Raw genomic sequence first — 114,416 nt, 5'->3', positions numbered from 1 at the left:
TAGTAAGACCGATGTTACATGTACTATAAAGTGAAAAGGAGACTCATATGCAGACAGTAACTTATCCATGGTCGTTAAGAAAAATGTTTGTTTTTTTCCTTTGCTTCATCCTTCCGCCTATCGGTGCAATTTACATTGTAATGAATAGAGGGGCACTACAAAAGAGAGACTTTATTTTATATGTATTATTTGCTGCTATTAATATATCGCTGTGGTTATCGCTTATGATCTTTGATCGGAGTATGTGGATGGTAGCAGGGCATTATGTACTTGGGATGATTGCTGTTGTGTTTTCAGTTGTGTATAAAAAATAATATGGAAGGAAACTAAAATTCTTAAGGACAGATTTTGAAGAGTAATTTTCTAATATATACTATAAGTTACATAAATGAGGAAAGTAATATGAAAAGAGCTGAATATTTTTATATGGGAAAGGTAGAGAGAGAGTTACAAAAGAAAATTGAAGATTTAATAATTGATTGTAAATTAGAAGTATCAAGTATAGGGATAGAGCATATGGAAGTAAATGATTTGAAAATGATGAATGCATATATTAAATCAAAGTTAGAAGTAATGAAGCCTACTCCACATTTCAATACTGTGGTAACATTTGCTGTTGCGATTATAACAATAATGCTAACAACAGTTTTGACAATAAATGTGAAAGGTAATGCTCCTTTTGTGGTAATAATGTGTAGTGGGATATTTGCAGTTGTATTTTTTTCGTTTTGGTTTTTAGAAAAGAGGTTTAAAAAGAGTTTAGAATCAGGTCATTATCTTTTGAATTTATTAGATATATATATTGAGGAAAAAGAAGAAGAAGAAGAAAAGCGTATAGATAAAATTTAAAGTATAAAGAATTTAAAGTATAAAGAATTTAAAGATGGAAAAGGATAATTAGTAATACTTAAAAAGAAACGAATCATTTATCTATTGAGTAATTTATGCTTACATTCAAGGAAGAATACTTGTATGGTGGAGCGGAGTACATATAGAATTTTAAGAACGTCCGGTTGTTACCAAAAAATTAGCAATAAATGTATGTAAATACATGTTCCAAGATCGATACGAAGATATTAAAGTGTTCGAAAGCTATCGTCCTTGGACAGATTGGTTTTATGATGTTGCGTGGGATATTACTTGGATGGTGTTAGATAGTAAGGAGCATAAAATATGGTTCATTTGTGCTACGGATACGGATTGATAGAAGAGGGGCCTTGTAGGAATGCTACAAGGCTCTTTATCTTTTGGGAATTAATAGAAAATGAATCATATAAATGCTATACTAAAAAATGTTTGTAATGTCAGTTTCATACTATTGTATAATGCTGACTTACTAGAAAAGATAAGAGGAGAATGAGCATGCAAAAGATAAAGAAATTATTGCTGTTAATGATGGTAGTAGGATTAACAGTTGGTGTTTTAGCAGGATGTGCAAATCCGAAAGATACGACAGAAGAATTTTTAACAGCAATACAAAAAGGTGATGTAGAAAAGGCTCGTACATTTGTTGAGAGTGACAAGGAATTTAATAAACTAAATGAAAAAACAGATGATGCTGAGGCAAAAGCGATGCTAAGTGCAATTACGAAAAACTTTAAATTTGAAAAGCCTGAAGAAGTATCGAAAAAAGATGACAAAGCAGAAGTGAAAGTGAAAATTACATCTGCCGATTTATCCGTTGCTGTAACAAAAGCAGTGGGAGAAGTTATGCCAATGGCCTTCGCTAGTGCCTTTAGTGAAGACAAAGAACAATCTGAAAAAGCGATTGAAAAAACGATGACATCAGCAATCGTCAAACACTTATCAGATAAAGATGCAATCATGGCAACTCGCGAAGTTACATTGAACTTAAAGAAAAACAAAGATGGCGACTATAAAATCGTTGCAGATGATAACTTGAAAGAAGTATTGTTTGCTAATGCGAAGTCTTTGGAGAAGATGTTTGGCGGGAAGTGATTAACTTACATAAAAAAGAGAAACCATATCACGTAGAAGGTTGATATGGTTTCTCTTTTTTTATGACCCCGGAGAGGCTCGAACTCACGACCTCCACCCTGTCAAGGTGGCGCTCTCCCTGCTGAGCTACGGGATCTTCAAAAATGCGTATGTAACAGCATCTTTAATCTTTATGCTAAAGCAATTATATATAATTAACTGAAATTTTACAATATTTTTATAGTAAGTTTTAAAAGGGAAATCATATGCAATTATGTGAGTAGTGTCTGAAGGGATAATGATGAGAAGAAGACTTAGTAGAATGTAGCGGTCATATTATTTAATGTATTTATCCAAAGGGTTTTCATCGCTTAAATCAACAAGTAAAGGACATAAGAATAATAAAGGTAGAGCGGCATTAGCATGATGAAAGGTGTCATTTGATAGATATTGCCTCCCAAAACAATACGGACAATCTTTTTCAAATGTCACGAGTATCAACCATACATCTTTTATTATCCACTTCGTTTTACAATACGTACAACGCGTCATAGAGTTCCTCCTCATTTTAAGGTTTCTTGTAGTATAGTCCATTTCATTGTACGAAAGTCATTTGTATTTGGTGTGATAAAATGGAAGTTGTTTTATTTTTATGTGGATCTATTCAGTCATTTCTGATCAATTCCATATCATTTGATATTTTGGCAGGATGATAGATTTTCGGGTTTAATATGCAAATTGGCCAATATATCCTTTTTACAATTTACTTAAAATCATGTATAACAGAGAGATACAAGATTATTTTATAAATATTCAGAAGTAGAGGGAGAATTATTGTAATGGTAAGAAAAACGTTCAAGATGCGCGTATCTAGAAATAGAACGATTTCGATTAATGGCTCAATTCTTGATGTGGATGTTACACATGATGAGTTTTTACAAGAGTTTGTTGAGTGGGTCGATTCTAAAGGTTGGTCGTTTATGGGGATGACAGATGAGATTACGCCTGAAGAAGCTAGCCAAAAGTTAATAGATTCGTTGATTGATGAGAAGGATAAGAAAGAATAACTCCTTCTTATTTTTTATTGTATATTTATGTTCTTCATCGTAAAAATATGATATAGTAAAAAACAGTGAATATTCTTCCAATTTAATACAAATTACATATGGATTGGTAGATTCAGTTTTTAAACTGTGAGAGTATAGTGAAAAGGGAGAGTCATATGGTAAATTTTAAGAAAATTTTGGCTTTTATTACCGTTATTTGTTTATTTTTTTTGACACCTATGACGTTACGTGCGGAGACGAATATTGGAGTGAATCCAGAACAAGTGGCACCACCACCTGCGGAAGGACCAAATGTTTTTAGTCAGTTTGCAACTACGATTGATGCAAAAACTGGAGATGTTTTGTATAACAAAAACGCACATCATCGTGCATTTCCGGCTAGTATGACGAAAGTGTTAACAGCGATTTTACTTATGGAGCATACGAAGCCAGAGGATCAATTTACGTTTTCACAATTAGCATTAGATCAAGAGAAGAGTAATTATCAAATTGAATTTCAACCTGGTGAGACGATTAATAGAAATACTGCGCTTATGATTTTAATGGTGCTGAGTGCAAATGATGTGTCGTATGCGATTGCGGAGCGTATTGGCGGAAATGTTGAGAAGTTCGCTCATATGATGAATGAGAAAGCAAAGCAATTAGGGGCTACAGATAGTCACTTTGTAACGCCAAATGGATTGCATGATCCAAACCATTATACGACGCCGTATGATATGGCTATGATTACGAGAGGTGTACAAAAGTATCCTGAGATTTTACAAGCAATGAATACGAAAAGGACGACGGTTACGACATCTAGTCAGACGGTTTCTATTTTTAATAAGTCTACTTATTTTGAAAATCCATATAGCATTGGCGGGAAGACGGGTTTTACAAATGAAGCGCGTAATACACTCGTTCTATTAAATGAGAAGGATGGCAATCGCATTATAAATGTAGTAATGGCTTCCCAAAGACCTGAAATTTATGAAGATTTGAAGCAGATGGCGGATTATTCTTTCGGTCAATTTGTGAAGCAAACTGTATTAGATAAACATAGCTGGCATCAAAAGGCAACGTATTTAAATAAAGATATTGATAGCGAGCTTGAAAAAAGTGCAGAGCTTATGCTTAAGAAAGATGAAGGTAAAAATGTGAGGACGATTTTCCGTGCGGCTTCATTAGATAAAGATTCTTTGTATCATAAAGGAATTCATCGTGGTGAGGTAGTTGGTGCAGTTGATATCACGAAAAATAATCAAACAATTGCGACGGTAAATGTTCTTTCAAAAGAAGATGTTACTTTTGCGATGCCTAAAAAAGATACGGCTACGCCTGAAGTAAATGAATCAAATGTGAAAATAATAAGCATTGGGATAGGTGCCGCTGTACTATTTGGAGCCATTTTATTTGTAGTGCTACGCCGAAATACAACAGGAATGAAATCAGAAGAAAAATAAATTACTAGTAAAAAGACTGTGAAGTGATATTATCCCCTTTAGGTAGACAGTGTGAAAAAGACCATGTATACACATGGATGTTACACTATTACTTGGAGGGGATTTTTCATGGCCAAAAAAGGTACAACATTTAATACATACTCAAATGAGATAAAGTTATCAGCTGTTCAAAGTTATTTAAACGGTGAAGGAAGCTACGATATGATAGCGGAGAAATATCAGATTAGAAGCTCTACACAACTTAAAAATTGGGTAAAAAAATATAAAGAATGTGGTGAAATTACAGATACTCGTGGGGAAAATAATAAAATGAAAGGCATACCGAACCCTTTAAAAGGCAAACGGATTCATTTTAAAACTGTTGAAGAAGAGCGTGATTACTATAAGGCTCAGGTTGAATATTTAAAAAAGCAGTATCCAAATCTGTAAATGGGGGCGTACTAAAATATAAAGAACGATATCATATCATTGAATTACTAAAGAGAAAATATCCCGTTATATGGCTTACTAATTTTGCGGGTGTACATCGTTCAAGTTACTATAAGTGGGTTCATACAAAAAGTATGAACAACATACGACTAGAATCCGATAAACGATTAAAAAAGGTAATTCAATCTATTCACCTAAAGCACAAAGAATATGGTTATCCACGTATGAAAATTGCTTTAGAAGAAGAGGGTTATTTTATAAATCATAAAAAGGTATATCGATTAATGAGTGAGCTTAACATTCAGTCTATTATTCGGAAGAAGCGTCGCTTCTTTAAAGGGAATTATTCTAATACTTTTCCAAATGTTTTAAACCGTGAATTCAAAGATCGCCAACAAAATGAAGCGCTTGTTACAGACATTACCTACCTACGATTTCAAGAGGGCTTCCGCTATCTTTCTGTTGTACAAGATATTTATAATAACGAAGTTGTTTCTTGGAAAATATCCAAGCGTAATGATAATGAACTTGTATTAGATACAATTGAAATGTTGGCACAAAAAAGAGATGTGCGTGGAACCATTCTCCATTCAGATCAGGGGTTCCAGTACACATCTCATGCCTACAATAAACGACTTTTCGATTTAGGTATCATTGGCAGCCACTCTCGCAAAGGAAACTGCCATGATAATGCCTGTATCGAGTCATTTTTCTCCCATTTTAAATCGGAGATGTTGTATTTGAATCATTTTAAAACAGAAGCGGATTTAATACAAGCAGTTGAAGAATATATTTACTTTTATAACTATAAACGTTTCCAAAAACGACTCAACCATCGAGCTCCGATAGAATATCGAATCTCGATGGCTGCTTAGTCTTTTTAATACTGTCTACTTGACAGGGATAAGACCAGAAGAGACTTTGTCGCAGTCTTTTTTGTATATATAAGATAACTAATAATTGTAAATTTTCTTATTGCATTTACGAGTTGTTCGTTATATTATTTAGTTGTGTTCTCGTTAGAGAACTAATTGAGTATTATATACTCCAAATAATATAAAACAACGGAGAGGGAGAGAGACGATGAAATTAATTTGGAAAGTGATTAGCAACGTTATCTCGTTTGTTTTATTTGCATTAATGGTTTTTCTAGCTTTTGTAGTTATTTCGTCAAAAGCGAGTGGCGGAGATCCAACAGTGATGGGATATCAATTTAAATCAGTGTTATCAGGATCGATGGAACCGACATTTTTAACAGGATCAATCATTGCGATAGAGCCGACGAAAGATGGTTCGAAATATCAAAAAGGCGATGTTATTACCTTTAAAGAGAAAGATGAAAAAATTATCACTCACCGTATTATCGGTGTGAAAGATACAAATGGAAAAGTAACGTATGAAACAAAAGGGGATAACAACAACGGCCCTGATTTAGAACCAGTACGTGCGGAGAATGTCATTGGGAAATATGCGGATATTACAGTTCCTTATGCAGGATATGCATTAAATTATGCTAGTTCAAAGGCTGGAGCTGCATTGCTTCTTATTATTCCAGGGGTCTTTTTACTGGGCTATTCCGCGATTTCTATTTTTGGCGCGATTCGCAGCATTGAAGGGGAAAAGAAAGAGAAAAAAGTAGAACAATCCGTCTAGTTTGTTTGGTTATACTTTCCGTTTAGGAAGTTAACAAATATATAGATTAAGGGGATATGGACATGACTTTAAAGAAAAAATTAGGTATGGGTATCGCATCAGCAGTGTTAGGGGCAGCATTAGTTGGCGGAGGAACATTTGCATTTTTCAGTGATAAAGAAGTGTCAAACAATACATTTGCGACTGGTACACTGGATTTAGCATTAAATCCATCAACAGTTGTTAATGTATCGAATTTAAAACCTGGCGATACAATTAAAAGAGATTTTAAACTAGAAAATAAAGGATCTTTAAATATTAAAAAGGTTCTACTGAAAACAGATTATAAGGTAGAAGATACGAAGGGCGACAATAAGGATGATTTTGGTAAACATATTAAAGTAACATTCTTAAAAAATGTAGACAAGCATGAAACAATCGTAAAAGAAACAACGCTAGATAAATTGAAGGGTGACACACTTACAGCGGTAGATAATGATTTAGCTGCTTGGTTCTGGGATGAAAAAGGTATTTCAGCAGGTAAATCTGATAAATTCACAGTGAAATTCGAGTTTGTTGATAATAAAAAAGACCAAAATGAATTCCAAGGCGATAAACTAAATTTAACTTGGACGTTTGATGCACAACAAACAGAAGGTGAAGCAAAATAATATGTAAAAGGGCTATCAAATGGATAGTCCTTTTTCTATTTTTCTAGTATATAGCTATCATTTTGTATCGTTCTTTATTATAATAAAGTTAACGTTCTGTATAGAGAACATCTTGTTCGATGGGAGAGATTAAGATGCTGAAAACACCTCGCAAATTAAAAAAGATGCTTATATTGCCTTGTATGTGCTCCATTACGTTTTATTTAGGCTCTCAAATAATGACGTATACAGAAGCTGCATTTATTAATGAAAAGAAAGTGGAAGCCGCTCTTTCTACAGCGATTATATTTCCGAAGACAGTTGATATGTTAAAAGAGGAAGCTGAGAAACATAAACAGTTTATTGAGCATCAGTATGGAGAAATGAAGGGGAAGTTGGCAGTAACTTCTATAGAAGAAATTGAACAGGCAATTGTAGTGTGGCAACAAGGACGTGAGAAAATTGCTTCTGAGGAGGAAGCGCTGCAAAATGTATATACTGCAATAGAAACTCCTTATAATCAAATACAAGAAGAATTAAAAGTGGATAAAAGTGAATCGATTCAACAAGTGGCCGTATATGTGAATGAAGGTTTTCATAGTATAAAAGAGAACCACGATTATATTGCGAAAGAAGTTAGTTTGCAAGCGATTGATGAACAAATTCAGATTCTTCACCAACAATTAAATGATGCGATAGAGGCGGAAGTTCAAATGAAGGCAGAAGAGGAGAAGAAAGTAGAAGAGCAGAAACAAGTAGAAGAACAGAAAAAAGTGGAAGAGCAAAAGAAAGTAGAAGAGCAGAATAAAGCGGAAGAGCAAAAGAAAGTAGAAGAACAGAATAAAGCAGAAGAGCAAAAGAAAGTAGAAGAACAGAATAAAGCAGAAGAGCAAAAGAAAGTAGAAGAACAGAAACAAGTAGAGACAGCTAAAAAGCCTGAGCAAGGAACTCATGAAAAGGCTACTACCACGGATCATAATGGGAAATCATCAGAATAAACTGACGACCGATATAAAAAATGATGTATATGAGTGTGAGGGAGTATTTGCCCCCGCACTTATTGTATTTCTTAAAATATAAACATAAAAATTCCGGAAAAACAAAATAATATTGAGAAATAAAAAAATTGAAAATATTAATAAATATTTGTTGTATTTATAGAGTGATGTTCGTTATAATGAACATAAGGTTTTTAAACAAGAACAAATATTAGCTAAGCTAATATAGTTTTAGTTACATCTCTTATTTTAAATAAGAGATAGCAATAAAAATATAAAAAACAGCTAGGGGGAATTGATTGTGAGTCTGAAAAAGAAATTAGGTATGGGAGTTGCATCAGCAGCATTGGGGTTATCTTTAATTGGTGGAGGAACATTCGCTTACTTTAGCGATAAAGAAGTATCAAACAATACATTTGCAGCTGGGACGTTAGATCTTACATTAGACCCTAAAACGCTTGTAGATATTAAAGATTTAAAACCAGGGGATTCTATTAAGAAAGAGTTCTTATTAAAGAATAGCGGTTCATTAACAATTAAAGATGTTAAACTAGCGACAAAGTATACTGTAAAAGATGCAAAAGGTGATAATGCTGGTGAAGACTTTGGTAAGCACGTTAAAGTAAAATTCCTTTGGAACTGGGATAAACAAAGTGAGCCTGTATATGAAACAACTTTAGCTGATTTACAAAATGCTGATCCAGATCTTTTAGCGAAGGATATCTTTGCTCCTGAGTGGGGAGAAAAGGGTGGATTAGAAGCAGGCACAGAGGATTATCTGTGGGTACAATTTGAATTTGTAGATAATGGGAAAGAACAAAATATCTTCCAAGGTGATTCATTGAATTTAGAATGGACATTCAATGCTAACCAAGAAGCTGGAGAAGAAAAATAATAAAAAAGCGGGTATCCCCCGCTTTTTTTTATAAAGAAAAAAGAAGTGCCAATTGTAAGCACTTCTTTCTATTTATTATTTTTGATCTTGCTTCCATTTTGTAAATTCAAGAAATTCACGAAATTGTTCTTTGGAGACACCTGAGCTCATCGCATCTTTAACGAGTTGCGTCCATTCGGAGTCTAAGTGATTTTCCTTTGTTGTTTCATCATGAAGTAAAGTATCAACTGGAATTTGTAGAACTGCTGCGATCTTTTCAAGAAACTGAATGGAAGGGTTTTTTTGTAAATTTCGTTCTATAGAACTAATGTAAGATTTAGCAACGCCAGCTTTTTCGGCAAGTTCAGTTAATGAAATACCTTTTTGTAAACGAAGGCGTTTTATACGTTCTCCAATCATATTTGCGCACCTTTCTATCAATATGTAGTTGTCTTATGATGTCATTATTATAACATAAACTTCGTTAAAAAGAACAAACCTATTGAGCCTGACTTGATGGCTTCATACGTTGGAAAAATTGCTCGATGTCTTGCATGGCGATGCCAGCATCTAGAGCTTCAAGTATTAAATCAATCCATTCTTGATCCAGTGCGTCTGTCTTATCTTTGTACAAATGTAATTCCTCCCTAATTATCGGTCATAATTGCTGCTACAGAATATATGATAAGCAATCGAATTTTGTGTTTTATGCATCGAATTATCAAATATTGTGTAGATGAAACAAAGATAAAATCCCCATTAAATTCCCTCTATGGCGATTATAAAGTTTCTGACAAGTATTTTCAATATTTTCAGAAAACATTGTTGAATTGTGATATATTCGTATGCTAACTATGGAATTTTTACAAATATGTTAAAAAAATTACATAATATAACTAAATATTGAAAAAATATTGAATTTTTAATAAAATTTAATTTGTAATACATATTTTTTATTAGGGGAGGAAATAAGGGATGAACAAGAAACCGTTCAAAGTTTTGTCATCAATCGCTTTGACAGCTGTGTTAGGTCTTTCATTCGGAGCGGGTGGCCAGTCTGCATATGCTGAAACACCTGTGAATAAGACAGCTACGAGTCCAGTCGATGATCATTTAATTCCAGAAGAACGTTTAGCAAATGCGCTAAAAAACCGTGGGGTAATTGATTCGAAGGCTTCAGAGACAGAAACAAAGAAAGCCGTCGAAAAATACGTAGAGAACAAAAAGGGTGAAAATCCTGGGAAAGAAGTATCAAATGGGGACCCACTTACGAAAGAAGCATCTGACTTTTTAAAGAAAGTGAAAGATGCGAAAGCTGATACGAAAGAAAAGTTAGACAAACCAGCAACAGGAACACCTGCAGCGACAGGCCCAGTTAAGGGTGGTCTAAATGGTAAAGTACCAACTTCTCCAGCAAAGGGAAAAGAATATAACGGTGAAGTTCGTAAAGATAAAGTACTCGTTTTACTTGTAGAGTACGCTGACTTTAAACATAACAATATTGATAAAGAACCTGGTTATATGTATACTGACGATTTTAACAAAGAACATTATGAAAAAATGTTATTCGGTAATGAGCCATTCGCATTAGAGGATGGCAGCAAAATCGAAACGTTTAAACAATATTACGAAGAGCAATCTGGCGGTAGTTATACAGTAGACGGAACAGTTACAAAATGGTTAACAGTTCCTGGTAAAGCTGCTGATTACGGTGCAGATGGTGCGACAGGTCATGATAATAAAGGGCCAAAAGGACCACGTGATTTAGTAAAAGATGCATTAAAAGCAGCTGTAGATAGCGGTATTGATTTATCAGAGTTTGACCAATTCGATCAATATGATGTAAATGGCGATGGAAATCAAAAACAACCGGACGGTTTAATCGATCACTTAATGATTATCCATGCGGGTGTTGGACAAGAAGCAGGTGGCGGTAAATTAGGTGACGATGCAATTTGGTCACATCGCTGGACTGTTGGACCAAAACCATTCCCAATCGAAGGCACACAAGCGAAAGTTCCATATTGGGGCGGAAAGATCGCAGCATTCGACTACACAATTGAACCAGAAGATGGCGCAGTTGGTGTATTCGCACATGAATATGGTCATGATTTAGGTCTTCCAGATGAGTATGATACAGACTATACTGGTGACGGTGAACCAATTCAAGCTTGGTCTGTTATGAGTGGCGGAAGCTGGGCTGGTAACATTGCAGGAACAACGCCAACGAGTTTCTCACCACAAAATAAAGAGTTTTTCCAAAAAACAATCGGTGGTAACTGGGCAAATATCGTAGAAGTAGATTACGAGAAATTAAATAAAGGTATCGGTCTAGCAACATATTTAGACCAAAGTGTTACGAAATCTAACCGCCCAGGTATGATTCGTGTTAACTTGCCAGATAAAGATATAAAAACGATTGCTCCAGCATTTGGTAAGCAGTATTACTACAGCACAAAAGGTGACAATCTTCACACAAAAATGGAGACGCCACTGTTCGATTTAACAAATGCAACGACTGCGAAATTTGATTTCAAGTCATTGTATGAAATTGAAGCAGAGTATGATTTCCTTGAAGTACATGCTGTAACAGAAGATGGTCAACAAACATTAATCGAAAAACTTGGTGAGAAAGCAAATAGTGGAAATGCACATTCAACAAATGGAAAATGGATTGATAAATCATACGATTTAAGCCAATTCAAAGGTAAGAAAGTAAAATTAACATTTGAGTACATTACAGACGGTGGTTTAGCATTAAACGGTTTCCTACTTGATAATGCATCACTAAATGTAGACGGTAAAGTAGTATTCTCTGATGATGCAGAAGGTACACCGCAGTTCAAATTAGATGGATTCGCCGTATCTAATGGAACAGAGAAGAAAAAACATAACTATTATGTAGAGTGGAGAAACTATGCTGGTTCGGATAACGCATTGAAATATGCTCGTGGTCCAGAGTATAACACTGGTATGGTTGTATGGTATGCGGATTCAGCTTACACAGATAACTGGGTTGGTTTACATCCAGGACATGGTTTCCTTGGTGTAGTTGATTCTCATCCAGAAGCAATTGTTGGAACTTTAAATGGTAAACCAACAGTAGCGAGTAGCACACGATTCCAAATTGCTGACGCGGCGTTCTCATTCGATAAAACGCCAGCTTGGAAAGTTGTATCTCCAACGCGCGGAACGTATACGTATAATGGCTTAGCAGGCGTACCGAAGTTTGATGATTCGAAAACGTATATTAATAAACAGATTCCAGATGCAGGACGTATTTTACCGAATCTTGGCCTGAAGTTTGAAGTAGTAGGACAAGCTGATGATAATTCTGCAGGTGCTGTTCGTTTATATCGTTAATACAGTAAAACTACCGAAAGATTTTCTTTCGGTAGTTTTTTTGTGAGCAATGAATTTTATATGCAAGAAGAAATTATATATAATGTAACTTTACGAATAGAAATTTATTATATATGAAGTCTATATAAATAATGAAAGAATTGGATAAAAATAGTGGGAGAAGGTGAATGAATGAGTGTTTCTTCTATTGTAAATAAACAAAAGGCATATTTTTATAATGGTCATACGAGAAGTATAGAAGTGAGAAAGAATAATTTGCAGAAGCTTTATAAAGGCATTCAGCGCTTTGAAGAAGAGATATTTCAGGCATTGAAATTAGATTTAAATAAGTCAGTTCATGAGTCGTTTACAACGGAAGTTGGATATGTATTAAAAGAAATTTCCTTTCAATTGAAGCATATTTCATCGTGGAGTAAACCAAAGCGGGTTCGAACAGCACTCACTCATTTTGGATCAAAGGGGAAAGTAGTTCCTGAACCGTACGGTGTGACACTTATTATTGCACCGTGGAACTATCCGTTTCAATTAGCAATTGCACCTCTTGTAGGAGCGTTGGCGGCTGGAAATACAATTGTTTTAAAGCCGTCAGAGCTAACGCCAAACGTTTCCAAAGTGCTTACGAGGATGTTAGAGGAATTATTCCAAGAAGAGCTTGTAGCGGTAGTAGAAGGCGGTGTAGAAAAGAGTACGGAATTGTTAAAGGAACCGTTTGATTATATTTTCTTTACAGGTAGTGTAGGTGTTGGAAAAGTTGTGATGGAAGCAGCAGCGAAACGGTTGACGCCACTCACGTTAGAACTTGGGGGAAAAAGCCCATGTATTGTACATAAAGATGCAAAAATAGATGTAACAGCAAGACGAATTGTTTGGGGGAAGTTTTTAAATGCAGGGCAAACGTGTGTAGCGCCTGATTATATGTATGTGCATGCTTCGGTGAAAGAACAGTTAATCGAGGCATTACGACACGAAATTGCGGAGCAGTATGGAAAAGATCCACTAAACAATGACAATTATGTACGAATTGTGACTGAACGTCATTTTGAACGTTTATGTTCATTTTTGAAAGATGGTAAAACGGTAATCGGCGGGAACTATAAAAAAGAAACTTTACATATAGAACCAACAGTGTTAACGAATGTTACATGGCAAAGTACTGTTATGGAAGATGAAATTTTTGGTCCGATTTTACCAATTGTAGAATATGACAACATAGAAGAGGTAATTGGCACAATTCAGCAACATCCGAAGCCGTTAGCGTTATATGTATTTTCTGAAGATAAAGAAGTACAAAAGAAAGTGACAAGTAATATTTCATATGGCGGAGGCTGTATTAATGATGTTGTCTATCATCTTGCAACGCCATATTTACCTTTTGGTGGTGTTGGAAGTAGTGGATTAGGTAGTTATCATGGGGAAGAAAGTTTTCGGACTTTTTCACATTATAAAAGCATTTTAGCCCAATCTACGGCATTCGATATGAAAATTCGTTACTCTTCTACAAAAAGTGCTTTAAAATTCATACGAAAGTTGTTAAAATGATGATGGTGTTTATCAGTAGGCGTAGCCGTATGATAATAGCCCCTTCGTAATGGAAGGGGTTTTTCTGTTCGACATATGTATCATGCAAAAATGAATCAAACATACTACATAAAGAATAGAAGAGAACGCTAAACAACCATTTTTGTTTGGATCGAAACAAAAAATAGTCTATAGAACATAAATATTTATTCATGAATATAAAAATTAAAATTTAAGGTAGATAGGACGGGAAAATGAAAAAGATTATTAAAGTTGAAGCAGTAGAAAAACATTTTGGAAATCAAGTGATTATCCCACCTCTTTCTTTAGACATTAAAGAAGGGGAATTTTTAACGATTTTAGGGCCGAGTGGTTGCGGGAAAACAACGTTACTTCGCATGATCGCAGGCTTTGAAACGCCAACTAAAGGGAATCTTTTATTAGATGATGAAAAGATTAACGATTTGCCACCATATAAGCGTCATATGAACTTAGTGTTCCAACATTATGCGCTATTCCCACATATGAATGTGGAGAAAAATATTTGTTTCGGTATGAAAATGCAGAAAGTACCGGCAGCAGAGCAGAAAGAGCGTGCTGAAGAGGCAATGCGTTTAACGCAGTTACTTGAGTTCCGTAATCGTAAACCTGCAAAGCTTTCTGGTGGACAGCAGCAGCGTGTAGCAATTGCGAGAGCGATTGTAAATAACCCGCGTGTATTATTACTAGATGAGCCACTTGGGGCGTTAGACTTTAAGTTAAGAAAAGATTTGCAACGTGAATTGAAAAACTTACAACGTAATTTAGGAATTACATTCATATACGTAACGCACGATCAAGAAGAAGCGATGAGCATGAGTGATCGTATTGTCGTTATGAATAAAGGACATATTGAGCAAATTGGAACGCCGAAAGAAATTTACAATAAGCCGAAAACAATGTTCGTTGCGACATTTATCGGTGAAAATAATATTGTGAAAAACGGGGAAGGCTATGTAGCAATTCGCCCTGAAAACGTAAAAGTACGTTCGGTTGAAGAGCCGATTTTAAAAGAATACCATCTTGGACATATTGAAGACGTTGAGTTTGTTGGAAATATGGAAAAGCTGTATGTACGTGACGAGAAAACATCAGAATTACTAATGGCATATCAAACTGCTGAAGAAGCAGCGCAGTGGAGCATTGGAGATAATGTATACGTAGGCTGGGAGCAAGAGGACGAGGTGACCTTAAATTGAAAAAGGGGAAATTACTCGCACTACCGACAGTCGCGTGGCTGTTAATCTTCTTCCTAATTCCCCTTCTGTTTGTATTGGCATTTGCCTTTATGCAGCGCGGAGCATACGGAACAGTGGAAATGCAATTTACGTTAGAGAATATAGCTCGTGTGTTTGATCCACTATACATGGGAACGTTATGGGAAACTGTTAAGATTGCAGTTATTACAACAGTAATCTGTTTAGTAATTGGTTATCCATTTGCTTATACAATTACAATTGTTGATCGCAAATACCGTTCAATTCTTTTATTATTGGCAACGATCCCGTTTTGGATTAACTTCCTTGTTCGTTCATACGCATGGATTGTTATTTTACGTTCACAAGGTCTTGTAAACACATTGCTATTGAAACTAGGTATTATAAGTGAACCTTTAAATTTACTATATAACACACCTTCTGTAATACTCGGAATGGTCTATTCTTTATTACCATTTATGATTTTACCGGTGTATGCAGCGATTGAGCAGCTTGATAAGCGTAAGCTAGAGGCAGCTTATGATTTAGGAGCAACACCAGCAAAGGCATTTTGGAATGTAACAGTACCAATGACGATGTCAGGGATTGCTACTGGTTCTATTTTAGTGTTTGTTTCTTCTATCGGAATGTTTGTTGTATCAGACGTTATGGGTGGATCGAAAGTAGCGTTAATCGGAAACGTAATTCAAAATCAATTCTTAGGAGCGCGTGACTGGCCGTTTGGATCTGCGTTATCTATGATTGTTGTTCTATTCTCTGTTCTGTTAATTTACTTATATTATCGTGCAACGAAAGTATATAAATATGATGGGAACGGAGGGGAATAGGCAAAGATGAAGAAGTTTTTAGTTTCTTATTCTTGGTTAATTTTATTGTTCTTGTATTTTCCAATGATGGTTTTAATGGTATATTCCTTCAATGATTCTCGCATTAATGCGGAATGGGAAGGTTTTACATTCCATTGGTATACAGATTTATTTCAAAAGCAAGATGTTATTGATGCGTTTGTAAATAGTATGACGATTGCGATCGTAACGACGGTTGTAACGACAGTTCTTGGTGTGATTTTCGCTATTGCATTACATCGTTATAAATATCGTTATGAAGGGGCTATTAACGGTCTTGTGTATTTACCAATTTTAATTCCTGATATTTTAATGGGATTATCTTTACTTATCTTATTTAGTCAATTAGGTATGGAACTTGGCAAAACAACAATTATTATTGCGCACATTACATTTAGTATTTCATTTGTTGTCGTTATTTTAGCAGCACGTCTTTCTGGTATGGGACGTGATTTAGAAGAGGCTGCGAATGATTTAGGAGCAACGCCGTGGCAAACGTTTCGTTATGTAACGTTCCCAGCAATTGCACCAGGAGTTATTTCAGCCGCATTATTAACATTCACATTATCAATTGATGATTTTGTAATTAGTTTCTTCGTATCAGGACCAGGATCAACAACATTGCCATTATACATTTACAGTATGGTTAAGCGCGGAGTATCACCAGAAATTAATGCACTTTCTACAATTTTAATTGTAGCTATCGTAGGATTAATGGTTCTATCTGAAGTCTTCCGTAACAAAGGTGCAGATGGTGAAGAAAACTCTGGAGGACACCTTCCTTTATAATACGAACGATATAGAAAGTACGAGGAGGTAATAAACCGATGAAATTAATGAAAAGATTAGCCGGCGCAGCAATTAGCTTTAGCCTTGTTGCTGGTGTACTTGCTGGTTGTGGTGAAAAGAAAGAAGAGTTAAACATTTATAGCTGGGCTGACAATTTTGATGAGCAAGTGCTAAGAGATTTTGAAAAGAAATATAACGTGAAAATTAACTATGATAAGTATGCAAGTAATGAAGAAATGCTTGCGAAATTACAAGCAGGTGGCGCGAAGTATGATTTAATTCAGCCGTCTGATTACATGGTTAAAACAATGGCGAAAATGGATTTATTAGCGCCGTTAGACAAAAAGAATATCCCGAATATCGAAAATATGGTTTCTAACTTCAAAACACCGGCGTTTGATCCAGAGAATAAATATTCTTTAGTATATACTTGGGGCGTAACAGGTATTGCATACAATAAAAAGTATGTGAAAGAAGCTCCTACAAGCTGGGCTGACCTATGGAATGAGAAATATAAAGGGCATGTAACTTTATTAAATGATTCTCGTGAAGTATTAGGTATGGGTCTTAAGAAGCATGGATTCTCAAACAGCACGAAAGACGATACACAGTTAAAGACAGCAGCAGATGATTTAAAGAAGCTGCTTCCAAACTTATTAGCATTTGATACAGATAATATTAAACAAAAATTCATTACAGAAGATGCTTGGATCGGAACAGTTTGGTCTGGAGATGCAGCATTTATCGCAAAAGATAATAAAGATGTAGAGTACGTTGTACCAAAGGAAGGCGGCACAATTTGGGCTGATACGTTAGCAATTCCAAAAGGTGCGAAAAACAAAGAGCTTGCAGAGAAGTTTATGAACTACTTATTAGATGAAAAAGTAAGTGTGAAAAACTACGAGTCAATTGGATACAGTAATCCTAATGAAAAAGCTCATCCTCTTCATAGTAAAGAATATCGTGATAATCATATGATCTTCTTAACGAAAGAAGAATTAGATCGTACAGAATGGCTTGTTGATGTAGACGATAAGCTAAAAGACTATGATCGTTACTGGACAGAGTTAAAAACAAAAGGTAAATAAGTAAGGAAATGCGGTTTCTAAAATAGAAATCGCATTTTTTCATAGTAGGAGGAAATCGCTTGAAAAAGAAGTTGCATCAATATGAGGTAGTATGTATCGTTTTATTACTTGCTGTATTTGGCATTGTTGCTTGGCGCGTACATGCGGGTGGCGTTACAGTGATGGATACATATGTCCGAGCATTAGTAAAAGGATTACAAACAGAAGGTTCGCTTACATTTTTCTCACACTATACAAAATTAGGTTCTGCTATCGGGATCGTAACTACGCTGGCTATAAGTTTACTTGTTTTTTGGAGAAAACGTTATTATGCTGCGATGATCGTGTATCCAATGGGCATTTTAATAACACATCTTGTTAATAAAGGGATAAAAGAAATTGTGAAAAGGGAGCGCCCATCGTTAAATGAAACGTTGGATGCGCTTGGGTATAGCTTCCCTAGTGGACATGCAATGTTATCTATTATGACATTCGGGTTTCTTACTTATATTATTGCGGCAAATTTGAAGAGTGTAACTGGAAAATATGTTATAACGATTTTGATGGGAATTGTAATTGTATCGACTGGATTAAGTAGAGTTATTTTAAATGTACATTATCCAACTGATATTTTAGCTGGTTATTGCGTAGGTGGTATTTTGTTAATTATGGCGATTTACTGCCATCGTTTACTTACCAAGAGATTGGGACTTAATAAAGAGAGATAAAGTGAAACTTTAATCAGTGGGGGGGGTTCTTCATCCCCACTGATTATTAGTTGAACCAATCGGACTTTTATGGGCAGTTGATCCCCCACCTAAATTCTTTGCTTTCGCTGAATTTTGAGGTGGGGGTCTTACTGCCCATTAAAGCGGGATAAAAAACGTCTGGAAAAACTATCATTATAGCGTTTCCAGACGTTTTTTGTTTGTACGAAGATGTGATACAGTATAAATGACAATTGAATTATTTAAAGTAGGTGAAAATGTGTGAAAACAAATGTACATAAAGTAGATAAGTGGGGGAAATTAGGAGCTTTTTTGTATCAGTTTCGTTATACAGTAATTGTAGCGTTACTATTGGTTGCGATCGCACTCGGTATTTTCGCTCCAAAGCTGCCGGGAGTATTAGGCGGTGATGGTTTCCAAACGGAAGGGGACTATCAAAAAACGAAAGAAATTTTAGATAAAGATTTTAAGAGGTCTCAAGACACACTTCTACTCGTTTTTGAAAAAAATAAGGGTGCTTCACATGAGGAATTTCAAAAGCAAGTAGAGGGAATTGTAAAGAATGTACAAGAGAAAGAGACATATGAATCTTTCCATCACCCAGTGCAAAATAAAGAAATGTTACAAGATGATATCGGCTATGCGACAATTTTATTTTCCGGGAAAACAAATAAAGAACGAATGGAAAAGACATTGCAATTTGCTGATAAAATCGAAAAAGAAAGTAATGCAGCACTAAAAGTAATACCAACAGGGTTTCCAAAAATTAATCAAGAGATTAATGAAAGAACGCAAAATGATTTAAAAGTAGCAGAGATGATTGGATTACCAATTGCATTTCTCGTATTACTATTTTCATTTGGTAGCCTTTTGGCATCTATTTTACCAATTGTAAATGGGGCACTTAGTGTTATTAGTACGATGGGCATATTATACTTTATAGGTAGCGATAAGGAACTATCTATCTTTGTGTTAAATGTTGCACCGATGATTGGACTTGCGCTATCTATTGATTTTGCGCTATTATTTGTAAATCGCTTTCGAGAGGAAGTTGCAAAGCGAACGGTAAAAGAAGCGATAGCAATTACATATCAAACAGCAGGGCGCGCTATCGTATTTTCAGGATTATGTGTATTTGTTGGATTATCCGGCTTGTTTTTCTTTAAGATCGATTATATTCAGTCTGTCGCAATTAGCGGAATGATTGTTGTGATTATGAGTATTTTATTCTCACTCACACTTCTTCCAGCCCTATTATCATTAATTGGGAAACGAATATTAAAAAAGAATCAAGTAGCACATACGCCGGCAAAGGCGTGGCGTAAATTTGCGCAATTTGTAATGAAACATCCAATCGCAATGATTATTATTGTTACAACGTTTATTGTTATTTGCTTATTACCGTTACGTACAGCTAATTTGCAGTTCCCTGACGTAGAAGCTCTACCTAAACAAAGTGATACAAGAATTGCATATGAGAAGTACGAAGAGGCATTTAATAAAACTGCAAAAAAACATGCTGATGTTACGTTAGTGGTAGAGACGAAAAAAGATATGAAAGAAAAAGAAAGTTTACAAAAGATAGAAGAAGTCGTTCAAAAGTTAAAAGATGATAAGAAAGTATATGAAGTTAGAAGCTTATACGACGGGTTAACTCGTATGAAAGCAGATCAAGTTGCTGGAATGTTAGAGTCGCCAGAAGCGGCGAAACTAGCTCCTATATTTGAAGCGTATACGAAAGGAAATAAGACGACGATAGAAATCTTTTTGAAAACAAAACCACGTACTGAAACTGCTAAACAGTGGGTTCGTGATTTTAAACAAAATTATAAAGAAACAGATGTTACGTATTATTTAGGCGGGATGACGACGTTCCAACAAGAGTTAGAAGATGAAATTAAAGATAAAGTTGCAATTGGTATGTCTGTTATATTTGGATCGACCTTTGTTATATTATTATTTGCATTCCGATCTATACTCATTCCAATTAAGGCGATTATTATGAATATACTTAGTTTAAGCGCAACAATTGGAATTGTTGTTTGGTTATTTGAAGGTGGGCATTTTGGTTTAGAAGCGAGTCCTGTTCTATTTGTCTTACCAATCTTCATTTTCGGTCTCGTATTTGGGCTTAGTATGGATTATGAAGTTTTTCTTATTTCACGTATTCATGAGTTATATGAAGAAACAGGAGATAATGATCAAGCGACGTTAGAAGGACTTGTGTCAACAAGTAGGATCATTACATCAGCTGCGTTAATTATGATTGTTGTAACAGGTGCGTTCGCCTTTACTGATATTTTACCAGTACGGCAAATGGGGCTTGGTGTTGCATTAGCAATATTCCTTGATGCAACAATTATTCGTCTTATGCTTGTACCAAGTTTAATGAAACTGTTTGGAGATTGGAACTGGTGGTTACCATTTCGAAAGAAAAGAGAAAAATCATCGTAAAAAATACTCATCTTATAGATGAGTATTTTTTTATGAATAGCAAGGCCTACATTTTGCAAATAGTATGTGATAAGAACATTACATATAAGTAGGTGAAGGCAATGTTTCGTTATTTTAAGTTTAAGCTAAATGATACAGTACAGTTTGCAGAAAACGATGGGCATATGTATCGCATTGTCGGTTATCGATTAGAAAAAGGATTTTATCCAAAAGATGAATGGACTCATATCATTTATGAATTACTTAGAGATTTTGATGGGTATACGATGGATGCGGAAGAGGAGGAACTTGTAAAGGTCATTCAAGTAGAGGATGAGTATTACAAAATACAAGAGGTATCGGGCTATCGTTATCCAGTAAAAATGAAGCAAAAACAACAAGTGATGAAAGTAGAAAAAATTGATGACTTATTAGATACGTATAATGATTATAAAAGATTGGCGGATTTCTTTAAAGATTTATCGTATGAGCAAAAAGCGGAAGAAGTATTGCAGGAAATGAAACGGCGTAGAGCGTGAGGAGGACAGTCTACTATAAGACTGTCCTCTATTTTTGACGGTGCATCAAATTGTATTTTCCGTTACAATGAGAGAATCAATAGAAATAAGGTGATACAGTATGGAAACGAAGAAGAAGGGCGAATGGTGCGAAATTACTGTTCCAGCGAAATGGAATGGCATAAGTATTGATTCGTTATTAAAAATAGAATGGGAAATACCGAAAAAGTTGTTACATCAGCTTCGTATGGAAAAAGGTATTACCGTTAACGGAGAACAGAGAAGATGGAATGAGCTTTTAAAAGAAGGCGATAAGTTACAAGTACATATGTTTATGGAAGAAGAATACGATGTAGAGCCTGAATATGGTGAATTAGATGTAGTATATGAAGACGATCACGTACTCATCGTAAATAAGCCTGAGAAGATGGATACGCATCCTGCGGAAAAAGGTGGAACGGGAACACTTGCAAACCTTGTTGCCTTTCATTTTCAAATGCAAGGTTTAGAGACGAAGGTTCGTCATATTCATCGGTTAGATAAAGATACGACAGGTGGTGTCGTGTTTGCTAAGCATAGAATTGCTGGTGCAATTATGGATCGTTTATTAATGGAACGAAAAATTAAAAGAACATATGCGGCGCTTGTGGAAGGGAAAGTAAAAGGTAAGCAAGGAACAATTGACGCAGCTATTGGAAGAGATCGCCATCATGCGACGAGACGACGTGTTTCTCCAAAGGGAGATCAAGCTATCACTTTTTATAAAGTAGAGAAGTATTTTAAAAACCAAAATGTTACGTTCGTAACGTTACAATTAGAAACAGGTAGAACCCATCAAATTCGTGTTCATATGAGCTATCATGGTAATCCATTAGTTGGGGATGTATTATATGGTGGACAAACGCAATATATGTCCAGGCAAGCATTACATGCGATGAAGATAAACTTCTTACATCCAATTACGAAAGAAGAGATCGAAGTGGATGTACCATTCCCTGCAAAATTAAATGATACAATGAAAGAATTTCAAAGAATGAATGCGTAAAGTGTAAGTTTAAATTTGAGAAAAGTAGATTCTTGCAGGAATTTCTCTAAAAGAAGCGAAGCCGTTAAGAGAAAAGAGAGGTGAGAATTGCTTGGTCAAATATAAATACATACTAGGAATATTTTTCGTTTGTCTTTTAGTTACTCTATGCCTCTATCCATATTTACCAAATGAGATGGCTGTACATTGGGATGAAAATGGTGGGCCGAACGATTTTATGAGTAAACAAGTTGTTATAGCATTTATTCCTTTTTTTCTTATTTTTTTACATGGATTGATGTATGTTATTTCACATAATATATATAAGTTTAATGAAGGCGAGCATGTCATTATAAGTGGATTTCTAAAGACGATTACTTTATTTATGTTGTTTATCCATATGCTCATTCTCTTTATTAATTTTGGAAGTATGATATCCTTTCAAACAGGACTAACAATTGGGATTAGTATGTTTCTTTTTATGCTTAGTAAGTTGTTTAAACAAGTTCAGAGTACGGAAAAAGACCCAATCAAATTACAAAAGATCCGTTTAGTGAGTAGGCGGATTTTTCAAATGATGGCATGTAGTATATTATTTTCATTATTTTTGAACTTGAAGTGGGGGTTTTATGTATTACTTAGTGTAATAAGTAGTGGTTCTATTTTGTTCATGTTTTACATTTTATACTCATACATAATAGAAAGTTATGAAACATAAAAAAGAGTCTTCTCATTATGAGAAGACTCTTTTAATCTATTTACTTCGTAATAAATTGTTGTGTCCAGTAGTTGCCGCTTTCTACATAGCCAACACCGATGTGAGTGAAGCCGTTATTTAAGATGTTTGCACGGTGTCCAGCACTGTTCATCCAAGCTTGTACTACCTCTTCAGGTGTACGTTGGCCTTGAGCGATGTTTTCACCTGCAGATGTATAAGAAATACCAAATTTCTTCATCATGTCAAACGGAGACCCGTATGTAGGGCTGTTATGATCAAAGTAGTTATTCTTCTGCATATCTTCAGATTTAACACGTGCTACTTTGCTTAATTCAGTATCGATTTTTAGTGCTGGTAAGCCTTGTTTTGCACGTTCAGCGTTTGTTAATTCAACAACACGTTGTTCGAATTCGCTTAAAGATTTTGCTTCTTCAGCAGGTTTTTGCTCAGCTGGTTTTTGTTCAGCAGGTTTTTGAGTATTGTTGTTTTCAGCAGGTTTTTGAGCTTCTGGTTTTTGAACTTCTTCAGCAGGCTTTTGTTCAACTGGTTTTTGCTCAGCAGGCTTTTGAGTTTCTGGCTTAGCTGTTGGTTGCTCAGTTACAACATTTTCAGTTGGTTGTTGACCAGGAATAATGCAATTTGGTTGGAAGTTTCCTTGTTGCCATTGTGCTAATGATTCCACGCCCATAGATTGTAAGAATGCTTGTAATTCTTGTTGGCTCATTTGCTTCATCATCACTTTTGAATGCTGAATATTTTGAACCTTTACGTTAGATGGTTGTACTGTTGCAGCTTGTGCATCTAGAGAAGATACTCCTAAAGTAAGAGCCGTTGCAGCAGCTACAGATAATAAAACACGCTTTTTCATAATGTGTGTCCCCCTATATAAAGTTTTAATTTGTTTTCACACGATTTGTTTTTGACAGCCTGTCTGACTGACAAATTCATCGTAGCATAGATTTTGTGAGAAAAAAGATGGAAAAAAATTCATAGACTTAAAATTTACCTAATTTATCCTAAGAGGGGAAAAGAGGAAAAATAAGAGAAACATAGAGTATAAAAGGAATTTTCAGCATTTTTATACTTCGTTTTAAGAGGGGTATTTTGGATGAATTTACCTAAACAGAAAATGAAGAATCCTATTGTATCAATGGTTTGAGAGTTTTTTTTAGGAATATACTGGATTGATTTTTACAAAACTGTAATGTATCTGTTGTTCTTTTTTATAATAAAGTAACATATTTTTAATATTGTAGCGGACAAAAAAGCGGCTATCTCTTTACATAGACGAAGGAGATAGCCGTTTTCCTATTATTACGTATGTTACGAGTTATTACGAGTTGGTTTCAAATGCTTCTAATAATAAATCTACAATGTGAATTCCTCTCATTTTATGAGAAATTCCTTCTCGTTCAATGCCTAATTTCATTTGTAGTAGACAACCTGGATTTGCAGTAACAATAGTTGCTGCTTCTGTTTCATGTACACGGTCCATTTTATAATCTAGAAATTCCATGGATAATTCTGAATGAACAATATTGTAAATACCAGCAGAACCACAGCAGCGATCCGCATCTTTCATTTCACGATATGTTGCGCCTTGAATTGCTTCTAGTAACATACGAGGTTCTGAAGATGTTCGCATAACATTGCGTAAATGACAAGAGTCTTGATACGTAATAATTTGCGATGGAAGTCGTAAGTCATTTCGTTTATGGAAATCTAGTTCTACTAGAATAGCAGTAATATCTTTAATTTTAGAAACAAACTGCTTTGCGCGTTCAGCCCACTGTGGATCATCTTTTAAAAGATGATCGTAGTCTACGAGGTAAGCTCCGCAACCACCTGCATTCGTAATAATATAGTCGATATTTAAATCTTCGAATGCTTTTATATTTCGTTTCGCTAATTCTTTCGCTCCGCTCTTTTCACCAGCATGCCCATGTAATGCACCGCAGCAACTTTGTGTTTTCGGAATAACGATATCACAACCAGCTAACTGAAGAAGTTTCATCGTTGCGTTATTTGTTTCTAAAAACATCGTATCCATTAAACAGCCTGTGAAGAATGCAACTTGTTTCTTTTTTGTACTTTCAGCAGGTAAAAATGCAGGACGATCTTTCATTGCCTTCATTTTAGGGACTTTTGGTAAAACGAGATCCATTGTTGCAAGTGTTTCAGGGAATAACTTCATAATACCCATTTTATGTGTTAGTGTTTGTAAACCAGAACGTTGGTAAAATCCGATTAACCCTGTTAATGTTCTCATTCGATTTTGATGGGGGAAGAGCCCTTCAAAAACGACTTTACGAACGGCTCTCACTGGCACCGAGAACTTTTTGTTTTGATTTATAATATCACGAGCTTCTTCTAATAAATGTCCGTAATTTACACCTGATGGACAAACAGGTTCACAAGCACGGCAGCCGAGGCAAACATTCAATGTATTTTCAACATCTTCATCTGGTTCAATTAAACCGTCAACGACCGCTTTCATTAATGCAATACGTCCTCGTGGTGAATGTGATTCTTTATATCCAGATTGAATGTAAGTAGGACAAGTAGGTAAACAGAAACCGCATCGCATACAGTTTAGTAGTTCATCTTCACTTAATCTTTCTTTAAATTCTTTTTGAATGTTTTCTTTATTTAATGTTGTCATCGCTCAACCACCACTCTTTTGCGAGTGTCTTTCGCGAACATCTTGCCAGGGTTCATAATGTTATTTGGATCGAAGGCTTGTTTAATTCCTTGCATGGCAGCAATACCTTCTTTACCTAATTTCATTTCTAAATAAGGAGCTTTCATCGCACCAACACCATGTTCACCAGTAATTGTGCCACCAAGTTCAATTGCTTTCGCAAATATTTCAGCAAAAGCTTGTTCAGCTCGGTGCATTTCTTCTTCATTACGAGCATCTGTCATACAAGTTGGGTGTAGGTTGCCGTCGCCAGCATGCCCAAACGTACAAATAGGAATATTATATTTTTTTGCAATCGCATTAATAGCTTCAACCATCGGAGCTATTTGTGAGCGTGGTACCGTTGCATCTTCTAATATTGTAGTAGGTTTTAATCTTGCAAGTGCTGATAGTGCACTACGGCGAGCTGTCCGAAGTGCATCTGCTTCCGCTTCATCTTTTGCAATGCGAACATCGACTGCATTCATAGAGCGGCAAACGTTAGCCATTTTTTCAATATCTCGATTGACAACTTCAGGTGGACCGTCTTGTTCAATTAATAAAATTGCTTTTACATCAGTTGGTAAACCGATTTGTGCAAACTCTTCTACTACTTCAATTGTCGGCTGGTCTAAAAACTCAAGTGTCGCTGGAATGATTTTATTTGCAATAATAGAAGAAACAGCACGTGCAGCTTCATTAATATCTTCATATAGTGCAAGCATCGTTTTCTTCGTTTCAGGCATAGGAACAAGTTTTAATATTGCTTCTGTTACGACGCCAAGTGTTCCTTCAGAACCGATAAATAAACGAGTTAAATCGTAACCGGCTACATCTTTTGCTAATTTACCGCCAGTACGAATAATATCGCCATTTGGTAAGACAAGTTCAAGACCCATCACATAATCACGTGTTACGCCATATTTTAATCCGCGTAATCCACCTGAGTTTTCATTAATGTTACCGCCGATTGTAGAAATTTTCATCGAGCTTGGATCTGGTGGATAAAATAAACCTTTTTCTTCTACCGCTTTAATAATATCAAGTGTAATTACACCAGCTTGTACAGTAATTGTTAAATTCTCTTCATCAATTTCTAAAATGTTATTCATATGGCGGAAGATAAGGACGATACCGCCTTCAAGTGGACATGTCCCCGCGCAAAGGTTTGTTCCAGAACCACGAACATATACAGGAATTTTGTGAGTGTTACATATTTTTAACACTTCAGCTACTTCATTTGTATTACGAGGCGCAATGACTGCATCAGGCATTGCTTGGAAGTTTGGAGTGGCATCATAACTATACGTTAAACGCCCCATATTGGATGTATCTACATTATCTTCGCCAACAATGGATACGAATGAATGAATAATTTGCTTTTCTAACATTGGAAATCCCCCTCAAACTGTTAACGTATTTAGTCATCATAAAAAACGTTGTAACAGTGCTTTCGTTATAATGATAAAAAAGTTGGGGGATTCTTTCTATGTATAATCATCTAAAGATTAATCTTTTTTATCATTCTTTTTTGTGTGATTATCTAATAAGAGGAGCGAGAAGTATAAAATGTTTAAGTCTTTGAATTGTTTCGGGTCAAGTCCTGTATGCTCCTCAATTTTTTTAAGTCTGTAATGCAATGTGTTAATGTGTATATGTAATTGTTCAGCTGTTTGTTTATAGGATTGGTTATAATCAATAAATAAGCGTAAAGTGTGCATAAGCTCAGGAGATGATAGTAAGTTTTCGATGGTGCGCCTTAGAAACTGTTCCCGCGTTTCAGCAGAAATATCTTGTAAGCACATTTCTAAACGTAAATCTTCATTAAATACAATTTTTTTCGTTTCAAGTGATACGGAAAGAGCTTGTAATGCTTGTTCGTACGATAAGTTCATATTAATTGGAGTAACGGATTGTCCAATCCCAATATATAAAGGAATAGAAAACAAAGTTTCACAGTCTTGTTTTAATCTTTTTAAAAATTGATACGTTTGCTCTTTGGAGTTTGTGGCTGTAAATAAAATGAATCGATCATTTCCCCAACGAACAAATAGATGCTCCTTTGTTAATAGATTGCGTACGTGTTGCCAAATCTTACGCTGAAGCATCGTGTCATTTTGATCGATAGAGAACAAAATAAGTTGTTTCTTCTTATATAAATCAATACCAAGTGTTTTTGCGCGATCGAGAAAGCTTGGAGACCAGTCTGTATTTTGAAGCCAATCAAAGACAAATGCTTCATAAGAACGGTGTTCAAGTTCTAGTTGTTCTAAAAAGTAGTTTTCGTGAATGAGTAGTTCGGTCATTTTACGTAATATTTCTCCGTATTGCGAAATGTTTTCAGGTTCGCCTGTAATTCCAATGACACCAATTACTTCGTCATGAAATAGTAAGGGGAGGTTCATACCCGCCTTTACGCCTTGCAAACGTCGTTCATCTGCTTTTGTAATAATGACAGTTTTCTTTTGTTTCGCGCATCGGAGTGCACCTTCATGAAATTGGCCGATTCTTTCTACATCTGTACTTGCGATAATAACGCCTTGTATATTAATGATAATGATATTTTCTTTAATTAATCTGCGTACTTCTCGTACAATTTTATTCGCTAAATCAGGAAAAAGCATAATTTGCACACCTCAAATTCTATTTGTTGTACATTATATATGTAAATGAAGTAAGAAAGGAAAATTTCACACTTTCCACACATTTATTTGTTATTTTACAATTATAACGAAATCATCCGAAGATGGAGGGAATCTTTTGAGAAAGTATGTTTTTCTTCTCTGTTTTTTATTTCTATTAGTAGGGTGTCAAGGAAGTTCATATACACCGATTGCTAAAGATAAAAGTGTTATTATAACAACGAATATAAAAGAAGGTAGTATTAGTTTTGTTGATGAAAAAACTAAAAAGTTAATTACGACATGGGAACTTAATGAACCAATGGCAGGAGTTGCACTACTTCCAAACGGTGAGGACATACTTGTATATGGCAAGCAGTTAGAGTACATGTATGTATATTCACTAGCAGAAGGAAGGCAAGTGGACAAATATAAAACGGGAAAAGGCATTGTAAATGTGATTGTATCCGAGGATAAAAAACAATTATTTGCTGCCGATCAAACTGCCCAAAAGGTAAGGTTCTTTACGATAAAAGGGAAAGAGACACGGAGTGTATCAACAGGAAAAGGACCAATTACGATGGTAGAGCACGATAACCAGTTATCTGTATTAAACTTTTATGATACGAAGCTAACGACCATTGATACAAAGAAAAAAGAAGTGATACAATCCTTTATGATTCCCCCAGCATCAACGGGAGCGACAATTAGCCCGGATGGGAAAGAAATATGGATTGGCGGACATGGTGATGGAAATCAAGTCAATGAAAAAGTATTAGTGTATTCATTGCAGAGCGGAGAAATGGTACGTTCTTTACATGCTCCGTTTATGCCTGTGAATATAACGAAGGATAATAAGAATGTATATGCATTAAGTCACGGTTCGAATACGCTTAGAAAGTTTGATGTTAGTACGTATAAAGAGGTGGCTTCTGTAGAAGTAGGATCGAATCCATTTGCATTTTTGAAGAGCGGAGCAGAAGGATACGTAGCAAGCTATGATAGTGATGAAGTGTGTGTCATGGATATGAAGAGCTTGAAAATAAAACAAACAATTAAAGTCGGAAAAGGGCCGTTTCAACTCATAGAGAGGGAAGGGAAGGACAATGAGTAAATATAGGGTGCTAGTTGTAGATGATGAAAGTGATATGAGGCAGCTTGTTGGAATGTACTTAGATAATTTCGGATACGAGTGGGGAGAAGCTGAAAATGGAAAAGAGGCTCTAAAAAAATTAGAGACTGATCATTATGATTTCGTTGTATTAGATATTATGATGCCAGAGATGGATGGACTTTCAGTTTGTAAAGAAATTAGAAAAACGTCGGATGTACCAATTATATTTTTAACAGCAAAAGGTGAAGAGTGGAATAGGGTGAACGGCTTGCGTATGGGAGCAGATGATTATATTGTAAAGCCTTTTAGTCCTGGAGAACTAATTGCTCGTATGGAAGCTGTGTTAAGACGTTATACAAAGCAAGAGCAACAAGAGGAGATTCAGTTTGGACCGATACTTATTAATGAAAAAAGTAGGAAGATTGAGGCTGATGGTGAGCCGATTTCTCTTACAGTAAAAGAGTTTGATTTACTCTATTTTCTTTGCCAACATACGGGACAAGTATTTAGCCGGGAACAATTGCTGGAAAAGGTATGGGGATATGATTATGCCGGAAGTACAAGAACAGTGGATACGCACGTGAAAACGATGCGTTTGAAGCTTGGAGAAAGTGGAAACTACATTCAAACGGTTTGGGGTGTAGGCTATAAATTTGAGGTGTAACGTATGTTTACGATGGTACAGAAGCTTTGGCTTACAGTAGTATGTGCAGTATGTGTAACAGTTTCCTTTCTTTATTTTGTATCTTTATACTCGTATGAAAAACTATACGTTGATAATTTAAAAGATTCATTAGTAATGGAAGGGAAGCGTCTTGCTGCGCAATATGATAAGCGTGAAGGAATAGCAACTTTTGAAGAGAAAGTAAGAGCATTTGATCAAATATCGAGTTCAGATGTTCTTTTCGTATCTAATCCGCGTGATTTAAGCGCGTGTTTACCTTTTGATGTGCATCATCATTCTCTTATAAGTGAAGGGGACAGGCAAGCATTATTAGATGGAAAAACTGTGACAAAGATAGGGTATGAGGAACATTTTGACCGAAATATTATGGGGGTTGTCATCCCTGTTTTAGAAAATAAAAAGTTAGTTGGCATTGTATATTCTTATATTCCTTTAAAAAGTATAAAAGACTTAATATATGATATGGGCCTTATTTTAGCACCGTTAGCACTTGCTATGACTTTACTGACAATATGGATTGGTAGAAAGATTATTATTGCTATTACGAGACCGCTTTCGCAAATGGAACGAGTTGCCAATCATTTGGCTACGGGAGATTTCTCAGAACGGATTACAATTTCTTCCGAAGATGAAATTGGACGATTAGGAAAAGCATTTAATAAAATGGCAAATTCTTTAGAGACAGAAGACGTAAAGCGTAAGGAATTTTTAGCTAACGTTTCGCATGAACTAAGAACACCACTTAGTTATATAAAAGGATATAGTGAAGCTATTTTAGATGGTGTAGCGAAGGGACCACAGCAGGAAAAAGTAACACAGCTCATTCATAAAGAAGCGGGTCGTATGCAGCGTCTCGTTCATGATTTATTAGATTTAGCACAATTAGAAGGTGAACATTTTCCGTTAAAGAAACAACCTATCGTTTTTTCACAACTGATTGAAGATGTGTTAGATACGTATGAGATTAAGTTTATAGAAAAGAAAATTCATATTTCAACAAATTTAAATCCAGAAATCATTGTAATGATTGATGAGGATCGTATGCAACAAGTGCTTCATAACGTGTTAGATAATGCGATACGGTATACAAATCAAAATGGGGATATTGTGATAACACTCAGGCAGATAGATGATTACTGTGAATTAAACATAAAAGATACAGGAATCGGTATTGAAACAGAACATTTGGAAAATCTTGGTGAACGTTTTTACCGCGTTGATAAAGCGAGAAGTCGTCAACATGGTGGAACAGGTTTAGGCCTTGCCATTGTCAGACAAATTGTTCATATACATGATGGACAGTGGCGAATTGAAAGTGAAAAAGGGCATGGAACGACGGTTAGTATTAAATTGAAAATACAAGTTGAAGAAAGCATGTTCTAACGTGAAGGACATGTTTTTCTTTATGAGTGCAAACGAATAGAGGAATAAATATAAATTAATATCAAATAAATATTAAAAATTTGACGATTTTATGAACAAAACATTTGTACTTCTTACCAATTCGTTCTAAAATAGTTATGATGCAAAGTTCTTATAAATCGTTTCAATTGTTGTTTGGAAGATACTGAGGTGATTTAACTGGAGTACAAATCTATTAAACCGAAAAAGATTTACGAAGAAGTATCTGAAGCTATTTTAACAATGATTAAAAATGGTACGTTAAAACCTGGTGACAAACTACTTCCTGTACATCAATTAGCTGAGCAGTTTCAAGTTGGTAGATCTGCTGTTCGTGAAGCGCTAAGTGCGCTAAGAGCAATGGGCTTAATTGAGATGAAACAAGGAGAAGGTACATATGTGAAGAATTTCGATTCTTCTTCATTAACAAAATCATTAAACAATAAACTATTAATGAAGAAAGAAGATATTTTAAACTTATTAGAAGTACGAAAGGTGCTTGAAGTGGGGGCAGTTCGAGCAGCTGCGGCAAAACGTACGGAAGATAATTTGCAAAATATGAAGCATTGGTTAGATGAAATGGTAAAGAGCATTGGAGATGAAAAGGCTGGCGAAAAAGCAGATTTTCAGTTCCATATGGGAATTGCGGAGTCTTCGCATAACAACATTTTGCTTGAACTCATGAATCACGTTTCAGAGATGATTGCTGAAACGATTGGTGAATCAAGACGCATTATTTTATATGGTGAACAAACAACATCAGAACGACTTATAGAAGAGCATCAAGTTATATATGATGCAGTGTTAAAGCAAGATGTAGAATTAGCGCAGCAAGCAATGCTAGATCATTTAACAAATGTAGAACATATTGTCACAGGTAAAAACGATATAAATTCGTAATTTAATCTTTTAAAAATCAAATTTTTTGATAAAATAGAGAAAGATTAAGTAAGCGTTTTCTTTAGAAGAGGGAGAGGATAGGCCATGGTTGAGCCTACTTCTTCTTTTCTCAGTCATCTGATGACCATATGTTTGTTGGTGGAGTTGTAAAAAGGGGGAGTAATAATTATGAAAGTTACTTTATTTGTTACTTGTTTAGTCGATATGTTTGAAACAAACGTCGGCAAAGCAACAGTTGAAGTGTTGGAGCGTTTAGGTTGTGAAATTGAATTTCCAGAAGCACAAGTTTGTTGTGGTCAGCCTGCTTATAATAGCGGCCATGTAGAAGCAGCAAAAGAAGCGATGAAACATATGATTGAAACTTTCGAAGATGCAGAATATATCGTTACACCATCTGGTTCTTGTGCGACAATGTTTCATGAGTATCCGCATGTTTTTAAAGATGATCCGAAGTGGGCTAAACGTGCACAAAAGGTTGCTGATAAAACATATGAATTTACACAATTTATTGTAGATGTTTTAAAAGTGACAGATGTTGGTGCAAGCTTACCAGGGATAGCTACTATTCATAAATCTTGTCATATGACACGCCTGCTTGGAGTAAAAGAGGCACCAGGAATTTTATTATCAAACGTAAAAGGATTAACTGTGAGAGAACTGCCAAACGAACAAAATTGTTGTGGGTTTGGGGGAACGTTTTCAGTGAAGATGACTCCAATTTCTGAGCAAATGGTAGATGAGAAGGTAGATAGTGCAATGGAAACAGGTGCTGATTATTTAATCGGTGCAGATTGTGGGTGTTTGTTAAACATTGGCGGACGTATTGAGCGTTTAGGAAAAGAAATAAAAGTAATGCATATTGCTGAGGTACTAAATAGTCGCTCATGAAGGGGGAACATAAGCTATGTCTATGAAAATCAGTGAGAAAAAATTTAATGATCGCGTTGGCGATGGAATTCAAGATTCTTTTATGCGTGGAGCAGTATCTTCTGCGCAAACACGCTTATATACGAATCGCTTAAAAGCAGCGGAAGAATTAGGAAACTGGGAAGAGTGGCGTGAACTAGGTGAACAAATTCGCCAACATACGTTAGAAAATCTTGATTATTACTTAATGCAGTTAAGTGAAAATGTATCAAAAAGAGGCGGACATGTGTACTTTGCGAAAACGAAAGAGGAAGCAGCAAAGTATATTCAAGACGTTGCAAAAAAGAAACAAGCGAAGAAAGTTGTAAAATCAAAATCAATGGTAACTGAAGAAATTAGTATGAATCATGCCCTTGAAGAGATTGGTTGTGAAGTGTTAGAAAGTGACTTAGGAGAGTATATCTTGCAAGTAGATAACGATCCACCTTCACATATTATTGCGCCCGCACTTCATAAAAACAGAACGCAAATTCGTGATGTATTTAAAGAAAAGCTTGGCTATGAAAATTCTGATGATCCATATGAAATGACAAAGTTTGTTCGTAAACAACTTCGTGAGAAATTTATGGATGCAGAAATTGGTGTGACAGGTTGTAACTTTGCAGTTGCAAATACTGGCTCTCTTTGTTTAGTAACGAACGAAGGTAATGCCGATCTTGTTATGTCGATTCCGAAAACTCAAATTGCAGTAATGGGTATGGAACGTATGGTTCCGACAATGGAAGAATTAGATGTTTTAGTTGGTTTACTATGTCGTAGTGCAGTAGGGCAAAAATTAACAAGTTATGTAACTGTAGCGGGACCAATTCAAGAAGAGGAAGTAGATGGACCAGAAGAATTCCACTTAGTTGTTGTTGATAATGGCCGCTCTCAAATTCTTGGATCTGAATTCCGCTCAGTATTGCAATGTATTCGTTGTGCTGCTTGTGTTAACGTATGTCCTGTATATCGTCACGTTGGTGGACATTCGTATGGTTCTATATACTCAGGACCAATCGGTGCGGTATTAACACCACTTTTAGGTGGATACGATGATTACAAAGAGCTTCCATATGCCTCTAGTTTATGCGGAGCGTGTACAGAAGCTTGTCCAGTAAAAATACCATTGCATGATTTATTATTAAAACATCGTCAAGTAATTGTTGAGCAAGAAGGACGTGCACCACTTGCAGAAAAATTAGCAATGAAAATGTTTAGTATGGGTGCATCTTCAGCAGCTTTATATAAAATGGGATCAAAAATGGCGCCAGCAGCAATGAGTCCATTTACATCCGGCAACCGTGTATCAAAAGGTGTTGGGCCACTTAAAAACTGGACAGATATTCGTGAATTCCCGGCTCCAAGTAAAGAACGATTCCGTGATTGGTATAAAGATCATAAGAAAGGCGGGGACAAATAATGACAGGATTAATTCAAAACCGTGAGTCCTTTCTAGATAATATTGCAAAAGAACTTGGACGTGAGCGGAAAACGGAAGGCGTAAAGCGTCCAGCATGGAAAAGTAATGTGAATGTAGAAACGCTAAAAGATTATTCAAAAGAAGAATTGTTAGAAGTATTTAAAAATCAATGTACAAACATTCATACAACTGTAGTGGAAACGACAAACGACCGTTTACGTGAAGATATTCAAAAAGTAATCGTGGAAAACGGTGGGGGACCTATTATGTTATCGGCAGACGAACGTTTTGATTCTTATGGATTGACTTCTTTATTTAAAGAAGAGCTTCCAAAGCAAAATGTTGAAGTGAATGTATGGGATCCTGAGAAAAAAGAAGAGAATATGCGTATCGCAGAAAGAGCGAATATTGGAATCGCATTTAGTGATTATACTTTAGCTGAATCTGGTACGATTGTTGTACAAAGTCATAAAGGCCAAGGTCGTTCTTTACACTTTTTACCGACTGTATACTTTGCTATTATTCCACGTGAAACACTTGTGCCTCGTATTACACAAGCAGTTCAGGATATGAACACACGTGTAGAAAATGGCGAGGCAGTAGCATCTTGTATTAACTTTATTACAGGACCTAGTAACTCGGCAGATATTGAAATGAATCTTGTTGTCGGAGTACACGGACCATTAAAAGCAGTATATTTCATCGTATAAAAGAGGGGAAAGCAGGCCGGAAAATGGCCTGCTTTTTTAATAGAATAGAAATAATATGAAGTAGAAGTTCTCTCCTTTTTTTGCTATGTTCTTCTGGAAAGGAGAGGAAGGGATGTTCACTTATTTATATGCATTGTTAGTGGGGATGGTGTTTGGTTCTTTTTTTATGTTAATTGCGATGAGAGTACCGCTTGGTGAGTCTATCATTACCCCGCGTTCACATTGTCATTATTGTAAGTATGTGCTAAAGCCAAAAGAATTGATTCCAATCATTTCTTTTTGTATACAAAGAGGACGTTGTACGAATTGTAAGAGGAAAATTTCAATTTTGTACGTAGTATTTGAACTTGTAACAGGAATGATATTTCTTCTTACTGTATATATGATTGGGGTGGAACGAGAGCTTATCATCATTTTATCGCTTTTTTCGCTACTTCTTATTATTTCAGTTACAGATTACATATATATGTTAATCCCAAATCGTATTTTAGCTTGGTTTGCCTGTTTACTCATTTTAGAATGTGTTTTTGTGCCGTTAGTGACTTGGACAGATAGTATAGTTGGTAGTGGCGTTATATTCATTTTGTTATATTGCATGCAAAAGATATATCCAGAAGGGCTTGGTGGAGGAGATATAAAATTACTTTCGTTACTTGGATTTATAGTGGGACTGAAAGGGATTTTTATGATTTTATTTTTAGCATCTTGCTTTAGTCTTTGTTTCTTTGGAGTTGGTATAGTATTAAAACGTATGAAAATGAGGAGCCAAATTCCGTTCGGTCCTTTTATCAGCCTTGGGGCAATATGTTACATGTTGTTCACGTATACAAAATAGAGAGAGGATAGAACATGAATGTATATATGGATGATCAAAGAAGTTGTCCGTACGGGTATGTGCCCGCCACTACAGTAGAATGTGCCTTGCAAATGGTTCGGGATTATGATGTGAATATTCTTTCCCTTGATTTTAATATGGGATGGGGGAAAAGAAATGGATTAGATTTTGTAGAGGCTTTTTGTAAAGAGGGTTTATATGTAAATGAAATTCACCTTCATACGAATGATGTCATCGGTATGCACAAGATGAAACAGAGAATTAATAAGGGAAAGGAAGAAGGCGAAATTAATCCGCACCTTGTTGTTAAATATGTGGGAAGCTAAAAACTCCAAAGTAAAACTTTGGAGTTTTTAATGTTTCATATGTGCTTGTAACGGAATGATTTCTTCTTGTTGAGCCGCTACTAATTCAGTTTCTTCTTGTTTCACGTCAGGTACTTTCTTTGTTAAGTAATGGTATACCATGCCGACAAAGACGGACCCGCCAATAATGTTACCGATTGTAACTGGAATTAAGTTATGAATAGCACCTGCAAAAGAAATTGTCTCCGGATGCGGTGAAACTAAAGATAGAGCAAACAGTGATAAGTTTGCAATGCTATGCTCGTAACCGGATAAGAAGAATGTGAAAACGAGTAGCATCATCATCATAATTTTTGCTGTATCACCTTTCACTTGAGAAGGTAAGAAACACGCAAGACATACAAGCCAGTTACATAAAATTGCTTTAAAGAATAATTGTATTGTAGGTGTATTCATTTTTCCTTCTACTACTTTATTCATGAAATGGCCGTGATCAATTGCTTCGAAAATTCCAGTTGCATAAAATAGTAAGGCAAAGAATAAAGCTCCAGCTAAATTCCCTGCATAACAAGCGACCCAGTTACGAAGTGTATCAGAAATCGTTGTTTCTTTTCTTAAAGTTGCTACAGTGAAGTACATTGTGTTTCCAGTAAACAATTCAGCACCGCCATATATAATAAGTACGAGGGCAATTCCGAAAAACATAGAAGCAGCTAAATAAGTTGCCGGTGAATCTGCAATGTGAAAAAAGTTACCTAATTTAAAACATAGTACAATAATAAAACCGATATAAATACCCGCAAGTGCGGCACGAATGAAATATTGCATCGGGTTTGTATCTAGCATTTGTTTTTTGCTCTTAGCCAGTTTGACAACATAATCTATTCCTTGCTCTAGCATGAGTAATACGCTCCTTTAGTACATCATCTATAAATACTCCTTATATGAATAAAGTACATGGAATTGTTCTTAGTTTCAATAAGTTTGTGCAATGTTTCACAAAAAGGACATACATATATTGAGAAAACGCTTACAAATGGTAGTATAATAGAATTTTTTCTGGACATTGAGGGGGGAAGGGAAAAAGAAAAAGCGCTGTAATTACAGCGCTTTTTCGTCTAAATTCTTTTCTACTTTTACTTCTACTTCTTTCGAGAAGAACCAACCGCCAACTGCGATTCCGACTAATACAATCCAGAATGTAAGCTTCCATAGTGTAGATTCTGGGAATGAATGCGGAATTACATTTAATGCAGGGTGTGCTAATGTATAAACTGCTAGTTTCACACCAACCCAACCTACAATTAAGAATGCTGCAGTTTCAAGTCCTGGTTTACGTTTTAAGATTTGTACGAAAGCAGTTGCTGCAAATCTCATAATGATTAACCCGATAAGTCCACCTACAAAGATAACAACGAATTGCCCAGTATCAAGACTACCAATTGTACCTAATCCTGTTTTTGGTAAAGTCATTGCTAATGCAACTGCAGCTAAAATTGAATCAACTGCGAAGGCGATATCAGCAACCTCAACTTTAAATACAGTCCACCAAAAGTTCTCTTGTTTTTTCTTTGCTTCTTTTTCTTCTGTTTCTTCATCCGTATTCTTTTTAACATACGTTTTAAATAAGTGATTACCAGCGATAAACATAAGGTAAATGGCACCGATTGCTTGCACTTGCCATACGTCGACTAGGAACGAAATCATAAATAACGATCCGAAACGGAAAACAAATGCCCCCGCTAATCCGTAAAATAGTGCCTTCTTTCGTTTTTCTTCTGGTAAATGTTTTACCATAATTGCAAGAACGAGAGCGTTATCAGCCGCTAAAATCCCCTCTAGTGCAATTAGGATGAGTAATACCCAACCATACTCCAATAATAATGATACATCCATGTACATTCTCCTCTCATTTCTATAAGTACTAAATAAGTGAAGAATTTCCCCACTATTTAGTTTCCCCATACTCCTGCCTATTAACTTTGGAAGAATTTGGAAATTAATACAAAAAAGACCTCTGCCGTTAATAGGCAAAGGTCTTGCTAGACATATGTAATGAAAATGCCAACAAAGCCGGAAGAACTAAGTTCTACGTAATGACGACTTTGTTTCCAAGAAATATTCTTGGACGCTACTCCCCTTTGGAGATATGCTATTGTACTCTCATTATATGGATAATGTATACGGTTGTCAACCTGTTAAAATATCTTCATTCGGATATTTTATTTTTCGGTTCTTTTTACGTGCAAATGAAAAAGCCAATGTTAAAGGTCCCATTTTCCCAAAAAACATCATAAAGATGATAATAGCTTTTCCGATCATAGTTAAGTGTGGTGTGAAATTCATACTGAGACCGACAGTCCCAAATGCTGAAAATACTTCGAAAGCACTCATCAATAGAGGAACTCGCTCAGTAATACTTAAAATTAAAATAGCAAAAAAGATAAATGAAATGGAAATAATAGTGATGGTTAATGCTTTGACAATGAGAGTATCTTTAATAGATTTTTTAAACACGACAATATCATCTTGTTCTTGTAAAAATTTAAATACCCCAAAAAACATGATTAAAAATGTTGTTAACTTAATTCCACCACCGGTTGAAGCACTACCAGCGCCAATAAACATAAGGAGCATCATTAATAGTAGGGAAGGCTTTGATAATGCAGAAATATCAACTGTATTAAACCCGGCAGTACGAGTTGAAACCGCCTGGAAATAAGCGGCCATTCCTTCTTCAAATGGGGTAAATCCTCTCATAGAAAGGGAATTGTGGAACTCGAATATAAAAATAAAAACAGTCGCAATAATATTGACGATTAGAGTAGAAGAGAGCATAAGTTTTGAGTGTAATGTAAGGTTTTTAAAATTTTTCTTTCTTTTTATATCCACGATTACTGTAAAACCAATCCCACCTAAAATAATGAGGGAGGAGATAACGAGATTGACAAGAATGCTATGAGAATGGGACATTAAATTATCGCTCCACACAGAAAAACCAGCATTGTTAAAAGCAGAGATCGAATGAAAAAAGCTATAATAGATCCCTTTAGCAATCCCGTATTTTGGTACCCATTCAAAAGAAAGAATCAAAGTAGCGATACATTCGACTGTAAAAGAGAATAAAAATAATGCTTTGGCAAGACGAATGACGCCACCAATGTTCGTTTGGTTTAACGCTTGTTGCAGTAAAATTCGGTTTTGAAGACCAATTTTTCTGCCGAGCATAATTGCAATTAAAACGGCAAAGCTCATAATGCCAAGTCCCCCTACTTGTATAAGCGTTAAAATGACACACTGTCCAAACAAAGTAAATACTTTTCCGGTGTCTACAACACCAAGCCCAGTAACAGTACAAGCAGAAACTGTTGTAAATAAAGCGTCGATCCATGAAATAGAAGTTGTTGTAGCAATTGGTAGTTTTAATAAGCATGTACCGATAATTGATAACGTAATAAAAGACAAAGTAAGAACACGGGGAGGACTCATGCTAATATTAATCCGTTTCATGTCACATATCGTTCCTTTCAGTTTGCTCTTACTAGTATGTGAAAAAGCACGATTATGTATGTTAAAAATAGAAAGAGGCAGAGAATATCTGCCTCTAAGCCATAGGTTATTGTATTATCCACGTAATTGTTGTTGAGCTAAAGCGACTAGTCGTTTCGTTACTTCACCGCCAACTGAACCGTTTGAACGAGATGCTGTATTAGAACCTAAGCTAACACCGAATTCTTGTGCGATTTCATATTTAAATTGTTCAAGCGCTTGTTCTGCACCTGGAACTAGTAATTTGTTTGTTTTTACCATGTTGATACACATCCTTATGAGTAGTCCAGTTCAGCTAAATACTTATCTAAACTGGTAACGTTATTTTATGTGGAAACGACGTACTCATACACGGAAGTAATCGGTGTGATTAGAAGTTATTGGATAGAAAAAAGAGTAGCAAATTTGCTACTCTTTTTTCAGTATTGTCGCTGTACCTTCCACGACAATATCACCGGATTGATTATATATGTTTGTTTGCAACGTAATGATTTTTTTATCGTCTCGTTTTTTAATGACTTCTGCCACAACGCGAAGTGTATCACCGATTTTGACAGGAGCACGGAATGAAACGTTTTGAGATAAATAAATCGTGTTTTTGCCAGGGAGTTTCGTTCCAAGAATCGTCGAAATGAAACTGGAAACGAGCATGCCATGAGCAATACGTTCTTTAAACATTGTCGTTTTTGCAAAAGAATCTAAAATATGAATAGGATTCACATCTCCAGTTAATTTTGCAAAATTAATAACGTCCTCATCCGTAATAGTTTTTGTAAGGGATGCTTGATCACCGACTTGAATCTCATCATAACGAAGCTCCGGAACAGTTTGTGCTTCTTGAAATGGATTCATTTTGGCCTCCTTCTTTTCCATATCGAAAAATGCTAGCCATCTTGATGTAGTAGGAGGAAGAAAGAGTTTTGTTTGTGCTGCAGTTAGCTCCCACATTTTTCTTACTTGATGGAAGTAAATAAATTTTTTGAGTTTTCCTCGAACTGCTTTGCGAGTTCTAGTTGTTTGGACTTGAACTCTCCCAAAAAAACTTCTAACTGTTTTTGAACCTCTTCACGTTGTAATTGTTGTTGTTCAATAAATTGTTTTGTTGTTTCTTCAAATTGACCGCTAGTTTGAGTAAGAATAGACAAAGATGTTTTCGTAGGAGAAACAGTCAGTTGGTGCATTTGATTAGAAAGTTCATTCCATTTCCCTTGCCACTCGTTAATTTGATCATTTAAGGAGTTTCCAGTTAATTGCTTCACGTAATCTGTATATTGGTTATTGAACTGAGCAGTGAATTGTTGTAGTTCTTTTTCTAGTTCATCTACTCCTGATGTTAATTTATGCAAAGCGTCTTGTTGTTGTTTTAAAGTTTCTAAAGTAAGTTGCTCTAATTGTTTCCCCGCTGAAGAGAAGAGGGAAAGAGATTGAGACCAGTTTTTCCAAAATGCATCGACTAATTCGTATGGCTTAGTTTCCATTGTTTGACCTCCAAATGTTTTTTTGCATATTGTGAACGCAGATCACTCTGCTGTACCACCAGGTGAAGATGAAGAATCCTTTTCATCCTTTTCTGGAGAAGTAGAAAATGGAAAGAACGCATTGGTGTATAACGTAAAAAACGTCCGCAACATATTTTGATAATGTTCAAAAGAAGTTGCACATGTTGTTAAATATTGCTCTCCATATTCTGTTAAAGAATAAATTCGTTTCGCTGGACCGCCTTCACTTGTATCCCAAGTGGAAGAAATGAGATTTTCTTTTTCTAACTTGCGCAATGTTCTATACACATTACCTTGGTCAACAGAAGAAAAGCCGATGTCCATTAGCATTTGAATGAGTTTGTAACCATGAAGACTCCAGTCTTTTAGACAGAGAAGTAAGAAAGGAACTAAGAAGTTTTTGGGCATGGAGTTTGGTTGTTTCGCTTGGTTTTTTTCCAAACTTTCTGGGTGTTCTGGTTCATTATGTAGCATGATTGTACATCACCTCATGAATCAGTTAGATGGAATTTTTTTTGCTTATAAGTGCAATTTACACCTATCTGTTTTTAATGTCAACACATTTATCGGAAAATAAAGAAAAATAAAATATAGACTTGAAGTTTTATTCAGAATATTAGAAAATAGTGAATAGGTTGAATTGTTTCAAAAACGAAAAAGGGAGTGTAGGCGAAGTGATTGATCAAAAATTCGATCCATTGCAAGCATGGAAAAATGCTTATGAACAAACCGAAACATTTTGGGGAAAAGCGCTCAATGAAACAATTAAAACAGAAGAATATTCTGCTTGGATGGGCAGCGTTCTAGATTTGAATTTGTTTTATCAGAAAGCATTAAATGATACGACAAAAAATTATTTAGAACAGGTGAATGTGCCGACGAGAGAGGATATCGCTAGAGTAGCTACGCTTGTTATCAATTTAGAAAATAAAGTTGATAACATTGAGGAAATTCTAGAAGAGAAAGTGGATTCATTAGGACAAGCTCCTACATTAAAGCGTGATGTTACGAAAGTAAAACAAGATATTCGCACGCTAGAAACGAAAGTTGATCAAATTTTAGAGTTACTAGAAAAGCAAAATGCAGTACTAGCGAAACTACAAGTACCTGCAAAAGAAGAAGTAAAACCTGCGAATAAGCCGGAAAATAAAAAATGATAATAGCGTTTGTTTATAACGTGTAAAAGGGAAAGGGAGAATCTCTTTTTCATGTATAAACAACGAAACATAATTGATATATGGACTCTATTCATATGAGTACCAAAATGATTCATAACAATCGTTCGCAAATTCATTTAAGGGGGAAAAGAAATGGTTCAATTAAATGGCAAAGTAGCAATCGTAACAGGTGGGGCAAAAGGAATTGGAAAAGCAATTACAGTAGCATTAGCACAAGAGGGAGCAAAAGTAGTTATTAACTATAACAGCAGTAAAGAAGCAGCTGAAAACTTAGTAAATGAATTAGGAAAAGAAGGACATGACGTTTACGCAGTTCAAGCGGATGTTTCTAAAGTAGAAGAAGCAAACAGACTTGTAGAAGAAGCTGTGAATCATTTTGGTAAAGTTGATATTCTTGTTAATAATGCTGGTATTACAAGAGATCGTACATTCAAAAAATTAAATCGTGAAGATTGGGAGCGCGTAATTGACGTGAACTTGAGCAGTGTATTTAATACAACAAGCGCGGTACTTCCATACATATCAGAAGCAGAAGAAGGAAGAATCATTAGTATTTCTTCTATTATTGGCCAAGCTGGTGGATTTGGACAAACAAACTACTCTGCAGCAAAAGCAGGGATGTTAGGATTTACAAAATCATTAGCATTAGAGCTTGCAAAAACAAATGTAACTGTAAACGCAATTTGCCCAGGATTTATTGATACTGAAATGGTAGCAGAAGTACCAGAAGAAGTACGTCAAAAAATTGTTGCGAAAATCCCGAAAAAACGTTTTGGTCAAGCTGATGAAATTGCAAAAGGTGTAGTATACCTATGCCGTGACGGTGCGTATATCACAGGTCAGCAATTAAACATTAACGGCGGATTATACATGTAATGAAGTAAGAAAAAAGTGCATATCCATAGCAGGAATGCACTTCTTTTTTTAGAAATAAATCGACCGAAAAGGAGATAGAAAAATGACTACATTCGTAACGGAATGGGAAAAGCAATTGGAGTTGTACCCAGAAGAATATCGTAAAGCATATCGCCGTGTGAAAAGAGCGAGCGAAGTTTTATTACGCGAACCAGAACCACAAGTTGGTTTAACACCGAAAGAAGTTATTTGGACGAAGAATAAAACGAAGCTGTATCGTTACATTCCAAAACAAGAAAAAACACAGAGAGTTCCAATCCTATTAATATACGCGCTTATTAATAAACCGTATATTATGGATTTAACTCCAGGAAATAGTTTAGTGGAATATTTAGTAGATCGTGGTTTTGATGTGTATATGCTTGATTGGGGCACATTTGGTTTAGAAGATAGTCATTTGAAATTTGATGATTTCGTGTCTGATTATATTGCAAAAGCAGTGAAGAAAGTAATGAGAACTGCGAAATCGGACGAGATTTCTTTACTTGGTTATTGCATGGGTGGAACGCTAACTTCTATTTATGCAGCACTTCATCCGCACATGCCAATTCGCAACTTAATCTTTATGACAAGTCCTTTTGATTTCTCTGAAACAGGATTATATGGTCCTTTATTAGATGAGAAATACTTCAATTTAGATAAAGCGGTTGATACATTCGGAAATATTCCGCCAGAAATGATTGATTTCGGAAATAAGATGTTAAAACCAATTACAAACTTTGTAGGTCCATATGTCGCTTTACTCGATCGTTCAGAAAATGAGCGCTTCGTCGAAAGCTGGAAATTAGTTCAAAAGTGGGTTGGTGACGGTATTCCATTCCCAGGTGAATCGTATAGACAATGGATTCGTGATTTTTATCAAAATAATAAATTAGTGAAAGGTGAACTCGTTATTCGTGGACAAAAGGTAGACCTTGCAAATATTAAGGCGAATGTCTTAAATATTTCTGCGAAACGTGATCATATCGCCCTGCCATGCCAAGTAGAAGCTTTGCTAGACCATATTTCTAGCACAGATAAACAATATGTATGTTTACCAACGGGACATATGTCGATCGTTTACGGTGGAACAGCGGTAAAACAAACATATCCGACGGTTGGAAATTGGCTGGAGGAGCGTTCTAATTAAAAATAAAAAGTCCAACTAGCGTATGTTAGTTGGATTTTTTTATGGGAAATAACAAAAGATAGAAAGGAGAAATTTATATTTTAGGAGTATAATTATGAAACGTATGACTGGTAAGTTGTTTTGGAATACAGGAGTTTCTATACCTTGTTATCCATCATTAGAAAATGATATGATATGTGATGTGCTTGTAGTCGGAAGCGGAGAAGCAGGTGCTCATATAGCGTATTCGTTAGCGAAAATTGGAATGCGTGTTACGCTCATTGAAAAACGAGCAATCGCATGTGGTAGCACAGCTACTAATAAAGGTTTACTACAATTTCTTCATGATAAATCGCTAACCTCACTTATCCATACATTTGGTGAAAAAAAGGGGGTACGAGCATATAAGCTTTGTTACGAAGCGCTACGAACAATGGAGCAAGTTGTACCGACTCTCGATATTGATCCCCAGTTTATTCCGCGAAGTAGTTTGTATTATGCAAGTAGAAATGAGGATGTATCGTTTTTACAAGAAGAATATAATACGTTACGCCATTATGGATTCCCGGTTGAATATTTTACCCATTCACATATGAAGAAGAAGTATTCATTTATAAAACAAGCAGCGTTATATACGCATGGTGATGCCGAAGTGAATCCGTATTTATTAGCGCATAGCCTTTTGCATAAAGCAAATCAAATGGGAGCTACTATACTTGAGCATACAGAGGCCATACATATAAAAAAACGCCAAAACGATTTAATTTGTTACACGAAAACAGGAAATCAAATTGTAGCAAAGAATATTATTATGGCGACAGGTTATGAAGCACTTTTCGGAAAGAAAGAAAAAAATACAACAGTGGAAACATCATATGCAGTGGTGACAAATAAGGTAGATTCATTTGAAGGCTGGCATGAACAATCATTAATTTGGGAAACAGCACGGCCTTACTTATATTTTCGAACGTATCAAAACCGTATTATTGTAGGCGGATTAGATGAAGCGATGCAAATTCAAGCAATTGGTGATACGAAATTATTGCATAAGCGTGATATCCTTATTAACATTGTAAAAGAGATGTTCCCACAGTATAAGAATATACAGGCAGAGTACTATTGGGCGGCAGCATTTGGCGGTAGTCATGATGGTCTCCCTATTTTAAAAGAAGACAAAGAGATACATAATTTATTTTACGCATTGCCGTATGGAGGTAATGGAACTGTGTATGGAATGGTATTTGCCAAATTATTTGAGCAGTTATTTACAAATAAAGAAAGTGAAGATTTTTCTTTATTTAATCGATAGAAAAAAAGGTAGCGAAGTGATGGAATGAGAGATATAAAAAAGTTTTTACAAAAATTACGTCCTGTACAACTCATTGTTTTGTTTTATTTATTAGCAGTAGTTGTATCGGTGATATTGCTTAGTTTCCCGTTTGTTACGAAGTCTGGTGTGAAATGGACATTTATCGATGCCCTCTTTACATCTGTTAGTGCGGTAAGTGTTACGGGACTGTCTGTTGTTACGATTTCAGATACATTTACTACGGCAGGAATTATTATGTTAGCCCTTATTTTACAATTAGGCGGCTTAGGAATTATGGCACTTGGTACGTTTGTTTGGATTATAACGGGGAAAAAGATCGGTTTGCAGAGAAGAAGACTCATTATGGCAGACCATAATCAAGGGAATTTATCAGGCCTTGTAGAATTGATGCGTTCTATTTTAATTGTAATTATTTCGATAGAACTTATTGGAGCGATACTATTAGGTACAAGATTTCTACTTTATTTTCCAACTTGGCAAGAAGCTTATTTTCACGGTTTCTTTGCCGCTGTTAGTGCAACTACGAACGGGGGATTTGATTTAACTGGACAATCACTAATTCCGTACAAAAAAGATTATATTGTGCAAATGATTCATATGTTACTTATTATTTTAGGAGCGATTGGCTTCCCGGTGTTAATGGAAATAAAGCAATTCTTTAGTAAAAGGCGACAGCAACTATTCCGCTTTTCGTTATTTACAAAATTGACGACAACAACATTTTTTGCACTCGTTATCGTTGGAACAATTATGATTTTTTTACTAGAACGAAATCAATTTTTAGCAGGAAAGTCATGGCATGAAACAGTTTTCTATACATTATTCCAATCTGTGACGACGCGAAGCGGTGGACTTGCTACAATGGATATACGTGAATTGTCACAACCGACGCTTTTATTTATGAGTATATTAATGTTTATAGGGGCATCTCCAAGTTCGGTTGGGGGCGGAATACGTACAACAACATTCGCTGTTAGTATATTATCGTTATACACTTTTGCAAGAGGCGGAAGAACGGTTAGAGTCTTCAAACGTCAGTTACATGAAGAAGACGTGCTAAAAGCATCTGTCGTTATGACGATGGGTATTTTATTATGTGCCACAGCACTCTTTATTTTATCTATTACGGAAAATGTACCGCTTATGAGTTTAATTGTTGAAGTGTGTTCTGCTTTCGGAACGACAGGGCTATCGACAGGTATTACGCCAGATTTAACAACTGTTGGTAAACTTGTACTCATTGTACTTATGTTTATTGGGCGTGTCGGTATTTTAACATTTATACTGGCTAGTGGGGGAAGAGAACAGCCACCTCGCTATAAATACCCGAAAGAGCGAATTATTATTGGATAGTATGAAACCATTCTACCTATGTGAGGTAGAATGGTTTTTTAGTCGTTAATGCCAAATTGCGGATGCATAAAAGCCTCATTCTTATTATCCACTTCTTTTTTTAGCAACTCTTGATTTTCTTCTGAAATCCACCCAATATCATTTGTAGGATGAATCCATTCTTCTCCAGCCATAATGGCAGGGTCTACTTCATCAGTCCAATTGTGAAGTGGACTATTCTCGGAATCATATTTACTGTCTCCGATTACGACGTCATATTGATTTATGAAAGGTTGTTGCATCTTCTTTCCTGTTCCTTTAAAAGATGGGAAATTCATTTGATGCGGGAGCGTTTCATCTAAAATTGGTGACTGGATTTTATCTTTCTTCTTCAAAATAATCGCCCCTTTTCTAATGCTTTCTTCATAGGTAGTATTTCCATCTAGCGGCCTTATGTACTTGTTAACACTTGCCAGTAATAATTATTTAATGTTGTTTTAAACTAGAGTAGAAAGTGAATTCTTGAGAGCAGGTGAATGTATTGGTAAAAAGAAAAGTGAAACAAAATGCGGCAATCAACAATAATAAAACTCCGAAAGAAAGCTTACCAGATGCAGAATTTGCATTAGAGTATGAAGGAGAAAATAGCGCGAAGTATGCAAATCGTAATTCAAAAAAAGGTAAACAAAAATGAGGCGTTTTTTTACAAACGCCTCATTTTTTTGTGGGATTATAAAGGTTTTTTTAATTATTTGTAAATTTAGTGTTCATTATTAGCAGAAAAATGCGAAAAAACATAGAAGTAGCAACGTATTACACAAAAACAAACAACAAACAAAAGATTAATGTTGGTTTAATACTGCTTTTACACTAGTTGTTTATATTAGAGTTGTACATAAGATTTATAAAAGGAGAGAGAGACAGTGAAAAAAACAATCTTTAAAGCTGTAGCAACTGGAATGGTATTTTCGTTATTAATGGGGTGTGGTGCAAAGAAAGAAGAGAGTGCTGGGGCAAAAGTAAAGGATGATAAATTATCTGGATCATTAACTGTTTACACAGCGATTGAAGAAGAACTTGTACCAATTTACCTTGATTCTTTTAAACAGAAGTATCCAGATGTGAAACTGAACATTGTTCGTGATTCAACTGGGGTTATTACAGCGAAATTGCTAGCTGAAGGAAAAAATACACAAGCAGATGTTGTATGGGGAACAGCAGCGTCTAGTCTATTAGCTTTAGATAAAAAAGATATGTTAAAAGGATACTCTCCAAAAGGAGCGGATCGTGTTCTTCCGCAATTTAAAGATGATAAGCAACCAGAAAAATGGGTAGGTAATACGGCATTTATGACGGGGATTGCTATAAATAAAGAAGAATTAAAGAAGAAAAATTTACCGATGCCAGAATCATACGAAGACTTAACGAAACCAGAATATAAAGGAACGCTTGTTATGCCACATCCAGCTTCTTCTGGAACAGGATTTTTAACAGTTTCTGCATGGTTACAAATTATGGGTGAAGATAAAGGCTGGGATTACATGAAGAAACTTCATGATAATATAGCAACTTATACTCATTCAGGTTCAAAACCAGCGAAATTAGCAGGCGCAGGTGAATATCCAGTTGGCGTATCAATGGTTTATAGTGCTTTGAAAGAGAAACAAAAAGGTGCACCAGTTGAAGTTGTATTGCCGAAAGAAGGATTAGGTTGGGAAGTAGAAGCGAACGCACTTATTAAAAAAGATAATGCAAAAAATGAAAAATTAGCGCAAGCATTTTTAGATTGGGCAATTACTGATGATGTAATGAAGTTATACTTCGAGAAAAATGGATTTGCGACAATTAAAAATGATTATAAACTTCCAGATGGATTCCCTAAAGATGTGACAGAAAAGTTATACAAAAAGAATGACTTTAAATGGGCAGCAGAAAATCGTGACAAAATTTTAGAAAAATGGGAAAAAGAGTTTGGCCAAAAAGCAGAACCGAAAAAGTAAGTGAGTGGGAGAGAGAAAAAATGAGCGAATATTTATCAATTCAACACATTCAAAAACAGTTTGATGCATTTACAGCGTTAAAAGATATTTCTTTTACTGTGAAAAAAAATGAGTTTGTATGTTTATTAGGCCCAAGTGGTTGTGGGAAAACAACATTGCTTCGAATTTTAGCAGGGCTAGAAGAGGCAACAACAGGTAGTATAGCTGTGGATGGAAAAGATATTACAGCATTACCTCCTGGAAAGAGGAATTTCGGAATGGTGTTTCAATCATATGCATTATTTCCGAATTTAACAGCACTTGAAAACATTGAATATGGCTTAAAGACAAAAAAATATGGAAAAGCAGAAGTAAAAGAGAAAGCGCTAGAGGTGCTAGAACTTGTAGATTTGCTGAATGTAAAAGATAAATATCCTGCTCAAATGTCTGGTGGACAACAGCAGCGAGTAGCACTTGCACGTGCGCTCGCTCTGTCTCCGGATATTTTGTTACTCGATGAGCCATTATCTGCTTTAGATGCAAAAGTGCGTGAAAAGTTACGTAGAGAAATGCGTGATTTGCAAGAAAAAGTAGGAGTAACAACTATTATGGTTACGCATGATCAAGAAGAGGCATTAACGATGGCCGATAAAATTGTTGTAATGAATCATGCGGAAATTATGCAGATTGGCACACCAGAGGAGATTTATCAAAGACCAGCCAATCCATTTGTGGCAGATTTTATTGGTTCTATTAATTTCTTTTCGAAAAACAATGAAGAACATGCAATTCGTCCTGAGCATGTAACAGTTGTACAAAAGGATGGTATTAAAACGGTTGTGGAAAGTATGGAATTTCGCGGATCTGTATATCGGACAGAAGTGCGGGTCGTAGAAGAAAAAACACATCTTTATAACGAGAAAATTGTAGTGGATATATTGGCATCAGAAGTAGAAGCAACCGCAATTAGAAAAGGAAAGCCGATTCAAATCTCTTTCTCAGAAAATCATATGTTGTCATATGGAAAGAAGGTCATTGTATAGATGGAGATGTTAGAAGATTTTAAGGTAGAAAGTACGAAAAAAAAGATTAAGAGACGTATCGGTAAAGAAGAGTGGATACAAAGACTATTAATTATTGGTATGCTTCTCGCGTTTTTGATCATGCTTGTATTACCTCTATTACAATTGTTTACACAAGCTTTTTATGATAAAGATGGAGCTTTCATTGGTGTTGCGAATTTCAGTAAATATTTCACAACACCAACGCTAGTTCAATCATTACAAAATACGATATGGATTTCGGGTGCGACAACAATTATTGCAGTGACACTTGCTTTCGCTTACGCCTATGCGATCGCTCGTACGAATGTGTTTGGAAAGCGTGTATTCCAATATATTGCGTTGTTACCATTATTCGCACCAACGATGATGCATGGTATCGCACTTACATATTTATTTGGTAATCAAGGGTTAGTAACGAAAGGAATGTTTGGTTTGTTTGAAGGGATACAAATCCCTTTATATGGACCAGTAGGAATTGTAATGGCTGAAGTCATGTATACATTTCCGCAAGCATTTCTTATATTATTAATTGCTTTTCAAGGCTCTGATTATCGTTTATATGAAGCTTCTAATATGTTAGGAGCGAGTAAAACAAAGCAATTTTTCACTGTTACTTTACCTAGTGTAAAGTACGGATTAATTAGTGCGATGTTCGTTGTGTTTACACTTAGTTTCACTGATTTTGGGGCACCAAAAATTGTTGGTGGGCAATATAATGTACTTGCTACTGACGTATATAAGCAAGTAATTGGGCAGCAAAATATGCCGATGGGTGCAACTGTCGGAATGATTTTATTAATCCCAGCTATATTTGCCTTTGCAGTTGATCGCATTACGCAAAGAAAGCAGGCGAATCTCTTATCTTCCAAATCAGTACCTTACAGAATAATAAATAATAAGAAACGAGATGTTATTTCATTCGTATATTGTAGCGTAGTAACGCTTATGATCATTCTATTATTTGTGGCAGTTGGTATTGCTGCAAGTGTGAAAGTATGGCCATATAATATGAGCTTTACATTTGAGCATTTTAATTTTTCCAGTTTAACAGGAGATGGATTGGAAGCATTTAAAAATAGCGTAATTGTTTCAGCAATTACTGCAGTTATTGGAGCGGTTTTAACATTTATGTTCGCTTATGCGATTGAGAAAATAGATCAGCTACAATTTTTCCGAAAAGCAGGTTACTTTTTCTCTATCGTTCCTTTAGCGATACCAGGTTTAGTACTTGGGTTAGGCTACGTCTTCTTCTTTAGTCAACCAACAATACAAATCTTTGGACTTTCCGTAACGAACCCGTTCCATTCTCTATACGGAACAATTGCTGTGCTAGTACTAGTCAATATCATTCATTTTTATTCTGTAACATTTGTGACGGCAACGACAGCTTTAAAGAAATTAGATCGAGAGTTTGAACTTGTTTCACAGTCGATGGGGATACCGTTTTATAAAACATTCTTTCGAGTTACGGTACCGATGTGTTTACCAGCCATTTTAGAAATGGTAATGTACTACTTCGTAAATTCAATGGTAACTGTCTCAGCAGTTGTATTCCTGTATGCAGCTGATTTTAAACTAGCTGCCGTATCAATTGTAAATATGGATGATGCAGGAAATGTAGCACCAGCAGCTGCAATGAGTGTACTTATTGTTGTTACAAATATTGTAGTGAGAGTTGTATATGAATGGGGAACGAAAGCACTTCGTAACCGAACGTCACAATGGCAAAAAAGATAAATAAGAAGGGTGATGGATTGAATGAAAGTAGAAGCAGTTATTTTTGATTGGGCAGGTACAACAGTTGATTACGGATGTTTTGCACCACTGGAAGTATTTATGGAGATTTTCCATAAACGCGGTGTTGCAATTACTGCAGAAGAAGCCCGTAAGCCAATGGGATTATTGAAAATTGATCATGTTAGGGCATTAACAGAGATGACTCGTATTGCGAGTGAGTGGAATCGTATTTTCGGACAATTACCAACAGAAGCAGACATTCAGGAGATGTATGAAGAATTCGAAAAGATTCTCTTCGCTATTTTACCGCGCTATGCGTCGCCGATTAATGGAGTAAAAGAAGTGATTGCTTCTTTACGTGAAAGAGGAATTAAAATTGGTTCAACGACTGGTTATACGAGAGAAATGATGGATATTGTAGCAAAAGAAGCAGCACTACAAGGGTATAAACCTGATTTTCTTGTAACACCAGATGATGTTCCAGCAGGTCGTCCGTATCCGTGGATGTGCTATAAAAATGCGATGGAGCTTGGTGTATATCCAATGAATCATATGATAAAAGTTGGAGACACGGTATCAGATATGAAAGAGGGAAGAAATGCTGGTATGTGGACAGTAGGTGTAATTCTCGGCAGTAGCGAACTCGGCTTAACTGAAGAGGAAGTGAAGAATATGGATCCGGTAGAACTTCGTGAAAAAATAGAAGTAGTTCGCAATCGTTTCGTTGAAAATGGGGCGCACTTTACGATAGAAACGATGCAGGAACTCGAAAACGTAATGGAACATATCGAGAAACAAGAACTTATTATTTCATAAAAGGGGAATAGGATCATGACTGAAAATCACTATTTATTATTAACGCCTGGACCATTAACAACAACAAAAACAGTAAAAGAAGTTATGTTATACGATTGGTGTACGTGGGATGCTGAATATAACACAATGGTACAAGAGGTAAGAGCTAAGCTTGTATCGTTAGCAACGAAGGAAGAAGAGACATATACAACTGTTCTCATGCAAGGAAGCGGTACGTTTTCAGTTGAAGCAGTGATTGGATCTGTCGTTCCTAAAAATGGAAAGCTGCTCGTATGTACAAATGGTGCGTATGGTAAGCGAATTGTACAAATGGCAGAGATGTTACATATAGATGTGGTGGTCAGTCAAACAGAAGAGTGGGAGCCTACTAATATTGCAGCAGTAGAAAAGATATTGCAACGAGATAAAGAGATTACACATATTGCAGTTGTTCATTGTGAAACAACAACAGGTATTATCAATCCAATTGTAGATGTATGTAAATTAGGGAAGCAATACGGAAAAGTAACACTGGTTGATGCAATGAGTAGTTTTGGTGGTATTGAAATAGATATCGCTGAGTTGCAAATTGACTTTCTAATTAGTAGTGCGAATAAATGTATTCAAGGGGTTCCTGGATTCGGCTTTGTTATTGCGAAGCGCGATGAATTGGTGAAATGTAAAGGGCAGGCACGTTCATTATCATTAGACTTATTTGATCAGTGGGAAACGATGGAACATCAAAATGGAAAATGGCGTTTTACGTCACCTACACATGTTGTACACGCTTTTTATCAAGCACTACTTGAATTAGAAAAAGAGGGCGGAGTAGAAGCACGTTACAATCGATATTATAACAATCAAAAAATATTAGTGAATAGAATGAGAGAAATCGGATTTAAGCCACTAGTAGATGAAAAATATCAATCGCCTATTATTACATCCTTCATTTATCCAGAAGAGGGGTTCGATTTTGGGCAGTTATATAATGAATTAAAGTGTGATGGGTTTGTTATTTATCCAGGTAAAATTTCAAAAGTAGATACATTCCGCATTGGAAATATCGGTGATGTACATGAGGCAGATATCAATCGCTTAGTTGATAGTATCGCTAAAGGAGTTGTTATAGGTTGAAAGTATTTTGCTTAGGTGGAGCAGGTAAAATTTGTCGTGAAGCAATTTTAGATTTAGTGCAATTTTCATCTTTTGAGACGATTACAGTAGCTGATTTTAATGAAGAAGAGGGCCTGAAAGTAGTAGAATGGCTCAACGATCCTCGTGTTGATTTTGTGAAAGTAGATGTAACGAATCACGAGGATACGGTTGCAAAAATGAAAGGTTATGACATTGTAATGGACGGTACGACAATTAAGTTAAATGGATTGTCTACTCGATGTATTGCAGAAGCGGGTTGTCACGGTGTGAATTTGAATGGATTTGGTGAAGAAAATGAATCTCATTCTATATTTGCTCAAAATGAAAAAACGTGTTTACCTGGTTTTGGTATGACGCCAGGTGTAACGCAAATGATGGCAATGCATGTAGCAAATCAGCTAGATACTGTAGAGTCAGTACGTGTAAGTCATGGCTCGTACCGTCCAATTGCTTTTTCTGCATCAATTACAGAAACAACGACATATGAATATGATCCACATTTACCATCGCGTACAGTATATGAAGATGGTGAGTTTAAGCAAGTACCGCCGTTTGCGCGTCCGAGAGAAATTGAATTACCGGCGCCTTATGGTAAGGAAACGCAGTATATAATACCGCATTCTGAAACGATTACGTTAGCAAAAGCACTAGAAAATAAAGGGGTCAAACTGATAGAGACGAGAGGAACTTGGCCAAAGCAAAATATGCAGCTCGTACGTGCTTTATATGATTATAGTATATTGCGTAATGATCGGGTTGACATAAATGGGAAAGAAATTGGCATTATGGATTGTATTTCGAAGTATTTATTGCAATCGAAAGAAGGGCAAGAAACAGAAATTTACGGTTATTCGCTTCATGTAGAAGTAATAGGTATGAAAAATAATGAGAAACAAAGGCACGTATTATATCATACACACCCGTTATCTGATGGTTCTGTTGTAGGATGGGAAAAATTAAGAGCTTATACGAGAAACGTCGGTATTCCATTTGGGATTGCTACAGAGTTAATCGCAAAAGGGAGTGTAAACAAAGTTGGTGTTGTGACACCTGAGGAAGCTTTTGTAAATCCACAAATTATTTTTGATGAACTAAAAAAGCGTGGTATTCATATTCATGAAGAAGTTTTCACTGAAAAAGAAAGTCATAACTTTGTATAAGTAAGGCAGTGTATGAGGTAGAAATCAATGGGGTGAATCTATGTCTGTAGTAGGTGAAGAAAGAAAGCGAACCATTCTTGAGAAGGTAGAGTTTAAAGGGAAAGTAAAAGTTTCAGAGTTAGCGAGAGAGTTTGCTGTATCAACAGAGACGATTCGTCGTTATTTAGAAGAATTGGATCGTGAAAAGAAGTTGAAGAAAGTGTATGGCGGAGCCGTCCAACTTCCGGGAGCTGGAATAGAGGCACCAATGTTAGAACGAGAGATGCTGCATATAGAAGAGAAGAAGAGAATTGGGTATAAAGCAGCAACGTTTGTGGAAGATGGGGATGTGATTGCGATTGATGATGGAAGTACACCACTTCAAATGGTGCCCTATCTTGTTCATCGCAAAAATTTAACGATTGTAACAAGTTCATTTCCAGTAGCAACACAATTAATTTCTTCTATTAATAAAAAGATGTTTCACGGTGAAGTTTTATTTATTGGTGGAAAAGTATCTCCAAAGCATTCACGTGTGTCAGGTTCTATTTCGCAGCAAGTAATCCAGCAATTTCATTTTCATAAAGCATTCGTTTCGATTGATGGATTGTTACCTGGTTTTGGGGTTTCTAGTTTTGAATTAGAAAAGGCGAAACTGTCAGAAGCGATGCTGAAATTAGCGGAGAAAACATATATTTTATGTGATCATACAAAAGTAGGGGTAAAAGGAAATTACCGAATAGCAGCATTTTCACGTATTCAACATGTAATTTGTGATAAGAAAATGCCCTATAGTTTTGAAGAGGAAGTCAAAAATCATAATATTCAATGGACAATTTGCTAAATAAATTGAACTCCCATCTGTTTTTGAGGTGGGAGTTTTACTGTCCGCAAATAGCGGGATAAAAGATTTGTATGTATGCAAAAAGTGGACACATTTTCTCAACTCTTTCATATAATTTACCAATACAAAAAAAGTTGGTCGAAGGAAAGAAGGGAGAAGCATGTCAGAACGGATATACAATAAACTTGTATTGTATGCAAATATTTTGCAAAAAATTGGTTTTATTAATGAAAAAGAAAAAAGTGAAATTCTTCATACGCTAGGTAAAAAGGCCCTTTGATTAAAGGGTTTTTTATTTTTTATCTTTGGAAATATAAACTTAATGTAATATTACCATTGACAATGATAATGATATTCATTATCATTTACTTGTAGATAATTGATAACATTTATCAATTATGAAAATTATATATGATAGGGGATATTATTTTGAAAAAAAGTTATATTAAGGCGCTAGTAGTAGCCACAACATTAGCAATTCCATTTGCTACATACTCTACTCCAGCATTAGCAGCACTAAAGGCTGAAGCAAACCAGTCGGTGGCAGCAGCTAGTGAACGTACATACGATACTGAGATTAAAATATATAAGGATCAAAAAGATGAGCCATCTATGGTTTCTCAGTACATAAAAAATCCTAAAGTAGCAATTGAAGATGGGAAAAAAATCGTTACTGTAACAATACAAGATAGCGATTATTTTCAATATCTTAGAATAGAGGATAAAAACCAACCTGGTGTATTTCAAGATGTGAAAGTTTTATCAGAAGATAAGAGGAAAAATGGAACGAAAGTAGTCCAATTTGAAATTGGCGAATTTGAGAAGAAGCATAATATGCAAATGCATATACTTATTCCGGCCATCGGATATGATCACAAATATCAAGTTCAATTTGAAATTAAAGATCCAACTGTAGGTGACAAAGAAACAGAGAAACCAGATGATAACTCTAATTCAGGCAATACGGAAACGGATCATCCAGTTGATAGTCAAAATATGATAACAGATAACAAATTAAGAGAACTTGTTAATAAAAAAGTATTTAATAGAAAAGATTTAAATACACCAATTACGAAAGAGGAGTTATTACAAGTAAAGGACTTGTTTTTAAACACGAATGAGATTCTTGATTATAGTGCATTAAAATATATGCCAAATTTAAAATCTTTAACAGTTGCGAATGCGAAGATAACAGATCCGTCGTTCTTTGCGAATTTAAAGCAATTAAATCATTTAGCTTTGCGTGGTAATGAATTTTCAGATGTAACACCACTTGTTAATATGGATAATTTAGCATCTCTTGATTTGAGTAATAATAAAATTACAAACGTTGCACCACTCGTTGAAATGAAAAATGTAAAAAGTTTATATCTATCAGGCAACCAAATAGAAGACGTAACAGCATTAGCGAAAATGGAACAACTAGATTACTTGAATTTAGCAAATAATAAAATTACGAATGTTGCTCCATTAAGCGCGTTGAAAAATGTAACATACTTAACTTTAGCAGGTAATCAAATTGAAGATATTAAACCGTTATATTCATTACCTTTAAAAGACTTAGTATTAACGCGTAATAAAGTTAAAGATTTATCGGGTATTGATCAAATGAATCAATTAAATAAATTATTTATCGGTAAAAATCAAATTGAAGATGTGACACCACTTGCTAAAATGACTCAGCTTACAGAATTAGATTTACCTAATAATGAGTTAAAGGATATTACTCCATTATCAAATCTAGTAAACTTACAAAAACTTGATTTAGAAGCAAATTATATTTCAGACTTATCGCCAGTTAGTAAGTTGAATAAGTTAGTATATTTAAGTTTTGTTGCAAATGAAATCCGCGATGTTAGACCAGTAATAGAATTAAGTAAGAAGGCTTATATTAATGTTCAAAACCAAAAAGTCTTTCTAGAGGATACAGAGGTAAATAAAGAAGTAAAAGTACCTATATACGAAAAAGACGGCGAGGTATCTACAAAAATCCGTCTGAAGAGTGATGGTGGTACGTATAGTAATGGTGTAGTGAAATGGAGTACATCAGGTGAGAAAGTATATGAATTTGGGGTGAAAGATCCATTTAATGATACAGGTATTTTCTTCACTGGTTCTGTGATTCAAAAGGTTGTAAATGAAAAAGTAGCTGAAGAAGTAATAGAGTTTAAAGATGTACCAAAGGGCCATTGGTCAGAGAAAGCAATTAATCATTTAGCGAAAGAAAAATTATTTGTAGGTTATGGAAATGGGGAATTTGGATTTGGTGACAATATTACGCGTGGTCAAGTAGCGGTTTTAATACAAAAGTACTTGAAGTTGGAGCGTAATCTGGAACAAAAAATTAAGTTTATAGATACGAAAGGAAATGCGTATGAAGGGGCTATTGAGTCAGTTGCACAAGCCGGTATTATGACTGGATACGATAATGGTCAGTTCCGTCCAGATGGAGTATTAACTCGATATGAAATGTCAGTAGTATTACAAAAAGTATTTCAGTTAAAGGGAAATGAAAAGAGTGTAGAGAGCTTTACTGATGTGCCAAAAGGTCATTGGGCAGAAGGCTATGTGAAAGCTTTAGCGGATAATAATATATCAAAAGGTGATGGAAAAGGAAACTTTTTAGGTGATGATTTCGTAACACGTGAACAATATGCACAGTTTTTATATAACGCAATAAAGAAATAAAAGATGAGAAAATACGTTATTCTTTGATTTAAAAAGAATAACGTATTTTTTATGTACAAAATGAAATAGGTAATAGACAGGAGTATAGATATATGAATGGCCCATTTTAAAGAAGAGCTGTGAAACTATATTGACAAAAAGGCGTTCTCATGTGATAATTCAATTAAATTTTTAGAATAATCAAAAAATACTCCTTTTACATAGAAAGGATTCGAACATTATATAAATATTATGCCGGGGGTGACGAAATGTTATTTTTTCTAAAGAAATGGAATGAATTAAAAGATGTAAAATCTGAATTGGCACTTCGTGATTGGTTTTATGGTACAAAAATTAGTTTATCACTCTGTACGTCAAAAGAGCCGTTAACTTTTTTAATAAACGTTGAGGGAAGAGATAAAGGGTTATTTTCAGAAGAAGACTTTATTGTTGTTAATTGTATGTGTGAGCCAGTATTTGAAAATGAAGAAAAACCAGCTGCAGAATCGTTTATGCATGCGGATATTTATAAAAAAAGTAGTGCAGAATGTATTTTACAAGTGCAGACTGTAGATAGCCATTTAATATCAGAGTTATATGGAGAAGAAGGGGAAGTAACATTCGATAAACGTAGCGTGGAACGTGTTTTTGGCAAAGAAGGTATAACAGAAATGACAATTCCGATTGTAGAAGATGAGAAGAAATTTGCTGATTTATTAGAAAGTAATGTACCGAATTTTATTGAAGGTGGAGGAGTAGTTCTTGTTCATAATTATGGCATGATTGTGTGGGGGAAAACTCCAGAAGAAGCGAAAAAATGGCTAGAGGGTATAGAATATTTAATGAATTACCATGTAAAGTTGTTAATGATAAAAGGTGCAAAGAGCTCTGTTATATAAAATGTTTGTGATGTCGTTACAAGTCAATAAAAAATGAAAGCGTTTTAAAAAATAATTTCACTCATAAAATATAGGTCTCCTTATTATATATAGATTACATGTTGACATGTAAGGAGGAACATATTTTGCGAGTTAAATATCATTTTCTGCCAAAACAGCAAGTAACATTTTGCAAAATGAACGATTCAGGTGAAGAGGCTTTGCACATTATGAATGAAACGGGATTTCGAGCAATCCCTGTATTAGCAGAAGATGAAAAGAAATTCATAGGGATTATTTATAAAGTAGATCTTTTAGAAAAGAAGTGTAATAGCGGATTAGAGAAATTAAGTACGGAACATATGCTGGGAGATTCCTCTGCATTTATTTTTGAAAAGGATTCTTTTTTTAGAGCATTTTATGTTATTCGTCGACTTCCATTTTTAGCTGTGCTAAATGACTATAATGAATTTGTCGGTATCTTAACGCATTCCAATATATTTGATGTTATTGAAGATTCATTCGGTATGCGGACGGGTGGTTATATATTAACGATTGCAACACAAGATTGTAAGGGAACGATTAAAGAACTTGGGACATTGTTGAAAGCCTTTAATATCGGTGGATTATTTACGCTAGATAACGGTGATCAATATATTCGCCGCGTTATCGTAAATATAGCAGATGAGTTAAATGAAAAAAGATTAAAGCAATTAATCGAAAAAATAGAGAAAAAAGGATTCAGGGTGAGTCATGTAGATTATATTTAAGGTGAAAAGGAAAGGTACCAATTTGCTATATGCAGATTGGTACCTTTTTTAGTGCGAGTAATGAATCTTATTTTGAAACAGGAGGTGGAGATAATGCTAAATCAGATAAAAAAATAAAATCTGCATGTTCGCGAATTTTAGGAATAGAAGTTTCTATAACACGTGATGTAATTTCACCTGGAGGTCCAACGTGTCCAATAGCTACCATAATCGGTTTTTCTTGAAGTTTTTTAATAAGTAATTGGGCTTGTTTTGAAATATGTGCCGCTGTATACACATCATCAAAAAATAATTGATTTTCAATAATAGGTACTCCTAATTCTTTCCCGATTTTTGGGACAACACTTTTAGGATTTGTTTTGCTATCTAAATAAAATAAACCGTGTTTTTTACAAGCTGCAAGTATAAGTCGTACAATTCTTTCGTCCGCGGTCACTTTTGATCCCATATGATTGTTCATGCCAATTGCATGCGGTACTTCTTGAATCGCTTGTTCGAGTCGGTTATTTATTTCTTCGTCACTTAAATCAGTTGTAATTGCTTTTGGTCCAAGCCATTCTTTTTTACCTTTAATAGGTTCCATTGGCATATGTATAATAACTTCGTGCCCTTTCTTATGAGCCGCTATCGCATCTTCCTTTGTGGAAGGGAGAAAAGGCATAACGGCAACAGTCAGTGGAATAGGAAGTGATAACATTTTATCAGTCCCCTTCATATTATTGCCGAAGTCATCAATGACAATAGCGACTTTGTTTGTATGGGCCTTTGCTTGAACAGGAAACAAGAAGGATGGTAAGAACATAGTAAATATAAGCAATGCAATCGTATATTTGCGCATATAAATATTTCCTTTCTATTTTATCCCGCTATTTGCGAGCAGTGAGGAAGGGACAAAATCCCCAATGATTAAATTTCACTTTATCAATCATCATTATGTTTTGCGTTTTTATAAAAATTAAACAAAAAATGTCGAAGAAAAGTATATGGAAAATAGAGAATCCGCTATTTAATTGGTATTTGTAAAAAAAGAAGATGAAAAAAATGTCTATTATTGCGAATGTATTTACAAAGATAGAATAATTTGTAATAATTCTCAAAGTGAGGGTAAAGATTTGTAAATTACAGGGAGAAAATGTTAAATTTTCTGATTCTTCAAATTCAAATATGATTAAGTAGTTAAAAGGCCAATGGAGAAGTAAAGTTGAGAGCATGGAAGTATAATAAGGGGGATATGAATGTTTACTGTAAAAAGGAAGTACACATTAGAAAAGCTTTCACGTGATATTCATATGAAACGTGAAGAAATGATTCAATTAGGTTTAACAAGTGGGTTAAATAGTATGGAGACAATTCAAGTGAGTCAAGAATTGGACAAGCTTATTTTACAGTACCAGCGTTATAAAGAAAAACAAACACCAAAATGGTTATCAATTATAAAGGTACCTATTTTTCAAATTGGATATGAAGGGAAATCCAGTAATTTTTGGCGAATGCTTGTGGCTGGTTTTATGAAATAAGTATAATTACCCTTTTGGGATAAGGATAATTATACTAGGTGTAACGGAATTTCGATATGAACTGTCGTTCCTTCGTTTTCTATACTGTCAATAAAAATATGCCCATTGTACATCTCTACAATTCGTTTACATATGACAAGTCCAAGACCGGTTCCAGTATCTTTATTAGTAAAGAACGGATGAAAGAGGTGTTTTTGAATATGTTTTGGAATACCTTTTCCAGTATCTATAATTTGCAATTGTGCGTGTGTTTCATTGTTTGTTACGGAAATGATCAGTGTGTCACCAGAATTCATGGCTTCAATTGCATTTTTTGTAATGTTTAAAACCACTTGTTTCATATGGTCTTTTGAGCAACGGATATGAACAGAATGGTCTGGCAAATGTAAATGGAATACAATGTTATGTAGATTCGCCTCAGATTGAATAATTAATGCTACCTCATTTAGAATGGTTCTCACATCATATGTTTGTTCAATGATAGCAGTTGGCTTTCCAAGAATAAGAAATTCGCTTACAATTTCATTAATCCGTTCTATTTCTTGTTCGATGACGGAAAAATAAAACTGATCTTGTTCATCTTTATATTTCTCTTTTAATAGAGCGACGAGCCCTTTAATTCCGGTAAGAGGATTACGGATTTCGTGGGCTGTACTAGCTGCAAAAGTTCCAACCAATTCAATTTTTTGTATTTCATTTTGTTGTCTTTCCAGTTTTGTTTGACGTTTTAACAACATATATTGAGCAAGTAAAAATAAAATAGACATTAAAAATAAAGTAGCTATACACTCTATTGCAACCCACTGATATAAAGTTTTTTGATGGATAGGCAATGGAGAAACAGAGACCTTCCAATTTAATCTTTGGAGTGGGGTAGTAAGCATATTAGAATGCGCATCACTTGTTTCGTTATTATCATCGTTGAGAAAAACTACATCATGTTTATCAGTTACCTCAAAATGGTATTGTGGCTTAATGGCATTTAAAGATGATGAAATGTAGTCAAAGCGTAAACTTGCTAACAATAAGCCTGAGATTTCCTTCTGTTTATTGAAAATGGGAGAAGCAATCATAATAGCTTGATGTCCAAGAACACGATCTGTAATGGCTGATGATACAGTTGTTTTCTTCGTTTGCAATACGTCTTGAATATATTTGCGATCTGAGACATCAACAGGTGGTCGGTCGCCTTCGGATGCGATTGTAATGATGCCTTCTGGTGTAGCGTAATATAAACCAGAAAAACGTGTATCGTTTCCATCTGTATCATGTACAATTTGTTTAACTCCATTTATATTTCCAGTCTCGGTTCCTACGACCTTTGAGAGCATTTCTAATGCGGAAATTGCTTCACCAAGGTGATGATCTAAATAGTCTCTATATAAAAAGAGAACCGTGTGAGCAGATAGTTTGTTTTCCTGCTTCATTTTATACGAATGATATGAATAAAATGTAGCACCAATTCCTATCGTTGGTAGGATAACAAGCACCATATATAAAACTATGCTGTGGAATTTGACTTTCAAATTTGGTACTCCTTCTTTTTTATTATCATTATATATAAACTATGTTAAAATTGTCATGTTTTTATTCAAGAATCATTCATAATATATTTGGGGAGAGGAAATGAATGAGTGAATACTCATTCGGAATTTATATGAAGTACTAAGTTGTTTTTTCTTTTTATTACTGAGAATTTAAGTGAAGGGTTGAAAGTTGTATGACATCAAATAATGAACGAGAAGATATTTCTCAATCTTTAAAAGTATTTATTGCATTATCTCGTGTACATCGATCTGTTATGGATACTACAAATAAATCTATACAAAGTAACGGGTTAAATCCAACTGAATTTGCTGTATTAGAACTGTTATATCATAAAGGCGGTCAACCACTTCAGCAAATTGGTGAGCGTATTTTAATAGCTAGTGGCAGCATTACATATGTTGTAGATAAGCTAGAGAAAAAGGGACTAGTAAAGAGAATTCCGTGCCCGAATGACAGACGTGTTATTTATGCACAACTAACTGAATCTGGAGAGAGCTTTATTGCTTCTATTTTTCCAGGGCATGAGCAAGTTATACATCAGTCTTTTGAAATGTTAACGAAAGAGGAAAAGGATGAATTACTTGCTCTATTAAAAAAGATTGGAAAATATGAAAAATAATAGTATGTTCCAAAAGAGCTTTGGATAAAGAAATCCAAGGCTCTTTTGTTTACATGTAATTATGACAGCATCTGCCGTATTTTGTTGAAGAATAAGAGGAGATTTGTAAGTAAGCATTGAATTATAGTAGGGATGCACATAATGGAGAGGAGGCTCGTTCATGTCATTTAAAGACTATGAATATAAACGGCCAAATATTGAAGAATTAAAAGAAAAGTTTACTGTTGCTTTAGAGAAGTTTGATAATGCAAAAACTGTAGAAGAACAAAAACAAGTCATCAATTCAATTAACGAAATTCGCAACGACTTCGGTACAATGGGGAATCTTTGTTACATTCGTCATTCTGTTGATACGACAGATGCTTTTTATAAGGAAGAGCAAGATTTCTTTGATGAATTCTCTCCAGTTGTACAAGGATATGGTACAAAGTATTATAATGCGTTAATTCATTCTCCATTCCGTGAAGAATTAGAAGCGTATTATGGAAAGCAATTATTTGCTTTAGCGGAGTGTGATTTGAAAACATACTCTGATGAAGTTGTGAAAGATTTACAATTAGAGAATAAATTGTCTTCACAATATACGCAGTTATTAGCATCTGCAAAAATTGACTTTGCAGGAGAAGAAAGAACGTTATCGCAACTGATTCCATTTATGCAAGGGAAAGAAAGAAATGAACGTAAAGTAGCAAGTGAAGCATATTACGGATTTTTAGCTGAGAATGAGGAAGAGTTAGATCGTATTTATGATGAGCTTGTTAAAGTGAGAACGAAAATCGCCAAATCTTTAGGTTTCAAAAACTTTGTTGAACTTGGATATGCAAGAATGTACCGTACAGATTATAATGCGGAAATGGTGGCGAATTATCGTCAGCAAGTACTTGATTATATCGTTCCCGTTACAACGGAATTAAGAAAGCGACAACAAGCACGTATCGGTGTAGAGAAGTTAGCATATTACGACGAAAACTTTGAGTTTGCTACTGGTAATCCAACTCCAAAAGGAGATGCGGATTGGATTGTTAATCATGGGAAAACGATGTATAAAGAGTTATCGGCTGAAACGGATGAATTTTTCAATTTCATGCTAGATAATGATTTATTAGATTTAGTTGCGAAAAAAGGAAAAGCTGGTGGCGGATATTGTACATATATTGAGAATTATAAAGCACCATTTATTTTCTCAAACTTCAACGGAACATCTGGCGACATTGATGTATTAACACATGAAGCTGGTCATGCTTTCCAAGTATATGAAAGTCGTAAGTTTGAAATTCCAGAATACAATTGGCCAACGTATGAAGCATGTGAAATTCATTCTATGAGTATGGAATTCTTTACATGGCCATGGATGAAGTCATTCTTTGAACAAGATGCAGATAAATATTATTTCTCTCACTTAAGTTCAGCACTTCTGTTTTTACCGTATGGTGTATCTGTTGATGAATATCAACATTATGTATATGAAAATCCAGAAGCATCACCAGAAGAGCGTAAGACAGCATGGCGTAATATAGAGAAAAAGTATTTGCCGCATCGTGATTATGAAGATAATGATTATTTAGAGCGCGGTGGATTCTGGCAACGTCAAGGACATATTTATAGCTCGCCATTCTACTATGTCGACTATACATTAGCACAAATTTGCGCACTGCAATTTTGGAAACGTGCAAGAGATAATAGACAAGAGGCATGGGAAGATTATGTGAATCTGTGTCAACAAGGTGGAAGTAAATCATTCTTGGAATTAGTAGAAGTTGCAAATTTAACATCACCATTTGCTGAAGGCTGTGTGAAAAGTGTTATTACAGAAATTGAAGCGTGGCTACGTGCGATTGACGACACAAAATTGTAAAAAACATGCGCTTTTTTTCACATGTTTAACATCGACATAATGGGAAAATGATGAGATAATAAAAGAAAATTCAGAATACTAAAGAGGTGTTTCTAATAAGGAGCACCTCTTTTCACCAACAAAAGGGGGGAAAGAAGTATGCTTCAATCTAATATGGATGTGAGTTTAGAAAGTTTGGTGAACTCATTACAGTCTACTCGAAGCACGCTATTATCAGAAATTGAAATGTTAAATGATACAGAAGTGAATGTAAAGCCACGCCGTGATAAATGGAGTATTATTCAAATTTTGCATCACTTGCATTTAGTTGAACAGTCAGTTACATCTGCCCTTGTATATGCTTTACAAAAAAATGAAAGAAACACGACTCCATTTAAAGACCTCCAACTTACGCTTGATCGCACACATAAACGAGAAGCTCCTCAGCAAATGGAACCAACAGAAACGTTAATGAAAAAACAGCAAGGAATTCAATTGCTAGAACATTCACGACAAGAACTATTACACGCGCTTCATAGTGTGATAGATGAAAAAGATCTATTTGAAAATGGATTAAAGCATCCTATTTTTAATGAGCTGAATTTGTATCAGTGGGTTCAATTTCTTGAATTGCATGAACAAAGACATCTTACGCAGTTAAAAGAGGCGAAACATGCAATTTTACAGCGATAAGTAGGAAGAAGTGGGAGACCACTTCTTTTTTGATACGTGCATAGTTTTCTTTCTTATTTTGGAATACTACATGGAGAAAGAAAAGAAGGAGTTGAAAAGTATGTCCAAGAAAAAGAAAGAAGAAGAGCGCGCTTGGAAAGCACGTAAAGAAAATCAAAAACCACATGGCAAAGTGAAAGCCTTTGCTGAATTAGTTGAAGGAACAGAAAAAACGTGATGATTATTTCATCACGTTTTTTGTATGAGTGGAAAAGTTAATAAGAAGGTTGTACCTGTACCTTTTTCGCTTATAATATCGATTTTTCCGTTCATAGCTTGAACAACACTGAACACGACCATCATTCCAAGACCAGTTCCTTTTTCTTTCGTTGAGTAGAAAGGAGAGCCAAGACGTTTCACTTGTTCGGTATCCATACCGATTCCTGTATCTTTTATATACAACTGAATATGCTTATGATCAGGAACTAATGTGAAATAAAGATCACCGCCTTTTGGCATGGCCTCAATGCAGTTTTTTAAAATATTTAACAAGCATTGATTTAGTTTTTGTTTTTCTCCCGCGATAAAAAAAGAAGTGCTTTGCTTTATATAATGTGTACGCACATTTGCTAAATTAGCAAGCGGTGTAATTAACGATAATGCATGTAGTAGTTCTTCTTCTAACTGTAATCTTTGTTCTTTTTCAATACTTGGTTTTGCAAAGGTTAAATAATCTGTAAGAACGTGGTTTGCTTGTTCGATTCCGTTGATGGCTATGTCGATATATAATTTTCGCTCCTGCTCAGTACATGTATCTGATTGTAAAAGTTGCAAAAATCCTTTCGTTGAAGTTAATGGATTGCGAATTTCATGAGAGATAGACGCTGCCATTTCACCAATTAAATGAAATTTTTCAGCATTCATAAGTTCATTTTGGAGACGAACTTGAGTTTGTAATATGTGTAGTAAATATAAAATAAGGATCGTACCAAGTATCGTACATAACTCATACACAATAATATGTGGTATATAATCAGCCTTGTTTGTAACTTTTGAAAGGAAGAAAGGTATCCAACTAAATCCGTATGTGAGACTGTAGATAATAGCAAGTGCTATTTTTATACGATTAGAAGTTCGGTTGAAAAATTTGTATGTAAATAATAGGACAATAAATAGAAGGATAGAACCGATAAGCGATGGGAAAACACCTATTCCTCCTAATAAGAAGCGGTATATATTTAATACAACTAATATAGATCCACCAGCAATAGGACCTCCGGTTAATGTACCGACAATTAATACGATATGACGCATATCAAATTGAAATCCATAATTTGTTTTTGCTGCGAAAGTGATACATAGTATAGTAACGAGGCAACATAATACAATAAATATAGCTGAATTTAATTTAGGAGAACGTTTCCCTTTTTGATTCCAAAATAAATGGTATACGAGCATTGTAACAAGGATGAATAATATATTTAAAAAGAGATAAATAATAAAGGGTTTCAGTGGTGTGCCTCCTCTCTTCTCTTCTCGCATTAAATTCATCATACTATAAAATGAAAGAAATGAAATGGAAAAATAGCGGAAAAATCAGAAATTTTTTCTGGTAGTATACAATATGTTACAATAAGCTTTGTCAATGAAAGAAGGAATTCCGTGCATTGCACGGGAGAGGTTCGCGAACTCCCTCTATAAAAAACTATGGAAACAACAATATCTTTAGGTATTGTTTTGTTTTTTTATTGTGACAGTTCAAGAACGTTCTTTCTTCTTATTCGTAGTAGAGAAGGAGAATGAGTGAAATGAAAAAAGAAAAGGCAGTTGTTGTTTTTAGTGGAGGACAAGATAGTACGACATGTTTATTTTGGGCAATAAAGCAGTTTGCAGAAGTAGAAGCTGTAACGTTTAATTACAATCAACGTCATAAACTAGAAATTGATTGTGCAGCGGAAATTGCGAAAGAGCTAGGAATTAAACATACGGTGCTAGATATGAGTCTATTAAATCAACTTGCTCCAAATGCGTTAACGAGAACGGATATGGAGATTACACATGAAGAAGGTGAATTGCCATCGACGTTTGTAGATGGACGAAATTTACTATTCCTATCATTTGCTGCTGTATTAGCAAAACAAGTTGGAGCACGTCATATTGTAACGGGTGTATGTGAAACTGATTTTAGTGGTTATCCAGATTGTCGTGACGTGTTTGTGAAATCGTTAAACGTTACTTTAAATTTATCCATGGATTATCCGTTCGTAATTCATACACCACTTATGTGGATTGATAAAGCGGAAACATGGAAATTATCAGATGAACTTGGAGCATTCGAGTTTGTTCGAGAAAAAACATTAACATGTTATAACGGAATCATTGGTGATGGTTGCGGTGAATGTCCAGCATGTCAGCTTCGTAAAGCAGGATTAGATACGTACCTACAAGAACGCGAAGGAGCAAATAACTAATGGATAATTTCTTTGGATTTCGCATCGTAGAAAATTTGCAAAAAATGGACAAGGATATTCAGCGTAAACAGCTCAAATATCATAATAAAAGAGTAATGGTCAGCAAGGAATTTACATTTGATGCAGCACACCATTTACACTGTTATGAGGGGAAATGTAAAAACTTACATGGTCACACATATAAAGTTGTATTTGGGATTAGTGGATATGTAAATGAAATAGGTCTTGCGATTGACTTTGGAGATATAAAAGAAATTTGGAAGAATGAAATAGAAATTTATTTAGACCATCGTTATTTAAACGAAACGTTACCAGCAATGAATACGACTGCTGAAAACATGGTCGTTTGGATTTATGAAAAGATGGCAGAAGCATTACTAAAAGATAATCGTGCGAACGAATATAAAGGAGCTCGCGTTGAATTTGTTCGTCTATTTGAGACGCCGACTAGTTATGCGGAAGTAAGACGGGAGTGGATGCTTGATGAGTAAAATCCCTGTCTTAGAAATATTTGGTCCGACTATTCAAGGTGAAGGAATGGTTGTAGGACAAAAGACGATGTTTATTCGTACGGCTGGTTGTGATTATAGCTGTGCTTGGTGTGATTCTGCTTTTACGTGGGATGGATCGGCTAAAGATCAAATTAGACAGATGACAGCAGAGGACGTTTGGAACGAGCTTGTAGAAATTGGTGGCGAAAATTTTTCTCATGTTACGATTTCAGGTGGAAATCCAGCATTGCTGAAAAATATTGAGTTTCTTCTTTCTATATTAAAAGAGAATGGAATGCGAACAGCAATTGAAACGCAAGGGAGTAAATGGCAAGATTGGTTACTTCAAATTGATGAGATAACGATTTCTCCAAAACCACCAAGTTCGGCAATGAATACTGATTTTCAGAAGTTAGATGCTGTTATTCAGAAACTAGCAGGAAAAGATATTAGTTTAAAGGTAGTAGTATTTGACGATTATGACTTTGAGTATGCAGTTAATATGCACGAACGTTATCCAGATGTGCCATTTTTCTTACAAGTAGGAAATGATGATACAAAAACGGTGGATGATACGATGTTGATTAAAAAATTATTAGATAAGTATGAGTGGCTGATCGATAAAGCTGTAAATTGTAAAGAGATGAATAATGCAAAAGTATTGCCGCAGCTTCATGCGTTAGTATGGGGAAATAAACGCGGAGTATAATGAGAAGGGATGTTTAAAATGGCAGGAAGATTAGATGAAGATTTAAAAGATGTAACTTTATTAGGAAATCAAAATACAAAATATTTATTTGAATATAGCCCAGAAATTTTAGAGGTATTTGATAACAATCATCCAAACCGTGATTATTTTGTGAAATTTAATTGCCCTGAATTTACAAGCTTATGTCCGAAAACAGGTCAACCAGATTTTGCAACAATTTATATTAGCTACATTCCAGAACAAAGAATGGTAGAGAGTAAATCTTTAAAGCTATATTTATTTAGTTTCCGCAATCATGGTGACTTCCACGAAGATTGCATGAACGTTATTATGAATGATTTAATTAAATTAATGGATCCGCGTTACATTGAGGTATGGGGGAAATTCACACCACGTGGAGGGATTTCAATTGATCCTTACTGCAACTACGGTCGCCCAGGCACGAAGTATGAACAAATGGCAGACTACCGCATGATGAACCATGATCTATATCCAGAAACAATTGATAATCGTTAATATATAATAGAAAGAAAGGATCTGTATGATATACAGATCCTTTCTTTCTATTATATTATGCATTTTGATTAATGACAGTATAGTTTTTATGACTTACAACTGTAAGAGGTTCCATATCTAGTTCTCTAAAATTTTCCATAATTGTTATATCTACAATAACGGAGTTTTGATTTACTTTTTGAACACGGCCTTGCATTCCACCTTTAAATTCAATGATATCTCCAGTTTCTGCGATCTGCATAAGCAACTCTCCTTGTTACAGTTTTCCAAAAAAAGAATAATTTTGGTTTTTTTTTATTTCCTCTTATTTTGAACCATATTGTCTAGTTTGTAAATGTTTCCAAAGTAAAAATTCGAAAAATATTCACATTTTGTAAGAAAATATGCAAGAACTCCAAGTTAGTAGAAAAAAAGAACGGTTTAATGCGTGTATCTTTATATAGGGGTATAATGAAAAATATACAATAACCTACTAAAGTGGGGGAAATTAGAGGCGGTAAAATGATGTTTGAATTTGTGGGGAGTGTTATAGCATTAACTTTATTTGTATTTTCTTATATAAATTTAAAAAAGATTCGTCATCATGAAACGACTACATATTTTGATGGGATGGATGGTATACATGCTGGGGTCACACATGAGAGTGGCGGGGATATGTAAAGGTGTATAACTTTCTTTTTTGGCGTGGTATGATATTTAAAAATAGTACATAATAGAGTTCGTAAGTGATGAATGGAGAGTGGAAAGAATGAAGATTTCTTTTATTCGTCATGGTCGCTTAGATCGTACTATAGAACCAATGACGGTTACATCCTTTCATGAATGGATGAAAGGATATGACTTACATGCTATAACAGAAAAAGCACCTATACCAATGGAAACAATGGAAGCGATTGAAGCAGCAAAGTTGATTGTAACGAGTGATCAAAGGTGTGCTATACAGTCAGCAGCTGAATTAATGAATTCTTTATCTTTTATGCAAAATTCTCTTTTTAGGGAAGCTGAAATTCCGACGAATTTTTATGCTCCAACATGGTTGAAATGTAAACCTAACGTATGGATGTTTATCGGGCGAACATTATGGATACTTGGTTACCATAAAGGTGTTGAGTCTTATAAGGAAGTAAGAGAGAGGGCAAGGCAAGCGGCTTACTTATTACACCGTTATGCTCTCGTACATGGAAGTATTGCTCTTGTAGGTCATAATTACATTAATGCAATGGTTGGTGCGGAACTGAGAGCGATGGGGTGGTCTGGTACGCCTATTTTACATAGGAAGCCATGGGGATGTACAACCTATACATTCCACGAAGCGATGGATGGAAATGTATTAAATACAAAATTAACATAAAAGCACACGATTTATATATAAATCGTGTGCTTTTATGTTAAGATATAGAAATTTTGATGTTTAATGTTTTTACGAGATGTGCATAAGGTTCGCCTACAAGCATAACGATTTGATCTTTTTTATAACCTAGTTTTTCATATAGTGAATAGGCACGTGTGTTTTCTAAATTAACAAGTAATGCGATTTTTTCATGCTCCTTTTCAGTTGCATGGATTTCAGCAGCTTCAATTAATTGAGAACCAATTCCTTTTCCGCCATATGCACTTGAAACTGATAATGTATCAATGTAATATTCATCAAGTTCAGCTTCTTTTTCTAATGTAATTGATTCATCTTTATGTAATTCTCTTAAGTAATGTACAATTGGTGCATCAAGACTTGTTGCTTCACTACCGTGATAAGCGACAATAACCCCAACTGCAACCCCATCTTGTACATATACAAAACAGTTTTCATAGCTCAGTCGATTTCTCTCTTTTGAGAACCATGTTTCAAGTCCTAGTAATACTTCTGTCTCAACTGTGCTGCCTGTGATTTTTTCAGCAATTTCGTGCAGAGCGTTATATAATAAAGGTGCAATTGCCTTCGCATCTGTCTTTTTTGCTTTCCGAATCATAGTATCCCTCCTAATTCTATTTATATATTGTAGCATAGTGGTATGGAACTTTGCATAATTGAATGCTGAAATGATTGATATAGAGAAGTAGCTATGTTAGTATATGATATTTAGTGGACATATACTAAAGAGATCTTTTTTGAAAAATAATGAAAATGAAGGTATAGCACCTGGATAATTTTACAGTTGTTGACCTATAGAATATACGATAAAATAAAATATTGCATAGAGGTGAAATACATGGATAAAGAATTAGCAAATGCAATTTTGGATCAGCTGAAAAATGGTGAAATAAAGGAGTATGTTGTTACGAAAGATGTATTTTATACGTTCAGAGAAGTTGTAGTAAGTCGAGAAGATTTTAAACATATTATTGGGAACGCACAGCGCGGCGGACAAGTAATTTATACATATTCAGAAACGCCACGTTCGTAACTAGAAGAATATAGGGAGGGGAATTATGGGCGATTTTAAACAAGGCATATTACCGCATTGGGATTATATGTGGAAAGATAGAGCTGGCAATAGGTTTATGGGGATGGTCATGTATCCAGAGAAACGAAAGTGTTCGGCAAAAATGCTTCAGAAAATAAAAAGAGCATATGAAGAGGCTATAGAAATTAAAGTAACCGTACAAGTTCAACATACATATCAGTACGTAGAAGGAATGATTGTGTACTTTGATGAAGAAGCTCCTGTATGTACAATGATTGATAAAGATGAAAATCCACATCATATATTTGTAAAAGATATTTTGCGCATTGAGCACTCAGAATAATCTTTTCATAAATAAGTTGAATTTCCATAATAATAATCTTTTTCTATAATAGTTATCTTTTAGTATGTAACGCGAACCGAAAGTATATGTATAATATTTAATAAAGTAAAACTGATAAATGTAATCGTTTTTTAGAACAGATTATCGTTTCATGTCTGTTCTTTTTTGCGTGATGCTGGAGAAATATATTCCTCCAGCATTTGCCGTTTTATGACAAAATATATTGGTAACTTTTTTAAAAATAAGGTTAAATTCGTTGACAACTTTTTTGAAAAGCACTTTATTGACATGAGTTTTAGAATGTTGTTTCATAGTCATTGTATTGAAAAAAATCGACTGTCTTGTCGAAAAGTAAAATTTAAAAAAAGAAAGAATTTATACATATATCTTGTGTCTTATTTTGAAACGTAATACAATATATAGAGAAATCAAGAAACAACATACAGAGAGTATAGATTGGAGAGGGAGGGTCGGAAATGATAGTTGCATATGATTCTATGACAGGAAACGTGAAGCGTTTCATTCACAAATTAAATATGCCGGCCGTTCAAATTGGTGAAGATCTAGTAATAGATGAAGACTTTGTTTTAATTACGTATACAACAGGTTTTGGCAATGTACCAGAACGTGTTTTAGAATTTTTAGAGCGCAATAATGAAAAATTAAAAGGCGTATCTGCAAGCGGCAATCGTAACTGGGGAGACATGTTCGGTGCAAGTGCTGACAAAATTTCTGCTAAATATGAAGTGCCTATTGTATCAAAATTTGAGTTATCAGGAACAAATAATGATGTAGAATATTTTAAGGAAAGGGTGCGGGAGATTGCGACACATTGAACTGAATAATGAAATCACGCAAATGCAGGACGGTTTTTATCAGCTTCATAAAGATAAAGAGGCATTAGAAGTCTTTATGGAAGAAGCTAGAGAAAATACCGTTCATTTTAATAGCGTGGCAGAGCGAATAGAGTATATGAAAGAATATGATTACTATTACAACGTTCTGGACGAGTATAGCTTGGAGGAAGTAGAAGAGGTATATAACATCGCTTATGGTGAAAACTTCGAGTTCCAATCTTATATGGCAGCATCTAAGTTCTACAAAGATTATGCGTTAAAAACAAATGATCAAAAACAATACTTAGAAAGCTATGAAGATCGTGTAGCAATTGTTTCATTATACTTAGGACGCGGTGATGTTGCGAAGGCAAAACACTTCGCAAGCATGATTGTAAAACAAAACTACCAACCAGCGACACCAACCTTTTTAAATGCGGGACGAAGCAGAAGAGGAGAAATGGTGTCTTGTTTCTTGTTAGAGATGGATGATAGCTTAAATTCAATCGGCTTTAACATTAATACTGCAATGCAATTATCAAAAATCGGCGGTGGAGTAGCTTTAAACTTGTCTAAGCTACGTGCACGCGGTGAGCAAATTAAAGGTATCGATAACGCTGCAAGTGGTGTAGTACCTGTTATGAAATTACTTGAAGATTCGTTTTCATATGCGAATCAACTTGGGCAACGAAAAGGTGCTGGCGCAGTATACTTAAACATTTTCCATTGGGATATTATTGAATTCTTGGATTAATTGGTAGTCCCTCTACACAGTAATGTGTATGAGAAAACCTTGTGAACCTAACCAATAGGGTGTCGCATTAGCGGCTAACGGTATCAGTTGAATAAGGGGTAAAAGAAAAAGAACCCACGAAGAAGCTGACTAAGAGAGCCTACGGTCCATGTACGTGGATAGCAGGTAATACCGTGCCAAGCTTGAAAGAAATATTACTTGGGTGAAGTGGAATCTTATATTCACCGGAGGCGAGATTCCATGAACTGTGGAATTTATTTGATAATTAATAAGGAAAACAGGAAGTTTTATATTGGTAGTTCTAATAATTTTAAAGTACGATTTAAAACTCATAGAAATCAATTGAATGCTAATCGGCATCATAGTAAACATTTACAAGCAGCCTGGAATTTATATGGTGAGAATAAATTTGAGTTTAAAGGGATAATGAAATTACCAGATGATAAGGACATTCTTCATAAGATAGAGCAAAGTTTATTAAGTCAATATTATGGGAAACAGTATTGCTACAACGGACATCCTATCGCTAGAGGTGGGGCGTTGAGTGGGGAAAAGAACCATATGTATGGGAAAACCCACTCAAAGGAAGTAAAAAAATTTCTTTCTGAAATTAATACTGGGCCTAATAATTATTGGTATGATAAACCTCAACATATGGAGAATATGAGATCTAAGATTACTAAACGATTTCATGGTAGAAAACATACTGATGAAACAAAAGAAAAAATGTCTAGATCTCGTAAAGGTAAAAAGCATACAAAAGAAACATGTATGAAGATAAGTAAAGCTCAAAAAAATCAATATAATTCAGGTAGAGAAAAACAAAAAAAGCCAATTGTTATAAATGACATTTACTATGAGTCTTTAGCAGAAGCCGGACGAGCGTTTAATGTACCTGCTAATACGATAAAATATAGAGTACTATCCAATAACTTTCCTAATTATCAATACTTTCAAGAAGGTGTAGAGACTATCGAACGCGCGTCATTAGACGAAAGCTAGTAGAGTAGGCTGGAAATAGGTACCAGTCGAAGTGCAAGGCAACCAGTTACAGGTTGATGATATAGTCCAACCTTCATAGAAATATGAAGACGAGTTGACCAAAAAAATAAATGCTGATGAGAAGAGCCGTATTCAGTCTCTATCAATCGGAATTATCGTGCCAAGTAAGTTCTTTGAGCTAGCTGAGAAAAACGAACCTTTCCATGTTTTCGCGCCTTATACGGTGTATAAAGAATACGGAAAGCATTTAGATGATATTGATATCGATGAAATGTACGATGAATTAATGAGCAATCCGAAAGTGAAGAAGAAGCCGCTAGATATTAGTGCACGTGATATGCTTATTAAAATTGCTATGATTCAGCTTGAGTCTGGTTACCCATACTTAATGTTTAAATCAAATGCAAATAATCAACATCCATTGAAGGATATTGGAACTGTGAAGATGTCGAACTTATGTACAGAAATCTTCCAGCTTCAAGAAACTTCTGAAATAAATGATTATGGTACAGATGATATTATCCGTCGTGATATTAACTGTAATTTAGGATCGTTAAATATCGTGAATGTAATGGAAAATAAAGAAATTCGTGAAGCTGTTCATGCGGGAATGGAAGCTTTAACAGCTGTGTCTGATATGACGATCATTCCGAATGCACCAACTGTGAAAAAAGCAAATGATGAGCTTCATTCAGTTGGACTTGGCGCAATGAACTTACACGGATATTTATCAAAAAACAAAATCGCATATGAAAGTGCAGAAGCGAAAGAGTTCGCTCGTACATTCTTTATGATGTTAAATTACTACTCTATTGAGAAAAGTATGGAAATCGCTAAAGAAAAAGGCGAAACATTTAAAGACTTCGATAAGTCTGATTATGCGAACGGCACATACTTTGAAAAGTATGAAACGACAGATTACAGCCCAGTAACTGAAAAAGTTCAGCAACTATTTGAAGGAATTCATATTCCAACAAAAGAAGATTGGACAAGTTTAAAAGAGCAAGTGAAGAAGAATGGATTATATAATTCATACCGTCTTGCTATCGCTCCGACACAATCTATCAGTTACGTTCAAAATGCAACTTCAAGCGTAATGCCAATCGTAAGTCAAATCGAATCAAGAACATATGCGAATGCGACAACATATTATCCAATGCCGTATTTATCAAAAGATACGTTCTGGTACTATAAATCTTCTTACGATATGAATCAGTTTAAATTAATTGATTTAATCGCAGAAATTCAAGAACATATTGACCAAGGAATTAGTACAATTCTTTACGTTAATAGTGATATTTCAACACGTGAATTAGCACGTTACTACATCTATGCACATAAAAAAGGCTTGAAGAGTCTTTATTATACGAGAACACGTAAGTTAAGCGTGGAAGAGTGCGTAGCTTGTACCGTTTAATGGTATATTGCCATACTAAATGAATAACCCAACAGTATGAGCAGGGTTATGAACCCTGCTCATACTTGGTTTGTTCTACTAAACGGTTAGCTTTTCATTGTTAGATGGAAATTTAACCGTTCAGTAGAACAATAATTGATATAGGGGTGATTCAATGCGCGCTGTTAACTGGAATAAAAAAGAAGATGATTTCAGTTTAATGTTTTGGAAGCAAAACATCGCTCAGTTTTGGACAGAAGAAGAAATCGCAGTATCTTCTGACAAAAATACTTGGGCACAATTATCAAAAGAAGAGCAGATTGCTTATAAGCGTGTATTAGGTGGTTTAACACTTTTAGATACGAAACAAGGTGGCGAAGGGATGCCACTTGTACTTGTTCATCTTGAAAATTTACAAGCGAAAAGTGTATTAGCTTTCATGGGTGCTATGGAAGAAGTACATGCGAAGAGTTACAGTCATATTTTCACAACGTTAGCTACAGAAGAAGAAATTGATGATATTTTTGAATGGGTAGACAATCATCCATTACTTGAGAAAAAAGCTGGTATTGTTACTAGTTACTATCGTCGTTTATTAAAGCCTGAAGTAACGAAAAAAGAGTTATACATGGCAATGGTAGCTAGTGTGTTCTTAGAAAGTTACTTATTCTATAGTGGATTCTTCTATCCACTTTACTTAGCAGGTCAAGGTAAATTGACGGCAAGTGGTGAGATTATTAACCTTATTATCCGTTAACTTATAGCGGCTTTTGGTAGAGATACCAATTGAAAAACCCTTTTAATTGCTGGGAACCCCTATTGTAAATTTATCTGTTTTATTATTGATGAATACATGCATTCAGGTTATTCTCTAACTATCAATAGATGGAAAGGAGAATAGCTGATAGGGCAATCAGCAGCGAAGCCTTTATCTAGCGATAACATGTACGGAATTTACTATTTGAAAATCAATGGAAAGTACTATATTGGTAAAGATGTGCAAGTTTCGAATTTAAAACGAATTAAGGAACATATGTGGATGTTAAAGAGTGGCACACATTATAATAGCTATTTACAAGCAGCATACTGTAAATATGAATTCACTTTAGAATATGGAATTCTAGAGGAGATAGAATGTTCATTGGAAGAATCGAGTGAGATTGAGCAACAGTATATTTGGCAGTATGATTCTTATAATAATGGCTATAATTTAACTTTGGGTGGAGAAGGATTGGGTGGAATTAAGTTCACTGAAGAACAATTAGAGAAGAAAAGACAGCGTGTTATAGGTGAAAAAAATCCACAATCCAAAATTACAAATGCGCAATTTTTTGAGATTGTAGCATTATTAAAGTGCGGAAAGACAAACCCAGAAATTGCTGAAATATATAATCTTCATCCAAATTATGTGTCTTTAATTCGACATAAGAAACGTTTTAAACATCTTTGGAGAAAAGTCCAAAATTATGTGCCAGTTAAATCTGAGCACCAACTGAAAACAAGGGGGCGTGTTACCCTGGAAATGTTTTTGGATATTGTTCAGATGTTACAAGCTGGTGAATCAAATGCATCCATTGAAAGAAAACATGGGTTATCGAGCGGCACAGGAAGCCGTATCAGACATCGAAAACTGTACAAACAGTGGTGGGTGCGATACGTAGATAAAGGAACGTTCAACGACTATCCCAATGGCGGTGAAATTCCGCAATAGGAGTAGGGCCAAGCGGTGGGTGAGAATCCCTTAAATCGAAATGGAGGGCTACCTGAAAAGGTAGATGATATAGTCTCTTCTTGCAGGAAACTGTAAGCTGTTAAATAACGGTATAGGTGTAGCGAACCTATATGAAGGTAAAGGATGAGTCAATTCACGGCGTATTCGTCGGTATTTTAGCACAACAACTCTTCGTAGAACTTTCTGCAGAAGATCAACAAGAAGTGCAAAAAGAAACGCAAGAGTTATTAATGGAACTATATGAAATTGAAATGGCATACACAGAAGAAATTTACACTTCTATCGGTCTTGTAGAAGATGTAAATCGTTTCGTTCGTTACAATGCGAATAAAGGACTTATGAACTTAGGGCTTGAGCCGAAATTTGAGGAAGAAGAAATTAACCCGATCGTTTTAAATGGTTTACGTACAGATACGAAAAACCATGATTTCTTCTCTGTAAAAGGGAATGGTTACGTAAAAGCAACGAACGTTGAAAAGTTAGCTGATGATGACTTCGTGTTTGATTTTTAATATATACTCATAAAGAAAAGCTGTCTTATTCATTGATAAGACAGCTTTTCTTTATGGATTTGTTTACATAACACTATTATTTTTGTATAACGAGTTCTGTTTAAAAAGTTCTATCCAGCAAATGGATAGAACTTTTTTGTAATTAAATGGGTATTTACAAATTATTTGTATCGGTGTATTATTTAACTAGTACACCAATACAAAAGGAGGGAAGAAATGAAAATAGAGTTTTCTCCAAATACACCAATTTACATTCAGGTAATGGAATACATAAAAAAAGAAATCGTAACAGGGCATTTATTGCCTGGTGATAAAATTCCCTCTGTACGTGAATTAGCGAGTGAATTACAAGTAAATCCAAATACGATTCAGCGTACATTTCAAGAGCTAGAACGGGATGGGGTTGTTGTAACGCGTAGAGGAATGGGTCGATATGTAACGAATGAAGGGGAGAAAATTATGGAGCTGCGAAAAGAGATGGCGAAAGAATTACTTCATTCTTTTATAGATGGAATGGACAATTTAGGTTTTTCAGAAGAAGAAATTCTTACAATCCTTCGTTCTTCATTACATGAGAAGAGGGAGGAGAGCGAATGACAGAGTTATTAAAAATAGAGAACTTATGGAAGAGATACGGATTAAAAGCAGTGATCCGTGAATTAAACATAGAGATTACGGAAGGGAAAATTATAGGACTCGTCGGAGATAACGGGAGCGGGAAAACGACGTTATTGAAAATGATTGCCGGTCTGCAGCATCCTTCTGAAGGCAGTATTACAATCGCTGGTAAAAAAGTAGGATTAGAAACGAAAGAAATTGTTTCTTTTATGTCGGATAAACCAGTATTTGATGATTGGATGACGGTAAAAGATTCTTTATTCTTCTATCGAGATTTTTATAAAGACTTCGACATTCAAAAAGCGGTAGATACGATTGCAGAATTTAAAATACCGTTAGAAGAAAAAGTTATAGCTTTATCAAAAGGTATGATTGAAAAGCTACAAATTATTTTAACATTTTCGAGGAAAGCAAAGTTATACGTACTAGATGAACCGCTGGGCGGAATTGATCTTGTTTCTAGAGAACACGTATTGAATCTCATTTTACAATTTTATAGAGAAGATTGTACGATACTAATCTCGACTCACTTAATAAATGAAGTTGAAAATATTTTTGATGAAGTAATGTTTTTAAAAGATGGGGAAATTGTATTGTATGAAAATGTAGAAGAGTTACGTTTTCAGAGAGGAAAAGCTGTTACGGATTTGTTTAAGGAGGTGTTTAGTAGATGAAGGCCAGTTTAATATATATGTACAATGCGAATAAAAAACAAATTTTCATTTCGTTATTGTCATTCATATTTATTGCAGCTGTCGCTTTTGTAAGTATGGGGAATTATATTAAACAAGAATCAGGAGAAGTAAGGCAAATGATTATAGTTGCCTTAGTATTCTTAGTTTATATAATTTTTGCGGTATTAGTATTTCTGCAGGCGATGTCTGCGTTTGGGAAAATGACCGAAAGTACATTATTTCGATTAACACCGATATCTGGTAAAAAAATTGTTTTAGCAATATTGTCATATGCGGCAATTAGCTTAATGTGTTTTGAAGTAATAGGTACTATGTTTTTCTATAGCATTTCGATGAAAGTAATAAAAGGTACAGAACTCTATGGATTGTTATTTACCGAAAGTACACTTACGCTAGATATAGTAAAACAATTATTTAGCAGTGTGTTATATGTATTTAATTTATCAAGTGTATTGTTAGTTTTACTTTTTACAGTAGCTGGCGTTAAAGTATTTTCTTTGAAAAAGAAAAAAATGGAGTATGTAATTATTTTCTTCTTATTTTTACTAGTAACGAAAGTAATCAATATGATATATGAAATGCTAGGTGGACTTGCACCTACACCTGCTTTTATAACAAAGTTAGTGTATATAGATGAATCATCAGAAGCAAATGTGTTTCTTTATCCAGAAAAGCTTATGAATTTATATAGTATTGCTTTTTCAATCGGTATATTTGTTTTACTTGTTTATATAACAGGTCGCATAATCGATAAAAAACTAGAAGTCTAAAGGAGGAATCAACATTGGGAAATGTAGTAGTAAAGTTAGAGAATGTTCGAAAAAAGATTGGTGGAACGGAAATTATTCGCGGTTTATCATTTGAAGTTCGTGAAGGGGAAGTGTACGGGTTTCTTGGACCGAATGGTAGTGGTAAAACGACGACAATTCGTATGATGACAGGTCTTATATCAATGACAGAGGGCGATATTACAATTTGTGGTCATAGTATTCGCACGGAGCGTGAAAAGGCGCTAGAGCAAATTGGGGCGATCGTAGAAAATCCTGAACTATATGATTATATGACTGGAATGCAAAACTTAAAGCATTTTGCGAACATGGCAATTACACCAATTAGTAAAGAGCGCATTGCTGAGATTGTAAAGCTTGTCGAATTAGAGCACGCGATTCATAAAAAGGTGAAAACATATTCACTTGGTATGAAACAACGTTTAGGAATTGCACAGGCATTACTTCATCAGCCGAAAATCTTAATTTTAGATGAGCCAACAAATGGATTAGATCCAGCGGGTATTCGTCAAATTCGAGATTATTTACAACGTTTAGCGAAAGAAGAGAATATTGCTGTAATCGTATCAAGTCACTTATTAAGTGAAATTGAACTCATGTGTGATCGCGTCGTTATTATTAAGCAAGGTGAGTTTGTGCAAGAGTACAACTTACACGAACAAGCGAAACACGATGAGACAGTAGTTGTAGCGTTTGAAGTAGATCAAGTACAGAAAGCAAATGAAATCATTAAAGGTAAGATGCAAGGAAATGTAATTGCAGTATCTGTAATGAAAGAGGAAATCCCACAACTTGTAAAACGACTTGTAAATGACGATGTGCTTGTATACGGAGTTACTGTTCAAAATAAAACGTTAGAGGATGAGTTCTTAGCGATTACAGGGGGAGTGAAAGCGTAATGTTTAAATTAATTCAAAATGAATTTTTAAAGTTACATGCGAAAAAAGGTATGTATATTTTAATTGGTGTCATTGCAGTATTGGAGATTTTGGGAGTTTTAGCGATGCTGAAATGGGGAGACGGAAGTGAATTTAAAGGATCATATTTAGATTTTGCAAGTTCAGAGATTGGTTTAATTACTTTGTTTGCAACAATTTTTGGGATTACGATTGCTTCTCGTATGATTACTGATGAGTTCCAAAAAGGTACAATTAAGCAGTTATTAATCCGCCCAAGAAAACGAATTACAGTTTTATTCTCTAAATATATTACAGTGTTACTTACTATAGTATTTATCATATTTGCTAGCACTTTAATTGCAATGATTATTGGCGGAATTGTAATGGATGGTAGTAAAACAGAATTAACGGTAGGAATCGTAATGAAATCTACTTTATATCAAGTACTTTCACCGTTCTTCTTTGCGACACTTGCATTTTTCTTAGCAAACGTATTTAGAAAGTCTGTATTACCATTAATTATTACGATGTTCCTCTTCTTTTTACAAGGAGCAATTAATATGGTATTAATGATGTTTGCAAAAGGTGTAGCGAAATTCGTAGTGTTTTTCCATTTGAATTTAAGTGTGTACGATAGCAATAAATTAGTAAGTGGCGGAATGGAACCAACATTTACAGAGTTTACATTTACAACTTCAGTATTACTTGTAGCTGCATACTTTGTTGTATTACTTGTAGCATCAAGTGCATTATTCCAAAAACGTGACGTATTATAATAAAAGAAATCCCCGCTTGTAAAAACGGGGATTTTTATTACATAACTTTCTCCTAAATGGCAACTTGAAGAACAGTGATATGGTATTTTAAGAGATATGTTGTTTGAAAGTAATTGAGAAAAATAGGAGGAATTTCGACTATATTCAAATTATAATTTAGTTATCCGACCATTTGTTTTTATTATCTTTGGGGGTGTTCTACATGCATTATGCATTTTCACGCATAAGACTACGCAGTTTTTTTGGATGGATGATTATAGGGTTGTTTCTTACGATGATTCCATTAGATCTAGCAAATGTTTCTGAGAATGCGCTAGAGGTTATTTCACAAATAACTGTATTTTTTGTATTTCCATTATTTTGGTTATACGTAAAAACAAATAAAAATAATGTTGTGTTTAACAGTTTTTTTGATAAGCCAGGACGTTTACCGTGGGGATTAATTGTATTAGCAACGATAATGGGAATGATTTTTTCAGTTGGTATATCTCATATTCAATTTTACATATTAGCACATACGTTACCGAATTTCTTAGTTACAATGTTAGAAGACGTAAATGTTATTAATACGAGTAACATATATATGACGATATTTACTTTCATTTCAGCATGTGTATTAGCACCTATTATGGAAGAGGTTATTTTTAGGGGCTTCTTTTTACAGCGAATGGCTCATAAATGGGGAATTAAAAAAGCTGTAATCATATCTTCACTTATTTTTGGTTTAGGACATTTTGATGTTATTGGTGCATTTATGTTTGGTGTTGTAATGTGTCTTTTATACATAAAGACGAAAAATATATGGACGAATATCGCTGTACACGCTCTAAATAATTTGATTGCAACGAGTATGCAATTTGTCGGTGGAGAAGAGAGTAGTGCAATTTCAATTCTTGAATTACAAGCGCAAAGTAATTTATGGATCGGTATCGGTCTGACAGTTGTTGGATTCCTTTGGTTAATTCCTTACGTTTGGAAGCAATGGCGTACAGTAAAAGAAGTAGGTGTGCCACCAGTACGCTTTATAAATGAGGAAAAAGTGGTGAGTGCATTACAAGAAAATGAAGTGTATAGTCAAGTGATCGTAACAGATAGACTGATGGCTGTAGAGCTACCAGATGAGGCTGTAAATAAGCTTCGATTAGAAGAAAATGATTATGTAACAGTATCTGTAGAAGAAGATAAAATTGTAATAAAGAAAGCGCGTGATAGATAATTAAAAAGTAGCTCTTAGGAGCTACTTTTTAATTTGTAATAATTTCTACACGAAAATTATTACCGTTCTTTACATATTTAATATCTGTAACAGTACGGACTGTTTTTAAAATCTCCACTTTTTCCCCAATTCGTGGGATAGTCGGAACATTGTCCCAAATGCCAAGTAAGTCATCTAATTGTGCCGTTTTTTCATAAAACCAGATTTTCAATGTAAAGCCCCTTTCCCGAACTTTATGTATTTTAATACATAATATATTATTTTTATTCTTAATGTAAGGGGTTTTTAAATGTTTTTTGAATAAAAATAAATTAATTTTCTGGGAATATATGTTCAATGTCCGGAGTAAGAGATACTTCTGATAATACGATATGAGAAACTGTCGTTGCATATGAAGAAACATCATTGATAAAATCTTCAAGTTCAACGAGTGAAGGAACAGAAATTTTTACAATGTAGCATAAGCTTCCTGTTACTCGGTAACAAAAACTTGCAGATGGATAAGACTGAATAAACTGTTGCATACGTGTTGTATCACCATTTTTTAAAGTGATTTCTAAAATACAATCTAAAACAAGTCCTGCTTTTTTATAATCGATATCAATTGTGTACTTTTGAATCACGCCTTCACTTTCAAGTTTGCGAACACGTTCTGCAGTAGACGGAGCAGATAAGTTTACTCGTTTCGCCAATTCACGCATGGAAAGGCGACTATCATTATATAATTCATTTAAAATCTTTCGATCGACACGGTCTAGTTGCATTTGTAAATATACCTCCAGTAAAATAATAATTTTTGTAAGGGAAAAATATAAATTAAGATTCATATGAAATGTAAAGTGAACTTTATTTATTTTACAATAAAACAGAAGGAAATAGGAGGGGAAATAATGGAGAGAATTTCATTATCAAATGTAGAAGTTACAAAGTTTCAAAAGTTATTAGGGCATAATCCAGATCTATTACATTCATGGAGTATGGTAGAGAATACACTGTATAGTAAAGGAACTCTGTCGGCAGAGCTAAAGGAGCAAGTAAGAAGAACATTAGCGTACGGGAATGAATGTCCGTACTGTATGGCAAAGGGAAGACCTGATGATATGCAAAAGGTAGAAGAAATGAGTGTAGCAGTTACTTTTGCACATACATTTGTTCATGATAAAAAGGCAATAGATGATAATATGTTTCATGCATTGAAACAATATTGGACGGAAAAAGAAATTGTAGAGCTTTGCGCTTATATTTGTTTTATCACTGCGTCGCAACAACTTGGTTTTCTGTTTCAATTACAGCCAAATGAAGGAGAAAATGATGAATAATCAAATAGCACTTATTATAATTGATGTACAAAAGGCGTTTCAACATGAAGAATTTGCTACGATTGTGACGAAAAAAGAAGTATTAAAATTATTTTAAGAAAATAATTGCGAATTATGTAGAAAAAAATAAGAATATTTCGTATAATCTAAGTACAATCATTTTGAAATAGGGGTGGCATCATATGGAGCAAATTCCGGTAAAGAGAATAGAAGAAGTACTTGTTGTAGCAGGGGACGATAAACAGAAGCAAAAGGAATTTTATGAATTGCTCTTATCTACTGAGTTTTATGTTGCTGGTTCACTAGAAGCAGAGGACGGGGCAACAGAAGGAATACTTCGTTTGCGTCATTTCCAAGGAGAGGGTAGATGGATCGTTCCGTTCTTTACACAAATGGAATTTGTAAAAGACGTGTTGCCAGAAGGAACGCCCCTTATTACGATACGTGGAAAAGAATTATTTGGTAGCATTGAGAAAGATGCTACAGCAGTATTAAATGTTGGCACTGATATAAGTAAAACATTTATTCCAGAAGAAGTTGCAGATATCGCATCTGGACGAATTTTTAATTATTATAAATAAAAGGAAAAGCGGAATCGCTTTTCCTTTTTAATTTGAATACGGATTGGCTACGCCAGAAGAAATAGAGAGTGTTTTATTATTTGTATTTATTGTCGCTGTAGCTCCAAGAGGAATCCCGATGTTTGGGCTTATATGTCCAATCGGTAAACCGAATAGAACAGGTATATGATATGGTGCGAAATATTCATATAGTATTGTTTGCAATGATTGAGATGGTTTAGAAGGAGTGCAGTCGTGACAACTTGTAAAAATAACACCGCTACATTCATTAAACTTGCCAGATAAAAGTAGCTGATTTAACATACGGTCAATGCGATACGGTTCTTCCCCAATGTCTTCAAGCAATAAAAGTTTATTAGCCGTATTTATCTCATAGGGTGAGCCAATTATACTCGTTAATACAGTTAAATTTCCTCCCGCCAATGTGCCTGTAACTGTACATGGAGAGGTAGGTACGATACATTCTGAAGCAGATAAGATGGTTGAATACGGATGGAATAGTTGATTGAAAGAAGATAAAGAAAGAGAATCTACACCTTTACCTAGTTCTTCAACCATTGGACCATGAAAAGTAACAAGCTTTGCATAACGTGAAAAGGCCGTATGTAAAGCTGTAATATCGCTATATCCCCAAAAGATTTTTGGATTCTGCTGAATGATTTCATATTGAATGTGAGGGAGGAGACGAGCACTTCCGTAACCACCTCGTGCACAGAAAATGGCCTTTACTTCATTATTTGTAAATGCTTCATGTATATCATCGAGCCGAACTTGATCACTTCCAGCTAAATATCCATATTTCTCATAAACACTCTTCCCGATTACTACAGATAAACCCATTTCTTGTAATAGGGTTACCCCTTTTAATACATTTTCAATTGTTGGTGGGCCGGACGGTGCAATAACCATTACTGTATCACCTTGTTGTAACGCATTTGGATATATCATTGTTTTTAGCCTCCTTCCTTTTCAATATATTCGCTTCCTATGAAATTCAACCCTTGTAAAAGAAGGGGAAAGTTTGTCAAATAAAGAAGATATAAGGGGAATAGGAGGAGAAATGATGTTTACAAGTCGCGTAATAGATCTATTACAAATTAAGTATCCCATCATTCAAGCAGGTATGGCAGGTGCGATTACGACGCCTGAGCTTGTTGCAGCTGTAAGTAATAGCGGAGGACTAGGAACGCTTGGAGCAGGCTATATGAGCTCTGAGCAAATTCGTGAAGCAATTAATAAAATAAGGGAACGAACTGATAAGCCTTTCGGTGTTAATTTACTGTTAACGAAAGAGATACAGATAGAAGAAGAGAAAGTAAACTTGGCAAAGGTATTACTTAGCGGAGTGAATAGAGAATTCGGTATAGAGGAAGAAGAGACGATAAAGCTTCCAAAAAGCTATAAAGAACAATTACAAGTGTTAGTAGAAGAAAACGTACCAGTCGTTAGCTTTGCATTTCAAACGTTAGAAAAAGAAGAAATAGATGACTTAAAAAGAAGAGGAATAAAAGTCATCGGAACAGCTACTCATGTGAGAGAGGCGAGGGTGCTTGCTGAATTAGGAGTAGACATTATTGTTGGTCAAGGTAGCGAGGCAGGAGGGCATAGAGGAACGTTTATTGGGAAAGAACAGGAAGCTATGATTGGGACGTTTGCATTAATTCCACAGTTAGTAGCAGCAGTCCCGCATATCCCAATTGTTGCAGCAGGTGGTGTAATGAACGGACAAGGGCTTGTTGCGGCATTTACACTGGGGGCAGAAGCTGTTCAAATGGGATCAGCCTTTTTAACGAGTAAAGAAAGTATTACGCATGATGTGTATAAAGAAGCAGTTTTACATAGTACAGATACGAGTACAACTGTGACCCGTGCGTTTTCCGGGAAATATGCGCGGGGTATTCGTAATGAATTTATAGAGAGACATGAAGGGAAAGAAGAAGGGCTTCCGATGTATCCAGTGCAAAATGTATTAACCTCTAAAATACGCCAAGAAGCAGCAAAACAAAATAAAGGAGAATACATGTCGCTTTGGGCAGGGCAAGCGTCATCGTTAGCACGAATAGAATCAGCTCAGCATGTAGTGGAGCGAGTGATGAAAGAAGCAGAGAACGCAATCGAACAATTACAAAATATATATAGAAAAAGACCACTTGAATAATTCAAGTGGTCTTTTCGTTAGTTTGCTTTATAAAATTGTTGGATGGCCTCATCGATATAAACCCAGCCTTTCCAACCTAAGTGCATATGATCTTTTAAGAAGTATTTATCATACTCATGATTTGAGAAGTCGGCAATTGGATAGCCAGCTTTCTCAATTTGCTCATGAACTTTCTTGTAGTACAATTCGCGACGTTCTTTCGGGAAGCCAGCGTAATCGTACCAAGGACCTTTTACAGGAACAGAAATGAAGAGTGGTTTTGCACCAGATTGTTTTAATAAATCAAGTACAATTTGTAAATCTTCATATTCTGGCGATTGATCATAAGCATCATTTTTTAAGTAGCCTTCACGTTGCTTCAATTTCTTCTTAATTTTGCTATTGAAGTAATTATCTTCGATACCATATTCGTTAGATCCTGATTCTACTGCACCAGTTTGATCTGCATGTTTACGAGCCTCGTCCCAATTCATTTGTTTTAATGAAGGGTCAAGTTTTTCTTTATGCGGTTTAATATCAAACATTGCTGTAAATAAATCTTTACGATCTAAAATGTTACGATAAATATAAGCGAAAGGTTTAGCAGCAAGTGCTTTTACTTTATGCTTTGTATCATCATAAACGATACCTTCAAGCGAAATTTTTAGTAAAGTTTCTTTCTTGACGATTTCAAAGTTTAATAAACGTTTTGCAATTTGCTTTTTCATTTCAGGCTTTAAGTCATCATTGAAAAGCAAGTGATAGCCTTGTTGTTTTGAAAAGTTAGGTGCAAAGTGTGTTTCATCAATACCTTGTGGTACAAACCATTGAGGAGAAAGAACGAATACCATTTTCTTATCCTTCAATTGATCCATAGTAGATGCAAAGTTTAACACATGTACAAGGTCTTGTGTTCCTCCGCGTCCAAGTAGGAATGGTGTGAACCCTTCAGGCTTTACTTTGAAATAATTTGATGGATGGAAAGCATCCATACGTGCGAATTCCGATGAACCGTACATCGGAAGGTATTTCGGGTCTGCTAACATCTTTTGCTGTAATATCATACTTTGAATCTTTTCTTCTTTTAAAGAAGTGGCAGCTTGTTCTACTTTTTCATCACTTAAAAGTGGAAGTAGGAAGCGCGTTGGAATAAGTAAGAATACAGCAAAAAGGGCCAATGCTAAAAGCATCGGACCAAATTTTGCTTTGTTCATCGGATTTCTTCCAACTTCTTAATAACCATGTTTGGTGTAGCCCACTCGTCACGGTCAAAATCAGAAATAGAAACTTCAATATCTAAACGCTCTTGGAATTCAACTAATAAAGATACTACAGCGAAAGAATCAAGAATACCTTCTTCAAATAATTGAACATCTAAGTTTTCTTTCACAATATCGTTTTCACATACTTCTTCTAAAATATCTAATACTTGCTCTTTAAATTCTGCCATTTTTAAAATCTCCTTTATATCCGAAATATATTATATGTGCAACTTCTTACTAGTATAAGAAGGGTGCATTAAAAGTATCTGTTAAGGTGTCCAGAGAAAATTAGGAAACCGAAACATACAACGTGGAACGTAATTACAATCGCAAGGACATGTGTAAATTTATTGTTTGGCCAAAACTTATGCTTCTTGTTTTTTCGCTCGAAAATATCGAATAAAATAAACAGTGCGGCATGGTATAGACCATAAATAACATACTGCGCAACAGCGCTTCCTTGGATGTGCCAAATTCCCATGATGAAGAAGTTTAAAAATGCACCGATATACGAAATTGTGTAGCGGTTTTTAATTAACTTTTTCTTCGTTGCAAAAAAGACGAAACGCATGTAAATAAAATCACGGAACCAGAATGATAAACTCATGTGCCAGCGATTCCAGAAGTCTTTAATGTTACGACTAAGGAATGGCTTATTAAAGTTTTCAGGAGTTTTAATTCCCATCATGTAACTGATACCAATTACGAACGCACTATAACCTGCAAAGTCAAAGAATAATTGCATGCTAGTAGCGTACATAAAAATCGCATTAGATAAAAGTGTATCTTGATTGGCGAATACTGCCTTTACAAGATATGTTGTTATCAAGTGCGCAATTATAAATTTATACAGAAAACCTTGGAAAATACGGTTAAGCCCTGTATATAGTAACTTTTGATATTCCTCAGCGCTAGGTGGCTTTTGGATATCTTTTTGGAATCTACGGTAACGATCGATAGGTCCACTTGAAATCGCAGGGAAGAATAAAACGAATTCCCAGAAATTAAAGAAGGAAAGTTCTTTAATTAAATTATCACGAACTTCAAAGACCATTTGTACTGCTCTAAATGTTACGTAAGACATACCTGCGAAAACAATAAAATGTAATTCAGGCACAAATGGTGCGATTTTTGCCAAAATAAGTGGCAAAATCGATAAAATAACAGCTATACAAAACATGAATGTACTATTATTTTGTTTTCTTAAAATTAAATAGCCTTTAATTAGGGCATATTGCCAAATAATAAATGCGGCTAACATAATCGCTTGCTTCGGTTTATCCGAGAAGATAATAGCAATCATGACTAATGTTAAAACGGCATTATATTTACGCAACATTTTACCTTTTAATCCAGCTATGATAGTAGGTATTAATAAAATGCCCACTATAGCGAAAAAATAAAATGATCCATATGCGGTCATGCTGTAACCTCACTCAATAATTTTTTGCGATCTACCTTTCCATTTGGTGTCATTGGAATAGAAGATTGATACATGAATTTACGTGGAATCATGTAGTTTGGTAATCGCTCATTGAGTTCTTTTTTAATTGCAGATGTTAGTTTGAATTCTTTTTCAAATGAATGTTCTCCAGGAACAACAACCGCTAATAAATAATCGTATTTCTCACCTTTTTTAATTGGAACGATAACTGCTCCTTCTACGTAAGAACACGCACGAAGGTGATGCTCAATTTCTTCTAATTCCATTCGATAACCATGCAGCTTAATTTGGAAATCAAGACGACCATTATAGAATAGAAGACCATTTTCAACATAGCCAGCATCACCTGTTTTATAGGCGCGCTCACCGTCAATCATAGTAAATGCTTTTTCTGTTAATTCAGGGCTTCCTAAATATCCAACGCTTACGCTTGGACCGACAATTACGATTTCACCTTTTTCACCATCAGGTGCAATCGTACCATCTTCTTTCATAATAAGAAGGCGGCAATCTGATTTACAGTAGCCAACTGGAAGTGATTTGTATTGATCAAGCACTTCTTCTGTAACGTGAATACCTGTTACAGCGACAGTAGCTTCCGTTGGACCGTACGTATTCATAATTGTCGCTTTCGGGAAACGCTCAATTAATTTTCTAGCTACTTCATTTGGTAACACTTCACCGCAGAATAAGAATGTTTTCATGTTCGGTAGCATACTCTCAGAGAAAGATGCTTCCATTAAACACATTTCTGCGAAAGATGGTGTTGAAGTCCATACTTGTATATCCGATTGCTCTAAAGAAGCAAACAAGTCTTTTGGACGTGCAATCATATCTTTATCGATTGCCCAAAGTGTACCACCTGTTACTAATGATGGGTAAATATCCATGACAGATAAATCGAATGAGAAAGGTGCTTGGTTTAAGAATACTTGCCCTGTTTGTAAGTTGAAATCTTCTACAGCCCATTTTGTAAAACTTACAAGGCAGTTATAAGTAATCTGAACCCCTTTCGGATTACCTGTACTTCCTGATGTGTAAATAATGTAGAAGTTCTCATCACCTTTTACCGCATGTTCAGGATTTGGAGTGTTCCCTTTATGAGTAAAGAAAATATCTTTTAAGTTGTCTTCACTTACAATGCGAACTGGTAAATCAGTTACAGTTACTTCAGTTCCTGATAAAAGTAGTTTCGCACCAGAATTTTCAGCGATACGTTGTACACGATCAGCTGGGATAGATAAATCTACAGGAATATAAGCATGTCCAGCTTTTACACATCCTAAAAAGTTAATAATCATTTCAGGTTGCATATGGCCATACACCATAATTGGTGAACGATCATCTGGATACGCAGAAGAAATCCAATGTGCTAACGCATCAGAATCTTCCTTTAATTGTTTGTACGTAATTTTCGCATCTCGCCAAACAAAAGCAGTTTGATCAGGCGTTTCAATAGCCCACTTTTCAATTTGTTCTAATAACTTCATAACGTTCCCACCCTAAAATTCGTTGTAAATAAATGTACTTGTGTTTGTATCATGGAATCCATACAACCAAAGCAATGCAAATAAAATTGCAAGGTAATAAACCGTCTTTGCAACCCATTGTGTGAGTGGTCGAGACCATATCTCTTTTAATCTTTCCATGTCTTTCCCTCTCTTAATGAAATGATAGCTCTTTGTAGGTATCATGTCCTACATTATTGTGAAAAAAACAAAATCCCACATTTTAGGTAAAAATAAGTCAAAAGGCTCTTTTCTGATATTAGCACTAAATACTAAAAAAGAAAATCCCTAACTTAGCAATTATATTACATTCAGTATGAATTTGTAATGGGTTTGACATGTAAATAGGAAGTGGATTGTGTGAATGTATAAAAGTGGTCTGGGAGAATGTATAGAAATGTAATATTTGTTTGAGTTTTTCATAGTTAATGTATGAATTGTTAAAGTTTCATAAGAGGAGGAATTTCTGATGAAGAGGATGTGGAAGGATCTTATTTCAGAAGAAAACATTATTAAATGGAGACAGCATTTTCATAAATATCCGGAATTATCATTTCATGAAAAAGAAACTTCACAATTTATATATGATACATTATGTTCATTTTCTTCTTTTGAAGTAACGAGACCGACGAAGTATAGTGTACTAGCAATTAAAAGAGGGACGGGACAAGGGAAAGTAGTTGCGATTCGAGCTGATATAGATGCTTTACCAATTCAAGAGGAGACAAGGAAATCTTATACGTCTGTGAATAAAGGAATGATGCATGCATGTGGGCATGATGCTCACGCAGCTATTTTGTTAAGTACAGCAGAGGTGCTATCAAATATAAAGGAAGATTTTGTAGGTGAGATTCGTCTCTTCTTTCAGCACGCAGAAGAGGTGTATCCTGGCGGGGGACAAGAAATGGTTGAGGCAGGCGTGATGGATGGTGTTGATTATGTAATAGGTTTACATGTTATGTCAGGACTTGAGAGCGGGAAAATCGGAATTGCGTATGGACCGATGATGGCGGCACCGGACGTATTTACAGTTGAAATTCAAGGGAAGGGAGGGCATGCGGCGAGGCCAGAAGAAACGATAGATCCTATTGCTATCGGAGCACAGATTATTACAAATTTACAACATATCGTATCAAGAAATACAAGTGCTTTCATGCAAAGGGTCGTTTCAGTTACACAGTTTCATGGGGGAATAGCTGATAATATTATTCCTAGTGCAGCAACTTTAATGGGAACTGTGCGTTCTTTTAATCAAGCGTTAAGAATAGAAGCAGAAGAGAAAATTGAGCAAATCGTGAAAGGAATTACAAAAGCACATGGAGGAAAGTATACATATACGTATCGATATGGATATGATCCGGTTATTAATGATGAATATATTACGAAAGTAGTAGAAGAAAGTGCACTACATTTGTTTGGGAATGAGCGTGTTGTGAAGCTGGAACCTTCTATGGGAGGAGAAGATTTTTCAGCATATTTAAAAAAGGCACCGGGTTGCTTCATTAAATTGGGGACGGGGAATGAAAAGATCGATACTTGTTATCCACATCATCATCCAAAATTTGATGTAGATGAAGCAGCTTTAATTTATGGAGTGGAATTATTTGTAGAGACAGCAATAAGACTACTAAAATCATAGAAAAGTATAAAAAAAGGCAACTGCGCTCTATCGCAGTTGCTTTTATTTCTTTCCGTCAGAGAGGGCTGAGAAAGAACTATGCTCATTTATAGTATATGAATAGCTAACGGACAAGCTTGTACATTTTAATCATTTTTTTAAAAATAGTTATTGACATTGATAATCACTGTCAATTAATCTAAGGTTAGTTGAAATTGATAATTATTATCAATAGGATGGGTGCGACATGTTAATGAGAAAAAAATTTCACCTTCTGCGGAGGGGATTAAAAGATAAAAATAAAGATGTTGATCAGCATATGGAATGGCAACGAAATGTAATTCGATCTGAATATGTAGATGAGAAGAGTACACTTCCAACAGAAAAAGAGATACAAGGTAAAAGGAGAGATTCAGTTGAGTAAGTTAGTAATGATTTTTGCAAGTATGAGTGGAAATACAGAGGAAATGGCTGATCATATTGCGGGTGCAATTCGTGAAACAGAAAATAAAATTGAAGTGATCGATATTATGGACTCACCAGAAGCTTCTATACTAGAACAGTATGATGGAATTATTTTAGGAGCTTACACGTGGGGAGATGGTGACCTTCCTGATGATTTCTTAGATTTTTATGACGCAATGGATTCTATTGATTTAAATGGGAAAAAGGCCGCAGTATTCGGGTCATGTGATTCAGCTTATCCGAAATACGGCGTGGCGGTTGACATTTTAATCGAAAAGCTACAAGAGCGCGGAGCTGCAGTTGTGTTAGAAGGACTAAAAGTAGAATTAACGCCAGAAGATGAAGATGTAGAAAAATGTTTACAGTTTGGAGCTGAATTCGTGAAACACCTTTCTTAATGGCAGAAGGGAGATGAAGAGCAAGTGCACGAGAAAATCTCAATCAAAACGATGACAGATTATCATTTGTATGATTTTATGCGTTGTCCGCATAAATTTTATTTTCGTCATATAAAAAGAAGAGAACCTTCTTCATTTGAATGGCAACAAATCGCACAAATGATTGTGAATCAAATTATTAACGAGTATTACACGCTACCCGCAGGCCAACAAACGAAAATCGTACTTTTAATATTAATAGAAAAGTATTGGAAAAGAGTAAGGATTAATATGTTCGCTTCGAAGACGGAGTATTATATTGTGTTAGCGAAGCTAACGGATCACTTATTACAGTTTGTTGAAAGAGATGATAGTCAGACACCGCCGTTATTTTTATATGAAAAATTTCAAACATATATGGAAGAGTTAGGCGTCCACATGTCATTGACATTAGAAGTTGGTGAGTGGAGTACTGAGTCGTTTGTAATTAAAAAGTATGTTGTCGATGCGGATGAGGAAATGCTTGCTCTTTGTCAAAAGTTAATGACAGTATTCAGTTATAAAGCTTTCGGTATTCTTCCTGGAAAAATTGAAGTTATTAATTTAATAGAAGGAACTAAGTATGAGTACATTCCGAAACAGGAAGATATTATAACTGGCATGGCTGATTTATCTAGAATGAAAGAAATGTTGCAACAACCTGAGCATTATACAGAGCGTCATTTTCGTTCTGAGTGTATGAGTTGTGCGTTTCGTAGTGAATGCCAAAGGGAAGAAGTAAAGAAAGAAGCGAAGCAGAAGAAAAATATCGTACATTAAAGGATGCAATTTTGCATCCTTTTTTGTTATTGACATGAAAAGCTTTTCATCATTTACCGTATATTTGTAGCAGATTTTAATAAAGGGAGGAATAATCAATGAAAGATGAAACGAAAGTATTTCAATGGTTAAAAGAACAGAATGCTCCTTTTGGAATTCAACTGCAAATTTTACAAGCGTTTCAACTGTATCAAATCATTGTTGAAATGGATAAAAAGTTAATGATGTATGAGGAGAGAGAACATAGAGAGAGCATTTAATCTCGGCCCTGTAGTATTACTTTCAGTTTTTCTGTACCTGCTAGGAATTCAAGTTCATTTTTTGTTTCAAAGTTATAAATCATATTATGTAGTAAAGGACTGTATTGATAAAAGGTCGTGATGCGGTGAATGAGTAATGGATCATGGTGTGAAATAAGCGTACTGTATTGTTCATATACTGATGTAGTAAATTCATGTCCGAAATCATAATATAGCCCAGCAAAATCAAAAGCAGGATCACCAATTTGAGCAGCACCGAAATCAATAACTCCTGAAATGGTTTTATTTTGGTTATCGAATAAAATATGATGATGTGTAAAATCAGCGTGAATAATTGTATTTTGAAAAATGGCTGTATCGATACATGTAAAGAAATTTTCGAATAAACAATTTAACGCTGATTTCTGGTATGAAGTAAGACTGTTAGTAAGATATTGAGTTAATTTTGTATGTAGCTCTTTCCAGTAGGTGAGTGTTTTTTCTATAGGGAATTCTAATGCTTTTACACGCTTTAAAGGAATACTATGTAGAGCCACAAGGAAAGTCGCTAATTGTGTAATAAGTGCTTTTAGTTCTTTTTTCTCTAGCGTATTAACTATTTCTGTTTTTAACGGTTCACCATGAATGAGAGTATAGTAACTGCAAAGGGGAATAGTATCAGTATCCTTTTTATAGAATAGGTGATACTTTGGAACCTCAATTTCATGTAGTGAACAAGAGAGAAGTGTGCATAGTTCTTTTTCTAACGGAATTCGCATTGCATATTCCTGTTTTCGAGGGAAACGAAACAGTAGCTCCTCATTTACTATAACTGCTACATTATCCCATCCTTCTTCATTTTGTTTATATGAATGTATAGAAAGATTAGGAAAAGCTTCTTTTATATACTGTTTGTAAGAGTCCATAATTGTTCCTCGTTTCTGAATTAAGTTATTCCACTTTATGATATCAGAATTTTCTTTCTATATGTTAAAATATAACTATCATTATGAAGAAGGGCGGGAGTATTACGAAGAAAAGACTATTCATCATTTCTCTATGTATCGCTTTTGGATTGTTTTGGTCATATAAAGAAGAGGTTTTTGCTAGCTTTAAACCGATTGATCAGTACGGATTAAATAATGAATTAAAGAACAAAAGTATAGAAACTTTAACTCATAATGAAATGAAAAAGGTAGGAGAACATTTTGTGACAGAGCAATTATCAGTGTTTGAGTTTAATAATAAAGAAGATGTGAAACAAAAAGGTGAAGAACTATTTGTAAATAGAGAGTTTGAACAATTAATGAGAAATTATTATCCAAATCGCTTTCGGGATTTAGAGTATAAATTTACAGACGAGGACATACGTGAAGAGACAGATGAGAGTTTTCGTTATCATGCTGTAGCGTACGTTACTGGTATTGAGAATGGTAAGAGAAGTGAAATGAAATTAAATTATGACATGAAAATTGTAAAGGTTAATAATATTTTTAAGGTGTTAGAACAAAAACAGTATGTACAATAAAGTGAAACATGAATCAGTGCCACAAATAGCGGATAAAAAAATCCCCCAGTTCTTTGAGGGATTCTAAAGATTTTCATTTTGTTGACCAAGCTCTTTTTGAGCAATATATAAATTTCCTTGCTCGACTTGTTTCTGAGTAAGAACAGAATCACCTGCATACCCTTTTTCTGTTTTCACAGTTCTTTTTGAACGATTGGAATCTTGTTTCTTCATATAATATGTCACCCTTCCTTAAAAATAAACGAAAATGATGAGTACGAGTAACACAGCAGCAAAAATGGTAATGCCCATTAAAAACGAGGTGTTTTTATATTTAGGTGGCTTATGTACATCTTGCCGATATCCAGGTGAAATTTCAGGGGCGAATTCTTCATTGAATGCTTGCTTTTTTTCTTTTTCGTCCATATGTATCCACCTTTCTTTTTCATTATGTTATACGTTCAAAGAAAAAATATGCATGAAGAAAACAGCCGCTATATCATTAGCGGCTGTTTTGCGTTGTATATTTTCTCTGGACTTGAAAGAGACGGATAAGTAGGAAGCTAGCTCCAAATGCTAGACCGATAATAAGACCGATCCAATAACCTTTCGCTGCCCATTCCGTATAAGTTGCTAATATGTAGCCAAGAGGAAGACCGATTACCCAATAAGCAATTAGCGTCATAATTAATGCGACATTGACATCTTTATAACCACGCAGTGCCCCTTGTACGGGAGTTGCAATTGCATCTGAAATTTGAAATAAAATCGCAAATATAAGGAACTCTTTTGCTAAATGGTGAACATTTGCATCTGTCGTATAAATTGAAGCAATTTCATCGTCAAAGAAGTAGAGAAGAATTGAATATAATAGGGCGAATGCAATTGCTAAGCCAATCCCGATAAATCCATATTGTTTTGCGTTATTGTATCGCTTTGCTCCAACTTCAAATCCAACAGCGATGGTCATTGCCATTGCTAAACTTAAAGGAGTCATATATAACAAGGAAGCGAAGTTCATAGCCGCTTGATGAGCTGCGATTGTTGTCGTACTAAAATTACTCATCATAAGTGTCACCGCAGCGAAAATACTCGTCTCAAAAAAGATAGCAAATCCGATAGGGACACCAAGTTTTAAGAACTCTTTCCAACTAGAAAGAGAAGGACGATATAATTGTTTGAATATATTGAAAGATGCGAAAGGCTCTTTCGTACGAATAATAATAACGGTAATAATTAAAATGCACCAATAGGTTGCTGCAGAAGCAATTGCCGCTCCAACACCACCGAGTTTTGGAAAACCGAAATGACCGAAAATTAATACATAATTTAATACTACGTTAATTGGTAATGATAGTAATGTAATGATCATCGTTGTGCGAGTTTTTCCTAATGCATCAATAAAGCCGCGTAAAACAGTGTAAGTAAATAAAGGGATAATTCCAATTGCAATAATACTTAAAAATTGTGCCGCAATACGTTCCACTGGTTCTTCCAGGCGCATGCCGTTTAAAATAGGTGAAACAGCGAAGAAACCGATAAGGATGACCATGAAACTAGCACAAATTGCTAAATATACTGCTTGTATGACAACTTGGGGAACATCCTCTTTTTTCTTTGATCCAACGAGCTGCGCAACAATTGGAGTAGTAGCCATTAAAATTCCTGTTAATCCGGTACTAACGGGAAGCCATATACTTGTTCCGATAGCAACACCAGCTAAATCAATAGGACTTGCGTGCCCTGACATTGTCGTATCGAAAAAACTCATTGCAAATAATGACATTTGCGTTACGAAAATCGGGAAAAATAGTAATACAAATTGCTTTAATTTTTGTGAGAATGAATTAGTTTCCTTCATAAAATCCCCTTTCCGCTAAAAAAACAAACTCTTACTATCATACAATTTAATCAAAAAATAGAAAAGAAATACGCGCATACAACATGTACAATCAATAAAAAAAAGATGCACTTTAAAAGGGGATAAGGTATTATGATAAGGTGTGAAAAATTACATATTCGTTATTAAGGAGGCACTACTCGTGGCTGATTGGTTAATTGGAATAATCATGGGTGCTGTTGAAGGTTTAACAGAGTTTTTACCAGTTTCATCAACAGGACATATGATTTTAACAGGTCATTTACTTGGATTTGACGACGAGAGAGCGAAAGTTTTCGAAGTTGTTATTCAATTGGGATCGATTTTAGCAGTTGTTGTTATATTTTGGAAGCGTCTATGGTCTTTAGTAGGTATAGGAAAAGTAACAGATGGACCATCGTTAAATTTATTACATATTATTATCGGGATGATTCCTGCCGGCATACTTGGCGTATTGTTCCATAGTGCGATTAAAGAAGTTTTATTTGGGCCAGGCCCAGTTGTCATCAGTTTAGTGGCTGGTGGTATTTTAATGATTGTTGCTGAGAAGTTTTCGAAACCAAGTACAGCAAGAACATTAGATGAAATCACATATAAGCAAGCATTTACAATTGGGATGTTCCAATGTTTAGCGCTTTGGCCAGGATTTTCTCGTTCTGGTTCTACAATAAGTGGTGGTTTATTAGCTCGCGTGTCACATACAGCGGCGGCTGAATATACATTTATTTTAGCAGTACCAATGATGGTAGCTGCAAGTGGTTTAGATTTAATTAAAAGCTGGGATATATTAAGTGCGGCTGATATTCCGTTATTTGCAACAGGATTTATTACAGCATTCGTTGTTGCGATGCTTGCAATTGTTTCATTCTTAAAATTATTAGGTCGTGTAAAACTAACACCGTTCGCTTACTACCGTTTCATTTTAGCTGCGGTATTCTATTTCTTCATTATGTAATAAAAAACTGCCGAGTTCGGCAGTTTTTTATTTTACTACTTTTTCCATCATGCTTTCCATTACATGTTCCCAAAGAGAAGTATCATCAGCTAATGTAGCACGGAAATTAGCGTACATTTCTTTTTGTTTCTCTTCGAATGTTGGATTTTCTTTTTCAGGCAATGTAGCGCGCATTGAAGTTACTAACTCTTGTACTTTTGGAGCGCGTGGTCCCCAAACGGCTTGTTCATTTCCATCTTTATCAATGAAAATAAAAATTGGAATGGCACGTGCTGTTCCATTTGTTAAATATTGATCCATTAATTCTAAGTTTTCATCGCGAATTAATAATCTCATATCAATATTTGCAACTTCAGAAATTCGTTTCATAACAGGTACGCATAAAAGAGCGTCACCACACCAATCAGCTGTTAATACGATAACACGCCAGCCATCATTTTGGCGTTCTTCTAATACAGGAAGTAATTCATTTGGAATTAAAAAGTTATTGTAAATGTGCAGTAGCTCGTATTGATTTACTTTCATTTCATTCACATATGTATCAAAGGACATACCTTTATCAGCCCATTGTTGTAAGTTCATAAGTAACACCTCTTTAGTATGATTTGTTTTCATTGTACCAATTTTTATATAGAAAAGCTTGTATTCTTACTCTTTCTTGTCACTTAATAATTGATTTAATAGGAAAAAGAATAGTACGACACATAATTCAGTAAGATTGGACAGTTGTACGCTCTCTATCCAATCATCGGCAGTATGAATGACGAACCAATCTAGCGTAATTTCAATGATTGCAAAAAGAGTAATAGCCAGCCAATTTGGCATGTTTTTTGTCATTGGATATAGCAACGCCTTGAGGAAACCGAAGATAAAGAATGTAATACCGTCTAAGAAAGTGATTAATAGAAAAAATAGAAGTAAAGCAGTGCGTGATCTATACTCTATACCTGTAATATGAAAGATTCCTACATATACAAAGAATATAAATGCAAAAATTATAATGAGAAACAGAATAACAAAACCAATAATCAAAGTCTTATCTTTTAGATTGAGATTAGAAAATTTGTCTTCTTCACTCACTATTCCATCCCCTTTTTCTGGAAAATCAACTTTATTGTATCATGAAATATCTATTAAAAAACTACGAATTATGGGAAAATAAGGTGACAAAAAGTAAGATTTCATGTAAAATTATTAATAAGGTTTTTATTTAACTAAATGAAATAAAAGGGGCTGTCAAAGTTGTCTCAAAATCGAGAGCAATTAATGGAAGAACTATCGACAAATGTTTTTGCTATGTTCCGCACGTTGCGTAATGATATTGGAAAGATATTTGGTGGTTACATACCGTGGAATGAGTTCATCGTCCTTAGAATATTGAATCGTACGAATAAAGAAATGGTATCACGTGTAGCCAATGAGTTAAATGTGTCGAATAGTCATATTACAGCTGTTACAGAAAAATTAATTAATAAAGGTTTTGTAACTCGTTCACGTTCTACGTCAGATCGCAGAGTTGTATATTTGGAGATTACAGAACAAGGAAAAGATTTAGTTGCGAAAATGGAAGGGGAGAAAAAGAAATATTTACAAGAAAGATTCTCCGCGCTTTCAGAAGAAGAAATGAATATAATGATATCAATTTCTAAAAAACTTATTTAATTCATTACAAGTAAGAAAACGCTTACGTAATAAAGGAGAAGACCTTCCCTATGTGAGGAAGGTCTTCTTTCGTATGTAAAAGATTATAAAAAAGAAAATATGTAACATACTACTAGTAAAGGAAGGGGGCAGACATATGACAAATCGAAATGGTAGTAAAGGGAGCGGAAATCAAGGCTCACCAAAATCAGGGCAATTTCAGCAAGAGTTTAGTACTGAATTTGAGACTGGTAATGATAACAAAGGAAAAGAATATCGTTCGAAAAAAGGAAGTAAATCAAAAAAGGAGTGAAATAATTCACTCCTTTTTTGATTTACGATGCTGCGGATTGATCCTTATTATATTTTTCTTCTGATTTTGCGACGATCATTGCGCAAATTGCATCACCGGAAATATTTACAGCTGTTCTTGACATATCTAAAATGCGATCAATACCGATAATTAAGGCAATACCTTCTACCGGTAGATTTACTTGATTTAAAACCATCGTAAGCATCACAAGTCCAACACCTGGTACACCAGCGGTACCGATACTAGCTAGTACAGCAGTTAATACGACGACAGCTAATTGGGTCACTGTAAGTTCAACGCCGTATACTTGAGCGATAAATACAGTTGCTACCCCTTGCATAATGGCAGTGCCATCCATATTAATCGTTGCACCTAGTGGTTGTACAAAAGAACTTATCGCTTTTGGAACACCAAGTTTTTCTTGTGCTGTTTTCATTGCAAATGGAAGAGATGCATTAGAGCTAGATGTACTAAACCCAATTGCCATTACCGGTCCGAAATGTTTAAAGAAACGGACAATACTTTCTTTTGCTAATACCTTTAATAATCCGCCATACACGAAGACGCCGTGAATAATAAGTACTAGCATAACGACAATCATATACTTGAACATCGCAGCGACGCCTGCAAGACCCATTTTACCAACGGATGAAGCGAGCAATCCAAATGTTCCGATTGGTGCTAATTTCATAACGAGATTAACAAGATACATCATTAATTCGTTGCCCTGTTCAAGTAATGAATGGATACCTTGAACCCGTTTTCCTAAAATAGCTATACCGAGTCCGATTAATACGGCAAAGGCAATAATTTGTAACATGTTTCCATCAGCCATCGCTTTTGCTGGGTTATCTGGTACGATATTTAGCAATGTATCGACGAAAGATGTTTCGGTTTTTGCCCCTTCATATTTAAGCCCTTCTGTTTTAAAGTTACCGCCAGATCCTGGTTGAATAATCAGTGCAAATGTAACTGCAATAGAGATAGCAACGGCTGTAGTTACAAGAAAGAATGAAATTGATTTTAAGCCGATTCTTCCAAGTTGTTTCGGGTCCCCAAGCCCAGCAGCCCCAAGCACGATAGAAATGAATACAACAGGAACAACTAGCATTTTAATGAGGCGAATAAACAATTGGCCAAGTGGATTGAACACATATTGATTTAATGGTTCAAAAATGGATGGTGCAGCTAAATTTAAAGTGAGTCCGACGACTAAACCGAGAAATAATGCAATTAAGATTGCTTTTGTTTGTTTCAATAAAATCCCCCCTTATTTTTGTGAAATTACTTTCTACATTAATTGTACCGAAAAACTACCTATTTTGACAATATTTTCTGAATATTTTGTATAAAAATATCTATTTAAATATAAATTGCTTTTACTAAAATAAGCAAAAAAAGTTAAATGATTTATTTAGAAAACAAAATAGACCATCATATAGGATGGTCTAAGGAAGGGGACAATTTATGTCAATTTAATTAGGGATGGAAGTTGTTCAAGACACTGGGGAATGTCTTATGAATTAGGGAGGAACAACTTCGATACATATACTATAAAAGGTGGGTGTGACCCCCATGTGAACATAGAGTGAAAGAGAGAGGGAATTTTAAATAGAAGATAGAGTAAACAAAAAAATAAGACCATCACAAATGATGGCCTAAGGAAGGGGACAATTTATGTCAATTTAATTAGGGATGGAAGCTATTCAAAGACACTGGGGAATGTCTTATAAATTAGGGAGGAACAGCTTCGATACATATACTATAAAAGTTGGATGTGACCCCCATGTGAACATAGAGTGAAAGAGAGAGGGAGTTTTAAATAAGAGGTAGAGTAAACAAAAAATAAGACCATCACAAATGATGGCCTAAGGAAGGGGACAATTTATGTCAATTTAATTAGGGATGGAAGCTATTCAAAGACACTGGGGAATGTCTTATAAATTAGGGAGGAACAGCTTCGATACATATACTATAAAAGTTGGATGTGACCCCCATGTGAACATAGAGTGAAAGAGAGAGGGAGTTTTAGATAGAAGATAGAGTAAACAAAAAAATAAGACCATCACAAATGATGGCCTAAGGAAGGGGACATTTATGTCAATTTAATTAGGGATGGAAGTTGTTCAAGACACTGGGGAATGTCTTATAAATTAGGGAGGAACAACTTCGATACATATACTATAAAAGTTGGATGTGACCCCCATGTGAACATAGAGTGAAAGAGAGAGGGAGTTTTAGATAGAAGATAGAGTAAACAAAAAAATAAGACCATCACAAATGATGGCCTAAGGAAGGGGACATTTATGTCAATTTAATTAGGGATGGAAGTTGTTCAAGACACTGGGGAATGTCTTATAAATTAGGGAGGAACAACTTCGATACATATACTATAAAAGGTGGATGTGACCTTGGTGTGAACATAGAGTGAAAGAGAGAGGGAGTTTTAAATAGAAGATAGAGTAAATAAAAAAATAAGACCATCACATAAGAGATGGTCAAGGAAGGGGACAATTTATGTCAATTTAATTAGGGATGGAAAGCTGTTCAAGACACTGGGGAATGTCTTATAAATTAGGGAGGAACAGCTCCGATACATATACTATAAAAGTTGGATGTGACCTTGGTGTGAACATAGAGTGAAAGGTATGAGAATTTGAGAAATGATACATATAAAATGATTGTTGCGAGAGTTGTAGAGTACGAATAAATATAATAGAAAGTTTCTTGTCATAAAATGAAGTGGAGTTCGAGTATAAATAAAAGTTGAAATCTTAAAAAAAAAGGATTATGCTCAACTATATTATAAGAATATAAGGTTTATCCCGCTATGTAAGGTTTCTTATAAGCCTTTAGTTATGAGGGGAAAAGGGAGTTAGTGAATATGGAAGTAACAAAAAGACAAGGGCTGTATAATCGTTTTATACGATTAAATCCACCACAAATATTAGCACTAGGTTTTTTCTGCTTAATTGTGGTTGGCGGTTTGTTATTAAAGTTACCATTCGCAACGAAAGTACATATTAGTTGGGTAGATGCTTTCTTTACGGCAACGTCAGCAGCAACTGTAACGGGATTAGGAGTAGTAGATACTGCAAGTACGTTTACGATGTTTGGCGAGATTGTTATTATGTTTTTAATTCAAACAGGTGGTTTAGGTCTTATGACAATTGCCATTTTAATTGTTTGGGTATTAGGTAAAAAAATCGGGTTACGCCATCGATTATTAATCGGAGAGGCATTTAATCAGACAAATATAGGTGGTCTCGTAAAATTAGTAAAACGTGCCTTTATATTTTCAATTTGTATTGAGCTTATTGGAGTCATCTTTTTATCGTTTCGCTTTGTTCCAGAGTTTGGCTTTGGAAAAGGTGTATACTATAGTATTTTTCACGTTATTGCATCTTATAATAATGCTGGATTTGCTCTATGGCCGGATAATTTAACAAGGTATGTAGGAGATCCTATTGTTAATATTGGGATTTGCTCATTAATCGTAATAGGTGGTCTCGGTTTTACCGTATTAATTGATATATGGTATAGTCGTAGCTTTCGAAAATTATCACTTCATTCTAAAATCATGATTGTTGGAACAGTAGCGTTAAATGTTATAGCAATGATTGTGATTTTTGTATTGGAATATAATAATGTGAAGACGTTAGGAAATTTACCTTTAAATGAAAAGTTATGGGCTTCTTTCTTCCAAGGTATTACTCCTCGTACTGCTGGATTTAATACAGTTGACTACGGGGGAATGGAAGAATCATCTATATTATTTACCATGGTTTTAATGTTTATTGGTGCAGGGAGTGTATCAACAGGTGGAGGGATAAAATTAACAACGTTTGTTATTTTAGTTACATCCGTCCTTTCTTTCTTTAGAAAAAAAGAGGAAATCGTTTTATTTCAGCGCACGATAAAAATGTCAACAGTAACGAGAGCGTTAGCCATTGCTGTTGCCAGTCAAATACTCATTTTTGTAGCAGTATTTGTATTAATGCTTACAGAAAACTTTAGTTTTATTCAGTTACTATTTGAAACAATTTCAGCGTTTGGAACAGTAGGGTTAACGATGGGGATTACTGCAAAGTTATCAGCGTTTGGAAAATGTATTATTATGTTTGTTATGTTTTGTGGATTAATTGGCCCGTTAACACTTGTTTTTTCTTTAGCGCGACCAGCAAAACAAAAAATTAAATATCCATCGGAAGATGTATTTACAGGATAAGGTATCCCGCATAAGCGAGATACCTTTTTCTTTTTAAAAAAGGGAGAACAATAATCCGACAAGTGCTACTCGGAATAAAATTGCAATGAGTGCTGCAATTCCGCCGACAATCGCAGCGATACCACCAGTTACAGTAGCTCCGCGATTATAAGCGTAAATTCCTAGTAATACAGAAACAAGACCAAATAATGTTGGGAAGGTAAAGAGTGATAAGATAGATAAGGCAAGAGCGATAAAGCCAGCAGTTGATCCAGCGGCGGACGATCTTACATCATCTTTATTATCTTTCTCGTCGTAATCATAATCAATGCGCTGTGGTGCAACCTCAGCTGCATATTCTTCTTTATAGTCACTATAATCACTATCTATTCTATCTCTTTTTTTATACTCATCAAATTTCTCAGTCAAAGTCAAGACTCCTTTCATAACAAGGTTCAATAGTAGTATGCATCTCTTTTTCTTTTTTATCCTGCTATTGTAGCCCGTAAACATCTGATTGCTGATGGCTAATAATCAGTGGGTGATGAACAAAGCCCTGCTGATTAAAGTTTTACTTTATCCGAGCGAGTACAAGGCGTAATTCCACTTAGAAGAGTAGAATTGTTTTTTTGAAATAGGAAAAGTTAGTATGACTTCCTCTATTTTGGAAAGTATAAAAAAGAATAATGAGGAAAGGGTGCAATACATAATGGAACATCCAATTGAAGATTTAATGAAAACAGCAATGACAAATTTAAAAGAGATGGTAGATGTAAATACGATTGTCGGAAGTCCAGTTTCAACAGCTGATGGAAATGTAGTATTAACAGTATCTCAAGTGGCTTTTGGTTTTGGTGCCGGCGGAAGTGACTTTAAAGGTGATTTTATTTCCGAAAAGCATAATAACGGACAAGGGCAGCATAAAGAGAAGAAGCAAAGCCATCCATTTGGAGGCGGAAGCGGGGCTGGGGTTTCTATTAGCCCAGTTGCTTTTTTAGTAGTCGGTTCTAACGGTGTGCAAGTATTACACCTCAATAGTAGTACACATTTAATTGAAAAGGCTTTAAATACGGTACCAAGCACTGTAGATAAATTTGTAAATGGTCGCCAAAAGTGAACTTGCATTTTTTAGGAATTATGATATATTAGAAAAAGTGCGCTTTAAGATGATCGGAATAATTGAACTGTAAATATATATGATGTGTGGAATAAGGGAGAGGAATTTATGATTAATATCAAAAACTTAGTAGTTGGCTTATGTATGTTAGTAAGCGGTTTTGTTGTATATGTAATAAAAGAAAAAGCTCCATTCTAAAACAGACAAACCGTTACTGTCTGTTTTTAATTTGTGAAAAATGTTGACAAGTTATTGTATTAGTGTTAAAATTTTAATTCGTGTCTCGGTTACAGCTAGTGTAAAGTAAATAAATCTTATAAATATAATACGAAAAGTTTGCAAAAGATCGGGTAGTCTTACCAACAACTTTTGTGAACAAACCCTATAAATTATTATTGTAGGCTTTATATGTATACTAGTGAATCAAGGAGCGGTCAGTGGAACCGTAATGATGAGAGAGAGGTAGGGCTTTCATCCAGTATATGTTACTTTCCCGTTAGGTGAATATAAAAAAGAGGACTCCTTTTCAAAAGGAGTCCTCTTTCTTTTTGTATAATACATTTAAGTGCGGCTCTCAACTTGCTGACAAATTTCATCTGTTGTTAAACCATGAGCTGCAATTACCGATCCCTTAATTGATGCATCTGCAATACCCATCATATTAGAATCTTGCCCAGTTACAACACAACAATCGCACCCTTGTGCATCATGTTCGGAGCTCAGGGTAACAACTTCATGTCCCTGTTGCTGAAGAGCTTGTTGAACATCTGTTAATGAGTTTTCAACGCCAATTCTAGCCATAATTCTCACCTCCTACCATCTAGTTACTAGTATGCCCAAGTCCACTGCATATATTTATGAAAAGATGGTAGGAAGTAAATCTTTGTTTAGTCGTTATATACACCAGTAAGCATTTGACTTACGAATTGATCGTTTAAAGTATCTTGGGCAGAAGAAGTATTTGAATGAATGTCAATTGAAGCAATAAAATTATTATGTTCTTTATTATTTGGTTCTACCTCTACATAATTATCGAATTTACAAAAACCTTTCGTATCCATTAGATCAAATAGTTGAAGCATTTCTACTACCTCTTGTCTCGTTCCTTTAATTTGTACACATGCCATATTGCTTTCCTCCTTCATTTTGACAAATTGTTTTTTAAAAATAGGATTATGATTACGAAACGAAAAATATGAATGTTATTTTTAGACAGCTTTATTTTTATTATTTTCCCCCTTTTTCAGCAAAAGTCGTTGTATATTCCTGAATTTATAAAAACGGACGTCCGTTTATTGAATACAATAGATTCGTATCAATTGATGAAAATCCTTCTTTTAAACAAATATTTTTTTTAGTGAAAATTGGCGAAAAAAATTTTTTGACTTTTTGTAAACGTTAACAATGCTGTTAAATCAATATAATCAAAGATGTACGTACGATTAAAAATTATAAATTTTCTAAAAATTCACTTGATTTATTTAGAAAGGAGAGTAAACTAGGAAACAATAAAAAATTCATAGAACATAGGAGGCGCTTTCCAGTGAACGAGCAATGGATTTTCTTAAATGGAGAATTTGTTCCAAAAGACGAGGCAAAAGTTTCAGTATATGACCATGGTTATTTATATGGCGATGGAGTATTTGAAGGAATTAGAGTATATAGCGGTAATGTTTTCCGTTTGAGAGAGCATCTTGTCCGGTTATATGAATCAGCAAAATCCATCATGTTAGAAATTCCATATTCTTTAGATGAAGTAACGAATATTGTTGTTGAGACGATTCGACAAAATAAATTATCTAATGGATACATTCGCCTTGTTGTATCGAGAGGAGCAGGAAATCTTGGATTAGATCCTGATTCTTGTAAGAAACCGAATGTAGTAGTAATTGCAGAACAACTATCTTTATTCCCGCAAGAATATTATGAAAAGGGGATTCCGGTTGTAACAGTTGCAACGCGCCGAAACCGTCCAGATATTTTGTCGCCTCAAGTAAAATCTTTAAATTACTTAAACAATATTTTAGTTCGTATTGAAGCGAAATTAGCTGGAGTACAAGAAGCACTTATGTTAAATGATCAAGGATACGTAGCTGAAGGCTCAGGAGATAACGTGTTTATTGTAAAAGGAAATAAATTAATTACACCACCAAGTTCTGCTGGAGCGTTAGAAGGCATTACACGAAACGCTATTTTAGAAATCGGTGAAAAACTTGGATATGACGTTAGAGAAGAGTTATTTACAAGACATGATGTATATGTAGCTGATGAAGTATTTTTAACAGGAACGGCTGCTGAAGTAATTGCTGTTACGACAGTAGATGGTAGAACAATTGGTTTAGGGCAAACGGGTCCACATACGAATCGTTTATTAGAAGAATTCCGAAAGTTAGTTATAGAAGATGGAGAGAAGATTTACGAAGAAAATAAAGTTGGATAACAACTCTTTATAATATACGAAAGCGTTGAGAGGGAGGAGTAGTTGATTGTGAAGCCTTACAGAGAGTCGGTGGCTGCTGAAAACCGATGGTTCACGTCGACGAACATCGCCCTTGAGTGCTAAGCTGAAGCATTTGTCTAGGCTTAGACGGTAGCTCCGTTATTAGCTAGACTCATTTATGGGTCACTGAGGCAAGAGTATTCTTGCGAAGAAGGGTGGTACCGCGAAATCTTTCGTCCCTTCAGCACATAGCTGGAGTGTGGACGTAGGATTTTTTTTATTGATAAAAGTTTTCAAAAAGGGGGCTTATAAGAACAATGTCTTCAAAAACGGAAGAGAAACTGGCAACTGGTGCACAGCTATTGTTAGAAGCGCTAGAAAAGGAAGGAGTAGAAGTAATTTTCGGTTATCCTGGTGGTGCTGTTTTACCTCTTTATGATGCACTCTATGATTGTGAAATTCCGCATATTTTAACAAGGCATGAGCAAGGAGCTATTCACGCCGCTGAAGGGTATGCCAGAATTACTGGTAATCCAGGGGTTGTCATTGCAACGAGTGGACCAGGTGCTACAAATGTTATTACGGGTCTAGCAGATGCGATGATTGATTCATTACCACTTGTTGTATTTACAGGGCAAGTAGCAACGACGTTAATTGGAAGTGATGCTTTCCAAGAAGCGGATATTATGGGGCTTACGATGCCGGTAACAAAACATAACTATCAAGTGCGAAAGGCTTCAGATTTACCTCGAATTATTAAAGAAGCATTTCATATTGCTAGAACAGGAAGACCAGGCCCAGTCGTTATTGACCTTCCGAAAGATATGGTAGTAGAGCAAGGAGAACGATGTAATGACGTACAAATGGATTTACCAGGATACAACCCTAATTATGAACCGAATTTACTCCAAATAAACAAATTATTACAAGCAATTAAGGCTGCAAACAAGCCGTTAATTTTAGCTGGAGCAGGTGTATTGCATGCGAAGGCTTCGAAAGAATTAACAAGTTTTGCTCGTAAATATGAAATTCCTGTTGTGCATACATTACTTGGTCTCGGTGGGTTTCCGCCAGATGATGAACTTTTTCTAGGGATGGGAGGAATGCACGGTTCTTACACAGCCAATATGGCGTTATATGAATGCGACTTACTTATTAATATAGGTGCAAGATTTGATGATCGCCTTACTGGAAATTTGGCTTATTTTGCTAAAGAGGCGACTGTTGCGCATATTGATATTGATCCAGCAGAAATCGGAAAAAATGTGCCGACTGAAATTCCAATTGTTGCAAGTGCTAAGCGAGCGCTGGAAGTATTACTTCAACCAGAAGGAAGGAAAGAAAATCATCATAAGTGGCTCTCTTTATTAAAGAGTAGAAAAGAAAAGTATCCACTATCTTATAAAAGGAATTCGGAAAGTATTAAGCCTCAATACGCAATTGACATGTTATATAAAATTACGAAGGGAGAAGCGATTGTAACAACAGATGTTGGGCAACATCAAATGTGGGCAGCCCAATATTATCCGCTCAAAACTCCTGATAAATGGGTAACTTCAGGAGGATTAGGAACGATGGGATTTGGGTTTCCAGCAGCAATTGGTGCGCAAATTGCAAAGCCTGAGGAACTAGTTATTGCAATTGTAGGTGACGCTGGATTTCAAATGACCTTGCAAGAATTAAATGTGTTAAAAGAACACTCATTGCCTGTTAAAGTATTTATTTTAAATAATGAAGCTTTAGGAATGGTAAGACAATGGCAAGATGAATTTTATAATCAAAGATACTCGCACTCTTTATTGTCGTGTCAACCAGATTTCGTCGCTCTTGCGAATGCGTATGGCATAAAAGGTGTTCGTATAGATGATCCACTTCTTGCAAAGAAGCAAATACAGCAGGCGATTGAATTACAAGAACCAGTCGTAATTGATTGCCGTGTACTTCAATCAGAAAAGGTAATGCCGATGGTTGCGCCAGGGAAAGGTGTTCACCAAATGGAGGGAGTGGAAAAAAGGTGAAGAGAATTGTTACAGCGACAGTTCGAAATCAAAGTGGTGTGTTAAACCGAATTACGGGTGTTATGACACGAAGACATTTTAATATTGAAAGTATTTCAGTAGGTCATACGGAATCATCGGACATATCGCGGATGACGATTGTTGTACACGTTGAAAATGAACAGCAAGTGGAGCAGTTAATTAAACAACTTCATAAGCAAATTGATGTTCTGAAAGTATCAGATATTACAGAAGAAGCGATGATCGCAAGAGAACTTGCACTTATTAAAGTAGCAACATCAGTAGCAAGAGCAGAATTATATAGTTTAATTGAACCGTTTCGAGCCGCTGTAATAGATGTTGGGAAGGATTCCATAGTTGTGCAAGTAACTGGTACGCAGGAGAAAGTAGAAGCATTAATTGAATTACTTCGTCCGTATGGTTTGAAAGAAATTGCTAGAACAGGTGTAACAGCATTTACGCGTAGTATGAAAAAACAAGATAAGCAAGTTATGTTAATTCAATAATCATTTAAATATAGGGGGAAATGAAAATGACAAAAGTTTATTATGAGAAAGATGTAACGGTAAATGTATTAAAAGAAAAGAAAGTAGCAATCATTGGATATGGTTCGCAAGGTCATGCGCATGCGCAAAACTTACGTGATAACGGATTTGATGTAGTAGTAGGTTTAAGAAAAGGGAAGTCTTGGGATAAAGCGAAAGAAGATGGGTTTTCTGTATATACAGTAGCAGAAGCAGCGGAAAAAGCTGATGTAGTAATGATTCTACTACCAGATGAACTCCAGCCAGAAGTATATGAAGCGGAAATTGCGCCAAATTTAAAGGCAGGAAATTCTCTCGTTTTTGCACACGGATTTAATGTTCACTTTGATCAAGTGAAACCACCAGCTAATGTAGATGTATTTCTAGTAGCGCCAAAAGGGCCAGGTCATCTTGTGCGCCGTACATTTGCTGAAGGCGGAGCTGTTCCTGCATTATTTGCAGTATACCAAGATGCAACAGGAGTTGCGACTGAAAAGGCACTTTCTTATGCTGATGGGATTGGAGCGACGAGAGCTGGTGTATTAGAAACGACATTTAAAGAAGAAACAGAAACAGATTTATTTGGAGAGCAAGCTGTGCTTTGCGGCGGAGTAACTGCGCTAGTAAAAGCTGGATTTGAAACGTTAGTTGATGCTGGTTATCAACCGGAACTTGCATATTTTGAATGTTTACATGAACTAAAACTAATCGTTGACCTTATGTATGAAGGCGGACTTGAAAATATGAGATATTCAGTTTCAGATACAGCGCAGTGGGGCGACTTCGTATCAGGACCACGCGTTGTAACGGAAGATACGAAGAAAGCGATGGGTGCAGTGCTGGCAGAAATTCAAGATGGTACATTTGCAAGAGGCTGGATTGCAGAGCATAAAGC

At 35.2% G+C, this 114,416-nt stretch carries 127 protein-coding genes, 1 tRNA gene, 6 pseudogenes, 2 riboswitches and 1 other annotated feature (2 of these 137 running past the window's edge); of the genes and pseudogenes, 95 read left to right on the top strand and 39 right to left on the bottom strand.

The window, feature by feature from the left end; all coding sequences use genetic code 11:
• From ACUN0F_RS27205 to ACUN0F_RS27185, 5 genes and pseudogenes are all read left to right on the top strand, one after another.
• A protein-coding gene (locus ACUN0F_RS27205; protein ID WP_264461822.1) for a hypothetical protein crosses the window boundary here: on the top strand, positions 1 to 29 show its 3' portion. The gene continues 331 nt to the left of window position 1, outside the view; the window shows 29 of its 360 coding nt (coding positions 332–360); the start codon falls outside the window, past its left edge; its stop codon occupies positions 27 to 29.
• An 18-nt stretch (positions 30 to 47) separates the two neighbouring features.
• Positions 48 to 314, top strand: coding sequence for a hypothetical protein (locus ACUN0F_RS27200; protein WP_001195393.1), 267 nt, complete (start codon positions 48 to 50; stop codon positions 312 to 314).
• Between the two features lie 88 nt (positions 315 to 402).
• On the top strand, positions 403 to 849 hold the full coding sequence (locus ACUN0F_RS27195) for a hypothetical protein (RefSeq protein ID WP_445540458.1): 447 nt from the start codon (positions 403 to 405) through the stop codon (positions 847 to 849).
• A 154-nt stretch (positions 850 to 1,003) separates the two neighbouring features.
• Positions 1,004 to 1,204, top strand: a pseudogene (locus ACUN0F_RS27190) (DUF6183 family protein); the annotation flags it as partial.
• A 158-nt stretch (positions 1,205 to 1,362) separates the two neighbouring features.
• Positions 1,363 to 1,959, top strand: coding sequence for a hypothetical protein (locus ACUN0F_RS27185; RefSeq protein WP_071758950.1), 597 nt, complete (start codon positions 1,363 to 1,365; stop codon positions 1,957 to 1,959).
• A 63-nt stretch (positions 1,960 to 2,022) separates the two neighbouring features.
• Here the strand turns inward: ACUN0F_RS27185 and ACUN0F_RS27180 are convergent.
• A tRNA-Val gene (locus ACUN0F_RS27180) sits at positions 2,023 to 2,095 on the bottom strand.
• A 179-nt stretch (positions 2,096 to 2,274) separates the two neighbouring features.
• Positions 2,275 to 2,490 carry a hypothetical protein gene (locus tag ACUN0F_RS27175; protein WP_000196284.1) on the bottom strand — a complete coding sequence of 72 codons (216 nt, stop codon included), beginning with the start codon at positions 2,488 to 2,490 and terminating at the stop codon, positions 2,275 to 2,277.
• A gap of 287 nt (positions 2,491 to 2,777) precedes the next feature.
• On the opposite strand from ACUN0F_RS27175, the gene ACUN0F_RS27170 reads away from it, so the two are divergent.
• From ACUN0F_RS27170 to calY, 8 genes are all read left to right on the top strand, one after another.
• The gene (locus tag ACUN0F_RS27170; protein ID WP_000251864.1) at positions 2,778 to 3,005 is read left to right on the top strand and encodes a hypothetical protein; all 228 of its coding nucleotides are present in this window, start codon (positions 2,778 to 2,780) and stop codon (positions 3,003 to 3,005) included.
• 155 nt (positions 3,006 to 3,160) lie between these two features.
• On the top strand, positions 3,161 to 4,447 hold the full coding sequence (locus ACUN0F_RS27165) for a D-alanyl-D-alanine carboxypeptidase family protein (RefSeq protein ID WP_445540457.1): 1,287 nt from the start codon (positions 3,161 to 3,163) through the stop codon (positions 4,445 to 4,447).
• Between the two features lie 108 nt (positions 4,448 to 4,555).
• Positions 4,556 to 4,876: a helix-turn-helix domain-containing protein gene (locus ACUN0F_RS27160; RefSeq protein WP_001074671.1), complete on the top strand. Its 321-nt coding sequence runs from the start codon at positions 4,556 to 4,558 to the stop codon at positions 4,874 to 4,876.
• Positions 4,846 to 5,751, top strand: a complete 906-nt coding sequence (locus ACUN0F_RS27155; RefSeq protein WP_142287478.1) for an IS3 family transposase — start codon at positions 4,846 to 4,848, stop codon at positions 5,749 to 5,751. Before ACUN0F_RS27160 ends, ACUN0F_RS27155 begins: the two co-directional genes overlap by 31 nt.
• Positions 5,752 to 5,959: 208 nt before the next feature.
• Positions 5,960 to 6,529, top strand: coding sequence for a signal peptidase I SipW (sipW, locus tag ACUN0F_RS27150; RefSeq protein WP_149213243.1), 570 nt, complete (start codon positions 5,960 to 5,962; stop codon positions 6,527 to 6,529).
• A 62-nt stretch (positions 6,530 to 6,591) separates the two neighbouring features.
• Positions 6,592 to 7,179 carry a CalY family protein gene (locus ACUN0F_RS27145; RefSeq protein ID WP_149213244.1) on the top strand — a complete coding sequence of 196 codons (588 nt, stop codon included), beginning with the start codon at positions 6,592 to 6,594 and terminating at the stop codon, positions 7,177 to 7,179.
• Positions 7,180 to 7,298: 119 nt separating this feature from the next.
• On the top strand, positions 7,299 to 8,156 hold the full coding sequence (locus tag ACUN0F_RS27140; RefSeq protein WP_445540456.1) for a DUF4047 domain-containing protein: 858 nt from the start codon (positions 7,299 to 7,301) through the stop codon (positions 8,154 to 8,156).
• A 301-nt stretch (positions 8,157 to 8,457) separates the two neighbouring features.
• Positions 8,458 to 9,051, top strand: coding sequence for a biofilm matrix protein CalY (gene calY / locus ACUN0F_RS27135; RefSeq protein WP_000053728.1), 594 nt, complete (start codon positions 8,458 to 8,460; stop codon positions 9,049 to 9,051).
• A 75-nt stretch (positions 9,052 to 9,126) separates the two neighbouring features.
• Here the strand turns inward: calY and ACUN0F_RS27130 are convergent, their stop codons facing one another.
• Together ACUN0F_RS27130 and ACUN0F_RS27125 are read right to left on the bottom strand one after the other, a co-directional pair.
• Positions 9,127 to 9,450 carry a helix-turn-helix domain-containing protein gene (locus tag ACUN0F_RS27130; RefSeq protein ID WP_000578882.1) on the bottom strand — a complete coding sequence of 108 codons (324 nt, stop codon included), beginning with the start codon at positions 9,448 to 9,450 and terminating at the stop codon, positions 9,127 to 9,129.
• Between the two features lie 79 nt (positions 9,451 to 9,529).
• Entirely contained in the window at positions 9,530 to 9,664 is a 135-nt protein-coding gene (locus ACUN0F_RS27125; RefSeq protein WP_000276219.1) for an anti-repressor SinI family protein, read from the bottom strand.
• Between the two features lie 341 nt (positions 9,665 to 10,005).
• On the opposite strand from ACUN0F_RS27125, the gene inhA1 reads away from it, so the two are divergent.
• The 11 genes from inhA1 to ACUN0F_RS27070 all read left to right on the top strand — a co-directional run bounded on the left by inhA1 (position 10,006) and on the right by ACUN0F_RS27070 (position 23,289).
• On the top strand, positions 10,006 to 12,393 hold the full coding sequence (gene inhA1, locus ACUN0F_RS27120; RefSeq protein ID WP_001035922.1) for a M6 family metalloprotease immune inhibitor InhA1: 2,388 nt from the start codon (positions 10,006 to 10,008) through the stop codon (positions 12,391 to 12,393).
• Positions 12,394 to 12,564: 171 nt separating this feature from the next.
• Positions 12,565 to 13,932 carry an aldehyde dehydrogenase gene (locus ACUN0F_RS27115; RefSeq protein WP_264461828.1) on the top strand — a complete coding sequence of 456 codons (1,368 nt, stop codon included), beginning with the start codon at positions 12,565 to 12,567 and terminating at the stop codon, positions 13,930 to 13,932.
• Between the two features lie 233 nt (positions 13,933 to 14,165).
• Positions 14,166 to 15,149, top strand: a complete 984-nt coding sequence (gene potA, locus ACUN0F_RS27110; RefSeq protein ID WP_000720323.1) for a spermidine/putrescine ABC transporter ATP-binding protein PotA — start codon at positions 14,166 to 14,168, stop codon at positions 15,147 to 15,149.
• Positions 15,146 to 15,994: a spermidine/putrescine ABC transporter permease PotB gene (gene potB / locus ACUN0F_RS27105; protein ID WP_000715495.1), complete on the top strand. Its 849-nt coding sequence runs from the start codon at positions 15,146 to 15,148 to the stop codon at positions 15,992 to 15,994. Before potA ends, potB begins: the two co-directional genes overlap by 4 nt.
• Before the next feature lie 6 nt (positions 15,995 to 16,000).
• Positions 16,001 to 16,801 carry a spermidine/putrescine ABC transporter permease PotC gene (potC, locus tag ACUN0F_RS27100; RefSeq protein WP_264461830.1) on the top strand — a complete coding sequence of 267 codons (801 nt, stop codon included), beginning with the start codon at positions 16,001 to 16,003 and terminating at the stop codon, positions 16,799 to 16,801.
• A 38-nt stretch (positions 16,802 to 16,839) separates the two neighbouring features.
• Positions 16,840 to 17,889 carry a spermidine/putrescine ABC transporter substrate-binding protein PotD gene (gene potD, locus ACUN0F_RS27095; protein WP_000772499.1) on the top strand — a complete coding sequence of 350 codons (1,050 nt, stop codon included), beginning with the start codon at positions 16,840 to 16,842 and terminating at the stop codon, positions 17,887 to 17,889.
• Positions 17,890 to 17,948: 59 nt separating this feature from the next.
• Positions 17,949 to 18,596 carry a phosphatase PAP2 family protein gene (locus ACUN0F_RS27090; protein ID WP_445540455.1) on the top strand — a complete coding sequence of 216 codons (648 nt, stop codon included), beginning with the start codon at positions 17,949 to 17,951 and terminating at the stop codon, positions 18,594 to 18,596.
• Positions 18,597 to 18,857: 261 nt separating this feature from the next.
• Positions 18,858 to 21,050, top strand: coding sequence for an MMPL family transporter (locus ACUN0F_RS27085; protein WP_046958244.1), 2,193 nt, complete (start codon positions 18,858 to 18,860; stop codon positions 21,048 to 21,050).
• Between the two features lie 101 nt (positions 21,051 to 21,151).
• Positions 21,152 to 21,568, top strand: a complete 417-nt coding sequence (locus ACUN0F_RS27080) for a hypothetical protein (RefSeq protein ID WP_000490295.1) — start codon at positions 21,152 to 21,154, stop codon at positions 21,566 to 21,568.
• Positions 21,569 to 21,668: 100 nt separating this feature from the next.
• Positions 21,669 to 22,592, top strand: a complete 924-nt coding sequence (locus ACUN0F_RS27075) for an RluA family pseudouridine synthase (protein ID WP_000448332.1) — start codon at positions 21,669 to 21,671, stop codon at positions 22,590 to 22,592.
• Positions 22,593 to 22,683: 91 nt separating this feature from the next.
• Positions 22,684 to 23,289, top strand: coding sequence for a DUF1648 domain-containing protein (locus ACUN0F_RS27070; protein ID WP_098149908.1), 606 nt, complete (start codon positions 22,684 to 22,686; stop codon positions 23,287 to 23,289).
• Positions 23,290 to 23,329: 40 nt separating this feature from the next.
• Here ACUN0F_RS27070 and ACUN0F_RS27065 read toward each other — a convergent pair whose 3' ends face one another.
• The 4 genes from ACUN0F_RS27065 to ACUN0F_RS27050 all read right to left on the bottom strand — a co-directional run bounded on the left by ACUN0F_RS27065 (position 23,330) and on the right by ACUN0F_RS27050 (position 28,593).
• Positions 23,330 to 24,157: a CAP domain-containing protein gene (locus tag ACUN0F_RS27065; RefSeq protein ID WP_000747605.1), complete on the bottom strand. Its 828-nt coding sequence runs from the start codon at positions 24,155 to 24,157 to the stop codon at positions 23,330 to 23,332.
• 465 nt (positions 24,158 to 24,622) lie between these two features.
• Positions 24,623 to 25,951, bottom strand: coding sequence for a (Fe-S)-binding protein (locus tag ACUN0F_RS27060; RefSeq protein WP_000209653.1), 1,329 nt, complete (start codon positions 25,949 to 25,951; stop codon positions 24,623 to 24,625).
• Positions 25,948 to 27,360 (bottom strand): glycolate oxidase subunit GlcD, encoded by a 1,413-nt coding sequence (gene glcD / locus ACUN0F_RS27055; protein WP_046957068.1) that lies wholly within the window; start codon positions 27,358 to 27,360, stop codon positions 25,948 to 25,950. The genes ACUN0F_RS27060 and glcD overlap by 4 nt, the downstream gene beginning before the upstream one ends.
• Before the next feature lie 117 nt (positions 27,361 to 27,477).
• On the bottom strand, positions 27,478 to 28,593 hold the full coding sequence (locus tag ACUN0F_RS27050; protein ID WP_264461832.1) for a CdaR family transcriptional regulator: 1,116 nt from the start codon (positions 28,591 to 28,593) through the stop codon (positions 27,478 to 27,480).
• 136 nt (positions 28,594 to 28,729) lie between these two features.
• Between ACUN0F_RS27050 and ACUN0F_RS27045 the strand changes: the two genes are divergently transcribed.
• The 9 genes from ACUN0F_RS27045 to ACUN0F_RS27005 all read left to right on the top strand — a co-directional run bounded on the left by ACUN0F_RS27045 (position 28,730) and on the right by ACUN0F_RS27005 (position 36,887).
• Positions 28,730 to 29,704, top strand: a complete 975-nt coding sequence (locus tag ACUN0F_RS27045) for a YncE family protein (protein ID WP_264461833.1) — start codon at positions 28,730 to 28,732, stop codon at positions 29,702 to 29,704.
• The gene (locus tag ACUN0F_RS27040; protein ID WP_000049878.1) at positions 29,697 to 30,368 is read left to right on the top strand and encodes a response regulator transcription factor; all 672 of its coding nucleotides are present in this window, start codon (positions 29,697 to 29,699) and stop codon (positions 30,366 to 30,368) included. Before ACUN0F_RS27045 ends, ACUN0F_RS27040 begins: the two co-directional genes overlap by 8 nt.
• 3 nt (positions 30,369 to 30,371) lie before the next feature.
• The gene (locus ACUN0F_RS27035) at positions 30,372 to 31,772 is read left to right on the top strand and encodes a sensor histidine kinase (RefSeq protein ID WP_046957070.1); all 1,401 of its coding nucleotides are present in this window, start codon (positions 30,372 to 30,374) and stop codon (positions 31,770 to 31,772) included.
• 228 nt (positions 31,773 to 32,000) lie between these two features.
• Complete coding sequence (locus ACUN0F_RS27030; protein ID WP_255256195.1) at positions 32,001 to 32,690, top strand: FadR/GntR family transcriptional regulator; 690 nt, start codon at positions 32,001 to 32,003, stop codon at positions 32,688 to 32,690.
• Positions 32,691 to 32,858: 168 nt separating this feature from the next.
• The gene (locus ACUN0F_RS27025) at positions 32,859 to 33,578 is read left to right on the top strand and encodes a (Fe-S)-binding protein (protein WP_000869144.1); all 720 of its coding nucleotides are present in this window, start codon (positions 32,859 to 32,861) and stop codon (positions 33,576 to 33,578) included.
• Positions 33,579 to 33,594: 16 nt separating this feature from the next.
• Entirely contained in the window at positions 33,595 to 35,016 is a 1,422-nt protein-coding gene (locus ACUN0F_RS27020) for a LutB/LldF family L-lactate oxidation iron-sulfur protein (RefSeq protein WP_000061936.1), read from the top strand.
• Positions 35,016 to 35,726 carry a LutC/YkgG family protein gene (locus ACUN0F_RS27015; RefSeq protein ID WP_000147203.1) on the top strand — a complete coding sequence of 237 codons (711 nt, stop codon included), beginning with the start codon at positions 35,016 to 35,018 and terminating at the stop codon, positions 35,724 to 35,726. Before ACUN0F_RS27020 ends, ACUN0F_RS27015 begins: the two co-directional genes overlap by 1 nt.
• Positions 35,727 to 35,838: 112 nt before the next feature.
• Complete coding sequence (locus ACUN0F_RS27010) at positions 35,839 to 36,561, top strand: prepilin peptidase (RefSeq protein ID WP_000495730.1); 723 nt, start codon at positions 35,839 to 35,841, stop codon at positions 36,559 to 36,561.
• A 14-nt stretch (positions 36,562 to 36,575) separates the two neighbouring features.
• Entirely contained in the window at positions 36,576 to 36,887 is a 312-nt protein-coding gene (locus ACUN0F_RS27005) for a cyclic-phosphate processing receiver domain-containing protein (protein WP_048545036.1), read from the top strand.
• A 27-nt stretch (positions 36,888 to 36,914) separates the two neighbouring features.
• On the opposite strand, the gene ACUN0F_RS27000 is transcribed toward ACUN0F_RS27005, so the two are convergent.
• The 7 genes from ACUN0F_RS27000 to phaQ form a co-directional block, all read right to left on the bottom strand.
• A complete protein-coding gene (locus ACUN0F_RS27000; RefSeq protein ID WP_000893016.1) occupies positions 36,915 to 37,766 on the bottom strand; it encodes a formate/nitrite transporter family protein in 852 nt (283 codons plus the stop codon).
• A 201-nt stretch (positions 37,767 to 37,967) separates the two neighbouring features.
• The gene (locus ACUN0F_RS26995) at positions 37,968 to 38,762 is read right to left on the bottom strand and encodes a TerC family protein (protein WP_000383317.1); all 795 of its coding nucleotides are present in this window, start codon (positions 38,760 to 38,762) and stop codon (positions 37,968 to 37,970) included.
• A 90-nt stretch (positions 38,763 to 38,852) separates the two neighbouring features.
• A riboswitch (yybP-ykoY riboswitch) is annotated at positions 38,853 to 39,018 on the bottom strand.
• Between the two features lie 38 nt (positions 39,019 to 39,056).
• The gene (locus tag ACUN0F_RS26990) at positions 39,057 to 40,376 is read right to left on the bottom strand and encodes a TrkH family potassium uptake protein (protein ID WP_000822345.1); all 1,320 of its coding nucleotides are present in this window, start codon (positions 40,374 to 40,376) and stop codon (positions 39,057 to 39,059) included.
• Positions 40,377 to 40,490: 114 nt separating this feature from the next.
• Complete coding sequence (locus tag ACUN0F_RS26985; RefSeq protein ID WP_000241212.1) at positions 40,491 to 40,676, bottom strand: alpha/beta-type small acid-soluble spore protein; 186 nt, start codon at positions 40,674 to 40,676, stop codon at positions 40,491 to 40,493.
• Positions 40,677 to 40,823: 147 nt separating this feature from the next.
• Positions 40,824 to 41,267 carry a MaoC family dehydratase gene (locus ACUN0F_RS26980; protein ID WP_001067917.1) on the bottom strand — a complete coding sequence of 148 codons (444 nt, stop codon included), beginning with the start codon at positions 41,265 to 41,267 and terminating at the stop codon, positions 40,824 to 40,826.
• 101 nt (positions 41,268 to 41,368) lie between these two features.
• A complete protein-coding gene (gene phaP / locus ACUN0F_RS26975) occupies positions 41,369 to 41,893 on the bottom strand; it encodes a polyhydroxyalkanoic acid inclusion protein PhaP (protein ID WP_000448583.1) in 525 nt (174 codons plus the stop codon).
• Between the two features lie 42 nt (positions 41,894 to 41,935).
• Positions 41,936 to 42,388, bottom strand: a complete 453-nt coding sequence (gene phaQ, locus ACUN0F_RS26970; RefSeq protein WP_000903018.1) for a poly-beta-hydroxybutyrate-responsive repressor — start codon at positions 42,386 to 42,388, stop codon at positions 41,936 to 41,938.
• Between the two features lie 200 nt (positions 42,389 to 42,588).
• Between phaQ and phaR the strand changes: the two genes are divergently transcribed.
• From phaR to ACUN0F_RS26945, 5 genes are all read left to right on the top strand, one after another.
• Positions 42,589 to 43,071, top strand: a complete 483-nt coding sequence (gene phaR, locus ACUN0F_RS26965; protein ID WP_000566954.1) for a polyhydroxyalkanoic acid synthase subunit PhaR — start codon at positions 42,589 to 42,591, stop codon at positions 43,069 to 43,071.
• Positions 43,072 to 43,224: 153 nt separating this feature from the next.
• Positions 43,225 to 43,968, top strand: coding sequence for an acetoacetyl-CoA reductase (locus ACUN0F_RS26960; protein WP_000250416.1), 744 nt, complete (start codon positions 43,225 to 43,227; stop codon positions 43,966 to 43,968).
• 82 nt (positions 43,969 to 44,050) lie between these two features.
• On the top strand, positions 44,051 to 45,136 hold the full coding sequence (gene phaC / locus ACUN0F_RS26955) for a class III poly(R)-hydroxyalkanoic acid synthase subunit PhaC (RefSeq protein WP_445540454.1): 1,086 nt from the start codon (positions 44,051 to 44,053) through the stop codon (positions 45,134 to 45,136).
• Positions 45,137 to 45,230: 94 nt separating this feature from the next.
• Entirely contained in the window at positions 45,231 to 46,424 is a 1,194-nt protein-coding gene (locus tag ACUN0F_RS26950; protein WP_445540453.1) for an NAD(P)/FAD-dependent oxidoreductase, read from the top strand.
• Positions 46,425 to 46,448: 24 nt separating this feature from the next.
• Complete coding sequence (locus tag ACUN0F_RS26945) at positions 46,449 to 47,798, top strand: TrkH family potassium uptake protein (RefSeq protein ID WP_001204694.1); 1,350 nt, start codon at positions 46,449 to 46,451, stop codon at positions 47,796 to 47,798.
• Positions 47,799 to 47,836: 38 nt separating this feature from the next.
• Here the strand turns inward: ACUN0F_RS26945 and ACUN0F_RS26940 are convergent, their stop codons facing one another.
• Positions 47,837 to 48,172, bottom strand: a complete 336-nt coding sequence (locus ACUN0F_RS26940; protein ID WP_000725963.1) for a DUF3905 domain-containing protein — start codon at positions 48,170 to 48,172, stop codon at positions 47,837 to 47,839.
• 146 nt (positions 48,173 to 48,318) lie between these two features.
• Between ACUN0F_RS26940 and ACUN0F_RS26935 the strand changes: the two genes are divergently transcribed.
• The 11 genes from ACUN0F_RS26935 to cbpA all read left to right on the top strand — a co-directional run bounded on the left by ACUN0F_RS26935 (position 48,319) and on the right by cbpA (position 60,805).
• Positions 48,319 to 48,471 carry a hypothetical protein gene (locus tag ACUN0F_RS26935; RefSeq protein ID WP_000240799.1) on the top strand — a complete coding sequence of 51 codons (153 nt, stop codon included), beginning with the start codon at positions 48,319 to 48,321 and terminating at the stop codon, positions 48,469 to 48,471.
• A 229-nt stretch (positions 48,472 to 48,700) separates the two neighbouring features.
• The gene (locus ACUN0F_RS26930) at positions 48,701 to 49,777 is read left to right on the top strand and encodes a putative 2-aminoethylphosphonate ABC transporter substrate-binding protein (RefSeq protein WP_000750909.1); all 1,077 of its coding nucleotides are present in this window, start codon (positions 48,701 to 48,703) and stop codon (positions 49,775 to 49,777) included.
• 20 nt (positions 49,778 to 49,797) lie between these two features.
• On the top strand, positions 49,798 to 50,799 hold the full coding sequence (locus ACUN0F_RS26925; RefSeq protein WP_000006170.1) for a putative 2-aminoethylphosphonate ABC transporter ATP-binding protein: 1,002 nt from the start codon (positions 49,798 to 49,800) through the stop codon (positions 50,797 to 50,799).
• Complete coding sequence (locus ACUN0F_RS26920) at positions 50,800 to 52,557, top strand: putative 2-aminoethylphosphonate ABC transporter permease subunit (protein ID WP_060489478.1); 1,758 nt, start codon at positions 50,800 to 50,802, stop codon at positions 52,555 to 52,557.
• Positions 52,558 to 52,578: 21 nt separating this feature from the next.
• Positions 52,579 to 53,373, top strand: a complete 795-nt coding sequence (phnX, locus tag ACUN0F_RS26915) for a phosphonoacetaldehyde hydrolase (protein WP_426967516.1) — start codon at positions 52,579 to 52,581, stop codon at positions 53,371 to 53,373.
• 15 nt (positions 53,374 to 53,388) lie between these two features.
• A complete protein-coding gene (phnW, locus tag ACUN0F_RS26910; protein WP_000138238.1) occupies positions 53,389 to 54,486 on the top strand; it encodes a 2-aminoethylphosphonate--pyruvate transaminase in 1,098 nt (365 codons plus the stop codon).
• Complete coding sequence (locus ACUN0F_RS26905; protein WP_445540452.1) at positions 54,483 to 55,667, top strand: saccharopine dehydrogenase family protein; 1,185 nt, start codon at positions 54,483 to 54,485, stop codon at positions 55,665 to 55,667. The genes phnW and ACUN0F_RS26905 overlap by 4 nt, the downstream gene beginning before the upstream one ends.
• 40 nt (positions 55,668 to 55,707) lie before the next feature.
• Positions 55,708 to 56,490 (top strand): DeoR/GlpR family DNA-binding transcription regulator, encoded by a 783-nt coding sequence (locus ACUN0F_RS26900; RefSeq protein ID WP_000117659.1) that lies wholly within the window; start codon positions 55,708 to 55,710, stop codon positions 56,488 to 56,490.
• 429 nt (positions 56,491 to 56,919) lie between these two features.
• Positions 56,920 to 59,178 (top strand): NEAT domain-containing leucine-rich repeat protein, encoded by a 2,259-nt coding sequence (locus ACUN0F_RS26895; protein ID WP_445540451.1) that lies wholly within the window; start codon positions 56,920 to 56,922, stop codon positions 59,176 to 59,178.
• Positions 59,179 to 59,426: 248 nt separating this feature from the next.
• On the top strand, positions 59,427 to 60,056 hold the full coding sequence (locus ACUN0F_RS26890) for a class II aldolase/adducin family protein (protein ID WP_000895986.1): 630 nt from the start codon (positions 59,427 to 59,429) through the stop codon (positions 60,054 to 60,056).
• 125 nt (positions 60,057 to 60,181) lie between these two features.
• Positions 60,182 to 60,805: a cyclic di-AMP binding protein CbpA gene (gene cbpA, locus ACUN0F_RS26885; RefSeq protein WP_001264215.1), complete on the top strand. Its 624-nt coding sequence runs from the start codon at positions 60,182 to 60,184 to the stop codon at positions 60,803 to 60,805.
• 67 nt (positions 60,806 to 60,872) lie between these two features.
• On the opposite strand, the gene ACUN0F_RS26880 is transcribed toward cbpA, so the two are convergent.
• Entirely contained in the window at positions 60,873 to 61,643 is a 771-nt protein-coding gene (locus tag ACUN0F_RS26880) for a divergent polysaccharide deacetylase family protein (protein WP_001234116.1), read from the bottom strand.
• Positions 61,644 to 62,040: 397 nt separating this feature from the next.
• On the opposite strand from ACUN0F_RS26880, the gene ACUN0F_RS26875 reads away from it, so the two are divergent.
• Positions 62,041 to 62,322, top strand: a complete 282-nt coding sequence (locus ACUN0F_RS26875) for an aspartyl-phosphate phosphatase Spo0E family protein (protein WP_000495533.1) — start codon at positions 62,041 to 62,043, stop codon at positions 62,320 to 62,322.
• A gap of 29 nt (positions 62,323 to 62,351) precedes the next feature.
• Here the strand turns inward: ACUN0F_RS26875 and ACUN0F_RS26870 are convergent, their stop codons facing one another.
• Positions 62,352 to 63,848 carry a DUF3149 domain-containing protein gene (locus ACUN0F_RS26870; RefSeq protein ID WP_000865030.1) on the bottom strand — a complete coding sequence of 499 codons (1,497 nt, stop codon included), beginning with the start codon at positions 63,846 to 63,848 and terminating at the stop codon, positions 62,352 to 62,354.
• Positions 63,849 to 64,042: 194 nt separating this feature from the next.
• Between ACUN0F_RS26870 and ACUN0F_RS26865 the strand changes: the two genes are divergently transcribed.
• The 4 genes from ACUN0F_RS26865 (at position 64,043) to ACUN0F_RS26850 (ending at position 67,233) form a co-directional block, all read left to right on the top strand.
• Positions 64,043 to 64,489 carry a MarR family winged helix-turn-helix transcriptional regulator gene (locus tag ACUN0F_RS26865; RefSeq protein ID WP_000203344.1) on the top strand — a complete coding sequence of 149 codons (447 nt, stop codon included), beginning with the start codon at positions 64,043 to 64,045 and terminating at the stop codon, positions 64,487 to 64,489.
• 160 nt (positions 64,490 to 64,649) lie between these two features.
• Entirely contained in the window at positions 64,650 to 66,344 is a 1,695-nt protein-coding gene (locus ACUN0F_RS26860; protein ID WP_445540450.1) for a M3 family oligoendopeptidase, read from the top strand.
• 138 nt (positions 66,345 to 66,482) lie between these two features.
• Positions 66,483 to 67,016: a DinB family protein gene (locus ACUN0F_RS26855; RefSeq protein ID WP_000941972.1), complete on the top strand. Its 534-nt coding sequence runs from the start codon at positions 66,483 to 66,485 to the stop codon at positions 67,014 to 67,016.
• A gap of 100 nt (positions 67,017 to 67,116) precedes the next feature.
• A complete protein-coding gene (locus ACUN0F_RS26850; protein WP_000038254.1) occupies positions 67,117 to 67,233 on the top strand; it encodes a DUF6254 family protein in 117 nt (38 codons plus the stop codon).
• A gap of 11 nt (positions 67,234 to 67,244) precedes the next feature.
• On the opposite strand, the gene kinB is transcribed toward ACUN0F_RS26850, so the two are convergent.
• Positions 67,245 to 68,453: a sporulation sensor histidine kinase KinB gene (kinB, locus tag ACUN0F_RS26845; RefSeq protein WP_033662656.1), complete on the bottom strand. Its 1,209-nt coding sequence runs from the start codon at positions 68,451 to 68,453 to the stop codon at positions 67,245 to 67,247.
• A 213-nt stretch (positions 68,454 to 68,666) separates the two neighbouring features.
• Positions 68,667 to 68,710, top strand: a riboswitch (PreQ1 riboswitch).
• A 93-nt stretch (positions 68,711 to 68,803) separates the two neighbouring features.
• Between kinB and queC the strand changes: the two genes are divergently transcribed.
• From queC to queF, 4 genes are read left to right on the top strand one after another with little or no spacing between them, the layout of a single operon-like run.
• Positions 68,804 to 69,466 carry a 7-cyano-7-deazaguanine synthase QueC gene (gene queC / locus ACUN0F_RS26840; RefSeq protein WP_000711606.1) on the top strand — a complete coding sequence of 221 codons (663 nt, stop codon included), beginning with the start codon at positions 68,804 to 68,806 and terminating at the stop codon, positions 69,464 to 69,466.
• Entirely contained in the window at positions 69,466 to 69,957 is a 492-nt protein-coding gene (queD, locus tag ACUN0F_RS26835) for a 6-carboxytetrahydropterin synthase QueD (protein ID WP_000368411.1), read from the top strand. The genes queC and queD overlap by 1 nt, the downstream gene beginning before the upstream one ends.
• On the top strand, positions 69,950 to 70,666 hold the full coding sequence (queE, locus tag ACUN0F_RS26830; protein WP_000036277.1) for a 7-carboxy-7-deazaguanine synthase QueE: 717 nt from the start codon (positions 69,950 to 69,952) through the stop codon (positions 70,664 to 70,666). Before queD ends, queE begins: the two co-directional genes overlap by 8 nt.
• A gap of 18 nt (positions 70,667 to 70,684) precedes the next feature.
• A complete protein-coding gene (queF, locus tag ACUN0F_RS26825; protein ID WP_000918895.1) occupies positions 70,685 to 71,182 on the top strand; it encodes a preQ(1) synthase in 498 nt (165 codons plus the stop codon).
• A 55-nt stretch (positions 71,183 to 71,237) separates the two neighbouring features.
• Here the strand turns inward: queF and ACUN0F_RS26820 are convergent, their stop codons facing one another.
• Positions 71,238 to 71,423 (bottom strand): YkvS family protein, encoded by a 186-nt coding sequence (locus tag ACUN0F_RS26820; protein ID WP_001165081.1) that lies wholly within the window; start codon positions 71,421 to 71,423, stop codon positions 71,238 to 71,240.
• Between the two features lie 263 nt (positions 71,424 to 71,686).
• Here ACUN0F_RS26820 and ACUN0F_RS26815 point away from each other — a divergent pair, with 263 nt between their 5' ends.
• Together ACUN0F_RS26815 and ACUN0F_RS26810 are read left to right on the top strand one after the other, a co-directional pair.
• The gene (locus ACUN0F_RS26815) at positions 71,687 to 71,842 is read left to right on the top strand and encodes a hypothetical protein (protein ID WP_002096778.1); all 156 of its coding nucleotides are present in this window, start codon (positions 71,687 to 71,689) and stop codon (positions 71,840 to 71,842) included.
• Between the two features lie 88 nt (positions 71,843 to 71,930).
• Positions 71,931 to 72,533, top strand: coding sequence for a histidine phosphatase family protein (locus ACUN0F_RS26810; protein ID WP_445540449.1), 603 nt, complete (start codon positions 71,931 to 71,933; stop codon positions 72,531 to 72,533).
• Positions 72,534 to 72,570: 37 nt separating this feature from the next.
• Here ACUN0F_RS26810 and ACUN0F_RS26805 read toward each other — a convergent pair whose 3' ends face one another.
• Complete coding sequence (locus tag ACUN0F_RS26805) at positions 72,571 to 73,149, bottom strand: GNAT family N-acetyltransferase (protein WP_046957083.1); 579 nt, start codon at positions 73,147 to 73,149, stop codon at positions 72,571 to 72,573.
• A 240-nt stretch (positions 73,150 to 73,389) separates the two neighbouring features.
• On the opposite strand from ACUN0F_RS26805, the gene ACUN0F_RS26800 reads away from it, so the two are divergent.
• The 15 genes and pseudogenes from ACUN0F_RS26800 (at position 73,390) to ACUN0F_RS26730 (ending at position 85,151) form a co-directional block, all read left to right on the top strand.
• Positions 73,390 to 73,584 carry a hypothetical protein gene (locus ACUN0F_RS26800; protein WP_000356682.1) on the top strand — a complete coding sequence of 65 codons (195 nt, stop codon included), beginning with the start codon at positions 73,390 to 73,392 and terminating at the stop codon, positions 73,582 to 73,584.
• Between the two features lie 25 nt (positions 73,585 to 73,609).
• Positions 73,610 to 73,927, top strand: a complete 318-nt coding sequence (locus ACUN0F_RS26795) for a hypothetical protein (RefSeq protein ID WP_000502198.1) — start codon at positions 73,610 to 73,612, stop codon at positions 73,925 to 73,927.
• 476 nt (positions 73,928 to 74,403) lie between these two features.
• Positions 74,404 to 74,763 carry a class Ib ribonucleoside-diphosphate reductase assembly flavoprotein NrdI gene (gene nrdI / locus ACUN0F_RS26790; RefSeq protein ID WP_000634376.1) on the top strand — a complete coding sequence of 120 codons (360 nt, stop codon included), beginning with the start codon at positions 74,404 to 74,406 and terminating at the stop codon, positions 74,761 to 74,763.
• Positions 74,750 to 75,514: pseudogene (locus ACUN0F_RS26785) on the top strand (ribonucleotide reductase N-terminal alpha domain-containing protein); the annotation flags it as partial. The gene nrdI and the pseudogene ACUN0F_RS26785, both read left to right, overlap by 14 nt.
• A 243-nt stretch (positions 75,515 to 75,757) precedes the next feature.
• Entirely contained in the window at positions 75,758 to 76,519 is a 762-nt protein-coding gene (locus ACUN0F_RS26780; RefSeq protein WP_264461842.1) for a group I intron GIY-YIG endonuclease, read from the top strand.
• 97 nt (positions 76,520 to 76,616) lie between these two features.
• A pseudogene (locus ACUN0F_RS26775) lies at positions 76,617 to 77,936 on the top strand (ribonucleoside-diphosphate reductase subunit alpha); the annotation flags it as partial.
• 154 nt (positions 77,937 to 78,090) lie between these two features.
• Positions 78,091 to 78,669, top strand: a pseudogene (locus tag ACUN0F_RS26770) (ribonucleotide-diphosphate reductase subunit beta); the annotation flags it as partial.
• 189 nt (positions 78,670 to 78,858) lie between these two features.
• Positions 78,859 to 79,626: a nuclease gene (locus ACUN0F_RS26765; RefSeq protein ID WP_445540448.1), complete on the top strand. Its 768-nt coding sequence runs from the start codon at positions 78,859 to 78,861 to the stop codon at positions 79,624 to 79,626.
• A gap of 137 nt (positions 79,627 to 79,763) precedes the next feature.
• Positions 79,764 to 80,159: pseudogene (locus ACUN0F_RS26760) on the top strand (ribonucleotide-diphosphate reductase subunit beta); the annotation flags it as partial.
• Positions 80,160 to 80,375: 216 nt separating this feature from the next.
• A complete protein-coding gene (locus ACUN0F_RS26755) occupies positions 80,376 to 80,756 on the top strand; it encodes a GntR family transcriptional regulator (protein WP_000687513.1) in 381 nt (126 codons plus the stop codon).
• Positions 80,753 to 81,451 (top strand): ABC transporter ATP-binding protein, encoded by a 699-nt coding sequence (locus ACUN0F_RS26750; RefSeq protein WP_445540447.1) that lies wholly within the window; start codon positions 80,753 to 80,755, stop codon positions 81,449 to 81,451. Before ACUN0F_RS26755 ends, ACUN0F_RS26750 begins: the two co-directional genes overlap by 4 nt.
• Positions 81,448 to 82,242 (top strand): ABC transporter permease, encoded by a 795-nt coding sequence (locus tag ACUN0F_RS26745; protein WP_264461844.1) that lies wholly within the window; start codon positions 81,448 to 81,450, stop codon positions 82,240 to 82,242. Before ACUN0F_RS26750 ends, ACUN0F_RS26745 begins: the two co-directional genes overlap by 4 nt.
• 14 nt (positions 82,243 to 82,256) lie before the next feature.
• Positions 82,257 to 83,159 (top strand): ABC transporter ATP-binding protein, encoded by a 903-nt coding sequence (locus ACUN0F_RS26740; protein WP_000528798.1) that lies wholly within the window; start codon positions 82,257 to 82,259, stop codon positions 83,157 to 83,159.
• Positions 83,159 to 83,935: an ABC transporter permease gene (locus ACUN0F_RS26735; RefSeq protein ID WP_046957087.1), complete on the top strand. Its 777-nt coding sequence runs from the start codon at positions 83,159 to 83,161 to the stop codon at positions 83,933 to 83,935. The genes ACUN0F_RS26740 and ACUN0F_RS26735 overlap by 1 nt, the downstream gene beginning before the upstream one ends.
• A 202-nt stretch (positions 83,936 to 84,137) precedes the next feature.
• Positions 84,138 to 85,151, top strand: a complete 1,014-nt coding sequence (locus ACUN0F_RS26730; RefSeq protein WP_046957088.1) for a CPBP family intramembrane glutamic endopeptidase — start codon at positions 84,138 to 84,140, stop codon at positions 85,149 to 85,151.
• Between the two features lie 28 nt (positions 85,152 to 85,179).
• On the opposite strand, the gene ACUN0F_RS26725 is transcribed toward ACUN0F_RS26730, so the two are convergent.
• Positions 85,180 to 85,362 (bottom strand): DUF3913 family protein, encoded by a 183-nt coding sequence (locus tag ACUN0F_RS26725; protein ID WP_000707107.1) that lies wholly within the window; start codon positions 85,360 to 85,362, stop codon positions 85,180 to 85,182.
• 100 nt (positions 85,363 to 85,462) lie between these two features.
• Positions 85,463 to 85,915, bottom strand: coding sequence for an Lrp/AsnC family transcriptional regulator (locus tag ACUN0F_RS26720; RefSeq protein WP_001175493.1), 453 nt, complete (start codon positions 85,913 to 85,915; stop codon positions 85,463 to 85,465).
• A gap of 63 nt (positions 85,916 to 85,978) precedes the next feature.
• On the opposite strand from ACUN0F_RS26720, the gene ACUN0F_RS26715 reads away from it, so the two are divergent.
• Entirely contained in the window at positions 85,979 to 86,470 is a 492-nt protein-coding gene (locus ACUN0F_RS26715; RefSeq protein ID WP_445540446.1) for a carboxymuconolactone decarboxylase family protein, read from the top strand.
• 182 nt (positions 86,471 to 86,652) lie between these two features.
• Positions 86,653 to 87,051 carry an SseB family protein gene (locus ACUN0F_RS26710; protein WP_000435201.1) on the top strand — a complete coding sequence of 133 codons (399 nt, stop codon included), beginning with the start codon at positions 86,653 to 86,655 and terminating at the stop codon, positions 87,049 to 87,051.
• A 27-nt stretch (positions 87,052 to 87,078) separates the two neighbouring features.
• On the opposite strand, the gene ACUN0F_RS26705 is transcribed toward ACUN0F_RS26710, so the two are convergent.
• Positions 87,079 to 87,999, bottom strand: coding sequence for a S66 peptidase family protein (locus ACUN0F_RS26705; RefSeq protein WP_046957089.1), 921 nt, complete (start codon positions 87,997 to 87,999; stop codon positions 87,079 to 87,081).
• Between the two features lie 115 nt (positions 88,000 to 88,114).
• On the opposite strand from ACUN0F_RS26705, the gene ACUN0F_RS26700 reads away from it, so the two are divergent.
• The gene (locus ACUN0F_RS26700) at positions 88,115 to 89,209 is read left to right on the top strand and encodes an NAD(P)H-dependent flavin oxidoreductase (RefSeq protein ID WP_445540445.1); all 1,095 of its coding nucleotides are present in this window, start codon (positions 88,115 to 88,117) and stop codon (positions 89,207 to 89,209) included.
• A gap of 17 nt (positions 89,210 to 89,226) precedes the next feature.
• Here ACUN0F_RS26700 and dltD read toward each other — a convergent pair whose 3' ends face one another.
• The 5 genes from dltD to ACUN0F_RS26675 form a co-directional block, all read right to left on the bottom strand.
• Entirely contained in the window at positions 89,227 to 90,402 is a 1,176-nt protein-coding gene (gene dltD / locus ACUN0F_RS26695; protein ID WP_046958213.1) for a D-alanyl-lipoteichoic acid biosynthesis protein DltD, read from the bottom strand.
• Positions 90,399 to 90,638, bottom strand: coding sequence for a D-alanine--poly(phosphoribitol) ligase subunit DltC (gene dltC / locus ACUN0F_RS26690; RefSeq protein ID WP_000807310.1), 240 nt, complete (start codon positions 90,636 to 90,638; stop codon positions 90,399 to 90,401). Before dltC ends, dltD begins: the two co-directional genes overlap by 4 nt.
• A gap of 68 nt (positions 90,639 to 90,706) precedes the next feature.
• Positions 90,707 to 91,873 (bottom strand): D-alanyl-lipoteichoic acid biosynthesis protein DltB, encoded by a 1,167-nt coding sequence (gene dltB / locus ACUN0F_RS26685; RefSeq protein WP_000127922.1) that lies wholly within the window; start codon positions 91,871 to 91,873, stop codon positions 90,707 to 90,709.
• Entirely contained in the window at positions 91,870 to 93,384 is a 1,515-nt protein-coding gene (gene dltA / locus ACUN0F_RS26680) for a D-alanine--poly(phosphoribitol) ligase subunit DltA (RefSeq protein ID WP_000770515.1), read from the bottom strand. Before dltA ends, dltB begins: the two co-directional genes overlap by 4 nt.
• A gap of 12 nt (positions 93,385 to 93,396) precedes the next feature.
• Entirely contained in the window at positions 93,397 to 93,543 is a 147-nt protein-coding gene (locus ACUN0F_RS26675) for a teichoic acid D-Ala incorporation-associated protein DltX (protein WP_000440293.1), read from the bottom strand.
• 328 nt (positions 93,544 to 93,871) lie between these two features.
• Here ACUN0F_RS26675 and ACUN0F_RS26670 point away from each other — a divergent pair, with 328 nt between their 5' ends.
• The 5 genes from ACUN0F_RS26670 (at position 93,872) to ACUN0F_RS26650 (ending at position 96,941) form a co-directional block, all read left to right on the top strand.
• Positions 93,872 to 95,041, top strand: coding sequence for a M20 metallopeptidase family protein (locus ACUN0F_RS26670; protein ID WP_264461848.1), 1,170 nt, complete (start codon positions 93,872 to 93,874; stop codon positions 95,039 to 95,041).
• A 226-nt stretch (positions 95,042 to 95,267) separates the two neighbouring features.
• Complete coding sequence (locus ACUN0F_RS26665) at positions 95,268 to 95,444, top strand: hypothetical protein (protein WP_016088748.1); 177 nt, start codon at positions 95,268 to 95,270, stop codon at positions 95,442 to 95,444.
• Positions 95,437 to 95,883, top strand: a complete 447-nt coding sequence (locus tag ACUN0F_RS26660) for a flavodoxin (RefSeq protein ID WP_000041147.1) — start codon at positions 95,437 to 95,439, stop codon at positions 95,881 to 95,883. Before ACUN0F_RS26665 ends, ACUN0F_RS26660 begins: the two co-directional genes overlap by 8 nt.
• A gap of 24 nt (positions 95,884 to 95,907) precedes the next feature.
• Positions 95,908 to 96,681: a hypothetical protein gene (locus ACUN0F_RS26655; protein WP_046957093.1), complete on the top strand. Its 774-nt coding sequence runs from the start codon at positions 95,908 to 95,910 to the stop codon at positions 96,679 to 96,681.
• Positions 96,682 to 96,779: 98 nt separating this feature from the next.
• Positions 96,780 to 96,941, top strand: coding sequence for a hypothetical protein (locus tag ACUN0F_RS26650; RefSeq protein WP_000651094.1), 162 nt, complete (start codon positions 96,780 to 96,782; stop codon positions 96,939 to 96,941).
• Here the strand turns inward: ACUN0F_RS26650 and ACUN0F_RS26645 are convergent.
• Positions 96,938 to 97,846, bottom strand: a complete 909-nt coding sequence (locus ACUN0F_RS26645; RefSeq protein WP_445540444.1) for an aminoglycoside phosphotransferase family protein — start codon at positions 97,844 to 97,846, stop codon at positions 96,938 to 96,940. The genes ACUN0F_RS26650 and ACUN0F_RS26645 overlap by 4 nt on opposite strands.
• An 83-nt stretch (positions 97,847 to 97,929) precedes the next feature.
• Between ACUN0F_RS26645 and ACUN0F_RS26640 the strand changes: the two genes are divergently transcribed.
• Positions 97,930 to 98,448: a biotin transporter BioY gene (locus ACUN0F_RS26640; RefSeq protein ID WP_445540443.1), complete on the top strand. Its 519-nt coding sequence runs from the start codon at positions 97,930 to 97,932 to the stop codon at positions 98,446 to 98,448.
• A 63-nt stretch (positions 98,449 to 98,511) separates the two neighbouring features.
• On the opposite strand, the gene ACUN0F_RS26635 is transcribed toward ACUN0F_RS26640, so the two are convergent.
• The 3 genes from ACUN0F_RS26635 to ACUN0F_RS26625 all read right to left on the bottom strand — a co-directional run bounded on the left by ACUN0F_RS26635 (position 98,512) and on the right by ACUN0F_RS26625 (position 100,288).
• Positions 98,512 to 98,661, bottom strand: a complete 150-nt coding sequence (locus tag ACUN0F_RS26635) for a hypothetical protein (protein WP_000743739.1) — start codon at positions 98,659 to 98,661, stop codon at positions 98,512 to 98,514.
• Positions 98,662 to 98,679: 18 nt separating this feature from the next.
• Entirely contained in the window at positions 98,680 to 98,853 is a 174-nt protein-coding gene (locus ACUN0F_RS26630; protein ID WP_046958206.1) for a 2-isopropylmalate synthase, read from the bottom strand.
• Positions 98,854 to 98,929: 76 nt separating this feature from the next.
• Positions 98,930 to 100,288, bottom strand: coding sequence for an MATE family efflux transporter (locus ACUN0F_RS26625; RefSeq protein WP_445540442.1), 1,359 nt, complete (start codon positions 100,286 to 100,288; stop codon positions 98,930 to 98,932).
• A 181-nt stretch (positions 100,289 to 100,469) separates the two neighbouring features.
• Between ACUN0F_RS26625 and uppP the strand changes: the two genes are divergently transcribed.
• Entirely contained in the window at positions 100,470 to 101,261 is a 792-nt protein-coding gene (uppP, locus tag ACUN0F_RS26620; RefSeq protein WP_000796242.1) for a bacitracin resistance undecaprenyl-diphosphatase, read from the top strand.
• 27 nt (positions 101,262 to 101,288) lie between these two features.
• On the opposite strand, the gene ACUN0F_RS26615 is transcribed toward uppP, so the two are convergent.
• Positions 101,289 to 101,876, bottom strand: coding sequence for a thioredoxin family protein (locus ACUN0F_RS26615; RefSeq protein WP_002007172.1), 588 nt, complete (start codon positions 101,874 to 101,876; stop codon positions 101,289 to 101,291).
• Between the two features lie 33 nt (positions 101,877 to 101,909).
• Positions 101,910 to 102,341, bottom strand: a complete 432-nt coding sequence (locus ACUN0F_RS26610) for a regulatory YrvL family protein (protein WP_001287953.1) — start codon at positions 102,339 to 102,341, stop codon at positions 101,910 to 101,912.
• 162 nt (positions 102,342 to 102,503) lie between these two features.
• Here ACUN0F_RS26610 and ACUN0F_RS26605 point away from each other — a divergent pair, with 162 nt between their 5' ends.
• Both ACUN0F_RS26605 and ACUN0F_RS26600 read left to right on the top strand, forming a co-directional pair.
• Entirely contained in the window at positions 102,504 to 102,923 is a 420-nt protein-coding gene (locus tag ACUN0F_RS26605) for a MarR family winged helix-turn-helix transcriptional regulator (protein ID WP_000081442.1), read from the top strand.
• A 136-nt stretch (positions 102,924 to 103,059) separates the two neighbouring features.
• Positions 103,060 to 103,215: a hypothetical protein gene (locus ACUN0F_RS26600; protein ID WP_000184933.1), complete on the top strand. Its 156-nt coding sequence runs from the start codon at positions 103,060 to 103,062 to the stop codon at positions 103,213 to 103,215.
• 22 nt (positions 103,216 to 103,237) lie between these two features.
• Here the strand turns inward: ACUN0F_RS26600 and ACUN0F_RS26595 are convergent, their stop codons facing one another.
• Positions 103,238 to 104,473 carry a dicarboxylate/amino acid:cation symporter gene (locus tag ACUN0F_RS26595; protein WP_088091951.1) on the bottom strand — a complete coding sequence of 412 codons (1,236 nt, stop codon included), beginning with the start codon at positions 104,471 to 104,473 and terminating at the stop codon, positions 103,238 to 103,240.
• A gap of 1,626 nt (positions 104,474 to 106,099) precedes the next feature.
• Here ACUN0F_RS26595 and ACUN0F_RS26590 point away from each other — a divergent pair.
• On the top strand, positions 106,100 to 107,443 hold the full coding sequence (locus tag ACUN0F_RS26590; protein WP_264461853.1) for a TrkH family potassium uptake protein: 1,344 nt from the start codon (positions 106,100 to 106,102) through the stop codon (positions 107,441 to 107,443).
• Between the two features lie 33 nt (positions 107,444 to 107,476).
• Here ACUN0F_RS26590 and ACUN0F_RS26585 read toward each other — a convergent pair whose 3' ends face one another.
• Positions 107,477 to 107,869 (bottom strand): imidazole glycerol phosphate synthase, encoded by a 393-nt coding sequence (locus ACUN0F_RS26585; protein ID WP_445540848.1) that lies wholly within the window; start codon positions 107,867 to 107,869, stop codon positions 107,477 to 107,479.
• A gap of 202 nt (positions 107,870 to 108,071) precedes the next feature.
• Here ACUN0F_RS26585 and ytfJ point away from each other — a divergent pair, with 202 nt between their 5' ends.
• Entirely contained in the window at positions 108,072 to 108,539 is a 468-nt protein-coding gene (ytfJ, locus tag ACUN0F_RS26580) for a GerW family sporulation protein (RefSeq protein WP_053078521.1), read from the top strand.
• A gap of 108 nt (positions 108,540 to 108,647) precedes the next feature.
• The gene (locus tag ACUN0F_RS26575; protein WP_000608225.1) at positions 108,648 to 108,737 is read left to right on the top strand and encodes a hypothetical protein; all 90 of its coding nucleotides are present in this window, start codon (positions 108,648 to 108,650) and stop codon (positions 108,735 to 108,737) included.
• A 363-nt stretch (positions 108,738 to 109,100) separates the two neighbouring features.
• Here the strand turns inward: ACUN0F_RS26575 and ACUN0F_RS26570 are convergent, their stop codons facing one another.
• On the bottom strand, positions 109,101 to 109,340 hold the full coding sequence (locus tag ACUN0F_RS26570) for a YkuS family protein (protein ID WP_142954048.1): 240 nt from the start codon (positions 109,338 to 109,340) through the stop codon (positions 109,101 to 109,103).
• Positions 109,341 to 109,426: 86 nt separating this feature from the next.
• Entirely contained in the window at positions 109,427 to 109,666 is a 240-nt protein-coding gene (locus tag ACUN0F_RS26565) for a DUF3911 family protein (RefSeq protein ID WP_000752504.1), read from the bottom strand.
• A 68-nt stretch (positions 109,667 to 109,734) separates the two neighbouring features.
• Between ACUN0F_RS26565 and ACUN0F_RS26560 the strand changes: the two are divergent.
• From ACUN0F_RS26560 to ilvC, 5 genes and pseudogenes are all read left to right on the top strand, one after another.
• Positions 109,735 to 109,941 (top strand): annotated as a pseudogene (locus tag ACUN0F_RS26560) (hypothetical protein).
• 141 nt (positions 109,942 to 110,082) lie between these two features.
• Entirely contained in the window at positions 110,083 to 110,979 is an 897-nt protein-coding gene (gene ilvE, locus ACUN0F_RS26555; protein WP_264461854.1) for a branched-chain-amino-acid transaminase, read from the top strand.
• Between the two features lie 16 nt (positions 110,980 to 110,995).
• Positions 110,996 to 111,223, top strand: a binding site (T-box leader).
• Between the two features lie 73 nt (positions 111,224 to 111,296).
• A complete protein-coding gene (gene ilvB / locus ACUN0F_RS26550; RefSeq protein WP_445540441.1) occupies positions 111,297 to 112,997 on the top strand; it encodes an acetolactate synthase large subunit in 1,701 nt (566 codons plus the stop codon).
• Positions 112,994 to 113,503, top strand: a complete 510-nt coding sequence (ilvN, locus tag ACUN0F_RS26545; protein ID WP_000822948.1) for an acetolactate synthase small subunit — start codon at positions 112,994 to 112,996, stop codon at positions 113,501 to 113,503. Before ilvB ends, ilvN begins: the two co-directional genes overlap by 4 nt.
• A 20-nt stretch (positions 113,504 to 113,523) precedes the next feature.
• Positions 113,524 to 114,416, top strand: the 5' portion of a protein-coding gene (gene ilvC / locus ACUN0F_RS26540) for a ketol-acid reductoisomerase (RefSeq protein ID WP_095205719.1). 124 nt of this gene lie beyond the right edge of the window; 893 of the gene's 1,017 nt are visible here — the first part of the coding sequence; its start codon is at positions 113,524 to 113,526; the stop codon falls past the right edge of the window.

Source organism: Bacillus sp. 1A (genome assembly GCF_052682215.1).
Note: the sequence above shows the minus strand (reverse complement) of the source record. Positions and strands in the feature narration are given on the sequence as shown.

Coding starts and splice junctions, on each gene's coding strand:
- ACUN0F_RS26585 (WP_445540848.1), bottom strand. CDS start 107,869: ATGAAAGGAGTCTTGACTTTGACTGAGAAATTTGATGAGTATAAAAAA.
- ACUN0F_RS26645 (WP_445540444.1), bottom strand. CDS start 97,846: ATGGACTCTTACAAACAGTATATAAAAGAAGCTTTTCCTAATCTTTCT.
- ACUN0F_RS26745 (WP_264461844.1), top strand. CDS start 81,448: ATGAAGGCCAGTTTAATATATATGTACAATGCGAATAAAAAACAAATT.
- ACUN0F_RS27015 (WP_000147203.1), top strand. CDS start 35,016: ATGACAGGATTAATTCAAAACCGTGAGTCCTTTCTAGATAATATTGCA.
- ACUN0F_RS26875 (WP_000495533.1), top strand. CDS start 62,041: ATGTTTACTGTAAAAAGGAAGTACACATTAGAAAAGCTTTCACGTGAT.
- ACUN0F_RS26735 (WP_046957087.1), top strand. CDS start 83,159: ATGTTTAAATTAATTCAAAATGAATTTTTAAAGTTACATGCGAAAAAA.
- ACUN0F_RS26720 (WP_001175493.1), bottom strand. CDS start 85,915: ATGCAACTAGACCGTGTCGATCGAAAGATTTTAAATGAATTATATAAT.
- ACUN0F_RS27170 (WP_000251864.1), top strand. CDS start 2,778: ATGGTAAGAAAAACGTTCAAGATGCGCGTATCTAGAAATAGAACGATT.
- ACUN0F_RS26710 (WP_000435201.1), top strand. CDS start 86,653: ATGGAGCAAATTCCGGTAAAGAGAATAGAAGAAGTACTTGTTGTAGCA.
- ACUN0F_RS27060 (WP_000209653.1), bottom strand. CDS start 25,951: ATGACAACATTAAATAAAGAAAACATTCAAAAAGAATTTAAAGAAAGA.
- ACUN0F_RS26880 (WP_001234116.1), bottom strand. CDS start 61,643: ATGCGCAAATATACGATTGCATTGCTTATATTTACTATGTTCTTACCA.
- potC (WP_264461830.1), top strand. CDS start 16,001: ATGAAGAAGTTTTTAGTTTCTTATTCTTGGTTAATTTTATTGTTCTTG.
- ACUN0F_RS26665 (WP_016088748.1), top strand. CDS start 95,268: ATGTTAATGAGAAAAAAATTTCACCTTCTGCGGAGGGGATTAAAAGAT.
- ACUN0F_RS27165 (WP_445540457.1), top strand. CDS start 3,161: ATGGTAAATTTTAAGAAAATTTTGGCTTTTATTACCGTTATTTGTTTA.
- ACUN0F_RS26995 (WP_000383317.1), bottom strand. CDS start 38,762: ATGGATGTATCATTATTATTGGAGTATGGTTGGGTATTACTCATCCTA.
- ACUN0F_RS26920 (WP_060489478.1), top strand. CDS start 50,800: ATGGAGATGTTAGAAGATTTTAAGGTAGAAAGTACGAAAAAAAAGATT.
- ACUN0F_RS26635 (WP_000743739.1), bottom strand. CDS start 98,661: ATGAAGAAACAAGATTCCAATCGTTCAAAAAGAACTGTGAAAACAGAA.
- ACUN0F_RS27000 (WP_000893016.1), bottom strand. CDS start 37,766: ATGCTAGAGCAAGGAATAGATTATGTTGTCAAACTGGCTAAGAGCAAA.
- inhA1 (WP_001035922.1), top strand. CDS start 10,006: ATGAACAAGAAACCGTTCAAAGTTTTGTCATCAATCGCTTTGACAGCT.
- ACUN0F_RS27040 (WP_000049878.1), top strand. CDS start 29,697: ATGAGTAAATATAGGGTGCTAGTTGTAGATGATGAAAGTGATATGAGG.
- ACUN0F_RS26630 (WP_046958206.1), bottom strand. CDS start 98,853: ATGGACGAAAAAGAAAAAAAGCAAGCATTCAATGAAGAATTCGCCCCT.
- ACUN0F_RS26950 (WP_445540453.1), top strand. CDS start 45,231: ATGAAACGTATGACTGGTAAGTTGTTTTGGAATACAGGAGTTTCTATA.
- kinB (WP_033662656.1), bottom strand. CDS start 68,453: ATGCTCGTATACCATTTATTTTGGAATCAAAAAGGGAAACGTTCTCCT.
- queC (WP_000711606.1), top strand. CDS start 68,804: ATGAAAAAAGAAAAGGCAGTTGTTGTTTTTAGTGGAGGACAAGATAGT.
- ACUN0F_RS26780 (WP_264461842.1), top strand. CDS start 75,758: ATGAACTGTGGAATTTATTTGATAATTAATAAGGAAAACAGGAAGTTT.
- ACUN0F_RS26625 (WP_445540442.1), bottom strand. CDS start 100,288: ATGAAGGAAACTAATTCATTCTCACAAAAATTAAAGCAATTTGTATTA.
- ACUN0F_RS27080 (WP_000490295.1), top strand. CDS start 21,152: ATGTTTCGTTATTTTAAGTTTAAGCTAAATGATACAGTACAGTTTGCA.
- glcD (WP_046957068.1), bottom strand. CDS start 27,360: ATGTTAGAAAAGCAAATTATTCATTCATTCGTATCCATTGTTGGCGAA.
- ACUN0F_RS26670 (WP_264461848.1), top strand. CDS start 93,872: ATGAAGAGGATGTGGAAGGATCTTATTTCAGAAGAAAACATTATTAAA.
- ACUN0F_RS26820 (WP_001165081.1), bottom strand. CDS start 71,423: ATGCAGATCGCAGAAACTGGAGATATCATTGAATTTAAAGGTGGAATG.
- ACUN0F_RS27075 (WP_000448332.1), top strand. CDS start 21,669: ATGGAAACGAAGAAGAAGGGCGAATGGTGCGAAATTACTGTTCCAGCG.
- ACUN0F_RS27160 (WP_001074671.1), top strand. CDS start 4,556: ATGGCCAAAAAAGGTACAACATTTAATACATACTCAAATGAGATAAAG.
- ACUN0F_RS27175 (WP_000196284.1), bottom strand. CDS start 2,490: ATGACGCGTTGTACGTATTGTAAAACGAAGTGGATAATAAAAGATGTA.
- ACUN0F_RS26565 (WP_000752504.1), bottom strand. CDS start 109,666: ATGGCATGTGTACAAATTAAAGGAACGAGACAAGAGGTAGTAGAAATG.
- ACUN0F_RS26705 (WP_046957089.1), bottom strand. CDS start 87,999: ATGATATATCCAAATGCGTTACAACAAGGTGATACAGTAATGGTTATT.
- ACUN0F_RS26805 (WP_046957083.1), bottom strand. CDS start 73,149: ATGATTCGGAAAGCAAAAAAGACAGATGCGAAGGCAATTGCACCTTTA.
- potD (WP_000772499.1), top strand. CDS start 16,840: ATGAAATTAATGAAAAGATTAGCCGGCGCAGCAATTAGCTTTAGCCTT.
- ACUN0F_RS26795 (WP_000502198.1), top strand. CDS start 73,610: ATGGGCGATTTTAAACAAGGCATATTACCGCATTGGGATTATATGTGG.
- phaP (WP_000448583.1), bottom strand. CDS start 41,893: ATGGAAACTAAGCCATACGAATTAGTCGATGCATTTTGGAAAAACTGG.
- dltC (WP_000807310.1), bottom strand. CDS start 90,638: ATGGCAGAATTTAAAGAGCAAGTATTAGATATTTTAGAAGAAGTATGT.
- ACUN0F_RS26815 (WP_002096778.1), top strand. CDS start 71,687: ATGTTTGAATTTGTGGGGAGTGTTATAGCATTAACTTTATTTGTATTT.
- ACUN0F_RS26765 (WP_445540448.1), top strand. CDS start 78,859: ATGTACGGAATTTACTATTTGAAAATCAATGGAAAGTACTATATTGGT.
- ACUN0F_RS26960 (WP_000250416.1), top strand. CDS start 43,225: ATGGTTCAATTAAATGGCAAAGTAGCAATCGTAACAGGTGGGGCAAAA.
- ACUN0F_RS26590 (WP_264461853.1), top strand. CDS start 106,100: ATGGAAGTAACAAAAAGACAAGGGCTGTATAATCGTTTTATACGATTA.
- ACUN0F_RS27130 (WP_000578882.1), bottom strand. CDS start 9,450: ATGATTGGAGAACGTATAAAACGCCTTCGTTTACAAAAAGGTATTTCA.
- potA (WP_000720323.1), top strand. CDS start 14,166: ATGAAAAAGATTATTAAAGTTGAAGCAGTAGAAAAACATTTTGGAAAT.
- phnW (WP_000138238.1), top strand. CDS start 53,389: ATGACTGAAAATCACTATTTATTATTAACGCCTGGACCATTAACAACA.
- ACUN0F_RS26890 (WP_000895986.1), top strand. CDS start 59,427: ATGTTATTTTTTCTAAAGAAATGGAATGAATTAAAAGATGTAAAATCT.
- ACUN0F_RS26985 (WP_000241212.1), bottom strand. CDS start 40,676: ATGGTAAAAACAAACAAATTACTAGTTCCAGGTGCAGAACAAGCGCTT.
- phaQ (WP_000903018.1), bottom strand. CDS start 42,388: ATGCTACATAATGAACCAGAACACCCAGAAAGTTTGGAAAAAAACCAA.
- ACUN0F_RS27145 (WP_149213244.1), top strand. CDS start 6,592: ATGACTTTAAAGAAAAAATTAGGTATGGGTATCGCATCAGCAGTGTTA.
- ACUN0F_RS27050 (WP_264461832.1), bottom strand. CDS start 28,593: ATGCTTTTTCCTGATTTAGCGAATAAAATTGTACGAGAAGTACGCAGA.
- ilvB (WP_445540441.1), top strand. CDS start 111,297: ATGTCTTCAAAAACGGAAGAGAAACTGGCAACTGGTGCACAGCTATTG.
- ACUN0F_RS26925 (WP_000006170.1), top strand. CDS start 49,798: ATGAGCGAATATTTATCAATTCAACACATTCAAAAACAGTTTGATGCA.
- phaC (WP_445540454.1), top strand. CDS start 44,051: ATGACTACATTCGTAACGGAATGGGAAAAGCAATTGGAGTTGTACCCA.
- ACUN0F_RS27200 (WP_001195393.1), top strand. CDS start 48: ATGCAGACAGTAACTTATCCATGGTCGTTAAGAAAAATGTTTGTTTTT.
- ACUN0F_RS27005 (WP_048545036.1), top strand. CDS start 36,576: ATGAATGTATATATGGATGATCAAAGAAGTTGTCCGTACGGGTATGTG.
- nrdI (WP_000634376.1), top strand. CDS start 74,404: ATGATAGTTGCATATGATTCTATGACAGGAAACGTGAAGCGTTTCATT.
- ACUN0F_RS26640 (WP_445540443.1), top strand. CDS start 97,930: ATGAAGAAGGGCGGGAGTATTACGAAGAAAAGACTATTCATCATTTCT.
- ACUN0F_RS27115 (WP_264461828.1), top strand. CDS start 12,565: ATGAGTGTTTCTTCTATTGTAAATAAACAAAAGGCATATTTTTATAAT.
- ACUN0F_RS27140 (WP_445540456.1), top strand. CDS start 7,299: ATGGGAGAGATTAAGATGCTGAAAACACCTCGCAAATTAAAAAAGATG.
- ACUN0F_RS26860 (WP_445540450.1), top strand. CDS start 64,650: ATGTCATTTAAAGACTATGAATATAAACGGCCAAATATTGAAGAATTA.
- ACUN0F_RS26650 (WP_000651094.1), top strand. CDS start 96,780: ATGAAAGATGAAACGAAAGTATTTCAATGGTTAAAAGAACAGAATGCT.
- ACUN0F_RS26865 (WP_000203344.1), top strand. CDS start 64,043: ATGACATCAAATAATGAACGAGAAGATATTTCTCAATCTTTAAAAGTA.
- sipW (WP_149213243.1), top strand. CDS start 5,960: ATGAAATTAATTTGGAAAGTGATTAGCAACGTTATCTCGTTTGTTTTA.
- ACUN0F_RS26980 (WP_001067917.1), bottom strand. CDS start 41,267: ATGAATCCATTTCAAGAAGCACAAACTGTTCCGGAGCTTCGTTATGAT.
- ACUN0F_RS26675 (WP_000440293.1), bottom strand. CDS start 93,543: ATGGAAAGATTAAAAGAGATATGGTCTCGACCACTCACACAATGGGTT.
- queE (WP_000036277.1), top strand. CDS start 69,950: ATGAGTAAAATCCCTGTCTTAGAAATATTTGGTCCGACTATTCAAGGT.
- ACUN0F_RS27195 (WP_445540458.1), top strand. CDS start 403: ATGAAAAGAGCTGAATATTTTTATATGGGAAAGGTAGAGAGAGAGTTA.
- dltD (WP_046958213.1), bottom strand. CDS start 90,402: ATGAACAAAGCAAAATTTGGTCCGATGCTTTTAGCATTGGCCCTTTTT.
- ACUN0F_RS26900 (WP_000117659.1), top strand. CDS start 55,708: ATGTCTGTAGTAGGTGAAGAAAGAAAGCGAACCATTCTTGAGAAGGTA.
- ACUN0F_RS26990 (WP_000822345.1), bottom strand. CDS start 40,376: ATGAAACGGATTAATATTAGCATGAGTCCTCCCCGTGTTCTTACTTTG.
- ACUN0F_RS26810 (WP_445540449.1), top strand. CDS start 71,931: ATGAAGATTTCTTTTATTCGTCATGGTCGCTTAGATCGTACTATAGAA.
- ACUN0F_RS26715 (WP_445540446.1), top strand. CDS start 85,979: ATGAAATGTAAAGTGAACTTTATTTATTTTACAATAAAACAGAAGGAA.
- ACUN0F_RS26850 (WP_000038254.1), top strand. CDS start 67,117: ATGTCCAAGAAAAAGAAAGAAGAAGAGCGCGCTTGGAAAGCACGTAAA.
- ACUN0F_RS27010 (WP_000495730.1), top strand. CDS start 35,839: ATGTTCACTTATTTATATGCATTGTTAGTGGGGATGGTGTTTGGTTCT.
- ACUN0F_RS26600 (WP_000184933.1), top strand. CDS start 103,060: ATGACAAATCGAAATGGTAGTAAAGGGAGCGGAAATCAAGGCTCACCA.
- ACUN0F_RS27025 (WP_000869144.1), top strand. CDS start 32,859: ATGAAAGTTACTTTATTTGTTACTTGTTTAGTCGATATGTTTGAAACA.
- ACUN0F_RS26800 (WP_000356682.1), top strand. CDS start 73,390: ATGGATAAAGAATTAGCAAATGCAATTTTGGATCAGCTGAAAAATGGT.
- ACUN0F_RS27065 (WP_000747605.1), bottom strand. CDS start 24,157: ATGAAAAAGCGTGTTTTATTATCTGTAGCTGCTGCAACGGCTCTTACT.
- queF (WP_000918895.1), top strand. CDS start 70,685: ATGGCAGGAAGATTAGATGAAGATTTAAAAGATGTAACTTTATTAGGA.
- ACUN0F_RS27020 (WP_000061936.1), top strand. CDS start 33,595: ATGTCTATGAAAATCAGTGAGAAAAAATTTAATGATCGCGTTGGCGAT.
- ACUN0F_RS26700 (WP_445540445.1), top strand. CDS start 88,115: ATGTTTACAAGTCGCGTAATAGATCTATTACAAATTAAGTATCCCATC.
- ACUN0F_RS26615 (WP_002007172.1), bottom strand. CDS start 101,876: ATGAAAACAAATCATACTAAAGAGGTGTTACTTATGAACTTACAACAA.
- ytfJ (WP_053078521.1), top strand. CDS start 108,072: ATGACTTCCTCTATTTTGGAAAGTATAAAAAAGAATAATGAGGAAAGG.
- dltB (WP_000127922.1), bottom strand. CDS start 91,873: ATGACCGCATATGGATCATTTTATTTTTTCGCTATAGTGGGCATTTTA.
- ACUN0F_RS26570 (WP_142954048.1), bottom strand. CDS start 109,340: ATGGCTAGAATTGGCGTTGAAAACTCATTAACAGATGTTCAACAAGCT.
- dltA (WP_000770515.1), bottom strand. CDS start 93,384: ATGAAGTTATTAGAACAAATTGAAAAGTGGGCTATTGAAACGCCTGAT.
- queD (WP_000368411.1), top strand. CDS start 69,466: ATGGATAATTTCTTTGGATTTCGCATCGTAGAAAATTTGCAAAAAATG.
- ACUN0F_RS27035 (WP_046957070.1), top strand. CDS start 30,372: ATGTTTACGATGGTACAGAAGCTTTGGCTTACAGTAGTATGTGCAGTA.
- ACUN0F_RS27185 (WP_071758950.1), top strand. CDS start 1,363: ATGCAAAAGATAAAGAAATTATTGCTGTTAATGATGGTAGTAGGATTA.
- phnX (WP_426967516.1), top strand. CDS start 52,579: ATGAAAGTAGAAGCAGTTATTTTTGATTGGGCAGGTACAACAGTTGAT.
- ACUN0F_RS26575 (WP_000608225.1), top strand. CDS start 108,648: ATGATTAATATCAAAAACTTAGTAGTTGGCTTATGTATGTTAGTAAGC.
- ACUN0F_RS26855 (WP_000941972.1), top strand. CDS start 66,483: ATGCTTCAATCTAATATGGATGTGAGTTTAGAAAGTTTGGTGAACTCA.
- ACUN0F_RS26945 (WP_001204694.1), top strand. CDS start 46,449: ATGAGAGATATAAAAAAGTTTTTACAAAAATTACGTCCTGTACAACTC.
- ACUN0F_RS26730 (WP_046957088.1), top strand. CDS start 84,138: ATGCATTATGCATTTTCACGCATAAGACTACGCAGTTTTTTTGGATGG.
- ACUN0F_RS26755 (WP_000687513.1), top strand. CDS start 80,376: ATGAAAATAGAGTTTTCTCCAAATACACCAATTTACATTCAGGTAATG.
- ACUN0F_RS26750 (WP_445540447.1), top strand. CDS start 80,753: ATGACAGAGTTATTAAAAATAGAGAACTTATGGAAGAGATACGGATTA.